Source organism: Pseudomonas sp. B21-031, assembly GCF_024748985.1.
Classification (GTDB): domain Bacteria; phylum Pseudomonadota; class Gammaproteobacteria; order Pseudomonadales; family Pseudomonadaceae; genus Aquipseudomonas; species Aquipseudomonas kermanshahensis.
Map to the genome: position 1 here is coordinate 428,820 of NZ_CP087181.1, position 88,681 is coordinate 517,500.

Consider the following 88,681-nt stretch of genomic DNA (forward strand, 5'->3'; position numbering starts at 1 on the left):
ACGCGATGTTGTCGTCGAAATTCGACGCCATCGGGCGGTACAGGGCGTCACTGGCGTTCTGCTGGTCAACCACCACCGCCATGCGCTTGAGGCTTTCCAGCACCTGCGCCTCGCTGACCACGCCATGGCGCAGCCAGTTGGCCAGCAACTGGGCCGAGATGCGCAGGGTGGCGCGGTCTTCCATCAGGCCGACGTTGTTGATGTCCGGCACTTTCGAGCAACCTACGCCCTGATCGATCCAGCGCACCACGTAACCGAGGATGCCTTGGGCGTTGTTGTCCAGCTCGTTGCGGATCTCTTCGTCCGACCAGTTGGTGTCGGCGGCCAGCGGGATGGCCAGGATGTCGTCGACCGACGCCGGGGTGCGCGTAGCCAGCTCGCGCTGACGTGCCTGCACATCGACCTTGTGGTAGTGCAGGGCATGCAGGGTCGCGGCAGTCGGCGAAGGTACCCAGGCGGTGTTGGCGCCGGCCAGCGGGTGAGCGATCTTCTGCTCGAGCATGGCGGCCATCAGGTCGGGCATGGCCCACATGCCTTTGCCGATCTGCGCACGGCCTTGCAGGCCGGTGGCCAGGCCCACGTCGACGTTGTTGTTCTCGTAAGCGCCGATCCACTTCTCGTTCTTCATGGCGCCTTTGCGCACCACAGCGCCGGCTTCCATGGAAGTGTGGATTTCGTCACCGGTGCGGTCGAGGAAGCCGGTGTTGATGAACGCTACGCGCTCGGCGGCTGCCTTGATGCAGGACTTGAGGTTGACCGTGGTGCGGCGCTCCTCGTCCATGATGCCGACCTTGACGGTGTTGCGCGGCATGCCCAGCAGGTCTTCTACCTGGCTGAAGATTTCAGCGGCAAAGGCCACTTCTTCAGGGCCGTGCATCTTCGGCTTGACGATGTACACGCTACCGGTGCGGGTGTTCTTGCGGCTGGTGTTGCCGTTGAGGTTGTGCAGGGCGATCAGGTTGGTGAACAGCCCGTCCTGGATACCTTCCGGGATTTCGTTGCCTTGGGCATCGAGGATAGCCGGGTTGGTCATCAGGTGACCCACGTTGCGCACGAACAGCAGCGAACGACCGTGCAGGGTGACGCTGCCACCGTTAGGCGCGGCGTACTCGCGGTCTGGGTTCATGGTACGGGTGAAGGTCTTGCCACCCTTGTTCACGCTTTCGGCCAGGTCGCCTTTCATCAGGCCCAGCCAGTTGCGGTAGACGATGACCTTGTCATCGGCGTCTACGGCCGCGACCGAGTCTTCACAGTCCATGATGGTGGTCAGTGCCGATTCCATCAGGATGTCTTTGACGCCGGCGGCATCGGTGCTGCCGACCGGGGTGCTGGCATCGACCTGAATTTCGAAGTGCAGGCCGTTGTGCTTGAGCAGCACGGCGGTTGGCGCGGCGGCGTCACCGACGAAGCCGATCAGTTGTGCGTCGTCACGCAGGCCGCTGTTGCTGCCACCCTTGAGGGCGACCACCAGCTTGCCGCCCTGGATGCTGTAGGCGGTGGAGTCGACATGCGAGCCCGCAGCCAGTGGCGCGGCTTCGTCAAGGAAGGCGCGGGCGAAGGCGATGACCTTGTCGCCCCGCGCTTTGTTGTAACCCTGGCCTTTCTCGGCGCCGCCTTCATCGCTGATGGCATCGGTGCCATACAAGGCGTCGTAGAGCGAGCCCCAGCGGGCGTTGGCGGCGTTCAGGGCGAAACGGGCGTTCATCACCGGCACGACCAGCTGCGGGCCGGCCATGCGGGCGATTTCTTCGTCCACGTTTTGTGTGGTGGCCTGGAAATCGTCGGCTTGTGGCAGCAGATAGCCGATTTCCTGGAGGAAGCTTTTGTAGGCTACGGCGTCATGGGCCTGGCCTTTGCGTGCCTGGTGCCAGGCGTCGATCTTGGCTTGCAGCTCGTCGCGCTTGGCGAGCAGGGCTTTGTTCTTTGGAGCGAGGTCATTGATGATCTTCTCTGCACCTGCCCAGAACTGCTCGGCGACGATGCCGGTCCCTGGGATGGCTTCGTTGTTCACGAAGTCGTACAGGACCTTGGCGACCTGAAGGCCACCGACTTGAACGTATCCAGTCATTGCTTGCCTCACTCTGCTCAGCTATTTCGCTCTTCTGTATTAAGCCTGTAGCGCTTCTCTAAACACGGCACCAGTGCGTGCCCTGGGTGAATGAACCCTAGGGCGGCTGGGTGCGGCCTGCCAGACGGGCTGGCGGGCAGTGTGCGTATTTTCACAGGCGCCTTGGCAGACATCCAAACGACGTTTTGTAGTCCGCGCCACGGGATACTACATGAAGCAGTAGGCGGGGCAAAATCAGACTAAAAGCGTCGTTGTGCGACCCGTTGGTCGCGTATGGTCACGCTGGGAGTGGGTATGTTCGCAAAAAACAGGTGGATTGTTCCAGATAAATCTTGAAACAGTACACGATTCGTTATGTCGATTGCCCTGCGGCAGGTTGCCGCGCCTTGCCTATACTCAATCGATCCCCCGGTTTATCGCCGCCCAGCGCGGTTCGACGCAGAGGAAGGGCTTGTGGATCATCTTGTACTCACTGTGATTGCCCCTGACAAGGCCGGGCAGGTCGAACGCATTGCACAATGCATCGCCGACCACAGCGGCAATTGGCTGGAAAGCCGCATGTCACGCATGGCCGGGCAGTTTGCCGGCATCCTGCGGGTGGCGGTGCCGGCAGAAAATTACACAGAGCTGGTGGCGTCGTTGCAGGGCTTGGCGCGGTACGACATTCGCGTATTGATTGCCGAGAGCGGCATCGAGCCCTCGTGCACCTGGAGGCCGATCGCCATGGAGCTGGTGGGCAATGACCGGCCGGGGATCGTGCGTGATATCACGCGGCTGCTGGCCGATCTAGGGGTGAACTTGGAGCGCTTTACCACCGAAGTGCGCCCTGCACCGATGAGCAGCGAGCCGCTGTTTCATGCCGATGCGCTGTTGGCGCTGCCGTTGACGTTGTCGCTGGATGAGCTGCGGCAGCGGTTGGAGAGTTTGGCGGATGATTTGATGGTGGAGTTGGAGTTGCGGGCGGAGGATTGATTTGGGATTGCCGGGTCCGCTTTGCGGCCCATTCGCAGCACAAGGCTGCTCCTACAGGTACCACGCAACTTCTGTAGGAGCAGCCTTGTGCTGCGAATGGGCCGCGAAGCGGACCCAGGGTTATCCCCCGTTTCACAGGTACGGCCCTGTGGATAACCTGGGGGCGTACCTCTGCAGCCCAGGCGCATCAAGGCTCACCCAGGGTTGATCAAAAAACACCCAAGTATCAGCGGCTTGTGCACAAAGCACGGGGACGAGGGTGTGGATAACCTCTGGAGATGTCTCTGCAGGCCACGGGCTACATGGCCTGCATAGATTTGATCATTTTTTGATCAGGCGCGTTTGCGCAAATTCAGCCAGGCATCGACGCTATAGATCGCCAAACCCGCCCAGATGAACATGAACGCCACCAGCGTGCTCGACGACAAATGCTCGTCAAACAGCAACACTGCCTGCAGCAACACCAGCGTCGGCGCCAAGTATTGCAGGAAGCCCAAGGTGGTATACGGCAGGTGGCGCGCGGCGGCGTTGAAGCACACCAGCGGCACCAGGGTCACTGGCCCTGCCGCCATCAACCACAACGCTTCACTGCTGGTGTAGAACGCGCCCTGTGCGCTCAGGGCAGCGGGGTGCAGCAACATCCAGCCAAGGGCCAGCGGCACCAACATCCAGGTTTCCACCACCAGGCCCGGCAGCGCCGCCACCGGCGCCTGTTTGCGGATCAACCCATAAAAGCCGAAGCTCAGCGCCAGTACCAGCGACACCCAGGGCAGGCTGCCCGCTTGCCACACCTGCTGGGCCACCCCCACGGCCGCCATGGCCACCGCCAGCCATTGCAGGCGGCGCAGGCGCTCGCCGAGGATGAGCATGCCCAGCAACACGTTGATCAGCGGGTTGATGTAGTAGCCCAGGCTGGCTTCGAGCATGCGGCCGTTGTTCACCGACCACACATACGTCAGCCAGTTACCCGCGATCAGCGCGCCGCTCAGGGCGAGGATGGCCAGCCTGCGCGGGTTGTCGCGCAGTTCGCGCCACCAGCCAGGGTGCTTCCATAGCAATAGCAGCAGCGAACCGAACAACGCCGACCAGAGCACCCGGTGGACGATGATCTCCACGGCGGGGACGCTCTGGATGGCCTTGAAGTAAAGGGGGAACAGGCCCCAAATGATGTAGGCGCTGAGGCCCAGGATGTACCCGCGTTGCGGGTTTGCGGCGTGCATGCAGAATCCTTGCTTAGGTAGCTAAATAAAGCGACGCCTATTGTAGACAGAGGTCAGCACACATCTAGAACAATTTCAGTGGTTGTTCATCGAGGGCCGCCATTTGCTCGCGCAGTGCCAGAATCTGGTCGCCCCAGTAGCGCGGTTGGCCAAACCAGGGGAAGCTGCGCGGGAAGGCCGGGTCGTCCCAGCGGCGGGCCAGCCAGGCGCTGTGGTGCAATTGTCGCAGGGCTCGCAAGGGCTCGATCAGGGGCAGCTCGCGCGGGTCGAAGTCGTGGAACTCGTTGTAGCCGTCGATCAGCTCTGCCAGTTGGCCGAGGCGTTCCTCGCGGCTGCCGGCGAGCATCATCCACAGGTCTTGCACCGCTGGGCCCATGCGGCAGTCGTCGAGGTCGACGACGTGATACACCTCGTCGCGATGCATCAGGTTGCCGGGGTGCAGGTCGCCGTGCAGGCGCATCACTTTGTGTGGGGTGCGCGCGTAGATGTCCTCAACCCGTTTCAGCAGGTCGCGGGCGACGGACTCGAAAGCAGGTAGCAATTCCCGTGGTACGAAGTTGCCCTCGAGCAGGGTGTGCAGTGACGCGTGGCCGAAGTTGTCCACAGCCAATGCTTCGCGGTGCTCGAACGGGCGTGTCGCGGCTACGGCGTGCAGGCGGCCGAGCAATTGGCCGAGGCGATACAGCTGGTCGAGGTTGCCGGGCTCCGGGGCATGGCCACCGCGGCGGGGGAACAGGGTGAAGCGAAAACCCTGGTGCTCGAACAGCGTGCGGCCGTCATGTTGCAAAGGCGCGACCACCGGCACTTCGCAATCGGCAAGTTCGGCGGTGAAGCGGTGCTCTTCGAGGATGGCCTCATCGCTCCAGCGGCCTGGGCGGTAGAACTTGGCGATCAGCGGCTGCGAGTCTTCGATGCCCACCTGATAGACGCGGTTCTCGTAGCTGTTCAGGGCCAGGATCCGGGCGTCGCTGAGAAAGCCAATGCTTTCCACGGCGTCCAGGACCAGGTCGGGGGTGAGGGTGTCGAAGGGGTGGGACATGGTGACTCCGGGGATGAGCTGCGTGGGGCCATGGTAGCGCATTCCACCCGGCCCGACCGGCTTGACCCACTCTGTGTAGGCGCAGCCTTGTGCTGCGAAGAGGCCGGTGATAGCAGCAAAGATGCTCTGTGTTTTCACCGGCCTCTTCGCAGCACAAGGCTGCTCCTACACCGGAACCCCAAGCAGCACATAAGAAGGGTGGAACTGCACCCGCACCGTGCTCGCGGTCGCAACGCGATGACGCGCCAGCCAGTCCTGCTCGGCAAACGCACACAATGTCTGCCCATTACCCAACGCCAGCCGCACTTCGCTAGGGCCGTTGGCTTGCGCCAGCAGTTCGTCCACCGTCGCCTTCAGGCAGTTGCTGCCGGCGTCGGCTTCATCACCCTCCCCAAGCAACTGCACCCAGCCTGCCTTGAGCAATGCCACGACCATCGTCCCCAATGTCAGCTCCAGCCGTGCAGTGCTGTCGTGGGTGATCAGCGCCTCGATCTCCAGCCCGCCGCCCAGCGCCAGGCTTACACGGTCATGCCGGCCTTCGCGGCGCAGGCCGCTGACCTTGCCTTGCAACTGGTTACGCGCACTGGTGCGCAGCATCAGGCGCCCGAGCAGGTCGAGGTCGCTGGACTCTTCGGCCGCCTCCAGCACCTGCGCCTGCAGTGCCTGCAAACGCTGATACAGCCGCAGCACGCGTTCGCCCTCGGACGACAGCCGCGCGCCGCCGCCACCACGCCCGCCGGTGCTGCGCTCGACCAAGGGCTGGCTGGCCAGGTTGTTGAGTTCGTCGATGGCGTCCCAGGCAGCCTTGTAGCTGATGCCTGCAGCCTTGGCGGCGCGGGTGATCGAGCCTTGCTCGGCGATGTGCTGCAGCAGCGCGATGCGTTGCGGGCGGCGGACGATGTGCTGGGTGAGGAGGCTAGGGAGGGGCATAGGCAGGGTTTTCAGCAGTTGATCAAGGGACGGTGCCTTCATGGCAGCGCACCGTCAAGCCATACAGGCCTGCACGATTACATCTGCCCAGGCTTGGGCGTGCGCGCCAGGCAATACACATCTACCCTGCGTGCCCCCGCCTTGGCTAACACTTCGGCGATGGCCTGGGCGGTGGCGCCGGTGGTCAGCACGTCGTCGATGACCGCTACATGCCTGCCCTGCAGCGAGGTATGGCCGGCGACACAGAATGCCTGGCGCAGGTTGCGCCGCCTGGCTTTGGCGTTCAGATGTTGCTGCGCCGGTGTCTCACGTGTGCGCAACAACAGCCGCTCGTCGCAGCCGATGCCCAGTTGCGTCGACAACCAGCGCGTCAGCATGCCGGCCTGGTTAAAGCCGCGCTCACGCAGTCGACGCTTGGCCAACGGAACAGGCAACAGCAGGTCAGGTTGCATCAAGCCCTCTGCGTAGCGGTGTTGCAGGCCATGCCCCAGCAGTTCGGCCATCAACCGCCCCATCGGCCACTGGCGGTTGTGCTTGAAACGGCTGATCAGCGTGTCGACCGGGAACCCGTAATGCCACAGCGCGACGACGTGCTCGAACGCCGGTGAACGGCGACAACACTGGGCGCAGGTCAGGTTGGCCATCGGCAGTGGCAGGGCGCAGCGCAGGCAATGGTCCGCCAGCCAAGGCAGTTCCTGCTCGCAGGCCACGCACAACGGGTATGCCTGTTCGGCAGGCGTGTCGCACAGTAAACAGGTTTGGTTGTTATTTGTACAGTTGTAAACCAGTGCTTTCAGGTTGGGTTGACAGTTCATAGGCCTTCCATGACTATGCGAGCTATCCGTGATGCGCTGGCGGGCTTTCCTGTCCCGGCGCCAGTTACAGCCTAAACAAGGAAACGCCGATGAGCGCCAGCACAACTGCAACAACACGTCACGACTGGACCTTGGCCGAGGTCAAGGCGCTGTTCCAGCAACCGTTCAATGACCTGCTGTTCCAGGCGCAGACCGTGCACCGCGCGCACTTCGACCCGAACCGTGTTCAGGTTTCGACCCTGCTGTCGATCAAGACCGGCGCCTGCCCAGAAGATTGCAAATATTGTCCGCAGTCCGGCCACTACAACACCGGGCTGGAAAAACAGAAGTTGATGGAAGTGCAGAAGGTGCTGGAAGAAGCCGCCCGCGCCAAAGCCATCGGCTCGACCCGCTTCTGCATGGGCGCGGCGTGGAAGCACCCGTCGGCCAAGGACATGCCCTACGTGCTGGAGATGGTCAAAGGGGTGAAGGCCATGGGCCTGGAAACCTGCATGACCCTCGGCAAGCTCGACCAGGACCAGACCCAGGCGCTGGCCCAAGCCGGTCTCGACTACTACAACCACAACCTCGACACCTCGCCGGAGTTCTACGCCAGCATCATCACCACCCGCACCTACAGCGAGCGCCTGCAGACCCTGGCCTATGTGCGCGATGCCGGGATGAAGATTTGCTCTGGCGGCATCCTCGGCATGGGCGAGTCGCTGGACGACCGCGCCGGCCTGCTGATCCAATTGGCCAACCTGCCAGAGCACCCGGAGTCGGTGCCGATCAACATGCTGGTCAAGGTCGCCGGCACGCCGCTGGCCGAGGAAGAAGATGTCGACCCGTTCGATTTCATCCGCATGCTGGCGGTGGCCCGCCTGTTGATGCCCAAGTCGCATGTGCGCCTGTCGGCCGGCCGCGAGCAGATGAACGAACAGATGCAGGCCCTGGCCTTCATGGCTGGCGCCAACTCGATCTTCTATGGCGAAAAGCTGCTGACCACCGCCAACCCGCAGGCTGACAAAGACATGCAGCTGTTCGCCCGCCTCGGCATCAAGCCTGAGGCCCGCGAAGAGCATGCCGATGAAGTGCACCAGGCGGCCATCGAGCAGGCGCTGGTCGAACAGCGCAGCAGCGAGATGTTCTACAACGCAGCCTCGGCCTGAGATGGCCTTTGACCTGGCGGCGCGCCTGGCCGAACGGCGTGCCGCAGACCTGTATCGGCAACGGCCCCTGCTGGAGAGCCCGCAAGGGCCTGAAGTGGTGGTCGATGGCCAGCCGCTGTTGGCGTTTTGCAGCAATGATTACCTGGGCCTTGCCAACCACCCCGAGGTGATTGCTGCGTGGCAGGCGGGTGCCGAGCGGTGGGGTGTCGGTGGCGGCGCGTCGCACCTGGTGGTTGGCCACAGCACGCCGCACCACCAGGTCGAGGAGGCCTTGGCAGAACTCACTGGGCGCCCACGCGCGCTGTTGTTCTCCACCGGCTACATGGCCAACCTGGGTGCAATCACCGCGCTGGTGGGGCAGGGCGACACGGTGTTGCAGGATCGCCTTAACCACGCGTCTTTGCTCGACGGCGGGCTGCTGAGCGGCGCCCGTTTCAACCGCTATCTGCACAACGACCCGGCCAGCCTGGCAAGCCGCCTGGACAAGGCCGTCGGCAATACCCTGGTGGTAACCGACGGGGTGTTCAGCATGGATGGCGACCTTGCCGATTTGCCGGCTTTGGCCAAGGTTGCCCGCGCCCGCGGCGCCTGGCTGATGGTCGATGATGCCCATGGCCTGGGCACGTTGGGTGCGCAAGGTGGCGGTATCGTCGAGCACTTCGGCCTGGGCATCGATGATGTGCCTGTGTTGATCGGTACGCTGGGCAAGGCCTGCGGTACGGCGGGTGCTTTTGTCGCCGGCAGCGACGCGTTGATCGAAGCGCTGGTGCAGTTTGCCCGGCCCTACATCTACACCACTAGCCAGCCTCCGGCGCTGGCCTGCGCGACACTCAAGAGCCTGGAGCTGCTGCGCCGCGAAACCTGGCGCCGTGAGCACCTGGCCGCGTTGATCCGCCAGTTCCGCCTGGGTGCCGAACAGATCGGCCTGCAACTGATGGACAGCCCGACGCCGATCCAGCCGATCCTGATTGGCGACAGCGCACAAGCGCTGCGCCTGTCGCAGATGTTGCGCGAACGTGGCCTGCTAGTCACTGCCATCCGCCCGCCCACCGTGCCTGCCGGCAGCGCACGCTTGCGGGTTACCTTGAGCGCCGCGCACAGCGAGGCGCAGGTGCAGCTATTGTTGAATGCATTGGCCGAGTGTTATCCACAGCTGGAGGCCGCCGATGCGTAACCGACTGATCCTTCTTCCCGGATGGGGCCTGGGTACTGCTGCGCTGGAGCCGTTGGCGGCCAGCCTGCGCGCCCAGGATGCCCGCCTGCAGGTCGAACTGATGCCCCTGCCGGAACTGGCCGAAACCGACGTGCAGGCCTGGGTCGATCACCTCGACCGCAAACTGCCGACCGACACCTGGCTGGGCGGCTGGTCGATCGGGGGCATGTTGGCCACTGAGTTGGCAAGCAAGCGCGGCGATCACTGCTGTGGTTTGCTGACCTTGGCTAGCAACCCCAGTTTCGTGGCGCGGTCAGACTGGCCCCACGGCATGGCCGAAGACACCTTCGGCACCTTCCTCGACGGTTGCCGCAGCCACACCCAGGTAACCCTCAAACGCTTCCGCACCCTGTGCAGCGACGGCGCCTTGCAACCGCGCACCTTGCTGCGTCAGCTGGGCGTCGGGGTACCCGACACCGACCCGCTGTACCTGGCCAGTGGCTTGCAGGTGCTGGCGCAACTGGATACCCGCGCTGCGCTGCAACACTACACCGGGCCGCAGTTGCACTTGTTTGCCGGCAGCGACGCACTGGTGCCGGCGGAAGCTGCCAAGGCCCTGAGCGAACTGTTGCCAGACGTGGAAGTCGGCCTGGTCGAAGAGAGTTCCCACGCGTTCCTGCTGGAATACCCACAGGAGTTGGCGGCGGGTATCAAGAGTTTTCTGCATGAGAGTGGCGATGACTGACCTTTCCCGTCCGACCCTGCCCGGCGCGCTGCCGGACAAGCGCCAGGTGGCGGCCTCGTTTTCCCGCGCGGCGGCCAGCTACGACAGCGTCGCCGCGTTGCAGCGCGACGTCGGCCTGAACCTGCTGGGCCAGTTGCCAGAGGGCTTGGCACCGTCGCGCTGGCTGGACCTGGGCAGCGGCACCGGCCACTTCAGCCGGGTGCTGGCCGAGCGCTTCGCGCAGGCCAGTGGTGTGGCGGTGGATATCGCCGAAGGCATGCTGCGCCATGCCCGCAACGAACAGCGCGGCGCGCAGTACCACGTGGCCGGCGATGCCGAGCGCTTGCCGCTGCGCGATGCCAGCGTCGATCTGGTGTTCTCCAGCCTGGCGGTGCAGTGGTGCGGGCAGTTCGCCAGTGTGCTGGACGAGGCGCGCCGGGTGTTGCGCCCGGGTGGGGTGCTGGCCTTCAGCAGCCTGTGCGTCGGCACCCTCGATGAGCTGCGTGCCAGCTGGCAAGCCGTGGATGGCCTGGTGCATGTCAACCGCTTCCGCCGTTTTGACGATTACCAGCGCCTGTGCGCGGGCAGTGGCTTCGAGCAGGTGACCCTGCAGCAGCGCGCGCACGTGTTGCACTACTCCGATGTACGCAGCCTGACCCACGAACTGAAGGCGCTTGGCGCGCACAATATCAACCCGGGCCGCCCTTCGGGCCTCACTGGCCGTGCCCGCATGCAGGGCTTGTTGCAGGCCTATGAGGCATTTCGCCAGTCTCAGGGGCTGCCCGCCACTTACCAAGTGGTCTATGGTGTGTTGCGCAAGCCACAGGCGTAAGGGGAGTCAGATGAGCCAGGCCTATTTCATTGCCGGTACCGATACCGATGTCGGCAAGACCACGATTGCCGCCGGCCTGCTGCATGCAGCGCGGTTGCAGGGCATGAGCACATTGGGCGCCAAGCCGGTGGCGTCGGGTTGCACGGTAACCGCAAAGGGGCTGCGCAACAGCGACGCACAGGCGCTGATCGATGAAAGCACGATCAAATTGCCGTACGAACAGGTCAACCCGTTCGCCTTCGAGCCTGCGATCGCGCCGCATGTGGCCGCACGCGAGGCGGGCGTCACGCTGGGTGTGCCCGAGCTGCTGGCGGCGATGCGCAACGTGCTGCAGCAAAACGCCGACTTCACCTTGATCGAAGGCGCCGGTGGCTGGCGTGTGCCGCTGTCGGGCCAGGCTAACCTGTCTGACCTGGCCATTGCCCTGCAACTGCCAGTGATCCTGGTGGTTGGGGTGCGCCTGGGCTGTATCAGCCATGCCTTGCTCAGCGCCGAAGCGATTGCCCGCGATGGGCTGCAACTGGCGGGCTGGGTGGCGAATATCATCGAACCGCGCACATCGCGCCTGGAAGAGAACCTGGCCAGCCTCGCCGAGCGCTTGCCGGCGCCATGCCTGGGGCGGGTGCCGAAGTTGAAGCTGGCGAGTGCCGATATGGTGGCTGAGCATTTGCAGCTGGATTTGCTGGATTAACGGCCGCTGCCTATCGACTGGCATTGGGCCATTGACGATTTAAACGGGCCTTTTTTGCCATCTGCTGCTTTAATGAGGCCTGTTCGTCATCCAGCGTCAATGGAGTCCTGACATGGAAATCACCGGCAGCTCCGCCTATTACGCGGGCCTCAGCGCAATCCAAAATGGCCAGAACCGCGTCGATCAAGCCGCCAGCCAGATCGCCAACAATACCGCCGAACGCACCGCCACCAGCCAGTCGAGCGACTTCCAGGCTGAGCGTCTGCGCGCTGTCGATCGCAGCCAGCAGATGGACTTGGCCACCAGTACCGTGCAACTGGCACTGGGCAAACATGAAGTCGAGCTTGGCGCAAAAGTCGTCAAGGCATCCGACGAAATGCTCGGCCGGATCATCGACACCTACGCCTGATCCCTCGCGGCACTCAACTTAGCGACTCTTCTTTTGTGGGCGCAGGCTTCCCTTGCGCCTCATTGCGCCCCTGCACGCCCTCTGTAGGAGCAGCCTTGTGCTGCGAAGAGGCCTTGAACACCCTGGGAATGTTCGTTTTTATCGCTGGCCTCTTCGCAGCACAAGGCTGCTCCTACAAGGGGTTATGTTGACTTCAGGCGTGAGCTGGCAGAAAAGCCATTTTTCGTGGCGTAAATGGCACTATCGTCCCTCCTTGACATCCGCTCGCGCTAAACGTAAGTTTCAAACAACTGTTTGATCGACGGCCGCCAAGCCTTGCCGGTAGTACCGATCACCCCCGAACTCATCACAGAGGTTCATCGCAATGCCTGACTACAAAGCCCCCTTGCGTGATATCCGTTTCGTTCGCGACGAACTGCTCGGCTACGAAGCGCATTATCAGAGCCTGCCGGGTTGCCAGGACGCCACGCCCGACATGGTCGACGCGATCCTCGAAGAAGGTGCGAAATTCTGTGAGCAGGTACTGGCCCCGCTGAACCGCGTTGGCGATCAGGAAGGCTGCACCTGGAGCGAGTCGGGGGTGAAGACGCCGACCGGTTTCAAAGCGGCCTACGAGCAATTCGTCGAAGGTGGCTGGCCGAGCCTGGCCCACGACGTGGCCCACGGCGGCCAAGGCCTGCCAGAGTCGCTGGGCCTGGCCCTGAGCGAGATGGTCGGTGAATCGAACTGGTCGTGGGGCATGTACCCAGGCCTGTCCCATGGCGCGATGAACACCATTTCTGAGCACGGCACCGAAGAGCAACAGCACACCTACCTGACCAAGCTGGTCAGCGGCGAGTGGACCGGCACCATGTGCCTGACCGAGCCGCACTGCGGTACCGACCTGGGCATGCTGCGCACCAAGGCCGAGCCGCAGGCCGACGGGTCGTACAAAGTGTCGGGCACCAAGATCTTCATCTCCGCCGGTGAGCACGACATGGCCGATAACATCGTCCATATCGTCCTGGCCCGCCTGCCCGATGCACCGGCCGGCACCAAAGGCATCTCGCTGTTCATCGTGCCTAAGTTCCTGCCCAACGCCGACGGCGCAATCGGTGAGCGCAACGCGGTGACCTGTGGCTCGATCGAGCACAAGATGGGCATCCACGGTAACGCCACCTGCGTGATGAACTTTGACGGCGCTACCGGATACCTGATCGGCCCGGCCAACAAAGGCCTGAACTGCATGTTCACCTTCATGAACACTGCTCGCCTGGGCACCGCGCTGCAAGGCCTGGCCCACGCCGAAGTGGCGTTCCAGGGTGGCCTGAAATACGCCCGTGAGCGCCTGCAGATGCGTTCGCTGACCGGCCCTAAAGCCCCTGAAAAGGCGGCTGACCCGATCATCGTCCACCCGGACGTGCGCCGCATGCTGCTGACCATGAAGGCCTTCGCCGAAGGCAACCGCGCCATGGTCTACTTCACCGCCAAGCAGGTGGATATCGTCAAGTACAGCCAGGACGAGGAAGAGCGCAAAAAAGCCGACGCCCTGCTGGCCTTCATGACCCCGATCGCCAAGGCCTTCATGACCGAAGTCGGTTTCGAGGCCGCCAACCACGGCGTGCAGATCTACGGCGGCCATGGCTTCATCGCCGAGTGGGGCATGGAGCAGAACGTGCGCGACAGCCGTATCTCCATGCTGTACGAAGGCACCACCGGTATCCAGGCGCTGGACCTGCTCGGCCGTAAAGTGCTGATGACCCAAGGCGAAGCGCTGAAGGGCTTTACCAAGATCGTGCACAAGTTTTGCCAGGCGCAGGAAGGCAACGAGGCAGTCAAAGAGTTCGTTGAGCCGTTGGCGGCCATCAACAAGGAATGGGGCGAGCTGACCATGAAAGTGGGTATGGCAGCCATGAAGGATCGCGAAGAAGTGGGTGCCGCTTCGGTCGATTACCTGATGTACTCCGGTTACGCCTGCCTGGCTTACTTCTGGGCCGACATCGCCCGCCTGGCTGCCGAGAAACTGGCTGCCGGTACTGAAGAAGTGGCGTTCTACACCGCCAAGCTGCAGACCGCGCGCTTCTACTTCCAGCGCATCCTGCCGCGCACCCGTACCCATGTGGCGACCATGCTGTCGGGTGCTGGGAACCTGATGGCGATGGACGAAGAGCACTTCGGCCTCTCTTACTGATCCACCGCGTGCACAAAAACCCGCCTGCCCTCACCGGCAGGCGGGTTTTTTTATTCTGCAGCCAGATGCCTAGCCCTGTGTAGGAGCAGCCTTGTGCTGCGAAGAGGCCATAACTGCCACAGAAAATCGTTTGTCATACCGGCCTCTTCGCAGCACAAGGCTGCTCCTACAGAGGGGCGGCATCAGATCTGTATTCAACTGTTCACGCGTGCTGCCGATGAAATAAGGGCACAATGCCACTATTGATCTGCCGGGTTGGAGATTACCCTTGTTTCGTCTTGATGCTGTACGCGTAACTCACTTCCTGCCTTCGCTGTTTCTCTTGCTGGCAGGCCTTGCGGCGGCTTACGTAAGAGACCTCAGTGTCTTTTTCACATCGCTGTTCAATGTCTTGCCCACCTTGGTCCTGCTATTGGGCGGTGCTTACTGTGCTGTTTACCGACGCCAGCGTGAGCTGTTTCTGATGGTGACGGTGTACATCGCTTACTTCCTGCTCGACACCCAGACCGACTTCTACCGCGACAACGGCCACGTGCGTGCGGACGCCGCGGTTATCTTCCATTTGGTGTGCCTGCTGCTGCCGGCCCTGTTCGGGCTGTATGGCGCCTGGCAGGAGCGCACCCACCTGCTGCAGGACCTGGTCGCCCGCTTCGCGGTGTTGTTCGCCGTTGCCAGCGTTGTGGTGGCACTGGAGCAAAGCTACCCCGACGCGCTGCTGGCCTGGCTGGCAGAGATCCGCTGGCCGGCCTTGCATGGCCCGTGGATGAGCCTGATCCAGATGGTCTACCCGCTGTTCCTCGGCGTGTTCATCCTGCTGGTGGTGCAGTACCTGCGTGCGCCCAGGCCGTTGCATGCGGCGCAGGTCATTGGCCTGATCGGCCTGTTCTGGATGCTGCCGCAGACGTTCATCCTGCCGTTCACCCTGAACATCATGTGCAGCCAGGTGATGTTGATGATTGCCGCGGCCGTGGCGCACGAGGCCTATCAGATGGCCTTCCGCGACGAGCTGACTGGCCTGCCGGGGCGCCGTGCTTTGAACGAGCGTATGCAGCGGCTGGGGCGCAACTATGTGATCGCCATGACCGACGTCGACCACTTCAAGAAATTCAACGATACCCACGGCCACGATGTCGGCGACCAGGTGTTGCGCCTGGTTGCCAGCCGGTTGTCCAAGGTTACCGGTGGCGGCCGCGCCTACCGTTATGGTGGCGAGGAATTCGCCCTGGTCTTTGCGGGCAAGACGGCCGAAGAATGCGTGCCGCATGTGGAAGCTGTGCGCGGTGTGATCGCTAACTATGCGATGCAGTTGCGCGACCAGAACAGCCGACCGCAGGACGACTCGGCAGGGCGCCAGCGCCGTGCTGGCAGCGGCGCCGGTACGGTGTCGGTGACCATCAGCATCGGTGTGGCCGAGCGCCAGGCCGATCATCGCAACCCGGAGGCGGTGCTCAAGTCGGCCGACCAGGCGCTGTACAGCGCCAAAGAGGCCGGGCGCAATTGTGTCATGGTGCATGGGCAACAATCGCAGCGTGGGGCGGTTCGCATGGCGTGACCAAACAAGACTATACGGTCAGCTGATGACCCTATGTCTCGTAAAAGTTGTTCGGTTACACTGCCTGCAACCCAGTGTCGCGGTTCCCCGAGACCGCCCCGACCCTACTAGTGAGAGGTTGTCATGGCCGACTATAAAGCGCCCCTGCGCGACATGCGCTTCGTTTTGAATGAAGTCTTCAACGTGACCGAGCAATGGGCGCAGTTGCCCGCGCTGGCCGAAGTGGTGGATGCCGAGACCGCCCTCGCCGTGCTGGAAGAGGCCGGCAAGGTGACGGCCAGGACCATCGCCCCACTCAGCCGCGCCGCCGACGAAGAGGGCTGCCACTGGGACAACGGCGCGGTCAGCACGCCGGCCGGCTTCATCGAGGCCTATAACACCTACGCCGAAGGTGGCTGGGTGGGCGTTGGTGGCGATCCCTTGTTCGGCGGCATGGGCATGCCCAAGGTTATCTCGGCCCAGGTCGAAGAAATGGTCAACGCGTCTAGCCTGGCCTTCGGCCTGTACCCGATGCTGACTGCCGGTGCCTGCCTGTCGATCAATGCCCACGCCAGTGAAGCGCTCAAGCAACAGTACCTGCCCAACATGTATGCCGGCGTCTGGGCTGGCTCCATGTGCCTGACCGAGCCGCATGCCGGCACCGACCTTGGCATCATCCGCACCAAGGCTGAACCCCAGGCCGACGGCAGCTACAAGGTCAGTGGCACCAAGATCTTCATCACCGGTGGGGAGCACGACCTGACCGAGAACATCATCCACCTGGTGCTGGCCAAGCTGCCGGACGCGCCCGCCGGGCCGAAAGGCATTTCGTTGTTCCTGGTGCCCAAGTTCCTGATCAACCCAGACGGCAGCCTGGGGGCGCGCAACCCGGCCACCTGTGGTTCGATCGAACACAAGATGGGCATCCAAGCCTCCGCCACTTGTGTGATGAACTTCGACGAAGCGGTCGGTTACCTGGTCGGCGAGCCCAACAAGGGCTTGGCGGCCATGTTCACCATGATGAACTACGAGCGCCTGGGCGTCGGCATTCAGGGCCTGGCATCGGCTGAACGTTCCTACCAAAATGCCGTGGAATACGCCCGTGACCGCCTGCAGAGCCGTGCCCCGACCGGCCCGCACGCCAAGGACAAGGTTGCCGACCCGATCATCGTGCACCCTGATGTGCGGCGCATGCTGCTGACCATGAAGGCCTTGATCGAAGGCGGGCGCGCCTTCTCGAGCTACGTGGCGCTGCAACTCGACAGTGCCAAGTACAGCGAAGACGCCACCACACGCAAGCGCAGTGAAGAGCTGGTGGCCCTGTTGACGCCGGTGGCCAAGGCCTTCCTCACCGACCTGGGCCTGGAGTGCGCGGTGCACGGCCAGCAGGTGTTCGGTGGGCATGGCTACATTCGTGAGTGGGGCCAGGAGCAACTGGTGCGTGATGTACGAATCACGCAGATCTACGAAGGCACCAACGGCATCCAGGCCCTCGACCTGATGGGGCGCAAGGTGGTTGCCAGTGGCGGCGCGTACTACAAGCTCTTCTCGGACGAGATCCGCCGCTTCATCGCCGGTGCCGACAGCGCGCTGGACGAGTTCGCCAAGCCGCTGGGCGCGTACCTCGACCAGCTGGACGGGCTGACCGAGTGGGTACTGGAGCAAGCCAAGGGCAACCCGAATGAAATTGGCGCGGCCTCGGTCGAGTACCTGCATGCCTTTGGTTACGTGGCCTATGGCTACATGTGGGCGCTGATGGCGCGTGCGGCCAAGGCGGGTGAGGGGGATGAGGCGTTCTACTCGGGCAAGCTGGGTACGGCGCGGTTCTACTTTGCACGGTTGCTGCCGCGGGTGGATTCGTTGGTGGCGTCGGTGAAGGCGGGGAGTGAGTCGCTGTACCTGCTGGACGCTGAACAGTTTTGATAAATGCTGGGGCCGCAAAGCGGCCCCCAGCATTGATATGTTCGGAATGAATCCCCCTTTGTAAGCTTTCTCCTACACGACGTGGTGACTTTTCACCACTGTTCTCAGATTGGATCCACAGGTAATCTTTACCACATGGACGTTGCGCAGGAAGCGCAAAGGACAGATCAAGGAAGACGACGAAGGACCACCTGCCAGGATGGCGGGGCGATACGGATGTCACAGGGAAACAGTCTGGAAAACCCCGCTTCGGCGGGGTTTTCTTTGTGCGCGTGTTTTGTCAGCCCAGCACATCCAGAGGCGAGCCACCCAGTTGGCGTGCGTCTGTCTCTTCTTCCAGTAGCGTACGCAGCAGCTCCACCGAGGCTTGCTGGCGCTGCGCATCGCGGAACACCAGCCCGACCTTGAGCGGCACCCGCGGCTCGCTCAATGGCTTCCACAGCAGCCCCTGGTCATCTTCAGCCGCATCCTTGGCCCGCCCCGGCAAGATGGTAGCCAGCGCCGTATGGGCCAGGCTGTCGAGAATCCCCGCCATGTTGTTCATCTCTGCCTGCACCTGCGGCCGACGGCCTTGGCTGGCCAGTTGCGCCTGCCAGATCTGACGAATCTGAAACTCTTCGCCCAGCATCAGCATGGGCAGTTCAGCGGCCTGGCGGATCGACACCTTCTTGAAGTCCTTCAAGGGATGGGTGTCGGGGATGACCAACTGCAGTTCATCTTCGTACAGCAACAGGCCATGCAGCCCGGGTTGGCGCGGCGGCAGGTAACTGATGCCGATGTCCAGGCTGCCATTGAGCAGGCGCCGTTCGATTTCCAGCCCCGACAGCTCGTAGATTTGCACCACAAGGTGCGGCTGGGCCTTGCGCAAGCGTTCGAGCAACTGTGGCACCAGGCTGGGACGCACGGTCTGCAGCACGCCGATGGCCAGGGTACGCAAAGACTGGCCCTTGAAGTTGCGCATGGCCTCATGGGCCCGTTGCAGGCCATCGAGCAGCGGCAGGGCATGGTTGTACAGCGTGTGGGCGGCCAAGGTCGGCAGCAGGCGCTTGTTGCTGCGCTCGAACAGGCTCAGGTCGAGGCTGTGCTCCAGTTGTCGGATCTGCTGGGAAAGCGCGGGTTGGGACAAAGACAGGCGCTCGGCGGCGCGGCCGACATGGCCTTCTTCATACACCGCGACGAAATAACGCAGTTGGCGGAAATCCATAAGTAACACTTATCGAAAATGCTGGAAAAACGAAATGGTCGAAACCCTTCGTGGCGCCTAGTCTATCGCCGTATTCCAGTGGGTTACAGCGGTCATCCGGCCGGATTGTTACCCCGGATGAAAAACACTTTTGATAGGCAAGGCTGAATATCAAGTGCCGGCATCGAGACCGCACATTGGCCGCCCTTTACCGTGATTGGTTGGAGCCCTGATGAACCTGTTCAACCTGCGTCTCTCGGCTGCCGCCGCCGTCGCCGAGCCCGAGCGTGCGCCGGTGACCGTGGCGGATGCGCCGCAGTTGTCCCGTGAGCGCCTGATGCCGAGTACCGAACGTGCCCCGCAGGTTTTCGTGCGCGGCCAGGGCTCGTGGTTGTGGGACAGCGAAGGGCATGCCTTCCTCGACTTTACCCAGGGCGGCGCGGTGAACAGCCTCGGCCACAGCCCCAGCGTATTGGTCAAGGCGCTGGGCAATCAGGCCCAGGCGCTGATCAACCCGGGTTCGGGGTTTCACAGCCGCGGCCGGCTGGCGCTGGCCAACCGCCTGTGCCAGAGCACCGGCAGCGACCAGGCCTACCTGCTGAACAGCGGCGCCGAAGCGTGCGAAGGGGCGATCAAGCTGGCGCGCAAATGGGGCCAGCTGCACCGCAATGGCGCCTATCACATCATCACCGCCAGCCAGGCTTGCCACGGCCGCAGCCTGGGCGCGCTGTCAGCCTCCGACCCGCTGCCGTGCAATCGCTGCGAGCCTGGGCTGCCGGGCTTCAGCAAGGTGCCTTTCAATGACCTGGCGGCACTGCATGCGGAAGTGAACTCGCGCACCGTGGCGATCATGCTTGAGCCGATCCAGGGCGAGGCGGGCGTTATTCCCGCCACACAGGCGTACCTCAAAGGCGTCGAAACGCTGTGCCGCGAGCTGGGCATCCTGCTGATTCTGGATGAAGTCCAGACCGGCATCGGCCGGTGTGGTGCGCTGCTCGCCGAGCAGGCTTACGGGATACGCGCCGACATCATCACCCTGGGCAAGGGCCTGGGCGGTGGGGTACCGCTGGCCGCCTTGCTGGCACGCGGCACCGCTTGCTGCGCCGAGCCTGGTGAGCTGGAAGGGAGCCATCATGGCAACGCGCTGATGAGCGCGGCAGGCCTGGCAGTGCTGGACACCGTGCTAGAGCCTGGCTTTTTCGAGCATGTGCAGGACAGCGGCCGCCACCTGCGCGAAGGCCTGAGCCGCCTGGCTGGCCGTTATGGCCAGGGCGAAGTGCGTGGCCAAGGGCTGCTGTGGGCCCTGCAACTGCAAGAAGGCGTCGCCCACGACCTGGTAACGGCCGCCCTGCATGAGGGCCTGCTGCTCAATGCTCCGCAGGCGGATGTGGTGCGCTTCTCGCCGGCGCTGACCGTGAGCAAGGGCAACATCGACGAAATGCTCCTGCGCCTGGCCCGCGCCTTTGCCCGCCTGCACGCACAGCAGCAAGCCCGCCGCGAAATGCCGGCGTAACCGAATTCAACGAACCGTCTGGCGTTCCTGCGCATCGCCCCTGGCCTGTTTCATTTGGCCCGGGGCGTTTTTTTTGCCGGGTACCTTGGCCCTGTGGAACCTCTACGACGCGCGGCGAGTCTCTGTTGTAACCCTTCAGGAGAGACATGCATGGACTTCATTCGCATCATCATCGCCATCTTGCTGCCGCCGCTTGGGGTATTTCTGCAGGTGGGCTTTGCCGGGGCGTTCTGGCTGAATATTCTGCTGACGCTGTGTGGGTACATTCCGGGGATCGTGCATGCGGTGTATATCATCGCCAAGCGCTGAGAAACGCGGGGCCGCAGCGCGGCCCCCCTGGCTTTACTGGCCCAACACCCTGCAATAAAACGCCCATTCCTGTTCCAACGCATGCGCCAGGTTCTGTGCATTACGGAACCCGTGCCGCTCTCCCGCATAGAAGTGCCCTTCGGCCACAATGCCATTTGCCTTCAGGGCGTCCAACATCAGGCGCGTCTGCTCTGGCACCACCACCGCATCCAGCTCACCCTGGAAGAAAATCACCGGCACTTTGATCTGCGCTGCATGCAGCAAGGGCGTGCGTGCGCAATAACGTTCGGCGTCCTGCAGTGGGTCGCCGATCAACCAGTCGAGGTAATCCCCTTCGAACTTGTGCGTGGCCCGGCCCAGTGCGACAGGGTCACTGACGCCATACAGGCTGGCGCCGGCCCGGAACACATCATGGAACGCCAGGGCACATAGCGTGGTGTAGCCGCCCGCGCTGCCGCCGCGAATGAAGGCCTTGCTCGGGTCGATCAGCCCCAGCCCCGCCAAGTGCGCAACCGCCGCGCAGGCATCCTCGACATCGCTCTCGCCCCAGCGCAGGTGCAGCGCCTGGCGATAGGCCCGCCCATAGCCCGTGCTGCCGCGGTAATTAAGGTCGGCGACGGCGAAGCCGCGCTGGGTCCAATATTGGATGCGTGGGTCGAGCGCTGGGTAGCACGCCGAGGTCGGCCCGCCATGGATAAACACCACCAAGGGCCCGGGCGCTTTGGCGTTCATGGCCGGGTAGAAGAAGCCATGGGCGATACCGTTGCCGCTGGTGTAGCGCATGGCCTGCGGCTTGCTGATGCATTCGGCGGGCAGCACCTCGGCACCACCGGCCAGTACCCGCACCTCATGATTGCTCAGGTCGATGGCAATGACGGCGGGTGGGCTGACGGGCGACGCGGCGATGGCATAGAGCTGCCCGGCATCCATCGCCAGGCTGCGAAAGCGGGTGTAGGCGCTGGCGAAACGCTCTACTTGCTGGTTCGCGGTTATCAGCCCTAGCTGCGCAAAGCCGTCCTCGAACCAACTGGCTACATAGCGTTGCGGCCCCAGAGCGAGCCAGGTGCTGGTGCCCAGTTGCCAGGGCGCGCCGGCATGGTCGGCGGGTTCGGCGGGCAGGGCCTGCCAGTACCCGGCGATCTCCCCCCAGGGCTGCCAGAAGCCATTGCGGTCCGACAGGCAATACAAGCGGCCTTGTGCATCGAAGCGCGGTTGTTGCAGGGATTCGTCCCGGCCCGCCACGCAACGCGCAGGCCCCCAGGCGCCGCTGCTGTCACGCTCGCGCAACAACAGGCGCGTCTGTGTCCAGGGTTGCGCCGGGCGGTCCCATTCGACCCAGGCCAAGCGCTGCCCGTCGCTGCTCAAGGTGGGGGACGCGTAGAAGTCGGTACCTTCAGCGAGCACCTCGCGGGCGCCTTCGCGCAGGGCAACCAGGCGATGCTCCACGGTTTGCCCATGGTGCTCCTCGACTGCCAGCACCTGGCCGTCATGCCAGTGCACATCGCCGTAGCGGCAGTCGTCTGCCTGGGTCAGCGGGCGTGGCACTTCGCCGTCCAGCCCTTGGGTATACACCTGCTGATCCGTTTCGTTGACGAAGACCAGCCCGTCACCGCCGACGCAGAAACTGCCGCCGCCGTATTCGTACACCCGGCTGCGCACACTGAAGCCATCCGGTGTCAGGCACTGGGCTTGGTACTGGTGCCAGTGCCAGATTCGGCAGGCGCCGTCGGCCGGGCGAAATTCGTTCCAGAACAGCCCGGCCGGGCTGACCTTGAGCTCGGCGAAGTCGGTGCCTGCAGCAACGGCCTGGGCTGCGCTGAATTCAGCCGCGAGCGATGACACGGGAGTTTCGTTCATTGCGGAAGGTCATCTCTTCAATCGCGAGTTGAGCGGTTTCTGCCTCCTCGCGGGCCTTGAGGATGATGCCGTGATCAGCCGATTTTGCGCACACCGGGTCGGCGTTACTGGCATCGCCGGTGAGCATGAAGGCCTGGCAACGGCAACCGCCGAAGTCCTTTTCCTTCTCATCGCAGGAGCGGCAGGGCTCAGGCATCCATTGGTAACCGCGGTAACGGTTGAAGCCGAACGAGTCGTACCAGATATGCCGCAGGTCGTGGTCACGCACGTTGGGGAACTGCACCGGCAGTTGGCGGGCGCCGTGGCAGGGCAGGGCGGTGCCGTCCGGGGTGATGGTCAGGAACAGGCTGCCCCAGCCATTCATGCAGGCCTTGGGGCGCTCTTCGTAATAGTCCGGGGTGACGAAGATCAGCTTACAGGGGTTGCCCTCGGCTTTGAGCTTGTCACGGTATTGGTTGGTGATGCGCTCGGCGCGCTCCAATTGCGCGCGGGTCGGCAGCAGGCCCAGGCGGTTGAGGTGCGCCCAGCCATAGAACTGGCAGGTGGCGAGCTCGACGAAGTCGGCTTCGAGGGCGATGCACAGCTCGATGATGCGGTCGATCTTGTCGATGTTGTGCCGATGTGTGACGAAGTTGAGCACCATCGGGTAGCCGTGGGCCTTCACGGCACGGGCCATCTCCAGCTTCTGCGCGAAGGCTTTTTTTGAGCCGGCCAGCAGGTTGTTCACCTGCTCGTCGCTGGCCTGGAAGCTGATCTGGATATGGTCCAGGCCGGCTTTTTTGAATTCGGCGATGCGGGCTTCGGTGAGGCCGATGCCGGAGGTGATCAGGTTGGTGTAGTAGCCCAGCCGACGGGCCTCACCGATCAGCTCGGCGAGGTCCTGGCGCACCAGCGGTTCGCCGCCGGAGAAGCCAATCTGCGCGGCGCCCATTTCTCGCGCTTCGGCCATCACCTTGAACCACTGCGCGGTGCTCAGTTCCTGACCTTGGGCGGCGAAGTCCAGCGGGTTGGAGCAGTACGGGCATTGCAGTGGGCAACGGTAGGTGAGCTCGGCCAGCAGCCACAGCGGCAAGCCGACCTCGGGCGTGGCCGGCAATTCAGGCGAGGACGATCCAGTGTTCGCCACGGGCCACCTCCATGAATTGCTCGATGTCGTCGGCAACTTCCGGCACATCGGGGAACTGCCGAGCAAGTTCGGCAATGATCGCCGCAACGTCGCGCTGGCCATCGATCAGGCCGCCGATCAGCGCAGCGCTTTCGTTGAGCTTGATCATGCCCTCGGGGTACAGCAACACATGGCCTTTCTGTGCCGGCTCGTACTGGAAGCGGTAGCCGGGGCGCCAGTTGGGCACTTGCTTGCGATCGAAACTCATAGGGCGATCCCCTTGTGCCAGACCCGTTCCTGTGTGACCGAATGATAAGGCGGACGGTTCAGCTCGTAGGCCATGCTCATGGCATCGAGCATGCTCCAGAGAATATCCAGCTTGAACTGCAGGATCTCCAGCATACGCTCCTGGCCCGCACGGGTGGTGTAGTGCTGCAAAGTGATTGCCAGGCCGTGCTCGACATCACGCCGGGCCTGGCCCAGGCGAGTACGGAAGTATTCGTAGCCGGCGGGGTCGATCCAGGGGTAGTGCTGTGGCCAGCTGTCCAGGCGCGACTGGTGGATCTGCGGGGCGAACAGCTCGGTCAGCGAGCTGCTGGCCGCCTCTTGCCAACTGGCGCGGCGGGCGAAGTTGACGTAGGCGTCGACGGCAAAGCGCACGCCGGGCAGTACCAGCTCTTGGGAGCGCAGCTGATCAGGGTCCAGGCCCACGGCCTGGCCAAGTCGCAGCCAGGCCTCAATACCGCCGTCTTCGCCAGGCGCGCCGTCATGGTCGAGCAGGCGCTGGATCCACTCGCGGCGTACTTCGCGGTCCGGGCAGTTGGCCAGGATCGCGGCATCCTTCATCGGGATGTTGACCTGGTAGTAGAAGCGGTTGGCTACCCAGCCCTGGATCTGCTCGCGGCTGGCGCGGCCCTGGTACATCGCCACGTGATACGGGTGATGAATGTGGTAGTAGGCACCTTTGGCGCGCAGGGCCTGCTCGAATTCGGCAGGGGACATCGGCAACGGGTCGCTCATCAGGCCTCCTTAAAGCTCGATGCTCATGCCATCGAAGGCGACTTCAACGCCTCGACGCTGGACCTCGGCTCGCTCTGGCGAGTCTTCATCGAGAATCGGGTTGGTGTTGTTGATGTGGATAAGTACCTTGCGCTGGCGCGGGAAACCCTCGAGTACCTCAAGCATGCCGCCGGGGCCGTTCTGCGCCAGGTGGCCCATCTCGCGACCGGTGCGGGTGCCGACACCACGGCGCTGCATTTCATCGTCTTCCCACAGGGTACCGTCGACCAGCAGGCAGTCGGCGCCGTGCATCATCGCCAGCAGCTTGTCGTCGACCTGGCCCAGGCCTGGGGCGTAGAACAGTTTGCCGCCTGTGCGGGTGTCTTCGACCAACAGGCCCAGGTTGTCGCCCGGGTGCGGGTCGAAGCGGTGCGGCGAATAGGGGGGCGCGGCGCTGCGCAGGGGGAAGGGCGTGAACCTGAGGTTGGGGCAGGCGTCGATGACGAAGCTGCCTTCGAGCTCGATGCGGTTCCATTGCAGGCCGCCGTTCCAGTGGCTGAGCATGTTGAACAGCGGAAAGCCGGTGGTCAGGTCTTGGTGGACCATGTCTGTGCACCACACCTGGTGCGGGCAGCCTTCGCGCAGGCTGAGCAGGCCGGTGGTGTGGTCGATCTGGCTGTCGAGCAGGACGATGGCATTGATGCCGGTATCGCGTAGGGCGCGGGCCGGTTGCATCGGCGCGAAGGCCTGCAGTTGGGCGCGGATGTCGGGCGAGGCATTGCACAAGACCCAGTGCTCGCCATCGTCGGACAGCGCGATGGACGATTGCGTGCGCGCCGTGGCCCGCAGGCTGCCGTCGCGGTAGCCCTTGCAGTTGACGCAGTTGCAGTTCCACTGGGGGAAGCCGCCGCCGGCGGCAGAACCGAGAATCTGGATGTACATGGCCACTCTCTACCGGAAAACCGTATCCAAAAAACACAAACGCCCCGGCGGGCCGAGGCGTCGAACCGTAAGCAGGGCTTAGCGGTTGGCGAAGTACATGGTGACTTCGAAGCCGATACGCAGATCAGTGTATGCAGGTTTGGTCCACATGGGATGACTCCTTCCGAACGGGGTTGGGTTGGTCAGCTACTTATTGGGTACCGCCGTGCGCCGGAGGTTCCCTTGACTGAGATTGCGCTATCTTACAAGAAAATTTTGTACCGAAAGGTTAATTCTTCGAAAAGCGCCCTTGCAGTTAACGTAACAATCCTCGTTTTGCTATTGCCAGGATGGGTCTGGTGCTGCGCTGTGGGCCAGGCAGAGCCAAGGGGCATGAGGGGCCAAAAGGCTGCCAAGCAGCGCATCAAGGTCCGCTTGCCGAGCCATGAGGATAGACCGCTGCAGGTCATTCAGCCTGTCGGGTTGTGTCGCCAGGTGTGTCTGCCACGCCCATTCGGCCACCTCGGCATTGGCCATGGCAGGCTCGCCGAACTGATCGGCCACTGCCTGCTGCGCTGCGCTGTCGAGCACCACGCCTTTGCTTAGGACCGGTTGTAGGTGAGCGAGAATTTCCGCAGGGGTGGCATGGGGCGATTGCACACCAAACAGCAGGCCAGCGCAGCCTTCAATCTGACGGAAGGCGCTGAACACCGCGTAGCCTAGTTGCAGCTCTACCCGGAGGCGTTGATACACCGGCCCCTGCAACAGCTGCGCGAGCAGGCGGCCGATGGCTTGCTGGTCAGCGGGCACTGGGCAGAACAGCAACACCGCGTTTTCGCTGCCGGCCAGTGCAGCGTCTACCCATCGACGAGCCTGCCACTGGGGCGGCGCAGGGGCAGTGGCGCCTTGCCCGGGGCAATGGGTCAGCACGGTGCCGAGAGGGCCCGTGTCCTCAAAGCCTAGTGCCAGGCCATGCCAGCGGGCCTGTTCCCACGCCTGCGCAAGCTGTCGCGGTTCGAGCGAGCCCGCGGTTAGCGGTTCGGCCTTGTGGGCATGCATGGCAGCAGGCAATCGCTTGAGCAGGGCTCTGATCGGGATCAGTGCGGGCGCGGGCGGCGGCGGGGTCTGCCAATCGGCAGGTGAGGGCGCGTTCAGCAGCGCGAGGGCTTCGGTGACGGCGTTCATCACCGCCGACGGTTGGCCGGCGCACTGTAACTGCCAATATTCGCCAGCTTCGCTGAACTGTAAGTGCAGCGCGGCGCGTTCGGCGCGCTCCTGCAAAGGGCGCAGCGCCTGGCAAAGGATCGGGAACACGCCATGGCGCAGGCTTGAGGGCAGGTGCCAGCGTAGATAAATGGCTGCGTATTCGCGTGATGCCGGGAGCATGTCGCTGATGGCCAGTGCGTTGGGTAACGGTGCCGTCGCGGGGGGCGGTGCGGCGGTCAGCAGAGGGTCTGCGGCGGGTATCTGCCATTGGCCATGCTCGCCGCTGGGAAGGCTGGCAAGCAGTGCCTTCAGCGCGCTCAGGCCTTGTTCGTCGAGTGCGGCGAAGGGCTGGCCTGAGCTGTCCCGTCGTGCCAGCTCCAGCGGGCTGGCGGCCCACTCACGGCTGCGCTGCAATTGACTGAACGCGGCGTTCAGCCGCTGCGGATCGGCCCGACGGATAAAACCGAACCAGCTGTGCAGCAATGCGATCGCCTCATCCTTGCAGGCATCAGCCCCGAGCTGCAGGTCGATGTGCCAGAGCAACTGCCCGGCGAACGCATACAGCGTTTCGGCTTTGAAGCCTTGCAGCCAACCGCGCTGGCGAAGCGCATTCAGCCATCCGCCTGGTCGGCTGTCGTCGAGCAGGTCGATCAGCAACCCCAGTGCGCGCTCGGCACCTTCTGGCAGGCTTTCGTGGTCGAACGTCAGGGGCTGCCCGGTGCCCCGCAGTGGCGGCGGCAATGCCTGCACGGCACGGCTACCGGCCTGGAACAGGCTGCCACATTGCCGGCCCAAGCGCTCCAGCGCTTCCAGTGGCTGTGGGCCGCACAGGCTCAGGGTGATCTGCCCACCTTGGTAGAAACGTTGGTGAAACAGGCAAAGGGCGCGTTGAAACGCAGGATCCTGCAGGGCGAGGGTGTATCGATTGCCCGCCTGAAATCTGCTCAGCGGATGCTGGGGCGAAACCGACTGCAGCAGGGCGAATTGCTGCTGAGCCTGCGGGTTACGTGACCAAGCGATGAACTCGGCATGAATGACCTCACGCTCCCGGCGCTGGCGCTCGATGCCAAGGTCGGGCTCGGCCAGCATCTGGCACAGGCGCTCTAGCCCGCCGGCCAAAGCCGCGGGGGGGACCTCAAAGAAAAAGTCGGTGGTGCGCTCACGGGTGCTGGCGTTGACCTGGCCGCCTAGGGCCTGCACATACCGCATCAGGCCGTCTTCCAACGGGAAGCGCGCTGTGCCCAGGAAGAACAGGTGTTCGAGAAAGTGCGCCATCCCCGGCCATTTTGCCGGGGCATCGTGGCTGCCTGCCTGCACCCGCAATGCGGCCGCCGCACGCTTGAGGCGTGGGGCATGGCGCAGGGTCAGCTGCAAGCCGTTGGCGAGGGTGAGGTGCTGCGTGGCGTCAGGCATGAGGGCTCCAGGTAGGCGTTCATGCTAACGCATTTGTGCTGCCTGGCCTGGCCCAATCGCCGGCGAGCCGGCGCCTACTGGGCCTGTTTGCGTTGTCATTGTGGGAGCAACTGTCTTGTGATGCTTGTGCCGGCCTCATCGCTGGCAAGCCAGCTCCCACAGGTGCGGCGCTAGCCTTTGAGGCTATACAGTTCGGGTGGGAGCCGGCTTGCCGGCGATTGGGCCGCAACGCAGCCCCTGTCAGCCCTCGCGCACATGCAGTTCCTGGCGCAAGTCGGTCAGGTAAGGAAACGCCTTGCGCCCTTCTACCACCTGCTCACGCGCAAGCTCGGCCAGCAATTGGCACTCGTCCCGCCCGGCCATGGCCAGCAGGCTGCCATCCGGGCCGATGATGCTGCTCTGGCCGCAATACTGGATGTCGCCCTCGGCCCCACAATAGTTGGCATACACCAGGTAACACTGGTTCTCCTGTGCCCGCGCTCGCACCGTCACCTGGCAGATGAAATCGTAAGGCGCCATGTTCGCCGTCGGTACCAGGATCAGTTCGGCGCCGTCCAGCGCCAGGCGCCGGGCGTTCTCCGGGAACTCGATGTCGTAGCAGATCAGCATGCCGACCTTCCAGCCTTCCAGTTCCACAACCGGGAAATGGTCGGGGCCTGCGCTGAACATCGACCGGTCCAGCTCACCGAACAGGTGCGTCTTGCGGTAGTTGCACAGGCTGCGGCCGTGGGCATCGATCAACTGCACGCTGTTGTAGAACGCGCCATCATCGCCGCGCTCGGGGTAGCCATAGGCGATGGCGATGCGATGCGCCTGGGCGATCTCCACCACGTCCATGGCCGCGGGGCCATCACTGGCCTCGGCCAGGCGTTCGACCTGGGCCAGGCCGATGTTGTAGCCGGTGAGGAACATCTCCGGGCACACCAGCAGTTGGGCGCCGCGTTCAGCCGCCTGTTGCGCCTGGTGCTGCAGCCGTTGCAGATTGCCGGGCACGTCCAGTGGGTTGGGCGCGCCCTGGAACAGAGCGATGCGCATGGCGCCTCCTTGTCTCAGTCGGCCAGGGCGATCGGGCCGATTTCATCGAACACATCGCCTGGGCCTGGGTTGTCCGGGTGGGTCTGGCCACCGAAGTGATTCATGATACCCCACACGGCATTGAGCGACGTCTGCACCGCGCCTTCCACCCAGGCCGGCGTCCACGACACGTCGTCACCGGCGATGAACATGCCGCGCTGTTCGGCGGGCATGTCCTGCTGCATGAAGTGCGCGTACATGCGCTGGTTGTAGCGGTAGTGGCCCGGCAGCGCGCCCTTGAAAGCACCGAGGAAGTGCGGGTCGGCCTCCCACGATATGGTGATGGGGTCGCCGATGATGTGCCCGGCGATATCGGTCTTCGGGTAGATTTTCTTCAGGGCGTCGAGGGCCAGTTGCACGCGTTTTTCCACCGGGTGCGGGAGCATCTTCAGGGCATCGCTCATCCACGCGTAGGACAGGCAGATCACCCCCGGCTTGTCGTCGCCGTTGTCGAACAGGTAGGTACCGCGGGTGAGGCGGTCGGTGAGCGTCATGCTCATCAGGTCGCGGCCGGTTTGCGGGTCTTTGTCTTTCCAGAATGGGCGGTCGACCATGACGAAGGTTTTCGACGATTGCATGTAGCGGGTTCGGTCCAGGGCCATCCACATCTTCTGCGAGAACAGCGACTCTTCGCAGTCGATCTGCGTGGTCAGCAGCCAGGTCTGGCACGTTGCAAGCACGGCGGCGTAATGGCGGGTGTCGCCCCAGTTGTCGGTCACCGCCAACTGGCCATCGGCGGCGCGGGCAATACGTTTGACCCCGGTGCGCGGCGCACCGCCGTGCAGCGAGCTGAGGCTGGTGCCTTGCGGCCAATGGGCGCAGCGCTCCGGCACATGGCGCCAGATGCCTTGCGGCACCTGCTCGACGCCGCCCACGACCAGGTGTTGGTGGTCATCGCAGTTGGTCATCACCACGCGGAAGATTTCCAGCATCGAGTTGGGGAAGTCCGAGTCCCAACCTCCGGTGCCGAAGCCGACCTGGCCGAACACCTCCCGGTGCTGGAAGCTCAGCTTGGCGAATGAGCGCGAGGTGGCGACGAAGTCGTAGAACGTGCGGTCGTCCCACAGGGGCACCAGCGTGTTCCACAGCGCTTTCAGGCGCGGTACATCACGGTCTCGGATGGCCTGCTGGATATCGGCAAACTGCGCGCCGCTTTCCAGGGCGTCGGCCCAGGCGTCGGCCACCTCGTGGAACAGGTCGGGCAGGTCCGCGGCCTTTTCGGCGTAGTAGGTCTGGCCTTCCAGGTCGATCACTGTGCTGCCAGAAGCGGGGGTCAGCGGGTTGGGGAAAGGCTTGGTCTCCAGCCCCAGCTTGTCCACATAGTGGTAGAAGGCCGTCGAAGAGACCGGAAAGCGCATGCCACCCAACTCGGCGATGATCCCGTCGGTGCCGTTGAAGGCTTGCGAGCGCAGCCGGCCACCCAGTTTCGACGCTTCATAGACGACAGGCTTGAGGCCCAGCTTCATCAACTCGTAAGCCGCTACCAGGCCAGCGATCCCGGCCCCGACAATCGCCACCTCCTCGCCCTGGCGCTCGGCAGGGATGCTGCCCAGGCCGGCCGGGTGTTCCAGCCAGTCATCGAAGGCGAAGGGGAAGTCCGGGCCGAAGATGGTGATGGGCTTTTTGCCGTCGGCGGGGTGGCGGTTCTTGTTGTTCATGAAGTGACCTTGCCAGAGGGGCTGCGCAGAGAGCGGAGCCTGAGTATAGGAGATGCCTGGGGGCCATTTTAGGGCGTGGGGGGGTCGTAATTAAGATGCAGAGTGTTGTCTTAATGTATGTTTTTTCGTCGAAATGAGCATTAATTGGTTATTTTTGACGAGATCGATAGTGGCGGTTAAGGGTTTGTCTGGAGATTTGCAGCGCCTATGAGATCGAGCGCCGCCCGCGCGGCGCCTACATCTGTTTCCGGCCAGTAAAGCCTATGAGAGAGGCGCGCGACCGCCTTGTTGGTCCAACTCGATATTGAGGTGGGCGCAAAGGTGCCGCGCGCCCATGTCACAGGAATAATTGGCCCGAAACAGATGTAGGAGCAGCCTTGTGCTGCGAAGCGCCGCGCGGGCGGCGCTCGATCTCATGCGCGCCGCCAATCGCAAGCCAGGCACCTCGTGCCCCTCACGTCACAGCAATTGCCCCCGGTCCACCTTGCTGCTCAAAATGATCGACGTGGTGGTTTTCTCCACCCCCTCGACACTGCCGATCTGGTCAAGCAACTGGTCCAGCTGCTCCGGCGAATCGGTCCGCAGCCAAGCCACATAATCGAACTCGCCACTCACCGCGCACAGTTGCTGCACCTGCCCCATGGCACTCAGACGCCGCACCACCTCCTTGCCGGAACGGGGCTGCACCTTGATCCCGACATACGCCTGCAAGCCACCGCCCATCACGTGTTGGCCCAAGCGCACACCATAGCCTGAGATCACCTTGTTCTTCTCCAGCCGCTCCAGGCGCGAGTTGACAGTGGTGCGCGCGATACCCAGCAGCCGGGCGAGGGTGGCAACGCTCTCGCGGGCATTGATTTGCAGCAGGGCGATCAGCTGGCGGTCGATTTCATCCAGCGTAATGGGGCGGGCATCCGACATGGTAAGTCTCTACAGTGGGCCCGCTAGCCTAGCCAGCCAATGGCAACCAGGGCAAGGCTGCGTCACTGGCTTTCTTTCGGCATCATGGCAGGCCGACCGTACTGGACCCACGCCGTGAACTTCGCAAACCTGCTCGAATGCTGGCGACTGGAAGTCTCCAACAAGAAAAAGCCCGGCCGCCGCATCAGCCTGCTGTTCAACGTGCTGCGCCGCGCCCGCAAGGACAACAAGCTGCGCTTTCTCTTTGCCTTCCGCCTGGCCCAGTACCTCGACGCACGAGGCGGCCTGGCCCAGCGTCACGCCATGCGCATGCAGCAACGGCTCAATCTTAAATACGCCGTGGACATCGACATCGGCGCCCAGATCGCCCCCGGGCTGCGCATCGCCCACCTGCCTGGCGTGGTGATTACCCGCCATGTGAGCATCGGGCGTAACTTTTTCATCCGGCAGAATTGCTCTATCGGCATCAAGACCCTAGGGCTAGAGGCGTATGCGTTGCGCATTGGCGATAACGTCAGCGTGGGCGCCAATAGCTGCATCGTGGCGGACAGGATAAGCATCGGCGACGACGTGGTGATTGGTGCCATGTCGCTGGTGATGCAGGACATTCCGGCGAGGACCACGTTTTACAATACGCGGCAGGTTGAGATGAAGCCTCGGACGAGCTACTGAATACTTGTTTGCGCTGGACAACAGGCACAAAAAAGCCGCGCGATTGCGCGGCTTTGTCGTATTTGGTGGGCCCACACGGACTCGAACCGTGGACCAAAGGATTATGAGTCCTCTGCTCTAACCAACTGAGCTATAGGCCCTCAGTAAGTGGCCGGATTATAACGAGGGTTTTGAAAGGGTGCCATCCGAAAGATCGGATAGTGCTATACGAAGAAACGTCGCGGCGAACTCCTCCGGGGGGAGGGGCAGGCTGACGATGTAGCCTTGGATCTGTTCACAGCCCTCGGCTGCCAGGAAGCGCTGCTGGGCCTGGTTCTCCACCCCTTCGGCGATGATCGTGAACTGCATGCTGCGGCCCAGGGCGATGATCGCCCTGGCGATGGCGGCGTCGTGGGGGTCGTCAGGTAGGCCGCGGATGAACGACTTGTCGATCTTGAGGATGTCCAACGGCAGGCGTTTAAGGTAGCTGAGGGATGAATAACCCGTGCCGAAGTCGTCGATGGCCAGCTGCACGCCCAGTTTTTTCAACTGGTGCAGCACGGCCAGGGCTTCTTCCGCCTGGCTCATGATGAAGTTCTCGGTAATCTCCAACTGCAGGTCGCCGGCCTTGAGCTGGTAGGTCTTTAGCAACTGTTCGATGCGCCGTGCCAGGTGGGGGTGGCGCAGTTGGGCGCCGGCCAGGTTGATCGACAGTGGGCCAAAGTCTTCGTAGTGCATCTTCCAGATGTGCATCTGCTGGCACGCCTTTTCAAGCACCCAGTCACCGAGCTGCAGAATGGTGCCGTTCTCTTCCGCCAGGTGAATGAAGTGCTCTGGCGGCACTTCGCCAAAGGTCGGGTGGCTCCAGCGGATCAGCGCTTCGGCGCCGACCAGGCTCTGCGTCTTGAGGCTGAGCTTGGGCTGGAAGCACAGGCTCATTTCGTTGCGTTCGACGGCGCGGCGCAGCTCATGTTCAAGGGCGATGCGCTCGCTGGCCTGGGCGGTGAGGTCGCGGGTGTAGGCTTCTACGCGGTTGCGACCTTTGGCTTTGGAGCGGTACATGGCGGCGTCGGCATTGCGGATCAGTGTGGAGACGTCGCTGCCGTCCTGTGGATAAAGGCTGATGCCGATGCTGGCGCTGGTGAAAAACTCGTGCTCGCCAGCCTGGAAGGGCGCGCTGAAGCAGGCCAGCAGTTTACCGGCGATGCTGTTGGCGTCACTGGGCCTGTGCAAGCCGGGCAACAGGATGATGAACTCGTCTCCGCCCAGGCGCGCCACGGTGTCGACGTCGCGCACCTGTTCTTTCAGGCGCTGGGCGATGCCTTTGAGCAACAGGTCGCCGACCGGGTGGCCCAGGCTGTCATTGATGTGCTTGAAGCGGTCGAGGTCGAGGAACAACACCGCGCCCTGGCGGTTCGAGACTTGGGCACAGGTGAGCACGGCCTGCAGGCGGTTCTCGAACAGGGCGCGGTTGGGCAGGCCGGTGAGCGGGTCGTGGTGAGCCTGGTAATCCAGTTTGGCTTGGGCGTGCTTGAGGCTGGAAATGTCGGCGAACACGGCGACGAAATGGGTGATCTCGTACTCGCTGTTGCGTACCGCGCTGATGGTCAGCCAACTGGGGTACAGCTCGCCATTCTTGCGTTTGTTGTAGATCTCGCCCTGCCAGTGGCCCTCGTCGGTCAGCTGATGCCACATGGCGGCATAGAAGGCGCTGTCGTGCTGGCCGGAGGCGAGCAAGCGCGGGGTTTGGCCGAGCGCCTCGATCTCGCCGTAGCCGGTGATTTCGCTGAAGGCGCGGTTGACCGCGCTGATGCGCTGGTCGATGTCGGTGATCAGAACGCCCTCGGCGGTGTTTTCGAACACGGTGGCGGCCAGCTGCAGTTTTTCCTGCATCAGGTGGCGCTCGGTGATGTCGCGGGCAATGGTCAACATGCAGTCGACACCGCCAATCGGCAGGGGCCGGGCGGACAGTTCGCACAGGCGGATCTGGCCATCGCTGCGGCGGATGTGGCAGCTGAAATCACGTACGAAGCCATCACGCTTGAGCTGGTCGACCAGACGCTTGCGTTCGTTGAGGTCCACCCAGATGCCCAGGTCAAGGGAGGTCTGGTCGATGGTCGGGTTCAAGTCATAGCCGGTGAGGCGGCAGAAGCCTTCGTTGACTTCAATCAGCAGCCCGTCGCTCTGACGCGACAGCAGCAGGCCGTCGGGCGATGCGTGGAATGCCTTGGCGAACTTCTCTTCCGAGGTTTGCAGTTGCTCCTGGGTTTCTTTGAGCTGGCTGATGTCACGCACGGCCACGACCAGCGCCGGCGTGCCATCGAGCTCGAATGTTTCTGCCGAGGTCAGGCCTGTGAACAACTGGCCATTGCTGCGGCGGAAGCTCATTTCCAGGTTGCGGATGCCGCCTTGGTGCAGGCGTTCGAGCAGCCGCGGCCCGGTGCCGGCGACGGCCCACAGGTTCAGCTCGGTGGCGGTGCGGCCGATCACTTGGCCTGGGGTGAGGCCGATCTGTTCTTCGAAGGCTTCGTTGACCTCCAGCAGGCAGCCATCGCTGTGGCGGGCGATCAGCAGGATGTCCGGGCACTGCTGGAACACCGAGGCGAACTTTTGCTCCGACAGGCGCAGGGCGTCTTCGGTGCGTTTGGTCTCGCTGATGTCGATCATCAGCCCGCGCATCACCGGCCGGTGGCCATGCTCGATCATGCTGACGATGTTGCGAATCCACAGGGGCTGGCCATCGGCGCGGATGACCCGGTAGTCGAGGCTGTGATCGCGGCCGGCTGCGGTTTCACTGTCGCAATAAGCCTGGGCCCAGAGCGCGTCCTCCGGGTGCAGGATGCTGCGCCAGAAGCCGGGCTTGAGCCAGTCATGCAACGGGTAGCCGAGCAGGTCCTCGGCATGGGGCGAGACATAGTTGTAGGTGAAATCGTTGGCGTCGGCTTCCCAGGCGACGGCCGACAGGCTCTCTACCAGGCCGCGGTAGTGATACTCGCTGCTGCGCAGCTCTTGTTCGAGGGCGATGCGCCGGGAAATTTCCGAGCTGAGTCGGCGGTTGATGCGGATTACCACGGCAAGAACCGCCACCAGCAACAGCACCGCAGGCAGGCCATACACCAGCATGTCAGACCAGAACAGGCGCTGGTCCACCACGTTACCGACCCAGCGCTGTTGAATTCGGTTGATCTCGGCGCTGCTCATGTCGGCCATGACTTTGTCGAGAATGCCCACCAAGACTTTGTTGTCCCGTGGTGCGGCCATGGCCAGTTGGTAGCGGTAGGGCGTTTCGCCGCTGACATAGAGGCCGTCGAGCTTGAGCTGGCGAAGGCTCCAGATACTCGAAGCGAGGTCGCCGACCACGGCGTCGACTTCGTCTGTGGCCAGCGCCTGCAGGGTCGAACTGACGTTGGGCATGGCCACCAGGTTGAGGTCGGGGTGGTGGGTGCGCAGCAGTTCGTGCGGGGCGTAGTTCTCGACCACGGCGATCTTCAGGCCGTAGAGGTCCTTCAATGAGCGGGGTTGTGCGCCGCCTTTGTGAGCCAAGATGACAATCGGGAAGTCGAGGTAGGGGCGGGTAAAGGCCAGGTAACCCTGGCGCTCGGGAGTCGACATGATGCCGGGTAACAGGTCGAGCTGATTATTGCGCGCCTGCGCCAATACCTCGGTCCAGCTTTTGGGCTCGACCGGTTTTAGCGTCACGCCCAGGCGTTCCTGGATCGTGTCGATGTAGTCGGCGGCCAATCCCTGGTACCGGCCCTCCTGGTCGCGAAACTCGAACGGTGGCCAAGAGGCGTCTACGCCCAGGCTTAACTGCGGATGGGCAGCCAGCCAGGCTTTTTCCTCGTCTGTCAGGGTCAGGGCGCCGGCCGTTGTGGTCCACAGAATAAGGAGCAGCAACAGAATGGCCGGCATCAGGGGCATAGCGGCCTCGCTATCAGAGTGTCTGACGTCGAGTGTAGACGGGCATTCAGGGGGATGTGGGGCAGAAATCAGGCATTGTGTCGCCGCTTTGGCCACAAAAGAAAAACCCCGGCCTGGGCCGGGGTTTGTCATCACTCGTCGAGGAAGGAACGCAGATGCTCGCTGCGCGTCGGGTGGCGCAATTTGCGCAACGCCTTCGCTTCAATCTGACGGATCCGTTCACGGGTCACGTCAAACTGCTTACCTACTTCTTCGAGGGTGTGGTCGGTGTTCATGTCGATGCCGAAGCGCATACGCAGCACTTTGGCTTCGCGGGCGGTCAGGCCCGAGAGCACGTCACGGGTGGCTTCCTTGAGGCTTTCGACCGTGGCTACGTCGATCGGGGACTGCATGGTCGAGTCCTCGATGAAGTCGCCCAGGTGCGAATCTTCGTCGTCACCAATCGGGGTTTCCATGGAGATCGGCTCTTTGGCGATCTTCAGTACCTTGCGGATCTTGTCCTCAGGCATTTCCATGCGCTCGCCCAGCTCTTCCGGGGTCGGTTCACGGCCCATTTCCTGCAGCATCTGGCGGGAAATACGGTTGAGCTTGTTGATCGTCTCGATCATGTGCACCGGAATACGGATGGTGCGGGCCTGGTCGGCGATCGAACGGGTGATCGCCTGGCGAATCCACCAGGTGGCATAGGTCGAGAACTTGTAGCCGCGACGGTATTCGAACTTGTCCACCGCTTTCATCAAGCCGATATTGCCTTCCTGGATCAGGTCGAGGAATTGCAGGCCACGGTTGGTGTACTTCTTGGCGATGGAGATCACCAGACGCAGGTTCGCCTCGACCATTTCTTTCTTGGCGCGGCGGGCCTTGGCTTCACCGATCGACATGCGACGGTTGATTTCCTTGATCTCGGCGACGGTCAGGCCAGTCTCGGTCTCAAGGTCGATCAGCTTCTGTTGGCAGGCGACGATGGCAGCGTCTTTTTCACCCAGGGCAGCAGCCCACTTGGTGTTACGCTTGGCCAGGTCACCGCTCCAGGTCTGGTCGGTTTCGTTGCTTGGGAACATGCGCAGGAAGTCGGCACGCGGCATGCGAGCGTCACGGACGCACAGTTGCATGATGGCGCGTTCTTGCTGACGCAGGCGGCTCAGTGCATCACGCACGCGCTCGACCAGTACCTCGAACTGCTTGGGTACCAGCTTGATTGGCATGAACAGATCGGCCAGCGCCTGCATGGCGCCGATGCTCTCGGCATGGCTACGGCCATGCTTTTTCAGCACCTTGAGGGTGATGGCAAGCTGATCGGAAACCGCACCGAAACGCTGAGCGGCAACGACTGGGTCCGGGCCGCTTTCGGCCTCTTCCTCATCGTCGCTCTCTTCGCTTTCTTCTTCGTCGTCCGTTTCTTCCTTGGCAGCCGCAACCTTGGCACCTGGAACAGGCACTTCTTCGGTCGGAGCAGCGATGTTGTCATCAGGGTCGATGTAACCGCTGAGCACATCGGACAAACGGCCACCTTCGGTGGTGACGCGGTCGTATTCGCTGAGAATGTAGTCGACAGTACCCGGGAAGTGAGCGATGGCGCCCATGACTTCACGGATGCCTTCCTCGATACGCTTGGCGATTTCGATCTCGCCTTCGCGGGTCAGCAGCTCGACAGTACCCATTTCACGCATGTACATGCGCACTGGGTCGGTCGTGCGGCCGATATCGGTTTCAACTGCCGCCAACGCAGCAGCGGCTTCTTCGGCCGCGGCTTCGTCGGTGTCGGCTTCCGCCAACAGAAGGGCATCCGCATCCGGAGCACTCTCGAATACGTTGATCCCCATGTCGTTGATCATGCGGATGATGTCTTCCACCTGTTCAGGATCTGAAATATCCTCAGGCAGGTGGTCGTTGACCTCCGCGTAAGTCAGGTAGCCCTGCTCACGACCGCGGGTGATCAACTCTTTGATACGAGACTGCTGTTGCGCTTTTCCGGACATAACACCCTATCCACTGAAGGTCTTGGCGGGCAAAAAACAAGCCGAGGATTATACCCGAGCATGGGCCTCACGCGCCAGATGAGGTCGGCGTTTGTGCGGGAACATTCCTGCTAAGCAGGGCGAGAAGCTGCGATTTTTCCTCACTGCTCAACTCGCTTTGACGTGCTTTCCTGAGCAGATGTTCCAGGCTGCGCTCGCGTTGGCGGGCGGACAAGCTAGTTATAGTGTCGAAAAACTGTTGTTCAAGGTTGTCGGCTACGATCAGCCATTCCTTCTCGGCCAGCGCCCGCAGCAAACGGCCCTGTTCGGTGCCGTGCCAACGTGCGATCAACTGCATTGAGCTTAGCCCAGGATTCTTCTGAGCGGCTTCGATCAATGCCACCAGCAACTGGCTGTACAGGTGCTCTTCGTCGGCGAAGTGGCTGGCATCTTCCACCTTGCCGGCCAGTAACGGGTGGTGCAGCAATGTGCGCAAGGCCGCCAGGGTCGGGGGCTCCACGGGGGCCGGGGTGCGCGGTGGGGCCTCGTCACGTTGCTGCCAAGGCTTGCCACCTTTGCGGTTCTTGTCCCAGGGCTTGTCGCTCCACGGCTTCTTACCACCCGCCTTGTTGGGCTTCCATTGTTGCTCTTGCTGCGCCGGCGCGTAGTCGTGCTGCGGCATGTCGCCGTAGTCAGGCGTGTAGTTGGCCATGGCATCATAGTCATAGCCCGGATCGTAGTCCGGGACGCTGCTGCTGGGTGCCGGTTGCTGGGCCAGTTGCTCGACTTGCTGAGGATCGAGGCCGGTGATTTCCTTCAGGCGGTTACGCATCAACTGACGCAAGTTGGCGCCAGGTATTTTTTCGATCAACGGTGCAGCCAGGGTCGCCAAATGCGCCTTGCCTTCCAGCGAGCGCGGGTCAGCTTCGACACTCAGTTGCTCGAAAAAGTAATCCGCCAGGGGTTGGGCGTGCTGGTTGATGCGTGCCATGAAGGCATCGGTGCCTTCGGCGCGCACCAGGCTGTCCGGGTCCTCGCCTTCGGGCAGGAACAGAAAGCGTGCGCGGCGGCCATCTTGCAGGGCCGACAGGGTCGACTCCAGCGCGCGCCAGGCCGCCTTGCGCCCGGCCTGGTCGCCGTCGAAACAGAACAGCACGCTGGGCACCACGCGGAACAGGCGCTTGAGGTGCTCTTCGCTGGTGGCGGTGCCGAGGGTGGCGACGGCGTTGCGCAGGCCCTGCTGGGCCAGTGCGATGACGTCCATGTAGCCTTCGACGACGATGATTTCGTCGAGGTTGCGGTTGTGCTTGCGTGCCTCGTAAAGCCCGTAGAGTTCCTGGCCTTTATGAAAAACCGGGGTTTCCGGGGAGTTGAGGTACTTGGGCTTGTCGTCGCCCAGTACGCGGCCGCCGAAGGCGATCACACGGCCACGGCTGTCGCGGATCGGGAACATCACGCGATCGCGGAAGCGGTCATAGCGCTTGCCGGTTTCGGCGTTCTCGATCAGCAGGCCGGCATCGATCATGACCTTTTGCTGCAGGGTGTCGGCACCCAGGTGCTTGAGCAGGTTGTCCCAGCCGGGTGGCGCGAAGCCCAGGCCGAAGTCCCGGGCAATCTCCCCAGACAGGCCGCGGCCTTTGAGGTAGTCCACCGCCGCTTTGCGGGTGGGGTGGTTGCGCAGGGCCTGGCGGTAGAATTCGGTGGCGGCATCCAGTAGCGGATACAGCGGCGAATCGGTTGGCTGACGCGGCTTTTGTGCGCGTCGGCCTTCTTCGCGGGGCACTTCCATGCCAGCGGCGCGGGCCAGTTCCTCGACGGCCTGGGGAAAGTCCAGGTTGTCGTGGTCCATGACGAAGCCGAGGGCGTTGCCACCGGCGCCGCAACCGAAGCAGTAATAGAACTGCTTGTCGGGGCTGACCGTGAAGGACGGGGTCTTTTCCTTGTGAAAGGGGCAGCAGGCTGAGTAGTTTTTGCCGGTTTTTTTCAGCTGGACGCGCGAACTCACCACGTCGACAATGTCGAGGCGGTTGATAAGGTCGTCAATGAAACTCTGGGGAATCAGCCCGGCCATGGCAGTCTCGTCATCTGGCAACTGGCAAGTCTAATCGCTCACGCGCCGGTTGGGGCGAATGCTGCAAGGGGAAGTGCGAGGGAAGTATGTGCTCGTCGCCAGCCAATGAAGGCTCGTCAGACAGGACGTGCACGATCTGGTCAATGACCAGCTCTGACGTTTCAGGCAGGTTGCCCCCATGCAGTTCGCATGAAGCGAGTGCGTAAAAGGCCTTGAGCTAGCTGCCCAAGTTTGAAGCAGTTGTGAAGCAACCGCTGCCATCGGCCCGGCGGTGAGCCGGGCAGGGCAGAAGCTTTGCGTAGAACGTCTGTATTAGTACAGACGAACGGCGCGGCGCTGTTCGCGCTGAACTTTCTTGGCGTGGCGCTTAACAGCAGCAGCTGCTTTACGCTTACGCTCGGCGGTCGGCTTCTCGTAAAACTCGCGGCTACGAACTTCAGCCAGTACACCGGCTTTTTCGCAGGAGCGCTTGAAACGACGCAGAGCTACGTCGAAGGGTTCGTTCTCTTTAACTTTGACGGCTGGCATCCAGGGCTACCTTAATTCATTACCGGGGTAGACGTGCTCCTGGCAAAACAAAGGTGTGCTGGAGAACGTCGGTTTTCAAGGGTTGCGGATGTTAACCCTTAGCTGGCCGGAATGCAAAGCCTCTGATCGAAAACCGCTGGTCGGCACCCGACACGGCGACTATCATGCGCGGCTTCGAATTCAGCCCCCACAAGGGACGAGCCCATGCTAGTACTGGGATTGGAAACATCCTGCGACGAAACTGGCGTCGCATTATATGACAGCGAACGCGGTTTGTTGGCCGACGCGCTGTTCAGCCAGATCGACCTGCACCGCGTGTTTGGCGGTGTGGTACCGGAGCTTGCCTCACGCGATCACGTCAAGCGCATGCTGCCGTTGATTCGCCAGGTATTGGACGAGGCTGGCTGCGTCGCCACCGAGATCGATGCCATCGCCTACACCGCGGGTCCTGGGCTGGTCGGCGCACTGCTGGTCGGCGCGTCCTGCGCCCAGGCCCTGGCGTTTGCCTGGGACATCCCGGCCATTGGCGTGCACCACATGGAAGGCCATCTTCTGGCGCCCATGCTGGAAGAAAACCCGCCCGAGTTTCCGTTCGTCGCTTTGTTGGTGTCGGGTGGCCATACCCAGTTGGTCAGGGTCGATGGCATCGGCCAGTACGAGCTGTTGGGCGAAAGCCTGGACGACGCTGCCGGTGAGGCGTTCGACAAGACCGCCAAGCTGATCGGCCTGAACTACCCCGGCGGCCCGGAAATCGCCCGGCTGGCCGAGCAGGGCGTGCCAGGGCGGTTTGTTTTCCCACGGCCGATGACCGATCGCCCGGGGCTGGAATTCAGCTTCAGCGGCCTCAAGACCTTCGCCCTGAATACCTGGCAGCAGTGCCGTGATGCTGGCGACGACGGTGAGCAAACCCGTTGCGACGTGTCGCTGGCATTCCAGCAGGCGGTGGTGGAGACTTTGACCATCAAGTGCAAGCGGGCCCTGAAGCAGACGGGCCTGAAGCGGCTGGTGATTGCTGGTGGTGTCAGCGCCAACAAGGCGTTGCGTGCCTCGCTCGAGGAAATGCTGGGTGGCATGAAGGGCAACGTGTATTACGCCCGCCCGCAGTTCTGCACCGACAACGGCGCGATGATCGCCTATGCCGGCTGCCAGCGCCTGTTGGCCGGGCAGCAGCAGGACCTGGCGATCAGCGTGCAGGCCCGCTGGCCGATGGAGCAGTTGCCGCCGGTCTGAAAGTTTTCAGAAGTGGCGTTCACGCCCGGCGACCAGGTCGCGTAGGTTGTTGCGGTGGCCCCAGACGATCATCAGCGTGAGCACGCTGATCGGCAGCAATGCCTCGGGTTCGCGCCAGGCGAGCAGGGGCAAGGTCAGCGGCGTGGCGATAAGCGCCGCCAGCGAGCTGGTACGTGTGAGGTAGAAGGTCAGCAGCCAGGCCGCGATGGCCAGCAATGCCGCCGGGAAATACAGGCCCATGAGCATGCCGGCCGCCGTTGCCACACCCTTGCCGCCCTGGAAGCGAAAGTACAGCGGGAACAGGTGGCCGAGCACCGCGCACACGCCAACCCAGGCCTGCTCCTGCAGGTCGAGGCCGGCAACGCGGGCAAGCAATACGGGCAACAAGCCCTTGCACAGGTCGCCAAGCAGGGTCAGGATCGCCAGCTTGCGGCCTGCCAGGCGAAGCATGTTGGTGGCCCCGGCATTGCCCGAGCCGCTGGCACGGGGGTCCGGGCTGCCGAAGAGGCGGCTTAGGACAATGGCGAAGGACAGCGAGCCGAGCAGGTAGGCGAGCAGCGCCAATAACCAAAACATGCTAACTATTCCGGGCGAGGACGCCCTGATTCTAACGGCGCCAGTCGCCCTTGTCGTGCTGTGGAGAGAAGTGCTTGGACAGAGTGTTCATCGAAGGCCTGGAAGTCGATACCGTCATCGGTGCCTATGACTGGGAGCGGGATATTCGCCAGTGCTTGCGCCTGGACCTGAGTTTTGCCTGGGACAATCGCCCGGCAGCGGCCGGCGACGATCTCAGCCTGGCGCTGGATTACGCCAGTGTTTCGGCGCGAATCCAGGCATTTTCCGAACAGGCACGCTTCGAGTTGGTAGAAACCTTCGCCGAGCGCCTGGTCGCGGTGCTGATGGAAGAATTCCAGATTCCGTGGGTGCGGTTGAAGCTGACCAAGCCAGGCGCGGTTCCGGCTGCCCGTGGCGGTGTTGGCGTGGAGATCGAGCGCGGATGTCTCTGAACACGGTTTACCTGGGCTTGGGCAGTAACATCGACCGGCATGCGCACTTGTGTGCCGGGCTCGATGCCTTGGCGGGCATTCTCACCGACATGCGCTGTTCGCCAGCGTTCGAAAGCCAGGCGGTCGGGATCAAGAGTGGGCCGTTCATCAACTTCGTGGTGACCGGCAAGACCGATTTGCCGTTGATGGAGCTGGACCGCCGCCTCAAGTTCATCGAAGCCGACAACGGCCGTTACGCGCCAGAGCGCAAAGGGCTGCCGTTGGATATCGACGTGCTGCTGTATGACGATCTGCACGGCACCTTCGATGGGTTGGTGCTGCCGCGGGCCGAGATTCTGAAAAACGCGTTTGTGCTGTGGCCATTGTCGCTGCTGGCGCCAGAGCTGGTGCACCCGGGGGTGGGCAAGCCGATGGCGCAGGTGTGGCAGGAAGCGCGGATTGATCAGGTGTTGGCGCCGGTTGCCTTTGAGTGGCGCGGGTTGCAACTGACGCCTGCCTGATCCGAGCTCTTTTGTTGCCTGAGCGGGCCTCTTCGCGGGCAAACCCGCTCCCACAAGTACGCAGCTGCCCTCAAGTTTTGTGGGGTCTCTGTGGGAGCGGGTTCACCCGCGAAAGGGCCCGCTCAGGCAATCGATAAATCAGCCTTCTGCACCACTTATGTAAGCAACAAGCGCCTTCAGCCGCTCACCTTTCAGAGCCTCTCCAAGCGCCTGCCCGGTCAGCCCAGCCTGCACCAGCGGCTTCACATCCACAGCCCTCGCCGCCGCCGCTGCGCCCCTTAGGTAATCAGCCTGTGGATAAGCCAGCTCGCCCTGACGCGCGCACGCATCCATCTCGCAGGCGCTGAGGAAGTCGTCAAAACGCTGTGGCCGGCGGTACACATCGAACTTCTGCAGCAGCCCCAGCAATGCCTCAGGATCCAGCTCAAAGGCCTGATTGCAGTGTGTCAGGCACTCACCCACCAGCATGGCCAGCTCCTGGCACTCGCGCGGTGCTTTGAAGCGTTGGCTGACCGCCTTGATCACGACCGGCTTCAGCTCGCGCAGCAGGCAGGCCCAGCGCACGTGCAGCGGTTGACCGTGCAGCGCAGCCTGCTCCAGGCCTGCCAGGGCGTGGGGGCTGTCGATGAGCTCAGGCAGCAACTCCTGCAAGGCGTCGCACGCGTGCAAGACCTCGAAGAACACCTGGGGTTGTGGCTCCATCAGCGCGCGCTCGATCTCTTTCCAACTGCGCTCAGCGGTAAGCGCTTGCAACTCGCCGGAGGCGCTGATCTGGCGCATCAGCGCCAGCGTCTCGTCAGCGACCTTGAAGCCGAGGGGGGCGTAGCGTGCGGCAAAGCGGGCAACCCGCAGTACCCGCAACGGGTCTTCGGCGAATGCCGGGGAAACGTGGCGTAACAGGCGCCTGTCGAGATCTTCTTTACCGTTGTAAGGGTCGTACAGCGTGCCCGCATCATCCTCCGCCATCGCATTGATGGTCAGGTCGCGGCGGATCAGGTCCTCTTCGAGGGTGACGTCGGGGCTTGCATGGAAGGTAAACCCGCCATATCCCCGCCCGCTCTTGCGCTCGGTGCGCGCCAGCGCATATTCCTCACCGCTTTTAGGGTGGATGAAAACCGGAAAATCAGCGCCCACCGGGCGATAGCCCAGGGCTTGCATCTGTTCGACGGTTGCGCCAACCACCAGCCAATCGATATCGCTGACGGGGCGCCCGAGCAAGCGGTCGCGCACGGCGCCGCCGACTTTGTAGATGTGCATGTACAGCCTCCATAACTGCCCACAGGATAACCTGTTGGCAGTCATGCAGGGGCAGCGGTGCTAGAGGTGGTGGATGACGGCCAAGTCCATGCGGCCATAGTCGGCGCTTTCGCTGTGCTCGCCGCGGGGTGGCATGTGGTGAGTCTTCATGACCTGATCGCCCTGAACGGTCTCCAGGTGGATGTCGAAGCCCCACAGGCGATGCAGATGCTTGAGCACTTCCTCGGTCGAGTCGCCCAGAGGTTTGCGGTTGTGCTGTTGGTGGCGCAGGGTCAGTGAGCGGTCCCCGCGCCGGTCGATGCTCCAGATCTGAACGTTCGGTTCGCGGTTGCCCAGGTTGTATTGAGCCGCCAGTTGCTCGCGGATGACCCGATAACCGGTCTCATCATGGATGGCGGGCACCAGCAGGTCATCGCGTTGGTCGTCGTCCAGAATGCTGAACAGCTTGAGGTCGCGGATCACCTTGGGCGACAGGTACTGCAATATGAAGCTCTCGTCCTTGAAGCTGCTCATCGCGAACTTGATGGTCGATAACCAGTCACTGCCGGCAATGTCGGGGAACCAGTGGCGATCCTCCTCGGTAGGGTTTTCGCAGATCCGGCGGATGTCGGTGTACATCGCGAAGCCAAGCGCATAGGGGTTGATGCCGTTGTAGTACGGGCTGTCAAAGCCTGGCTGGAACACCACGCTGGTGTGCGATTGCAGGAACTCCATGATGAAGCCGTCGGTGACCAGGCCTTCGTCGTACAGGTCGTTCATCAGGGTGTAATGCCAGAAGGTGGCCCACCCTTCGTTCATGACCTGTGTCTGGCGCTGCGGGTAGAAATACTGGGCGATCTTGCGCACGATGCGCACCACTTCACGCTGCCAGGGCTCGAGCAGCGGGGCGTGTTTTTCGATGAAATAGAGGATGTTTTCCTGCGGTTCGGCGGGGAAGCGCGCATCATCGCGGTCGCCGCCTTTTTCTGCACCCTTGGGAATGGTGCGCCACAGGTCGTTGATCTGCCGCTGCAGGTGCTCTTCACGCTCTTTTTGCCGGCGCCGTTCCTCTTCGGCGGAAATGGGGTAGGGACGCTTGTAACGGTCGACGCCGTAGTTCATCAGGGCGTGGCAGGAGTCGATGAGGTCTTCGACCGCATCGATGCCGTGGCGCTCTTCACATTGGGCGATGTACTGCTTGGCGAATACCAGGTAGTCGATGATCGAACTGGCATCGGTCCAGGTGCGGAACAGGTAATTGCCTTTGAAGAAGCTGTTATGGCCGTAGCAGGCGTGAGCAATCACCAGCGCCTGCATGCACATGGTGTTTTCTTCCATCAGGTAGGCGATGCACGGATCGGAGTTGATCACGATCTCGTAGGCCAAGCCCATCTGGCCCCGACTGTAGGATTTTTCCGTGCTGAGGAACTGCTTGCCATAGGACCAGTGGTGGTAACCCAGCGGCATGCCGACTGAGGCGTAGGCATCCATCATCTGCTCGGCGGTGATCACTTCGATCTGATTAGGGTAGGTATCCAGCGCGTAACGCTCGGCCAGACGGCTGATTTCCCGGTCGTAAGTCTGGATCAGGTCGAACGTCCACTCGGACCCGGTGGAAATGGGTTGGCGTTTCTGAGCTCTTGCGGTCATGTGGCTAACCTGCGCTGGAAGAGTTCACGGAAGACCGGGTAGATGTCGCCGGCCGATACCAACTGCTGCTGGGCGAACGTGTCGGGGAAGCCCTCGCCGATTCGCTCGTACTCGTACCACAGCGCCTGATGTTCACGGGGGGTGATCTCAACGTAAGTGTAGTACTGCACGTGCGGCATGATTTGCTTGGAGAGGATCTCGCGGCAGATCGGCGAGTCGTCGTTCCAGTTGTCACCGTCAGAGGCTTGCGCGGCGTAAATGTTCCAATCGCTGGCCGGGTAGCGCTCGGCCATGATTTCCTGCATCAGCTTGAGTGCGCTGGAGACGATGGTGCCGCCGGTTTCCCGCGAGTAGAAGAACTCCTCTTCGTCCACTTCCCGCGCACTGGTGTGGTGGCGGATGAAGACCACTTCGATACGGTCGTAATTGCGCTTGAGGAACAGGTACAACAGGATGAAAAAGCGCTTGGCGATGTCTTTGGTGGCCTGGGTCATGGAGCCGGACACGTCCATCAGGCAGAACATCACCGCTTTCGAACTGGGGTTAGGCTGCTTGACCAGCAGGTTGTACTTGAGGTCGAAGGTATCGAGGAAGGGCAGGCGGTTGATGCGCGCCTTGAGGCGTTCGATCTCTTGCTCGACTTCTTGGATGTCCGTGAAATTGTCGGGTTCCTCAACCTTCAGGCGGTCGAGTTCTTTCTGCGCTTCACGCAACAGGGCGCGGCTGCTGCCGGTCAGGGCGATACGCCGGGCATGGGCCGAACGCAGGGTGCGCACGATGTTGATGCGCGAGGGGTTGCCTTCGTTGGCAATACCGGCGCGTACGGTCTTGAAGGTGTCGGCACCGGTCAGGTGACGTTTGACCAGGTTGGGCAGTTCGAGGTCTTCGAACATGAACTCGAGAAACTCTTCCTGGGTAATCTGGAAGACGAATTCGTCCATGCCCTCGCCGGAGTTGCCGGCTTTGCCGCGGCCACCGCCGCCACCGCCCCCCTGAGGCCTGGGGATGTGTTCGCCGGCAGTGAATTCTTTGTTGCCAGGGTGCACGATGGTCTGCTTGCCGCCACGACCGTGGTGCAACACCGGTTCATCGATGTCCCGTCCCGGAATGCTGATTTGCTCGCCATGCTCCATGTCCATGATGGAGCGGCGGCTCACGGCCTCTTCGACGGCCTTCTTGATGTGGTCACGGTAGCGCCGCAGAAAACGCTGGCGGTTGACCGTGCTCTTGTTCTTGCCGTTCAGGCGTCGGTCGATTACGTAGCTCATGGTCCCTCCGGTAGCTGGGAACAGCTGCACGCTTCAAGCTACGAGCTGCACGTAAAAGCAGCTGCCGCCGCCCGAGGCTGGCACTGCAGCCTTGGGCGTGCGGTGTGTAGCTTGCCGCTTTATTGCGATTTCCTGACCCGCAGGTACCATTCCGACAGCAGACGAACCTGCTTGTCGGTGTAGCCACGCTCCACCATCCGGGTGACGAAGTCGTTGTGTTTCTTCTGGTCTTCCTTGCTGGCCTTGGCATTGAAGCTGATGACCGGCAGCAAGTCTTCGGTGTTGGAGAACATTTTCTTCTCGATCACCACCCGCAGCTTTTCATAGCTGAGCCAGCTCGGGTTCTTGCCGTTGTTGTTGGCGCGTGCGCGCAGTACGAAGTTGACGATCTCGTTGCGGAAGTCTTTCGGGTTGCTGATACCGGCCGGCTTCTCGATCTTTTCCAGTTCTTCGTTGAGGGCAATGCGGTTGAGGATCTCGCCGGTTTCCGGGTCGCGGTATTCCTGGTCCTGGATCCAGAAGTCGGCGTACAGCACATAGCGGTCGAAGATGTTCTGGCCGTATTCGCTGTAGGACTCCAGGTAAGCGGTCTGGATTTCCTTGCCGATGAACTCGATGTAGCGCGGCGCCAGGTATTCCTTCAGGTAGCGCAGGTAGCGTTCGCGCACTTCGGCCGGGAACTGTTCCTGTTCGATTTGCTGTTCGAGCACGTACAACAGGTGAACCGGGTTGGCTGCGATCTCGTGTGGGTCGAAGTTGAAGACTTTGGAGAGGATCTTGAACGCGAAGCGGGTCGACAGGCCGTTCATCCCTTCGTCGACACCTGCCGAGTCGCGGTATTCCTGGATCGACTTGGCCTTCGGATCGGTGTCCTTGAGGTTTTCGCCATCGTAGACGCGCATCTTCGAATAGATGTTGGAGTTCTCTGGCTCTTTGAGCCGTGAGAGCACGGTGAACTGGGCCAGCATCTTGAGGGTATCGGGCGCGCAGTGGGCCTTGGCCAGCGAGCTGTTGACCAGCAGTTTGTCGTAGATCTTGATCTCGTCACTGACGCGCAGGCAGTAGGGCACCTTGACGATGTAAATCCGGTCGATGAACGCTTCGTTGTTCTTGTTGTTACGGAACGTGTGCCACTCCGATTCGTTGGAGTGGGCCAGCAGGATGCCGGTATAGGGAATCGCCCCCAGCCCTTCGGTGCTGTTGTAGTTACCTTCCTGGGTCGCGGTAAGCAGTGGGTGCAAGACCTTGATTGGCGCCTTGAACATCTCGACGAATTCCATCAGGCCCTGGTTGGCCCGGCACAGCGCACCCGAATAGCTGTAGGCGTCGGCGTCGTTCTGTGGGTATTCCTCGAGCTTGCGGATGTCCACCTTGCCGACGAGGGCAGAGATGTCCTGGTTGTTCTCATCGCCAGGTTCGGTCTTGGCAATGGCGATCTGGTTGAGGATCGACGGATAGAGCTTGACCACTTTGAACTTGGAGATGTCGCCGCCGAACTCCTGCAGGCGCTTAGTGGCCCAGGGCGACATGATGGTGTTCAGGTAGCGCCGTGGGATCCCAAACTCTTCCTCGAGAATGGCCCCATCTTCGGTGGCGTTGAACAAGCCCAGTGGCGATTCGAATACAGGTGAGCCCTTGATGGCGTAGAAGGGCACCTTTTCCATCAGTTGTTTGAGCTTTTCGGCCAGCGACGACTTACCGCCACCTACCGGGCCCAGCAGGTAAAGAATCTGTTTCTTCTCTTCCAGGCCCTGCGCCGCATGGCGGAAGTACGACACGATCTGGTCGATGCATTCTTCCATGCCATGGAAGTCTTCAAAGGCCGGATAGCGCCTGATCACCTTGTTGGAGAAGATCCGCGATAGCCTGGAATTGTTAGAGGTGTCGACAAGCTCCGGTTCGCCGATGGCCAGCAACAGCCGTTCTGCCGCCGATGCGTAGGCGCTGCGATCCTGCTTGCACAGCTCGAGGTACTCCTGCAGCGAAAGTTCTTCCTGGCGGGTGGACTCGAAACGTTGTTGGAAGTGGCTAAAAAATGCTCATGACGTCACCTCGCTCGATACGTGGAGACGACGCCGGATCAGTCAGCTGATGCTGGCATGCAACCGGGTTTACCGATTGCTGTATACCCCCCAGAACACCCTTGAAACGCTACCGATGACCCGCACGCCGGTGTACCGGCTCTCCCCTTTTTTGGATGGCCTGGGCTTAAGGATAGTTGGTAATACGCAAGGTCAAGGGCGTGAGGCCGAGAAGTTGCTCGCGACCGTTCGTCAGGTGAGCCGCGAGCCCGCATGGGGCGCGGGCTGCAGTAAAAATGAAAAAATTATTCGGCAGCGCCTTGGGCGGTCTCGTCCGGGTAGGTGGCGCGCCACAGCTCAAAGCCGCCATCGACGCTGTACACCTCTGAAAAGCCCTGGCCCGCCAGGTAGGCGGCAGCGCTCTGGCTGGAATTGCCGTGGTAGCAGACCACCAGGGTCGGTGCATCGAGGTCGGCGTTGCGGATGAAATCGGCGACCGAATGGTTGTCCAGGTGGGTGGCGCCGCTGATGTGGCCGGCGGCAAAGGCTTGAGGGTCGCGAATGTCGACCACTACCGCACCTTGCGCGCGCAGGGCCAGAGCCTGCTCGGGAGGGATGCGTTTGAATTCGCTCATGGCTACGGTTTCCTTCAGGGCTGATCGTTGATTCTAGTGGGTTGTGCCGGCGGGCGTACGGTGCCGTCGTCGGAACAGTCGCAGCGATGGTATTCACCGCTGTCGACGTTGTAGAGGGTCATGGCGCCGCCCCACACGCAACCGGTGTCCAGGGCGATGATGCCGGGCTCGTCGACGCGCCCTTCAAGGGCGGCCCAATGGCCGAAGATGATCTTCACGTGGCGTGAACGGCGGTCCTTGTGCGCATACCAGGGCTTGTAGCCTTTGGGGGCGGTGCCCAGGCCTTCCTTGCTCTTGAGGTCGAGCTTGCCCTCGGGGGTGCAGAAGCGCATGCGCGTGAGGTAGTTGGTGATCACCCGCAGGCGCTCGATGCCGGTGAGGTTCTTGCTCCACTTGTTAGGCTCGTTGCCGTACATGCCGTCGAGGTAAAGCTTGAGCCTGCCGTCGTCGCGCAGTGCTTCCTCGACTTCGGCGGCGAGCTCCAGGGCTCTGCCCAGTGTCCATTGAGGCGGTATGCCGGCATGCACCATGGCAATGCCGCGGGGCTCGTCGTAGTGCAGCAGTTTTTTGCCGGCGCAGCCAGTCGAACAGCAGGTCGGCATCCGGCGCTTCGATGATTTCGCGCAGGGTGTCGCTTTTTTTTCAGGCGTTCGACGTTATGCCAGGCGGCCAGCAGGTGCAGGTCATGGTTGCCCAGTACGCAGACCAGCGACTGGCGGATCGAGTAGAGGAAACGCAGGGTCTCCAGCGATTCGGGGCCACGATTGACAAGGTCGCCGACCAGCCACAGGCGGTCGACGGCGGGGTTGAAGCGAACACGTTCGAGCAGGCACTTGAGCGGTTGCAGGCAGCCTTGCAGGTCACCGACGGCGTACGTTGCCATCAGTGCAGGGCTCCGGGTACCGCCAGGCGGAAGGGCGCGATCTCGGCGTCGAAGCGTTTTACCGTCTTCGGCGAACATCTGGTAGCTGCCCTGCATGGTGCCCACGCGGGTGCTGATGACCGCGCCGCTGCTGTAGGTGTGGCTCTTGCCCGGGTCGATGTTAGGTTGCTGGCCGACCACGCCGGCGCCGCGCACTTCTTCGACTTCACCGTCACCGTTGGTGATCAGCCAGTGCCGGGACAGCAACTTGGCTGTGACCGAACCGTTGTTTTGCACGGTGATGGTGTAGGCGAAAGCGAAACGACTGTTTTCGGGGTCGGATTGTTCTTTGAGGTAACGGGTCACGACGCTGACGTCGATCTTGTAACGGGGATCGGACATGCAAAGGCCTTGGGCGAACTGACGCAATAATGCAGTCTAGGCCATTGGCGGGGGGGAGGGCCAGCGGTGTGGTCGCGGGCAGGTATGTGCAGGCGGGGTGGGGGGGGGCAGTGCCGGCCTCTTCGCAGGCTTGCCCGCGAAGAGGCCGTAACAGGTGCTAATCAGGCTTGCTGATCGGCCAACTGGTCAGCCAGGCGCACGAAGGCGGCCAGGTCCAGCTGTTCAGGCCGCAGGCTGCCATCTACGCCAGCGGCTTCGATCGCCTGGCTGTCGAGCAGGCCTTTGAGGGTGTTGCGCAGTGTCTTGCGGCGCTGGTTGAAGGCTTCGCGAACGACACGCTCCAGCAGCAGGTGGTCCTTGGCCGGGAACGGCAGCACTTCATGTGGCACCAGGCGCACGATGGCCGAATCCACTTTCGGCGGCGGGTTGAACGCGCCAGGGCCAACATTGAACAGGTGTTCGACTCGGCAGTGGTACTGCACCATGATCGACAGGCGGCCCCAATCACCGCCACCCGGGCCTGCGGCCATGCGCTCGACCACTTCTTTCTGCAGCATGAAGTGCATGTCGCGGATCAGCCCAGCATGGCTGAGCAGGTGGAAGATCAGCGGGGTGGAGATGTTGTAGGGCAGGTTGCCGACTACCTTGAGGCTGCGTGGTGGCACGCCCAGCTGGTTGAAGTCGAACTTCAGGGCGTCGCCCTGATGCAGGCGGAAGTTGTCGCGCCCGGCGAACTTGTGCTGCAGGATCGGCACCAGGTCCTTGTCCAGCTCCACTACGTCCAATTGCGCGCCGCTGCCCAGCAGGCCCTCGGTGAGGGCGCCCTGGCCTGGGCCGATTTCCAGCAGGTGTTCACCTGCCTTGGCGTTGATGGCGCGCAGGATGCGGTCGATGATGCCGGCGTCGTGCAGGAAGTTCTGGCCGAAGCGCTTGCGCGCCCGGTGTTGGTATTGCTCGTTCATGGTCGGTTCTCGGCCATCTGGTAGGCGGTTTCCAGCGCGACTCGCAGGCTGCCGGTGTCGACCTTGCCGGTGCCGGCCAGGTCCAGGGCGGTGCCGTGGTCGACCGACGTACGGATGATCGGCAGGCCCAGGGTCACATTGACCGCGGCGCCGAAGCCTTTGTACTTGAGTACGGGCAGGCCCTGGTCGTGGTACATCGCCAGCACTGCGTCGCAGTGCTCCAGATATTTGGGGGTAAACAGGGTATCGGCCGGCAGCGGTCCGCGCAGGTCCATGCCTTCGGCACGCAGGCGGGCCAGTGTCGGTTCGATGATGTCGATTTCTTCGCGGCCCAGATGGCCGCCTTCTCCGGCGTGCGGGTTGAGGCCGCACACCAGGATGCGAGGGTTGGCAATGCCGAACTTGTCGCGGATGTCGGCATGCAGGATGCGGGTGACGCGTTCGACGCGTTCGGCCGTGATGGCGTCGGCAATGTCGCGCAGCGGCAAGTGCGTGGTCACCAGGGCCACGCGCAGGCCGCGGGTCGCCAGCATCATTACCACCTGTGCGGTGTGGGTCAGCTCGGCCAGAAACTCGGTATGCCCGGAGAAGGCAATGCCGCTTTCGTTGATCACACCCTTGTGCACCGGCGCGGTGATCATCCCGGCGAAATGCCCGTCGAGGCAGCCGTTGCCGGCACGGGTCAGGGTTTCCAGCACGAAGCCAGCATTGGCCTTGTCCAGTTGCCCTGCCGTCACGGCGGTGGCCAAGGGCGTATCCCACACATACAGGCTGCCCGCAGGCGCCGGCTGGTCGGGCCAGTGCCCCGGCGCTACCGGCAGCAGGTTGACGGCCAGCCCCAGCTGCGCGGCCCGCTCGGCGAGCAGGTCACGGCTGGTGATGGCGATCAGGGGGTGGGGCTGGGCGTCTGCGGCGAGCAGCAAGCACAGGTCGGGACCTATGCCAGCTGGCTCGCCGGGGGTGACGGCAAAGCGCAGGGGCTTCACTGGGCGGCCTGGTCGGCGCCAGGCAGCTTGATTTCAACGTAGGCTTCGTCGCGGATCTGGCGCAGCCAGGTCTGCAGCTCTTCGTCGTACTTGCGGTTGCGCAGCACATTCATGGCCTGCTGCTCGCGTGCCTGCTCGGTGCTGTCGGTGGCGCGGCGGCCCAGCACTTCCAGGACGTGCCAGCCGTACTGGGTCTTGAACGGTTTGGTCACCACACCTTGCTGGGCGGTGGCCATCTGCTCGCGGAACTCCGGTACCAGGCTGTTCGGGTCGACCCAGTTGAGGTCGCCGCCGTTAAGCGCCGAACCCGGGTCTTCCGAGAAGCTCTTCGCCAGCTCGCCGAAGTCTTCGCCGTTCTGGATACGGTCGTACAGGCGCTCGGCCAGCTGCTTGGTGGCCGCTTCGCTGCGGATTTCGCTCGGCTTGATCAGGATGTGGCGGACATGCACTTCGTCACGCAGCACGTTCTCGCCGCCACCACGCTTCTCCTCGAGCTTGAGCAGGATGAAGCCGTTGGGGATGCGGATTGGCTGGGTGATGTCGCCGACCGACATGTTGCTGAGCATCTTGGCGAAGTCAGGTGGCAGCTGGCCGGCTTTACGCCAGCCCATTTCACCACCCTCAAGGGCGTTTTCGCTGGCCGAGTTGGCAATCGCCACCTGGCCGAAGTCCGCGCCCTGACGCAGTTGCTGGTAGAGCTCACCGACCTTGCGCGCAGCTTTCTGGATGTCGTCCGAATTGGCGGCTTCCGGGGTCGGGATGAGGATGTTGGCCAGGCGGTACTCTTCCGAGAGCTGCATCTTGCCCAGGTCCGAGTTCAGGTAGTTTTTCACTTCCTGCTCGGAAACCTGAATGCGCTCGGCCACACGGCGCTGACGCACGCGGCTGATGATCATTTCGCGCTTGACCTGCTCGCGCGCGTCGTCGAACGACAGACCATCATGGGCGAGGGCTGCGCGGAACTGGTCCAGCGACATGCCGTTGCGCTGGGCAATGGTGCCGATGGCCTGGTTCAGCTCCTCATCGGTGATGCGGATACCGGAGCGCTCGCCGATCTGCAACTGCAGGTTCTCGACGATCAGGCGCTCGAGCACCTGCTGTTCCAGAGCGCTGGTCGGTGGCACGCCGGCGCCACGCTTGGCGATGGTTTGCTGAACTTCGTGGACGCGCTGGTCCAGTTGGCTCTGCATGACCACGTCGTTGTCGACGATGGCCACCACTTTGTCCAGGGGTTGTACCGCGGCATGCACCGCGCCACTCAGCAATGCAGCGCCCAGCAACACTGGGCGCAGACGATCAATAAGCTTGGTCTTCACGTGTACGGTAACCTTGAATGCCTTCGTCGAGGAAAGATTCGACCTTGTTGCCTACTACACCACCGAGGCCTTTCAGCACGATCTGCAGGAAGATACCGTGGTCGCCTTTTTCGTTCTGCGGGAGTGCCTGGCTGAAGTCGTCGTAGTCGATCCAGTAACGGTTGACCAGGCGCAGCTTCCAGCAGCAGTTGTCGTATTCGAAACCGCCCATGGCTTCCAGGGTGCGGTTGCGGTTGTAGTCATGCTGCCAGCGAGCGATCACGCTCCACTGTGGAACGATCGGCCAGATGACCGAGAAGTCATGCTGTTGGATCTTGTAGTAATCCTTGATGTAGTTCGGATCACCAGGCGTGCCGTAGTCGCCGCCACCCACTTTCCAGGTACCCGTGGTCGAGTCGTAGGCAATGGTGTCGTTGCGGTAGCGGTAGCCGAGGTTGACGATCTTGTTCGGATTGTCTTCAGGCTGGTAGTGGAACATCGCGCTGCCCGAGCGGGTGCTGCGGCTGTCCGGGTCCCAGTTGAAGTCCGAATTGAAGCGCCAGTCGCGGTTGAAGTTGTAGCTGTACAGCAGTGCGTACGGCGACACGTCAGACTGCGAATCGTTGCGGGTGCGGTAGTCGATGCCTGGCAGTTGGACCTTGCGGTCCTTGAAGTACAGCGCCTGACCGATACTGAAGCTCTGGCGCTCGAAGCCGTTGTCTTCGATCCAGCGCGTGGTCACGCCCAGCGACAGCTTGTTCTCGTCGCCGATGCGGTCGGTACCGCTGAAGCGGTTGTCGCGGAACAGCGAGTCGTAGCTGAACAGGGTTTCGCCCGTGTCGAACAGCGGGATGTCCTTCTGGTCCTTGTACGGGACGTAGAGGTAGAACATGCGCGGTTCGAGGGTCTGACGGTAGTTGGTACCGAACATCGACGTGTTGCGATCGAAGTACAGGCCACTGTCGACGCTGAAAATCGGGATGTCGCGGTTCAGCGAGCTGTTGTAGCTGCCATAAGCCGGGTTTGCCGATTGCGCGATCGCTTGGGTTTTACCTTGGCTATCAAGGTCAAGGTCGTAGTGGGTATAGGCGTATTTCAGCTTCGGCGTGACGAAGCCGTAGCTGGCTTGCATCGGCAGGCTGATCGACGGGGCGGCGTTCAAACGCGTGCCGTTGGCCCGCGCAATACCACTGATATTCTCATCCAGGCGGCGCCCTGCTGCCCCTGCGGAAAAGTCCGGATTGCCATCCTTGTCGAGAACGAAGTCGTCCTTCAGGTCACGATCAAAGCGAACCGCTTCAGTCTCATACCCAAAATTCAAACCACCCGGCTGGAACGGCAGCGTGCCATTGAGGGTGATCTGCGGCAGGCTGTCATACGGCGTGATCTGCGAGATGGTCGCCATCTCGTAGGCATGCACGTTCAACCGTGCGGTATAGCTGTCGCCACGGTAGGTCAGTGCACCCTGCTGGTTGAGCAGGTCACGGCTTTCGACGCCGATCTGGTCGGACTCCAGGTCCTGGAAGTAGAACGGATCGCTGATGTCGGTGTAGTCCACCTCGGTCATCAGGCGCTCGTCCAGCCCGCCCTTGTGCTGCCAGTTGACCATCCAGCGCTGATCTTTGTAGTCAGTCTGGTCTTTACGGTCGTCGTCCTTGTCGTTCAGGTACGCGCCGCCGAACTGGCCTTCGCTGGATGGGGTCAGGTAACGGAACTCACCTTCCATCAGCAGGCCGCGCTTGGTCATGTAGCGCGGGTACAACGTGGCGTCATAGTTGGGCGCCAGGTTGAAGTAGTACGGCGTGACCAGCATGAAGCCGGTGTCGCTGCTGCTGCTGAACGACGGCGGCAGGAAGCCGGACTGGCGACGGTCGTCGATCGGGAAGTAGATGTACGGTGTGTAGAACACCGGGAAATCCTTGACCCGCAGGGTGACGTTGGTCGCGGTACCGAAGCCGGTCGCCGGGTTCAAGGTGATGTTGTTGCCCTTCAGCTGCCAGGCGTTGCTGCCCGGTTCGCAGGTGGTGTACGTACCGTCTTTTAGACGGATGATGGCGTTTTCGCCACGCTTGGCGTACAGGGCGTTGCCGCGAATGTGCGACTTGTGCATCACGTATTCGGCGTTGTCGACCTGGGCTTCACCCGTGTCGAGTTGGATCTGCGCCTCGTCACCCACTACCAGCGAGCCGTTGTCACGGATCTTGACGTTGCCCTTGAGCTCGCCACGGTTTTCGGTCTGGTAGAGGTTGGCCTCGTCGGCCTCGGCCTGCATGCTGCCTTGGCGCATGACCACGTTACCGGCGAGGGTAGCGATCTGCTGCTCCTGCTGGTACTTGGAGACCTTGGCATTGATGTAGGTCGGCGATTCGTCCTTGGGCGTGGTGTCGGCCATGCCTGGGCGGGTCGGCTCGATGTACGCGCCACCGCAGTACGGGCCGGTTTCGGCCAGTTGGGCTGCGGTGAGCTTGTCACGGGGGACCCAGTCCAGGTGGCTGTAGTCTTCGCTACGCGACTTCAGGCCACGGCCCTTGGCCTCGGTGACCAGCATCGGTTTGTCCGCGGTTTCGGCCTCGGCCGCCTGGGCCTCGGTGCCGGAACTGAGGGCAGCACCCTCGTGCACCGGACGCGGCGGCAGGTTGTTGACTGGAGTCTTGGGCTTGCAGTCCCAACCGCCGGAGGCGGACACTTGGCAGTCGAACTGTTCGGCTGCCACGACGTACGACGTGGCCAGAGGTTGCAGGGCCAGCAAACCGCCGGTGACCAGCAACGGAAACTTTCTACGAAACGCGGGGGATTTCAATGCCATCTTATTAGTCCGGGCTTCCTGCGTGCCATCTGCCCGCGTGTGGGGCCGCACGCCTCTCGATGGTCTGAAAAAGATGCTGGATAATAAAGCATGACCCGCTTGACGGCTAGGGCCGTCGGAGACCCTTGTAATGCCTGATCACGATGTACGCTTGCAACAACTGACTGTCTGGCTCGATGAGCAGCTCAACAATCTTTTTCTGAAAAACGCCTGGGGCGAAGTGCCAGCAGGTAGCCTGACGGCCGCCAGCAGCGATGCGAGCTTCCGCCGCTACTTCCGCTGGCAGGGCGCTGGGCACAGTTTCGTGATCATGGACGCACCCCCGCCGCAGGAGAACTGCCGACCGTTCGTCGCCATCGATCACCTGCTGGCCAGTGCCGGTGTGCACGTGCCGGTGATCCATGCCGAGGACCTGGAGCGTGGTTTCCTGCTGCTGGGCGACCTGGGCCATCAGACATACCTGGACATCATTGATGCCGACAATGCCGATGCCCTGTTCAGTGACGCCATCGATGCGCTGCTGGCGTTCCAGCGCCTGCCGATGGACGCGCCGCTGCCGAGCTACGACGATGCCCTGCTGCGCCGCGAAGTCGAACTGTTCCCGGAGTGGTACGTCGGACGGGCGCTTGGCCTGACCCTCACCGACGCCCAGCAAGCCACCTGGCAGCGTGTGAGCCAGGCGCTGATCGACAGTGCCCTGGCCCAGCCCAAGGTGCTGGTGCACCGCGACTACATGCCGCGCAACCTGATGCAGAGCACGCCAAACCCAGGCGTGCTGGACTTCCAGGACGCCGTTTACGGCCCGGTCACCTACGACATCACCTGCCTGTTCAAGGATGCTTTCCTCAGCTGGCCACAGGCCCGTGTCGAAGCCTGGCTGCGGGATTACTGGCAAAAGGCGCAGGCGGCCGGCATTCCGGTACAGGCCGACTTCGAGGCGTTCCACCGTGCCAGCGACCTGATGGGCGTACAGCGCCACCTCAAGGTCATCGGTATTTTCGCCCGCATCTGCCACCGCGACGGCAAGCCACGCTACCTGACAGACGTCCCGCGCTTCTTCGCCTATATAGATGAAGTGATCAAGCGCCGCCCCGAGTTGGCGGAGCTGGGTGAACTGATCGCGGACCTCCAGGCCGGAGCGCGTGCATGAAGGCGATGATTCTGGCGGCAGGCAAGGGCGAGCGCATGCGCCCTTTGACCTTGCATACCCCCAAACCTCTGGTGCCCGTCGCCGGTCAGCCGCTGATCGAATATCACCTGCGCGCCTTGGCGGCTGCGGGTATTACCGAGGTGGTGATCAACCATGCCTGGCTCGGCCAGCAGATCGAAGACCACCTGGGCGATGGCAGCCGCTTCGGCCTGAGCATCCGCTATTCACCTGAGGGTGAGCCGCTGGAAACCGGTGGCGGGATCTTCAAGGCCCTGCCGTTGCTGGGCGATGCACCGTTTCTGCTGATCAATGGTGACGTCTGGACCGACTACGATTTCGCTCGCCTGAAAGCGCCGCTTGCGGGCCTGGCGCATCTGGTGCTGGTCGACAACCCTGGCCATCACGGCCGTGGCGACTTCCGCCTGGTAGCCGAGCAGGTCGTGGATGGCGACGACGCACCGGGTACCCTGACCTTCAGTGGCCTGTCGGTGCTGGACCCAGCGTTGTTCGCCGGTTGCCAGCCGGGTGCTTTCAAGTTGGCGCCCCTGCTGCGTCAGGCCATGGCGCAGGGCAAGGTCAGTGGTGAGCACTACCGTGGCCATTGGGTCGACGTCGGTACGCTCGAGCGCCTGGCGCAGGCTGAACGCCTGATCGGCGAGCGCGCCTGACATGTGGTGGCCAAGCACGGTGATTGGTGCCGGTGCCGGTTTTGCCGTCGCCAGTATCCCGGGCGCCCTGCTCGGTGCCTTGGTAGGGCAGGCCATGGACCGGCGCCTGCAGGTGCGCGGCTGGGAGGACCTGCGCGAGCGCTTGGGCGGGCGCCCGGCCTTGCGTGATGAAGAATTGCTGTTCGTGCTGCTGGGCAGGCTGGCCAAGTGCGATGGCCGGGTTGCCGAGCAGCATATCCAGCAGGCACGCCAAGAGATGGTGCGCCTGGACCTGGCCGACGCGGCCCGGCTGCGGGCCATTGCCGCGTTCAACCGCGGCAAGGCCGGCAAGGACCGACTGGCTGGCCATCTGCGTCGTATCCGCGAGCAGCCGCATGCCGCCGAAGGGACCTTACGCGCCTGTTGGCGCATGGTCTGGGCCGACGGCAAGGTCGGCGCCAAAGAGCGCGACTTGCTGTTGGACTGGGGGCAGACGCTGGGCTTGAGCCGGCGGCAGGTGCAAGCCTTGTCGCTGGAGTACGAGCCGCGCAAGTCCGGGCTGGACGGCGGCACCATGACCTACGCGGCAGCCATGCGCCTGCTGGCGGTGGAGGCAGATACCGAGGGCGACAAGGTCAAGCAGGCTTATCGCCGGCTGGTTAGCCGTCATCACCCGGACAAGCTGGCGGGCAGCGATGCCACGGATGCCCAGGTACGTGCAGCGACCGAGCGGACACGGGAGTTGCATCAGGCGTATGCGCTGATCCGCAAGCGGCGGGGTTTGTAGAAAAGCGGGGGCGCTTTGCGCCCCTTTTCGCGGCGCAAGGCCGCTCCTACAGGGACCGCGCAACCGTCGCAAGCGCGGCCCCGGCAACCTCGAGTCAGTCTTGCGGGTTCATCCACCCGCGCACCCGGCGGAACAACTGTTCCTGTTCAGCGGCCTTGTTACCAGGCATGGCAATCAGCGACAACTGGCGGTACTGGCTGTCCTTCTGCCGTTTGCTGGCCTGCAAGCGCAGTTCTGCGGCACGTCGATCGCCGGTGCGGGTGGCGTAGTACAGGTCGGCGGTTGGCACCTTGAGGGTCGGCGCGAGGCTTTCCAGGTCATGTTCCACCCGGGCCGGCGTCTGCGCGGCGATCATCACCAGCTTTTGCACCTGCGCGGGTTGTTTCTCGCTCAGGTAGCGGGCTGCCCAGTACGCGCCACTGCCATGGCCGATCAGCACGATGCTGCGTGAGTCATGCTGTTGCGCGTAAGCCACCGCCGCGTCGAGGCGGGCGAAGATACGTTCGGCGTCGGCCGGGTCATTCTGCTCGCTGGCCTGTGCGGCATCGGTGCTTTCTGCTGTGTCGGGGTCGGCGGCAGTCGCCTGGGCGACGTTGGCGTTAGCATCGGTCGGGGTGTCTTTGGCAGGCGCTGTTTCGCCCTCGCTCTTGGTAGGGGCCGCTGCGGGCTTGGTTTCGACACGCGCCTGCGGGCTGTCGGTAAGCAGGTCGGGCAGGCTGACGCTGAGGCTGTGCCAGCCCACATCGGGGAACTTGCGCCGCAACGGGCCGACGGCGTTCGGCCAGTCGGCTGTCTCACCGGCACCGGGCACGAGGATCACCGCACCTTTGGGGTCGTTGCTGTTGGCCGGCTTCCACAGTGCCAGGAAGCTTTCGGCACCGGCCTGCAGGGTTTGCTGCTCGGCCTTGGGCACCAGGCGCTCCAGGGCCAGGGCGTCTTCCTGGCTGCGTTCCAGCAGGGGCGGGCGGGTGGCTTCGGCCGGTGGGGCTTCGGCAGTGGTCGGTGGTTTTTCAGCGTCGGCGGCCATGGCGCCGAGCGGAAGGATCGAGGCTAGGCAGCACATTGCCAGCGTCGTGCGATAAAGTGTGGACATGCGTCAACCCAAGGCCAGAATGATACCGGCAGCCTAATAGTATTTGCCCGTGACGGCCATGTTAGGGCCGCCCTTGCCAAGACGAGCGTGTAGATGAAGCGAATGCGTCGCCTGTTGGTTATCGGCTGCTTGTGGCTACCCTTGATCGCTTTGGCCAGCCCAGAAGCCGTGCCGAGCGTTGCCCTTGAACCCGCGCAACAGCAGTGGTTGGACACCCACCGCAGCCTGCGCGTCGGCCTGGTGCTGCAAGCGCCTTATGCGCAGTTCGACCGGCGCTTACAGCAACTGTACGGGGCCAACGTCGAGTTGGTGAACGCGTTGGCGCAGGCACTGAGGCTTGACCTCACCTGGCGCAACTTTGCCGACCAGGCCAGCCTCGAGCACGCGTTGCAGGCCGGTGAAATCGATTTTGCCCCCGGCCTTACACAAACCCCGGCAAGCCTGCGGCTGTGGCTGTTCAGCGACCCGTACATGCGCGTGCCGCAGCTGGTGGTCGGCCCACGCACAGGCGCCATGGCAGTTGAGCTTGAAAAACTCGAACCCGATCAGCGTGTCGCGGTGCGCATGCCCAGCCCGTTGGCGGACTACCTGCGCAGCAACTATGGCACGCTCAACCTGCAGGGCGTGCCCAACGAACGCGAGGCCTTGCAGTTGATCGTCGGTGGCCAGGCCAGCTACGCGGTGCTCGATGAAGCCCAGCTCAGCCGCCTGTCGCGTGAAAGCGAGTTCGGCGAGCTGGCGGTGGTTGGCGATATTGGCCTGCCGCAGCTGCTGCGGGTGGGTTCGCGGCGCGACTGGCCGTTGCTGGCCGACGTGCTCGAACGGGGCCTGCAGGCCATGCCGGCCAAGGCCTTGGAGCAACTTCACCAGCGCTGGTTGCAACCCAAGTACCCACGCTTGAGCGAGTCGGCCGGCTTCTGGCAAAACCTCGCCATGCTGTTTGGCATGTTGTTGCTGTGTGCGCTGGCCACGTTGGTCTGGCAGCGCCGCCAGCAGCGCCAACTGGAACGTAGCCTGCTGGCCACCCGCGAGAACCTGGCTGAGCGCCAAGTGCGTGAAGAGGCGCTGCGGCTGAGCCAGTTTGCCATCGACCAGAGCACCGTGGGCATTTTATGGGTCAATTGGGACAGCCATGTCCGTTATGCCAACCATGCCGCAGAGCGCATGCTGGGCTACGGTGAGGGCGCGTTGCTGGAGCGCCCGCTGAGCGACTTCGAGCCAAACCTGAACATGGACCGTTGGCTGGAGCTTAGGGGGTGTGGGGCAATTCGAGACCCACTGCCAGCGCGCCGACCTCAGCGTGTTGCCGGTGGAGCTTTCGTTAAGCTTCCTGCGTTTTCGTGATGCCGAGTACCTGGTGGTGTATATCGCCGATGTCACCGAGCGCCACCGCGCACTGGCAGCGCTGCGCGAAAGTGAAGCGCGCCTCAAAGGCATCGCCGGCAACGTGCCGGGGCTGGTGTTCCGGCTGGAACGTGACCCGGCCGAAGGCGACCTGGAATTCCCCTACATTAGCGAAGGCAGCGAGGCCTTGGTCGGCTACGCACCTGCCGAAATTCAGCACCCGCAGATGGGCCTGCGCAACCTGGTGCACCCCGAAGACCGCAGCGACTACCACCGAGTGCAGGACCTGGCCTTGGCCAGCAACCAGGACTGGTCCTGGCAAGGGCGCATCCTCACGCGCCAGGGTGAACAGCGTTGGGCCGACATCAAGGCCAGTACCCGACGCCTGGCCGATGGCCGGGTGGTGTGGGACGGTATCGTCTGGGACATCACCCAGGGCAAGCGGGCAGAACTGGCGTTGGCGCGTTCCCAAGAGCAACTGCGCGAACTGTCGGCGCACCTGGAGAGCGTGCGCGAAGAAGAAAAGGCCCGCATCGCCCGCGAAGTGCACGATGAGCTGGGGCAGATGCTGACCGTGCTCAAGCTCGAAGTCTCGATGTGTGAGCTGGCCTTTGCCGAGCTGGACCCGGGGCTTAACGAGCGTTTGTCGAGCATGAAGCGCCTGATCGCGCAGCTGTTCCAACTGGTACGCGACGTGGCCACGGCCTTGCGCCCGCCCATTCTCGACGCCGGTATCGCCTCGGCCATCGAGTGGCAAGCACGGCGTTTCGAGGCGCGTACACAGATTCCCTGCCTGGTGCAGGTACCGGATAATCTGCCAGCATTGAGTGATGCCAAGGCGACCGGGCTGTTTCGTATCCTTCAGGAGGCGCTGACCAATGTCATGCGCCATGCCCAGGCGCACAGCGTAGAGATCGAGCTGGTGCGTGAAGCGGGGCAGTTACGCATGACCGTCAGCGACGACGGCACGGGTTTTTGCCGCGATCAGACCCGGCCCACCTCGTTCGGCCTGGTGGGCGTGCGCGAGCGCGTGCTGATGCTGGGTGGCAGCATGACGCTGGACAGTGAACCGGGCGAGGGCACCAGCCTGAGCGTGGCCATTCCGTTGGAGTAGGAGACCGATCGTGATTCGAGTGCTGGTGGCGGAAGACCACACGATTGTCCGTGAAGGCATCAAGCAATTGATTGGCCTGGCCAAGGACATGCAAGTGGTGGGCGAGGCCGGCAATGGCGAGCAGTTGCTCGAAGCCTTGCGCCATATGCCGTGTGAAGTGGTGTTGCTGGATATCTCGATGCCCGGCGTCAGCGGCCTTGAGGCCATCCCCAGAATCCGCGCCCTGAACGACCCTCCGGCGATCCTGATGCTGTCGATGCATGACGAGGCGCAGATGGCAGCGCGGGCGCTCAAGGCCGGTGCCGCAGGTTATGCCACCAAGGACAGTGACCCTGCCTTGCTGCTGACCGCTATTCGCCGGGTTGCCGCGGGCGGGCGCTATATTGACCCCGCGTTGGCCGACCGCATGGTCTTCGAGGTGGGCCTGACCGAGTCCCGGCCGTTGCACACGCTGCTCTCGGAGCGGGAGTTTTCGGTGTTCGAGCGCCTGGCCCAGGGCGCCAACGTCAACGACATTGCCCAGCAACTGGCGCTGTCGAGCAAGACCATCAGTACCCACAAGGCGCGGTTGATGCAGAAGCTCAAGGTGAACTCGCTGGCGGAACTGGTGAAGTACGCCATGGAGCACAAGCTGGTCTGAGTGTTCTGGTTGCGACATGGCCTGACGGTCGGCAATGAGCGAGTACTGTGGGAGCGGGCTTGCCCCGCGAAAGGGCCGGCAAGCTCAACCTCATTGTCTGGGGTGGCGGATTCGCGGGGCAAGCCCGCTCCCACAAGGTGAAGTGGTGTGCCTGGGGTCTATTCCAATCCCGCCATTCTTGTAGGGCGATCCCTACACAGAATCTTCCATCTGGATGATGGCATTCTCTCAGTACCCCCGATTTTCGGGCGCTTGCGTCTTGTCTAGTCTTTGCCTACGCAGTCATCCAACAAGAAGGTGCAGGCATGAGCGAGGCGAATTCGAACGCTGCAACCAGCGAAACGCTGGTCAGCTTCCGTGGTGTGCAGAAGAGCTACGACGGCGAGTCGCTGATCGTCAAAGACCTCAACCTGGACATCCGCAAGGGCGAGTTCCTCACCTTGCTCGGCCCGTCCGGCTCGGGCAAGACCACCAGCCTGATGATGCTGGCCGGTTTCGAAACCCCCACCGCCGGCGAGATCCAGCTGGCCGGGCGCTCGATCAACAACGTGCCGCCGCACAAGCGCGACATCGGCATGGTGTTCCAGAACTACGCGCTGTTCCCGCACATGACCGTGGCCGAGAACCTGGCCTTCCCGCTGACTGTGCGCAACCTGAGCAAGACCGACATCAGCGAGCGGGTCAAGCGGGTGCTCAACATGGTGCAGCTCAATGCCTTTGCCAAGCGCTACCCCGGCCAATTGTCCGGTGGCCAGCAGCAGCGGGTGGCCCTGGCGCGGGCCCTGGTGTTCGAGCCACAGCTGGTGCTGATGGACGAACCGTTGGGCGCGCTCGACAAGCAGCTGCGTGAACACATGCAGATGGAGATCAAGCATATCCACCAGCGCCTGGGTGTGACCGTGGTCTACGTGACCCACGACCAGGGTGAGGCGCTGACCATGTCCGACAGGGTGGCGGTGTTCCACCAGGGCGAAATCCAGCAAATCGCCGACCCACGCACCCTCTATGAAAAGCCGTGCAACACCTTCGTCGCCAACTTCATCGGTGAAAACAACCGCATCAACGGCACCCTGCTGGCCAGTGATGGCCATCGCTGCCAGGTGCAGCTGGCGCGGGGCGAGCGGGTCGAGGCACTGGCGGTGAACGTCGGCCAGGCCGGCGAGCCGGTGACCTTGTCGATCCGCCCGGAACGGGTGCGCCTCAATGGCCACAGCGAACGTTGCGTCAACCGCTTCTCTGGCCGTGTGGCCGAGTTCATTTACCTGGGCGACCACGTACGGGTGCGCCTGGAAGTCTGTGGCAAGGCCGACTTCTTCGTGAAGCAGCCGATCGCCGAGCTCGACCCGGCGCTGGCCGTGGGCGATGTGGTACCGCTGGGCTGGGAGGTGGAGCACGCCCGCGCGCTCGATCCGATTGCCGAAGCCCATTGATGGATTGCTTCACCAACCCTGTACTGTGGAGAGAATAATAATGCACAAGCAGTTGAAACTGACCGCCCTGGCCCTGGGGCTGTTCGCCGCTGGCCAGGCCATGGCGGCCGATCTGACCGTGATCTCTTTCGGTGGTGCCAACAAGGCCGCCCAGGTCAAGGCGTTCTACGAGCCGTGGGAAAAGGCGGGTAACGGTAAGATCGTCGCCGGTGAGTACAACGGTGAAATGGCCAAGGTCAAGGCCATGGTCGACACCAAGAGCGTGTCCTGGAACCTGGTGGAAGTCGAGTCGCCAGAGCTGTCTCGCGGTTGCGACGAGGGCATGTTCGAGGAGCTCGACCCCGCTCTGTTCGGCGATGCAGCCGACTATGTGCCGGGTGCCATCCAGCAATGCGGCGTGGGCTTCTTCGTCTGGTCGACGGTACTGGCCTACAACGCTGACAAGCTCAAGACGGCGCCTACCAGCTGGGCCGATTTCTGGGACACCAAGCAGTTCCCGGGCAAACGTGGCCTGCGCAAAGGCGCCAAGTACACGATGGAATTCGCCTTGATGGCCGACGGCGTTGCGCCCAAGGATGTGTACAAGGTGCTGGCGACCAAGGAAGGCCAGGACCGCGCCTTCAAGAAACTCGACGAACTCAAACCCAGCATTCAGTGGTGGGAAGCGGGCGCCCAACCGCCGCAGTTCCTGGCCTCGGGCGACGTGGTCATGAGCTCGGCCTATAACGGCCGGATCGCCGCCGTGCAGAAAGAGAGCAACCTCAAGGTGGTGTGGAACGGCGGCATCTACGACTTCGATGCCTGGGCGATTCCAAAAGGCGCCAAGAACGTCGAAGAGGCGAAGAAGTTCATCGCCTACAGCGTCCAGCCCCAGCAGCAGAAAACCTACTCCGAGAACATCGCCTACGGCCCGGCCAATACCAAGGCCGTCAGCCTGCTGTCGGACGAGGTGAAGAAAGACATGCCGACCACGCCTGAGAACATCGCCAATCAGGTGCAGATCGACGTGGCCTTCTGGGCTGACAACAGCGAGCAGCTGGAGCAACGCTTCAACGCCTGGGCGGCGAAGAAGTAAACGACAAGGAGCCGCTACGCGGCTCATCGCCGGCAAGCCGGCTCCCACAGGCCAGGCGTAGCGCCTGAGCCCAGCGCTGTATCTGTGGGAGCCGGCTTGCCGGCGATGGCTGCGCGGCAGCCCTGATTTCAGCCGGTTTTTACGGAGTTCGCCATGGCCATTGCAGTGCCCCTCAACGAAGGCGCAGGTCCAAGTCTCAAGCAGCGCCTAAAGCACGCCGAGCGGGTCAACCGCTGGAAGGCGCAGGCGTTGATCGCGCCGCTGGCGCTGTTCCTTCTGCTGGTGTTTCTGGTGCCGATCGCGGCGCTGTTGTACAAGAGCGTCGGCAACCCGGAAGTGGTCGCCGGCCTGCCGCGTACCGTTGAAGCGGTGTCGCAGTGGGATGGCAAGAGCTTACCCGGTGAGGAGGTATACAAGGCACTGAGCCAGGACCTGGCCGAGTCGCGCAAGAACCAGACCCTGGGCGACCTCTCCAAGCGCCTGAACATGGAACTGGCGGGCTACCGCAGCCTGTTGACCAAGACCGCCCGGGCGTTGCCGTTCAAGGCTGAACCTGCCTCCTATAAAGAAGCACTGCAAACCCTTGATGAGCGTTGGGGCGACCCCGCCTACTGGCAGGCGATCCGCCGCAATACCAGCTCGGTCACCTCGTTCTACCTGTTGGCGTCGCTCGACCACCGTATCGATGACCTTGGCGAGCTGGCCAAGGCCACGCCTGACCAGGCCATTTACCTGGATATCTTTGCCCGCACCCTGTGGATGGGTGTGGTGATCACCGCCATCTGCCTGGTGTTGGCCTACCCACTGGCGTACTTGCTGGCCAATCTGCCGGCCCGGCAGAGCAACCTGCTGATGATTCTGGTGCTACTGCCGTTCTGGACCTCGATCCTGGTGCGGGTGGCGGCGTGGATCGTGCTGCTGCAGTCGGGCGGGTTGATCAACAGTGCGCTGATGGCCATGGGCATCATCGATGAACCGCTGGAGCTGGTGTTCAACCGCACCGGTGTGTACATCTCGATGGTCCATATCCTGCTGCCGTTCATGATCCTGCCGCTGTACAGCGTGATGAAGGGCATTTCGCCCAGCTACATGCGTGCAGCTATTTCGCTGGGTTGCCACCCGTTCGCCAGCTTCTGGCGGGTGTACTTCCCGCAGACCTACGCCGGTGTTGGCGCGGGCTGCCTGCTGGTGTTCATCCTGGCGATTGGCTACTACATCACCCCGGCATTGCTGGGCAGCCCGAACGACCAGATGGTCAGCTACTTCGTGGCCTTCTATACCAACACCAGCATCAACTGGGGCATGGCGACCGCGCTGGGCGGTCTGCTGCTGCTGGCGACCGTACTGTTGTACCTGATCTATAGCTGGCTGGTCGGCGCCAGCCGCCTGCGCCTGAGCTGAGGAGCCTTGTCATGCTGAGCCCTTACATGTCACCCGTGGAGCGGGTCTGGTTCTACAGCCTGCGCATTCTTTGCGGCCTGATCCTGCTGTTTCTGATCTTGCCGGTGCTGGTGATCGTGCCACTGTCGTTCAACAGTGGCAGCTTTCTGGTGTACCCGTTGCAAGGCTTTTCGCTGCAGTGGTACCAGGACTTCTTCGGCTCTGCCGAGTGGATGCGGGCACTGAAGAACAGCATCATCGTCGCCCCGGCGGCCACGGTGCTGGCGATGGTGTTCGGTACGTTGGCGGCGATTGGCCTGACCCGCGGCGACTTCCCGGGCAAGTCGCTGGTGATGGCGCTGGTGATTTCGCCGATGGTGGTGCCGGTGGTGATCATCGGTGTGGCCAGTTACCTGTTCTTCGCACCCTTGGGGATGGGCAACAGCTTTACCTCGCTGATCCTGGTGCATGCGGTGTTGGGTGTGCCGTTCGTCATCATCACCGTGTCGGCGACGTTGCAGGGCTTCAACTACAACCTGGTGCGCGCTGCGGCCAGCCTGGGTGCTTCGCCGCTGGTGGCGTTCCGCCGGGTGACGCTGCCGTTGATCGCCCCGGGGGTGATCTCGGGTGCGTTGTTTGCCTTTGCGACGTCGTTCGACGAGGTGGTGGTGACGTTGTTCCTCGCCGGGCCTGAGCAGGCGACCTTGCCACGGCAGATGTTCAGCGGTATCCGCGAGAACCTGAGCCCGACGATTGCGGCGGCGGCCACGTTGCTGATCGCGTTTTCGGTGGTGCTGCTGCTGACCTTGGAGTGGTTGCGTGGGCGTAGCGAGAAGCTGAGAACTCAGCAGCCTGCTTGACTGATGTTGCCAGTGCCGGCCTTTACGCGGGCACTGGCAATAGATGGGCACCGGTCGACACGGATTGATACCAATCAGCCTCTACCCGTTCGCCTGAGTTACAATGCGCGCCACCGTGATTCTGACCTACAGGTGCGCCATGCAGCCCTACGCTATTGCCCCCTCCATTCTCTCCGCCGATTTCGCCCGCCTGGGCGAGGACGTCGACAAGGTGCTGGCCGCGGGTGCCGACATCGTTCACTTCGATGTGATGGACAACCACTACGTCCCCAACCTGACCATCGGCCCGATGGTCTGTACTGCCTTGCGCAAGTACGGTGTTACTGCCCCGATCGATGTGCACCTGATGGTCAGCCCGGTCGACCGCATCATCGGCGACTTCATCGAAGCCGGCGCCACTTACATCACCTTCCACCCGGAAGCCAGCCAGCACATCGACCGCTCGCTGCAGCTGATCCGCGACGGTGGTTGCAAGGCCGGCCTGGTGTTCAACCCGGCGACCAGCCTCGATGTCCTCAAGTATGTGATGGACAAAGTCGACATGGTCCTGCTGATGAGCGTCAACCCAGGCTTTGGCGGGCAGAAGTTCATCCCGGGCACCCTCGACAAGCTGCGTGAGGCGCGCGCGCTGATCGACGCCAGTGGCCGTGATATCCGTCTGGAAATCGACGGTGGCGTCAACGTCAACAATATCCGCGAAATCGCCGCTGCTGGCGCTGACACCTTCGTCGCCGGTTCGGCCATCTTCAATGCCCCGGACTATCAGGAAGTCATCGCCAAAATGCGCGCCGAACTGGCCCAGGCCCGCCCATGAGCGGCTTCGAGCAGCTGTTCCCAGGGACGCTGCCAAGGCTGGTGATGTTCGATCTGGACGGTACCCTGATCGACTCCGTGCCAGACCTGGCCGCCGCCGTGGACCGCATGCTGCTCGAACTTGGGCGCCCGCCAGCGGGCCTGGACGCCGTACGCCACTGGGTTGGCAACGGTGCCCAGGTGCTGGTGCGCCGGGCCCTGGCCGGGGGCATCGAGCATGCCTCGGTCGACGATGCGCTGGCCGAACAGGCGCTGGCGCTGTTCATGGAGGCCTATGCCGAAAGCCATGAACTGACCGTGGTCTACCCCGGCGTGCGCGACACCCTGCGCTGGCTGCGCAAGCAAGGCGTGGAGATGGCGCTGATCACCAATAAGCCCGAGCGCTTCGTCGCCCCGCTGCTGGACCAGATGAAGATCGGTCGCTACTTCCGCTGGATCATCGGCGGAGACACCCTGCCACAAAAGAAACCCGACCCCGCAGCACTGCTGTTCGTCATGCAGATGGCCGGTGTCACGCCGCAACAGTCGCTGTTCGTCGGGGATTCGCGCAGCGATGTGCTGGCCGCCAAGGCCGCGGGTGTGCAGTGCGTGGGCCTGACTTACGGCTACAACCACGGCCGGCCGATCAACGACGAATCGCCGAGCCTGGTGATCGACGACCTGCGTGCACTGCTGCCCGGTTGCGCAGACCCGGCCACTGGGATAACGTTGGCGGACCTTCAAGCCTCACAAGACAGAGAGTCCACCGTGGCGGTTACTGGCAAATTCTGGATGAAAGTCATCAAGGCCCTGGCCCGTTGGCGTTGGCGCGCCTGACTTCTGCTTGCCGGCCCCTGCCGGCCCGTCCGTTTGCCTGACCTTACTGCTGCTTGCCACGAGGCTACTCATGACCCGCGAAGAATTCCTGCGCCTGGCCGCTGCCGGCTACAACCGCATCCCCCTGGCCTGTGAAACCCTGGCCGACTTCGACACGCCGCTGTCGATCTACCTGAAACTGGCCGACCAGCCCAACTCCTATTTACTCGAGTCCGTACAGGGCGGCGAGAAGTGGGGGCGTTATTCGATGATCGGCCTGCCATCGCGCACGGTGATGCGTGTGCATGGCTACCACGTCAGTATCTTGCAGGATGGCGTCGAGGTAGAGCGCCACGACGTCGAAGACCCGCTGGCCTTCGTCGAGTCGTTCAAGGACCGCTACAAGGTCGCGGATATTCCCGGGCTGCCGCGTTTCAACGGTGGTCTGGTCGGCTACTTCGGCTATGACTGCGTGCGCTATGTGGAGAAGCGTCTGGGCGCGAGCCCGAACCCGGACCCGCTGGGCGTGCCGGATATCCTGCTGATGGTGTCTGACGCCGTGGTGGTGTTCGACAACCTGGCGGGCAAGATGCATGCAATCGTGCTGGTCGATCCGGCCGAAGAGCAGGCCTTCGAACAAGGCAAGGCTCGCCTGGCTGGGTTGCTGGAGACCCTGCGCCAGCCGATTACCCCGCGCCGTGGCCTGGACCTGAGCGGCCCGCTCGCCGCCGAGCCGGAATTCCGCTCCAGCTATACCCGCGAGGATTACGAGAACGCGGTTGGCCGCATCAAAGAGTACATCCTGGCCGGTGACTGCATGCAGGTGGTGCCGTCCCAGCGCATGTCGATCGACTTCAAGTCTGCGCCCATCGACCTGTACCGTGCGTTGCGCTGCTTCAACCCGACGCCGTACATGTACTTCTTCAATTTCGGCGACTTCCATGTGGTCGGCAGTTCGCCTGAAGTGCTGGTGCGTGTCGAGGACAACCTGGTCACCGTGCGCCCGATCGCCGGTACGCGTCCACGGGGTGCGACGGAAGAAGCCGACCGTGCGCTGGAAGACGACTTGCTGTCGGACGAGAAAGAGATTGCCGAGCACCTGATGCTGATCGACCTGGGCCGCAACGACGTGGGCCGTGTGTCCTCGACCGGCAGCGTGCGCCTGACCGAGAAGATGGTGATCGAGCGTTACTCCAATGTGATGCACATCGTGTCCAACGTCACCGGTCAGCTGCGTGAAGGCCTTACCGCCATGGATGCATTGCGGGCGATTCTGCCAGCCGGCACCTTGTCGGGTGCACCGAAAATTCGCGCCATGGAGATCATTGACGAGCTGGAGCCGGTCAAGCGTGGCGTCTACGGCGGTGCAGTGGGCTACTTTGCCTGGAACGGCAACATGGACACCGCGATTGCCATCCGCACCGCGGTGATCAAGGACGGCGAGCTGCATGTGCAGGCGGGTGGCGGCATCGTGGCCGACTCCGTGCCGGCGCTGGAGTGGGAAGAAACCATCAACAAGCGCCGCGCGATGTTCCGCGCGGTGGCCTTGGCTGAGCAGACGTCGGCCAAGTAATGCTGGGAATTTGGGGGCTGCTGTGCAGCCCCTCGCCGGCATGAGGGAGCGGGTGAACCCGCTTCCTCAGGGCCCAAATCACTCAGAAGTCCAAGCTTACCGCCAGGCTCACCCCCTGTTGCGTCAACTCATCACTCTTGCGCCAGTTGTAATTCCCTCGCACATGCACCCCCGCCATCAGCTCATGGCTCAAGCCCAAGCTGGCCCGGGTGAGGTCACTGTGCGGCGTATACCCGGTCAGGGTGAAGTCGTGCGCGGCCAACGTCGTCAGGTGCATCGTCACGTCCTGTTGGTCATCCTCGAACTCGTGCTCTTGGGCAACCTCGGCAAACAGCCGCGTCCCCGTTGCCACCTGCACACTGCCTAACAGCCCGATGCCCAGCCGCCGCGAGGTCCGTTCCTGGTCATCGAAGCCCAGCGCTGTCGAGCGCCCGCTCTTCTCGTCATAACCATCGACCTTGACCCGGGCATAGTCGGCGCTGATGAACGGCGCCAGTTGCCACGGGCTGCTCTCGGCGGCCAGGTTGTAACCCAGCCGGCCCGTCACCGCCCACGCTTCGCCATCGGTATCGCCTTTTTCGCTGCGGTCATTTACGCCCAGGGCGAAGGTGCGTTTGAGGTCGCTGTAGTCCAGGTGCCCGGCCGTCAGTGCAGCATCGGCCCACCAGCGGTCCTGGCGGTATTGGGCAAATGCCGTTGCCAGGTAGCTGTCGAGCTTGTAGTCGGAGTCCTGTTCACCCGCCTCCAGTTTCTGCCGGTATACGCCACCCGCCAGGCCCAGGCGCCAGGCATCGTTCAAACGGTAGCTGCCACCCAGGGTCAGGTTGTAGCCACGGCCGTCGCCGCTGGCCGCACTGCGTTGGCCGTCAAAGTCCAGGTCCTGCGCGCCGGTGGCGACGAAGGCCTGCCATTGCCCCACGGCTTGCCAGGGCGTTTGCCACTGGTTGCGCAGTTCGTCCTGGTGGGCGCGCAGGGTAGCGTGGGCCATTTCCGGCAACAGGGTCAGTTCCCAGGGGGCGGAGATGATCGAGTAGGCGTAGTCGGCTATCAACTGCTGGCCGGCAATGGTCGGGTGTACCGAGTCGTTGAACAGCAGTTTGGTTGGGTCCGGAGTGGCGCCGTTGATGCCGTAAACCGGGTTTTCGACGCAGCCTTGACCGCTGTAGCAGGTGCCAACCAGGTTCTGGCCGCTGGCCAAGCCGAATTGGGTCGGGCTGGCCAAGGCCTCACCCAGTAATACCGGAATGTTCAGTGGGATGATCTCGGCGTCGATCTGCCCGAGTTGATTGAGCAGTGACTGGTTGAACACGCCCGACAGCAGCGACAGCGGGTTCTGTTGCGGGGTGCCGCTGAAGTTCGGCGTTTGGCCCAGGTCGGGCAGCAACCAGACCATGATGTAGCGGGCGCCGCCTTGTTGCAGGGCCTGGGCGCTGGCAGCCAGCCGGCCTCCAGCCGCGGCGGCGTCGGCGGGGCTGTTCACTAGGCCCTGGAGGAAGTCGTTACCGCCACCGGTGAGGTAATAGAGCGCATTGGGGTCGGCGCGCAGGCCATTGGCCAGGTAGCCGGGGCGTTCACGGAAGACAAAGCCTGGCGCAGGTCCATTGGGGGGTACGATCACTTTCGATGACTCGGTGATCGAATCGAGAATCTGCTGCGTCGTGTAACCGCCCACTGCCCAGTTGTTGCCATCAGGCCGGATGCCGACCGACGTGGACGGGTTGAGTTCGTCTTGCTCGATGCCCAGCCGACCGCCAAGAATCATTGGCGAAACCGGCGCGAAGTTACCGTCGGCGTCGCGGTTGGTGAAGCGCTGGCCTGCTGTACCGCCGGTCAGGTCAGGAAATTGGCCGGCATCACTCAGGCTGTCGCCAAATACGATCAAGGTCGAATAAGGGGAAGGGGCAGCGAATGCCTGGCTGCAGGCCAGGGCCAAAGAGGCGAGGGTAAAGCGCAACAAGGGAGCTTTTCGCATCAGAGAACATCCTTTTCTTTGTTTTTATGAGGACTACCCGATCGACCATAGCAAATCGCGGGGCTTGTCTCCCAAGTCCATTCGTTTCCCCGTGTTTACAGGCATATTGCGCCCATCGCCCCGGTAGGCTACTGTGCCGGGACGTATGAGCGAGACCTATCCTGTGTTGATCGTCAGCAAACTCTTGATGCGCGTTATCAAGGCCCACGCCCGTTGGCGTTGGCGCGCCTGACTTTATCTCCTGCCGGCCAGCCCGGCCCGTTTCTGTTTGCCTTCTTATCCGTTTCCGAATGCCCTTAGTGGCAATGCCATGCTGCGGGCGGTGTAGGAAGGTTCGTATTCTGAAGTCAGTAGATTCAAGAGGTTTAGCCCGATGTTACTGATGATCGACAACTACGACTCATTCACTTACAACGTCGTCCAATACCTCGGCGAGTTAGGTGCCGAGGTCAAGGTCATTCGCAATGACGAAATGACCATCGCTGAAATCGAAGCCCTCAACCCGGAGCGCATCGTTGTCTCGCCTGGCCCCTGCACGCCGAGCGAGGCGGGGGTGTCGATCGAGGCGATCCTGCACTTTGCTGGCAAACTGCCGATTCTGGGCGTCTGCCTGGGCCACCAGTCAATCGGCCAGGCATTTGGCGGCGATGTCGTGCGTGCCCGCCAGGTGATGCACGGCAAGACTAGCCCAGTGCTGCACCGCGACCTGGGCGTGTTCGCCGGCCTCAACAACCCGCTGACCGTGACCCGCTACCACTCCCTGGTGGTCAAGCGTGAAACGCTGCCCGATTGCCTGGAGGTCACTGCCTGGACTGCCCATGCTGACGGTTCGGTCGACGAGATCATGGGCCTGCGCCACAAGACCCTGAATATTGAAGGGGTGCAATTCCACCCCGAGTCCATCCTCACCGAGCAGGGCCACGAGCTGTTCGCCAACTTCCTCAAGCAGACCGGCGGCCGCCGCTAAGGATCGAACATGGATATCAAGAGCGCGCTGAGCCGCATCGTCGGTCATCTGGACTTGTCTACCGAAGAAATGAGCGACGTCATGCGTCAGATCATGACCGGTCAATGCAGCGAGGCGCAGATCGGCGCCTTCCTGATGGGCATGCGCATGAAAAGCGAGAGCATCGACGAGATCGTCGGCGCGGTGTCGGTGATGCGTGAGCTGGCCGACAAGGTCGAGCTGAAGAGCCTCGATGGGGTGGTCGATATCGTCGGCACCGGTGGCGATGGCGCCAACATCTTTAACGTCTCCACCGCCTCCTCGTTTGTGCTCGCTGCGGCCGGTTGCCCGGTGGCCAAGCACGGTAACCGTGCGGTCTCGGGCAAGAGCGGTAGCGCTGATCTGCTGGAAGCCGCTGGCATCTACCTGAACCTGACCCCGGTGCAGGTCGCCCGCTGCATCGACAGCCTGGGCATCGGTTTCATGTTTGCCCAGAGCCATCACAAGGCAATGAAGTACGCCGCAGGCCCGCGCCGTGAGTTGGGCCTGCGCACCCTGTTCAACATGCTGGGCCCGCTTACGAATCCGGCCGGTGTGAAGCACCAGGTGGTCGGCGTGTTCACCCAGGCCCTGTGCCGCCCGCTGGCCGAAGTGCTGCAGCGGTTGGGCAGCAAGCACGTGCTGGTGGTGCATTCCAAGGACGGCCTGGATGAGTTCAGCCTGGCGGCGCCGACGTTTGTCGCGGAGCTGAAAAATGGCCAGATCACCGAGTATTGGGTAGAGCCGGAAGACCTTGGCATGAAGAGCCAGAGCCTGCACGGCCTGGCAGTTGAAGGCCCGCAGGCCTCCTTCGAGCTGATTCGTGATGCCCTGGGCCGACGCAAGACCGAGAACGGCCAGAAAGCCGCGGAAATGATCGTGCTCAATGCGGGCGCCGCGCTATACGCCGCGGACCATGCCATGACCCTGGCACAGGGCGTGGAACTTGCCCATGACGTGCTGCACACCGGCCTTGCCTGGGAAAAACTGCAGGAGCTGGGTGCCTTCACCGCCGTATTCAAGCTGGAGAACGAAGCATGAGCGTACCGACCGTGCTGGAAAAGATCATCGCTCGCAAAGTTGAGGAAGTGGCCGAGCGCAGTGCCCGGGTCAGCCTGGCTGAGCTGGAGCGCCTGGCCAAGGCCGCCGACGCGCCACGAGGCTTTGCCAATGCGCTGATCGAGCAGGCCAAGCGCAAGCAGCCGGCGGTCATTGCCGAGATCAAGAAGGCGTCGCCGAGCAAGGGCGTGATCCGCGAGCACTTCGTGCCAGCGGAAATCGCCGTCAGCTACGAGAAGGGCGGGGCGACCTGCCTGTCGGTGCTGACCGATGTGGATTACTTCCAAGGCGCGGATGTGTACCTGCAGCAGGCGCGCGCGGCAGTGTCGTTGCCGGTGATCCGCAAGGATTTCATGATCGACCCCTACCAGATCGTCGAGGCCCGTGCACTGGGCGCTGACTGTGTGCTGCTGATCGTCTCGGCGCTGGATGATGTGAAGATGGCCGAACTGGCCGCCACGGCCAAGGATGTCGGCCTTGATGTGTTGGTCGAAGTGCATGACGGCGATGAGCTGGAGCGCGCGTTGAAAACCCTCGATACGCCGCTGGTGGGGGTGAACAACCGCAACCTGCACACCTTCGAGGTCAGCCTGGAAACCACCCTTGACCTGCTGCCGCGTATTCCGCGTGATCGCCTGGCGATTACTGAGAGCGGTATCCTCAACCGGGCCGATGTAGAGCTGATGGCAATCAACGAGGTTTACGCGTTCCTGGTGGGTGAGGCGTTCATGCGCGCTGATCAGCCTGGGCTGGAATTGCAGCGGTTGTTCTTCCCGGAGCAGGTGAAGAAGACTGTTCAGCAACTGGACTGATCGAAACGAAGCCGGCGTGACTGCCGGCTTTTTTGTATGCCTGTAATGGCCCTTTCGCGGGTAAACCTGCACCCACAGGTTCTTCGGCACCCTTGGGGCTGTGGTGAACCTGCGGGGATCGATAACAACATCAAAGGTGGATCAATGACCGATCAACCCCTGGCCCTGACCGTTGAACAAGGCCTGCATGCCGAACAGGACCTGCTGGCCGCCGTCTGCCGCGGCGAACGCGACAGCGGTGTGCTGTTCTGGCGCCCGACCGACCATGCCCTGGTCATGCCGCGGCGCATGAGCCGCCTGGACAACTTCGAAGCTGCCTGTGCCGAGCTGGCGATCGCTGGCTGGCCGGTGCTGTTGCGTGAGACCGGTGGGGAGCCGGTACCGCAGTCGCATGCCACGGTCAATGTGGCGCTGGTCTATGTGGCGCCGCGCAGTGAGGGTGACCATGGGCGCATCGAAAATGCCTACGAGCGCCTTTGCCTGCCGTTATGCGAAGTACTACGCGAGTGGGGCGGGGTGGCTTCGGTGGGCGAGATCGACGGGGCGTTCTGCGACGGCCGCTATAACGTCAACCTCAATGGCCGCAAACTGGTCGGCACGGCCCAACGCTGGCGCCAGGGGCTAGGTGGCAAACGCCCGGTGGTGTTGGTGCATGGCGCGTTGCTGCTGGATAACGAGCGTGAATCGATGGTCGCGGCAGTCAACCGCTTCAACGAATGCTGCGAGCTGGAGCAGCGCTGCCGCGCCGATGCGCATATTGCCTTGCACGAAGTGGCGCCCCAAGCGCCCTGGTTCGAGCGCTTGTCACAGGCTTATGCCAAGGTGCTGGCCGATTTGCCCAAGGACTAACGGGTACCGTAGACCACCATGGTCTTGCCCTTGACTTGCACCAGGCTGCGTTCCTCGAGGTCTTTGAGGACGCGGCCGACCATCTCCCGCGAACAACCGACGATACGCCCAATCTCCTGCCGAGTGATCTTGATCTGCATACCGTCCGGGTGGGTCATCGCATCGGGTTGCTTGCACAGTTCGAGCAGGCAGCGGGCAACACGCCCGGTGACATCGAAGAAGGCCAGGTCGCCAACCTTGCGCGTGGTGTTACGCAGGCGCTGGGCCATCTGGCCGCCCAGGGCGTAGAGGATGTCGGGGTCCTGGCGGGAAAGTTCGCGAAACTTGTCGTAACTGATCTCTGCTACTTCGCATTCAGTCTTGGCGCGGACCCAGGCGCTGCGCTGCTGCTCGCCTTCTACGGGCTCGAAAAGGCCCAACTCGCCAAAGAAGTCTCCATTGTTGAGGTAGGCAATGATCATTTCGTGACCATCGTCGTCCTCGATCAGGATGGTCACCGAACCCTTGATGATGAACGACAGTGTTTCGGCCTTGTCGCCGGCGCAGATGATGTTGCTCTTGGCGGAGTAGCGGCGGCGTTGGCAGTGCACCAGCAGTTTGTCGATGTTCTTGATCTTGGCGGGTAGGGCGGAGGCAACCATCACGAAATCCTGTTCGATACGACGCATAGGTTTCTTATAGAGAGTGTCTGGCAGAACGCGCCAGTCATTTGGCGCCAGCTTATCAGACACTACAGGATGTTTCGGTACTAAACCGACACGTCTTGAGCTTTTCCGACAGCCATACAAGGTCTAAGCTGACACCCTTTTCCGAAAATTAGGAGTCCGGGTAGATGAAGGCACGTATCCAGTGGGCCGGTGACGCGATGTTCCTCGGCGAGTCGGGGAGCGGGCATGTCGTCGTGATGGACGGCCCACCCGAGGCCGGTGGCCGAAACCTGGGCGTGCGCCCGATGGAAATGCTGTTGCTGGGCCTGGGTGGCTGCAGCAGTTTTGATGTGGTGAGCATCCTGAAGAAGTCTCGCCAGGCCGTGGAAAGCTGCGAGGCGTTCCTGGAGGCTGAGCGCGCCAGTGAAGACCCGAAGGTGTTCACCAAGATCCACATGAACTTCGTGGTCAAGGGCCGTGGTTTGAAAGAAGCCCAGGTCAAACGCGCCGTGGAGCTGTCGGCGGAGAAGTACTGCTCGGCTTCGATCATGCTGGAGCGTGCAGGTGTCGAGATTACCCACGGTTACGAGATTGTAGAGCTGGGTTAAGTGCTGGATTGTTGGGGCTGCTTCGCAGCCCATCGCAGGCAAGCCAGCTCCTACAGGCCCGCGCCGTTTTGGAGGCTTGCGTTGAACCTGTAGGCGCTGGCTTGCCTGCGATGGGCCGCGAAGCGGCCCCTGCTATCTTCAGTCACGTAATGCCGGAAGGGCCATTCGCAACCATTGCGGTAAACCGTTTCTGAATACCTGGCTCAACCGCTCCCGCCGCTTCTGGTAAACCAGACCCAGCCAGATAACTCCCAGCCCAATCACCGTCACCACCACAGGGAACAGCAGCGATTCGGCGAATACCTCGTAAGACAGGTACCCCAGGTAAGCCGCCACGCCCAATGCCCCGAACACCATGAAGACCGGCCTGCGTAACAGCACGGCGATGCCCATCAGGCCGATATTGATCAGGCAGTAGAGGGCCTTGCCCAGTTCGCTACCGCTGTCCACCAGGGTCAACCCGCCCCAGAATGCCGCAAGCCCAGCCAGATACCCCCAGTGGGCATAGTCCTCACGCGTGCGGCCGTCCACCACCAGAAACACCAGCAGCATGCCCAAGCCGAACCACAGCGACACTTCGCGTCGTTGTTCCCAGCTGAACGGCGAGCCATAGAACCATTCGCTTAGGTCCATCGACATGACCCACAGCGCCACGGCAATCGGCATCATGATGAACGGGAAGGGGATCAGCCTTAGCATGAGCAACCCGGCAATCACAGTTGCCGCTTCCATCATCAGCCAGCCACCCTGCACATAGGTGTAGTACTGGTGATAGGCGGTTTGCCTGTCATCCATCGGCCACCATCCCACCAGGCGCTCGATGGCGAATACCGCCAGCGGCACGATGCTGACCGCGACCGCCGCCAGTACTCCGGCAGCAATCGGCTGAGCGCGCCGTTGCAAATTAAGGGCAAAGAGGGTTAGCAGGACGATGTACAAGGTGGCAATGGCCAGCAGTGCCCAGTCGCCGATCGACATCCAGGCTTCAGTCAGCAGCCAGCCCATGGCGGCCATGATGAGCAAGGCGCCGAAATAGAAGGCGACGTGCGCCAGCTGAAAGCTGCCACGTGTTGACGGTTGCTGGCGCAGAAACTGCAGCAGGGCCTGGTCTTGGCCCGGCTGGAGGATGCCGGCTTGCACGGCACGCGCCAGGTCCTTGGCGCTTAAACGTTCCGTCATGGGGGTGCCTTCAGATGCGGTACGTGCTTTTGGTCATGACCTTGGCCAGCAGGCTCATGCCGAAACGCACAGGGGCAGGGAAGCGATAGCCACCCGCCTCGAGGGCGGATTCGGCGTGCTGTTCTTCATCAATGCGCATCTGCTCGAGAATCGCGCGGGACTTTTCGTCCTCAGGCGGGATTTGCTCCAGGTGTTCGTCCAGGTGTTTGCACACCTGATGCTCGGTGGCCGCGACGAAGCCCAGGCTGACCTTGTCGCTGACCAGGCCGGCGAGGGCGCCAATGCCGAACGACATGCCGTAGAACAACGGGTTGAGCACGCTCGGGTGGCTGTTCAACTGGCGAATGCGCTGTTCACACCAGGCCAGGTGGTCGATTTCTTCCTCGGCGGCGTGCTCCATGGCTTTGCGTACCTGGGGCAGCTTGGCGGTCAGGGCCTGGCCTTGGTAGAGCGCCTGGGCGCAGACTTCGCCGGTATGGTTGATGCGCATGAGGCCGGCAATGTGGCGGCTCTGGGCGTCGTCCAGGTCGGCATCCGGCTGGACGATGGCCGGGGATGGGCGGGACGGTTGGCCGCTGAAGGGCAGCAAGGTGCGCATGGCGGTATCGGCCTGCAGCAACAAGCGGTCGAGCGGCGAGTAGTGACGTTCGGTAGCCATCGGGCACCTCCGCAAGAGTGTGCCCGACAGTTTACCGCAATAGCGCAAGGGTCGCTTGCCCTGGATCAGCCCGGTGGCCAGTGCATCTGGCGTTGGCCAAGCACGTGCATATGGATGTGGTAGACGGTCTGCCCACCTTGTTCGTTGCAGTTCATGACCACGCGGAAGCCGTCATCGCAACCCAGTTCCTTGGCCAGGCGCTGAGCAGTGAACAGGATGTGGCCGGCCAGGCCTTTATCCTCTTCGGTCAAATCGTTGAGGGTGCGGATGTGCTTTTTCGGGATGACCAGAAAATGCACGGGCGCCTGAGGGGCGATATCGTGGAACGCCAGAACCTGGTCGTCCTCGTAAATGATCTTCGCCGGGATTTCCCGGTTGATGATCCTGGTGAATAAATCGTCCACAGCACTTGCTCCATGGTGAGGGTCCGGGCCGAGTGTACTCAGCCGGGCGCCGCTCGCCCAGTGGCTATTCCATTCCGACCGGGCAGTAACGGCGATGGATTACCCCGGCGAGCTTGCGCACCAGCCAGCGCGGTAGCAGGCGCGGCGCGAACGCCAGCCAGCGATTGCGCCGGCCGGGGGTGATCAGCGTGCGGTTTTTGTCCAGGGCGCGCACGGTGTACAGCGCCACTTCCTCGGGGCTGAGGCAGCGCGTGCTGCCCTCGAGCCGCGGAATGCGCCGGCGCGAAGAGCGTACCGGGCCAGGGCAGAGTACCGAGACCTTGATGCCGGTGCGCTTGAGTTCCTCGCGCAATGCTTGGGAGAAGCTCAACACATAAGCTTTGCTGGCCGCGTAGGCCGCCATCCAAGGGCCCGGTGCGACGCCGGCCAGGCCCGCGACATTGAGGATCTGCCCGCCACCCTGTACGGCCATCAGGTTGCCGATGGCATGGCAGAGGCGGCTCATGGCCAGGATATTGACCTCCAGCAGGTCCTGCTCGTCGGCCCACTCGTGGGCCAGGAACGGCCCGTAGGTACGCAGCCCCGCACAGTTGACCAGCAGGTCGATACGCCGCTCACCTTCTTCCAGTTCAAGCACGAAGCCCGACAGGCGAAGCGGCTGGCTGAGGTCGCAGGCGCGGAACAACACCTCGACACCGAAGCGTTGGGTCAGCTCGATGGCCACCGGCTCTACCGTTTCGCGCTGACGTGCCACCAGGATCAGATTGCGCCCGCGCCGTGCCAGCGCTTCCGCCAGGGCTAGGCCCAGGCCGCTGGAAGCACCAGTGATCATGGCGTAACGGGTCATGCAAAGGCTCCTGGGGCTGAAGAGGGCGCCTAGTGTACAGCTTGGCTGGGCAAGGTGTTGCCTTTTGCTACAAGGCCTGAGCGCTAATACCCTGGCAGCGATCCAGGGCTTCCCGGTACTCGCTTTGCAGGCGTTCGATCAGCACGCGGGCGTCCGGCAGGTCATGGATATCGCCCACCCCCTGGCCTGCCGACCATACGGTTTTCCAGGCCTTGGCTTCGTCGTCGATCGGCTTGAGCTTGCCCAGTTCGTGGCCGCTCTTGAGTGCGTTCGTGTCATAGCCTGCCTGCTCCAGGCTTGGGCGCAGGAAGCTCGCTGGCACACCGGACACCGCCGGGGTGTGGACAATATCGACGGCATGGGCATCGAGCAGCATCTGCTTGTAGGCATCCTGGGCCTGGCTTTGCGCGGTGGCAATGAAGCGGGTGCCCATGTATGCCAGGTCCGCACCGAGCAGTTGCGCCGCAAGAATTTCATGGCCATGGTTGATGCAGCCCGCCAACAGCAGCGTTTTGTCGAAGAACTGCCGGATTTCGGCCACCAGGGCGAATGGGCTCCAGGTACCGGCATGGCCGCCGGCACCCGCCGCGACGGCGATCAAGCCATCGACACCGGCCTCGGCGGCTTTCTCGGCATGGCGGCGGGTGGTGACATCGTGGAACACCAGGCCGCCGTAGCTGTGCACGGCATCGACCACTTCCTTCACCGCACCCAGGCTGGTGATGACGATCGGCACCTTGTGTGTCACGCAAAGGGCCAGGTCGGCCTGCAAGCGCGGGTTGGTCGGGTGCACGATCAGGTTCACCGCATAGGGGGCCGGTGCTTGCAGTTGCGCCAGGCCTGCCTCGATCTCTTCTAGCCAAGCCTTGAACCCGGTACTGTCGCGCTGGTTCAGCGCCGGGAAGCTGCCGACCACGCCACTGGCGCAGCAGGCCAGAACCAGGCTCGGGTTGGAAATCAGGAACATCGGTGCTGCCACCACGGGCAGGCGCAGGCGTTGTTCGAGCGAGGCGGGCAATGACATGGCAAGGCTCCTGTAGGGGGTTACCGTCAGAACGGTTTGACCACCACGAGAATTACGATACCCAGCAGGAACAGCACCGGGACTTCGTTGAACCAGCGGTAGTAGACGTGGCTGCGAGTATTGGCGCCGCTGGCGAAGCGTTTGCGCTGCGCGCCGCACATGTGATGGTAGCCGGTCAGCAGGATGACCAGGGTGAGCTTGGCGTGCAGCCAGCCTTGGCTCAGCCAGCCCGGGGTCAGGTAGAGCATCCAGGCGCCGAACACATAGGTGGCGATCATGGCCGGGTTCATGATGCCGCGGTACAGCTTGCGCTCCATGGTCACGAAGCGGTCCTGGCTGATGCTGTCCTGGCTCTGGGCGTGGTAGACGAACAGCCGGGGCAGGTAGAACAGGCCGGCGAACCAGCAGACCACGCTGACGATATGCAGCGCTTTGATCCATAGGTAGAGCATTGAGGGAGTTCCTTCAGGTTTTCACGGTCGTCAGATAGTAGTGGTCAAGCGCCCGAAGGGTCACCCGAAGAGTTGTTACAGGCGGCTTGCGCCCCTATTATCGTGCGCTTTCCAGTGGGCTCGTTGATAAGGGGCAAGCGTTATGATCAAGGTCGGTATCGTCGGCGGCACGGGTTACACCGGCGTCGAACTGTTGCGTCTGCTGGCGCAGCATCCACAGGCCGAAGTGGCGGTCATCACTTCGCGCTCCGAGGCAGGCGTGGCGGTAGCTGACATGTACCCGAACCTGCGCGGCCACTATGATGGCCTGGCGTTCAGCGTGCCGGACAGCAAGGCCCTGGCGGCGTGCGATGTGGTGTTTTTCGCAACGCCCCATGGTGTCGCCCACGCCCTGGCAGGTGAACTGCTGGCGGCCGGCACCAAAGTGATCGACTTGTCTGCCGACTTCCGTCTGCAGGATGCCACCGAGTGGGGCAAGTGGTACGGCCAGCCTCATGGCGCGCCAGAACTGCTCAAGGATGCCGTCTATGGCCTGCCTGAAGTCAACCGCGAAAAAATCCGCGAGGCACGCCTGATTGCGGTCCCGGGCTGCTACCCGACAGCCACCCAGCTGGGCTTCTTGCCACTGCTGGAGGCGGGCCTGGCCGACCCGTCGCGCCTGATTGCCGACTGCAAGTCGGGTGTCAGTGGTGCCGGGCGTGGCGCTGCAGTGGGCTCGCTGTTCTGTGAGGCTGGCGAGAGCATGAAGGCCTATGCGGTCAAGGGCCATCGCCACCTACCAGAAATCAGCCAGGGCTTGCGCCTGGCGGCGGGCAAGGATATTGGCCTGACCTTCGTGCCGCACCTCACGCCCATGATCCGGGGTATTCACGCCACCCTGTACGCCACTGTGGCAGATACGTCAGTCGATCTGCAGGCGCTGTTCGAGAAGCGTTATGCCGATGAACCGTTCGTCGATGTGATGCCCGCTGGCAGCCACCCGGAAACCCGCAGTGTGCGCGGTGCGAACGTCTGCCGTATCGCTGTGCATCGTCCACAGGGCGGTGATCTGGTGGTGGTGCTGTCAGTGATCGACAACCTGGTCAAGGGCGCGTCGGGCCAGGCGGTGCAGAACCTCAATATCCTGTTCGGCCTGGATGAGCGTATGGGCCTGTCCCACGCGGGCCTGCTCCCCTAACAGGGTAAGCTGGCACAGAGGCCCGCCGTGTGCGGGCCTTTTTGTGGGCGCGACTAAAGCCGCACAATTCTTGACCAATTTTCTCGGAGAAGCGGATAATGCGCGTCATCGAGTTTTATGGCGGCAACTGCGCCGGGAGAATCAGCATGAGCGTCGAAACCTTCACCCCTACCGGTCTGGAATTCACCCAAGGGGCAGCCCAAAAGGTGAAGACCCTGGTCAACGAGGAAGGCAATGAGCGTCTGAAGTTGCGTGTGTTCGTGACCGGCGGTGGCTGCTCGGGCTTCCAGTATGGTTTCACCTTCGATGAAGATGTGGCCGAAGATGACACCATCGTCGAGCGTGAAGGCGTGTCGCTAGTGGTCGACCCCATGAGCTTCCAGTACCTGGCAGGTGCCGAAGTGGACTATCAGGAAGGCCTGGAAGGCTCGCGCTTCGTCATCAAGAACCCGAACGCCGCCACCACCTGCGGCTGTGGTTCTTCGTTCTCGATCTGATCACGGGCTGTACGAAAACGCCGCGCATTTGCGCGGCGTTTTGCATTCTGGCGGGGCGTTACGCGGGGTAGATGGCGCCGAGTACGCGCAGCCCGCGGGCTGCTGTCACGCTGGGGCGGTTGGCTGGAATGCCTTCCAGGCAGCAATGGGCAAGCCAGGCAAAGGCCATGGCCTCTACCCAGTCCGGGTCGATGCCATGCGCTGCGGTGCTGTCCACCTGGGCACCTGGCAACAGTTGGGCAAGCCGGCGCATCAGTGTGCCGTTGCGGGCCCCGCCACCGCACACCAGCAGTGCCTCAGTGCCTTGCTGCGCAGCGCACAGTGATTCGATGATGCTGCGCGCGGTCAGCTCAAGCAGGGTCGCCTGCACATCTTCGGCACGGTAGGGCGGCAGCTGGCTCAAGTGGCTGTGCAGCCAAGCCAGGTTGAACACTTCGCGGCCTGTGCTCTTGGGGCCGGCGCCTGCAAAGAACGGGTCGCGCAACAGCGCCTCAAGCAGGTCCTCGATCACCACGCCACCTGCCGCCCAGGCGCCGTCAGCATCGTAATGCTGGCCGCGCGAGTGCTCGATCCAGGCGTCCAGCAGCACGTTGCCCGGCCCACAGTCGAAACCATGCACCGGCGTGTCGTTGGCAATCAGGCTGAGGTTGCTGAAGCCGCCGACATTAAGCACGGCGAGCCGTTTGCCCAGGTGGCCGAACAGCGTTTCGTGAAAGGCCGGGACCAGTGGAGCCCCTTGCCCGCCAGCGGCTACATCGCGGCGTCGGAAGTCGCCGATCACGCTGATCTGGGTAAGCTCGGCAAGCAGTGCCGGGTTGCCGATTTGCACCGTGAAGCCGCGGGCGGGTTCATGGCGGATTGTCTGGCCATGGCTGCCGATGGCGCGGACAGCATTGGCTTGCAAGCCCAGGCTCGCGAGCAGGTGGCCGATGCCTTCGGCTGCCAGGCTGGCCCAGCGGTTCTCGGCCAATGCAGCGCGGGCGATCTCGTCAGGGCCGCTGGCACAAAGGCTCAGCAAGTCCTGGCGAAGGTCGGTAGGCATGGGGATATAGTGAGTGGCGAGCAGTTGAGGCTGCTCGCGCTGTTCGATCAGGGCGATGTCCAGGCCATCTAAGCTGGTACCGGACATGACCCCCAGATAAAGCGCCATGGCTTAGCGCTTGTTCGCTGCGAGCATGGTGGCCTTTTCCTGATCCATGCGGGCGATCAGTGGCTGGCTCTGCTGCAGGAAGCGTTGGCGTTCGGCCTTGGCGATCGGGTCGGACATCGGCACTTTCTGGCTCAGCGGGTCGACGTGAACGCCGTTGACCTGGAACTCGTAATGCAGATGCGGGCCTGTGGAGAGGCCGGTGGTGCCGATGTAGCCGATGATCTGGCCCTGCTTGACCGAGCCGCCGGTCTTGATGCCTTTGGCGAAGCCTTGCATGTGGCCGTACAGGGTCTTGTAGCGGTTGCCGTGCTGGATGATCACGGTGTTGCCGTAGCCACCACGGCGCCCCGCCAGTTCGATACGGCCGTCACCCGCTGCCTTGATCGGTGTGCCGCGGGGGGCGGCATAGTCGACGCCTTTGTGGGCGCGGATCTTGTTCAGAATCGGGTGTTTGCGGCCAGCGGAGAAGCGTGAGCTGATGCGGGCGAAGTCTACCGGGGTACGGATGAACGCTTTGCGCAGGCTGTTGCCATCGGCGGTGTAGTAGCTGGTGTTGCCTTGTTTGTTGGTGTAACGAACGGCGGTGTAGGTTTTGCCGCGGTTGGTAAAGCGCGCAGAGAGGATGTTGCCGGTGCCAACCACCTTGCCATCCATGACTTTCTGCTCGTACACCACGTCGAATTCGTCACCCGGGCGGATGTCCTGGGCGAAGTCGATGTCGTAGCCAAGGACGCGAGCCATGTCCATGGTCATGCTGTGGGAAAGGCCGGCGCGTTGGGCGGAGGCCGACAACGAGCTCTTGATCACGCCATGGGCATAGGCCGTGCGGACCACGGGCTTGCTGATTTCGCGGTTGAAGGTGTAGCCCTTGGCGTTTTTGGTCAGGCGAATGGTTTCAAGGTTGCTGACCTTGCTGTGCAGGTTGGTCAGTTGGCCGTCCTTGTCGAGCTCGAACTGCAGCACCTGGCCGTGCTTGAGTTGGCTGAACTGCTTGGCCTGCTTGTTGCTGGCCAGCACCTCATGAACCGCGCTGGCTGGCAAGCCGACCTTGGCGAACAGGGTGGAGAGGGTGTCGCCACGCGATACGGTGACTTCGCGGTGGCCGGGTTGCTTGGCGGCCTCAGCTACCGGTGCTGCTGCAGGCTTCTCCTGTTCGGCTTTCTCGGTGGCCGAATCGGCCTCTTCGATCTGGGCGAACGGCGAGCTTTGCTCAGCGTCAGCCTGCACCAGCGGCGCGGCCTTGGCTTCTTCTTTCAGCTGCTCGACCGGGCTTTCCAGTTCGAGGTTGAGGGTGGTTTTCTTGGCTTCGACTTCGCTGGAGGGAAATACCAGCAGTGCCAGGCTGAGCAGGGCGGCGATGCCGCTGGCGGCCAACAGATGGCTTTTCGGATAAAGCGGGGGCGCTTTAGGCGGTTCGTTGGTCATAGGTAAGGTGACTTTTTGAAGAAAAGTGAATATGGAAAAGATGAATGACATGATGAAGATGAAATAACTGTATAAAATATAACCAAATCCATTTTCACGCAAGGGCGCGTAGACGCCGCAAGCCTGCGGTCAGGTCACATTCCGTTGCGAAACTTGTATTTGATGGCCGATCTTGTATGGTTGGCTCCCCTTGAATCTGAGCCTTGCGGGTCTGTCTATGAAGTCGGTTGAAGAGCAGCTAGCGCTTATCAAGCGCGGTGCGGAAGAAGTATTGGTCGAGTCGGAACTGGTGGAGAAGCTCAAGCGCGGCCAACCTCTGCGCATCAAGGCAGGCTTCGACCCTACTGCGCCTGACCTGCACCTTGGGCACACGGTGCTGATCAACAAGCTGCGCCAGTTCCAGGAGCTGGGGCATCAGGTCATCTTCCTGATTGGTGATTTCACCGGGATGATCGGTGATCC

At 62.6% G+C, this 88,681-nt stretch carries 75 protein-coding genes, 1 tRNA gene and 4 pseudogenes (2 of these 80 only partly in view); 36 read left to right on the forward strand and 44 right to left on the reverse strand.

All coding sequences use genetic code 11. The features are described 5' to 3' along the window. Positions 1 to 2,068, reverse strand: partial view of a malate synthase G gene (locus LOY53_RS01865; RefSeq protein ID WP_252826494.1) — the 5' portion only. It extends 110 nt beyond the left edge of the window; 2,068 of the gene's 2,178 nt are visible here — the first part of the coding sequence; it begins with the start codon at positions 2,066 to 2,068; its stop codon lies beyond the left edge, outside the window. Positions 2,069 to 2,521: 453 nt separating this feature from the next. Between LOY53_RS01865 and LOY53_RS01870 the strand changes: the two genes are divergently transcribed. Then, on the forward strand, positions 2,522 to 3,040 hold the full coding sequence (locus tag LOY53_RS01870) for a glycine cleavage system protein R (protein WP_252826495.1): 519 nt from the start codon (positions 2,522 to 2,524) through the stop codon (positions 3,038 to 3,040). Positions 3,041 to 3,372: 332 nt separating this feature from the next. On the opposite strand, the gene rarD is transcribed toward LOY53_RS01870, so the two are convergent. From rarD to LOY53_RS01890, 4 genes are all read right to left on the reverse strand, one after another. Next, complete coding sequence (rarD, locus tag LOY53_RS01875) at positions 3,373 to 4,260, reverse strand: EamA family transporter RarD (protein WP_258703541.1); 888 nt, start codon at positions 4,258 to 4,260, stop codon at positions 3,373 to 3,375. A gap of 64 nt (positions 4,261 to 4,324) precedes the next feature. Further along, entirely contained in the window at positions 4,325 to 5,299 is a 975-nt protein-coding gene (locus LOY53_RS01880; RefSeq protein WP_258703542.1) for a serine/threonine protein kinase, read from the reverse strand. Between the two features lie 165 nt (positions 5,300 to 5,464). Further along, on the reverse strand, positions 5,465 to 6,229 hold the full coding sequence (locus LOY53_RS01885; protein ID WP_252827371.1) for a TOBE domain-containing protein: 765 nt from the start codon (positions 6,227 to 6,229) through the stop codon (positions 5,465 to 5,467). A gap of 77 nt (positions 6,230 to 6,306) precedes the next feature. After that, positions 6,307 to 7,044, reverse strand: a complete 738-nt coding sequence (locus tag LOY53_RS01890) for a ComF family protein (protein ID WP_252826497.1) — start codon at positions 7,042 to 7,044, stop codon at positions 6,307 to 6,309. Positions 7,045 to 7,133: 89 nt separating this feature from the next. On the opposite strand from LOY53_RS01890, the gene bioB reads away from it, so the two are divergent. The 9 genes from bioB to LOY53_RS01935 all read left to right on the forward strand — a co-directional run bounded on the left by bioB (position 7,134) and on the right by LOY53_RS01935 (position 17,625). After that, positions 7,134 to 8,192, forward strand: coding sequence for a biotin synthase BioB (bioB, locus tag LOY53_RS01895; RefSeq protein ID WP_252826498.1), 1,059 nt, complete (start codon positions 7,134 to 7,136; stop codon positions 8,190 to 8,192). Position 8,193: 1 nt separating this feature from the next. Beyond that, positions 8,194 to 9,366: an 8-amino-7-oxononanoate synthase gene (gene bioF, locus LOY53_RS01900; RefSeq protein WP_252826499.1), complete on the forward strand. Its 1,173-nt coding sequence runs from the start codon at positions 8,194 to 8,196 to the stop codon at positions 9,364 to 9,366. Continuing rightward, complete coding sequence (locus tag LOY53_RS01905) at positions 9,359 to 10,090, forward strand: alpha/beta fold hydrolase (protein ID WP_252826500.1); 732 nt, start codon at positions 9,359 to 9,361, stop codon at positions 10,088 to 10,090. The genes bioF and LOY53_RS01905 overlap by 8 nt, the downstream gene beginning before the upstream one ends. After that, positions 10,083 to 10,901: a malonyl-ACP O-methyltransferase BioC gene (gene bioC / locus LOY53_RS01910; protein WP_252826501.1), complete on the forward strand. Its 819-nt coding sequence runs from the start codon at positions 10,083 to 10,085 to the stop codon at positions 10,899 to 10,901. Before LOY53_RS01905 ends, bioC begins: the two co-directional genes overlap by 8 nt. A gap of 10 nt (positions 10,902 to 10,911) precedes the next feature. Next, positions 10,912 to 11,592, forward strand: coding sequence for a dethiobiotin synthase (gene bioD / locus LOY53_RS01915; protein WP_027594352.1), 681 nt, complete (start codon positions 10,912 to 10,914; stop codon positions 11,590 to 11,592). A 112-nt stretch (positions 11,593 to 11,704) separates the two neighbouring features. Next, positions 11,705 to 12,001: a pyrroloquinoline quinone biosynthesis protein PqqE gene (locus tag LOY53_RS01920; RefSeq protein WP_099452703.1), complete on the forward strand. Its 297-nt coding sequence runs from the start codon at positions 11,705 to 11,707 to the stop codon at positions 11,999 to 12,001. Between the two features lie 364 nt (positions 12,002 to 12,365). After that, positions 12,366 to 14,171 (forward strand): phenylacyl-CoA dehydrogenase, encoded by a 1,806-nt coding sequence (locus LOY53_RS01925; RefSeq protein ID WP_258703543.1) that lies wholly within the window; start codon positions 12,366 to 12,368, stop codon positions 14,169 to 14,171. Between the two features lie 268 nt (positions 14,172 to 14,439). Next, positions 14,440 to 15,723, forward strand: coding sequence for a diguanylate cyclase (locus LOY53_RS01930; RefSeq protein WP_258703544.1), 1,284 nt, complete (start codon positions 14,440 to 14,442; stop codon positions 15,721 to 15,723). A 123-nt stretch (positions 15,724 to 15,846) separates the two neighbouring features. Further along, positions 15,847 to 17,625 carry an acyl-CoA dehydrogenase C-terminal domain-containing protein gene (locus LOY53_RS01935; protein ID WP_252826507.1) on the forward strand — a complete coding sequence of 593 codons (1,779 nt, stop codon included), beginning with the start codon at positions 15,847 to 15,849 and terminating at the stop codon, positions 17,623 to 17,625. A gap of 280 nt (positions 17,626 to 17,905) precedes the next feature. Here the strand turns inward: LOY53_RS01935 and LOY53_RS01940 are convergent, their stop codons facing one another. Beyond that, positions 17,906 to 18,829: a LysR family transcriptional regulator gene (locus LOY53_RS01940; RefSeq protein ID WP_027594357.1), complete on the reverse strand. Its 924-nt coding sequence runs from the start codon at positions 18,827 to 18,829 to the stop codon at positions 17,906 to 17,908. A 211-nt stretch (positions 18,830 to 19,040) separates the two neighbouring features. Here LOY53_RS01940 and LOY53_RS01945 point away from each other — a divergent pair, with 211 nt between their 5' ends. After that, positions 19,041 to 20,321: an aspartate aminotransferase family protein gene (locus tag LOY53_RS01945; protein ID WP_258703545.1), complete on the forward strand. Its 1,281-nt coding sequence runs from the start codon at positions 19,041 to 19,043 to the stop codon at positions 20,319 to 20,321. Positions 20,322 to 20,471: 150 nt separating this feature from the next. Continuing rightward, the gene (locus LOY53_RS01950) at positions 20,472 to 20,630 is read left to right on the forward strand and encodes a YqaE/Pmp3 family membrane protein (protein ID WP_007904205.1); all 159 of its coding nucleotides are present in this window, start codon (positions 20,472 to 20,474) and stop codon (positions 20,628 to 20,630) included. Between the two features lie 33 nt (positions 20,631 to 20,663). Here the strand turns inward: LOY53_RS01950 and LOY53_RS01955 are convergent, their stop codons facing one another. The 10 genes from LOY53_RS01955 to LOY53_RS02000 form a co-directional block, all read right to left on the reverse strand. Beyond that, complete coding sequence (locus LOY53_RS01955) at positions 20,664 to 22,487, reverse strand: S9 family peptidase (RefSeq protein WP_252826509.1); 1,824 nt, start codon at positions 22,485 to 22,487, stop codon at positions 20,664 to 20,666. Then, positions 22,453 to 23,613, reverse strand: coding sequence for a pyrroloquinoline quinone biosynthesis protein PqqE (pqqE, locus tag LOY53_RS01960; protein WP_099452708.1), 1,161 nt, complete (start codon positions 23,611 to 23,613; stop codon positions 22,453 to 22,455). The genes LOY53_RS01955 and pqqE overlap by 35 nt, the downstream gene beginning before the upstream one ends. Continuing rightward, entirely contained in the window at positions 23,585 to 23,860 is a 276-nt protein-coding gene (pqqD, locus tag LOY53_RS01965) for a pyrroloquinoline quinone biosynthesis peptide chaperone PqqD (protein WP_027594361.1), read from the reverse strand. The genes pqqE and pqqD overlap by 29 nt, the downstream gene beginning before the upstream one ends. After that, positions 23,857 to 24,612, reverse strand: a complete 756-nt coding sequence (gene pqqC, locus LOY53_RS01970) for a pyrroloquinoline-quinone synthase PqqC (RefSeq protein ID WP_027594362.1) — start codon at positions 24,610 to 24,612, stop codon at positions 23,857 to 23,859. The genes pqqD and pqqC overlap by 4 nt, the downstream gene beginning before the upstream one ends. Before the next feature lie 9 nt (positions 24,613 to 24,621). Beyond that, a complete protein-coding gene (gene pqqB / locus LOY53_RS01975; RefSeq protein ID WP_252826511.1) occupies positions 24,622 to 25,533 on the reverse strand; it encodes a pyrroloquinoline quinone biosynthesis protein PqqB in 912 nt (303 codons plus the stop codon). 78 nt (positions 25,534 to 25,611) lie between these two features. Further along, positions 25,612 to 25,683 (reverse strand): pyrroloquinoline quinone precursor peptide PqqA, encoded by a 72-nt coding sequence (gene pqqA, locus LOY53_RS01980; protein WP_003243383.1) that lies wholly within the window; start codon positions 25,681 to 25,683, stop codon positions 25,612 to 25,614. A gap of 168 nt (positions 25,684 to 25,851) precedes the next feature. Beyond that, positions 25,852 to 28,131 (reverse strand): pyrroloquinoline quinone biosynthesis protein PqqF, encoded by a 2,280-nt coding sequence (pqqF, locus tag LOY53_RS01985; protein ID WP_258703546.1) that lies wholly within the window; start codon positions 28,129 to 28,131, stop codon positions 25,852 to 25,854. Between the two features lie 240 nt (positions 28,132 to 28,371). Further along, entirely contained in the window at positions 28,372 to 29,166 is a 795-nt protein-coding gene (locus LOY53_RS01990; RefSeq protein ID WP_099452711.1) for a carbon-nitrogen hydrolase family protein, read from the reverse strand. A 14-nt stretch (positions 29,167 to 29,180) separates the two neighbouring features. Then, a complete protein-coding gene (locus tag LOY53_RS01995) occupies positions 29,181 to 30,863 on the reverse strand; it encodes an NAD(P)/FAD-dependent oxidoreductase (RefSeq protein ID WP_027594366.1) in 1,683 nt (560 codons plus the stop codon). Between the two features lie 459 nt (positions 30,864 to 31,322). Continuing rightward, on the reverse strand, positions 31,323 to 31,784 hold the full coding sequence (locus LOY53_RS02000) for an Lrp/AsnC family transcriptional regulator (protein WP_252826513.1): 462 nt from the start codon (positions 31,782 to 31,784) through the stop codon (positions 31,323 to 31,325). A 114-nt stretch (positions 31,785 to 31,898) separates the two neighbouring features. On the opposite strand from LOY53_RS02000, the gene LOY53_RS02005 reads away from it, so the two are divergent. Further along, a complete protein-coding gene (locus LOY53_RS02005) occupies positions 31,899 to 32,456 on the forward strand; it encodes a serine acetyltransferase (RefSeq protein ID WP_258703547.1) in 558 nt (185 codons plus the stop codon). 63 nt (positions 32,457 to 32,519) lie between these two features. Here the strand turns inward: LOY53_RS02005 and LOY53_RS02010 are convergent. The 5 genes from LOY53_RS02010 to rpsU all read right to left on the reverse strand — a co-directional run bounded on the left by LOY53_RS02010 (position 32,520) and on the right by rpsU (position 40,913). After that, positions 32,520 to 32,596, reverse strand: a tRNA-Ile gene (locus tag LOY53_RS02010). 16 nt (positions 32,597 to 32,612) lie between these two features. Next, positions 32,613 to 36,356: a bifunctional diguanylate cyclase/phosphodiesterase gene (locus LOY53_RS02015; protein WP_252826515.1), complete on the reverse strand. Its 3,744-nt coding sequence runs from the start codon at positions 36,354 to 36,356 to the stop codon at positions 32,613 to 32,615. A gap of 131 nt (positions 36,357 to 36,487) precedes the next feature. Further along, positions 36,488 to 38,335 carry an RNA polymerase sigma factor RpoD gene (rpoD, locus tag LOY53_RS02020; RefSeq protein ID WP_238212362.1) on the reverse strand — a complete coding sequence of 616 codons (1,848 nt, stop codon included), beginning with the start codon at positions 38,333 to 38,335 and terminating at the stop codon, positions 36,488 to 36,490. Between the two features lie 67 nt (positions 38,336 to 38,402). After that, positions 38,403 to 40,385 carry a DNA primase gene (gene dnaG / locus LOY53_RS02025; protein WP_258703548.1) on the reverse strand — a complete coding sequence of 661 codons (1,983 nt, stop codon included), beginning with the start codon at positions 40,383 to 40,385 and terminating at the stop codon, positions 38,403 to 38,405. Positions 40,386 to 40,697: 312 nt separating this feature from the next. Further along, a complete protein-coding gene (gene rpsU / locus LOY53_RS02030; protein ID WP_003255575.1) occupies positions 40,698 to 40,913 on the reverse strand; it encodes a 30S ribosomal protein S21 in 216 nt (71 codons plus the stop codon). Positions 40,914 to 41,117: 204 nt separating this feature from the next. Between rpsU and tsaD the strand changes: the two genes are divergently transcribed. Beyond that, a complete protein-coding gene (gene tsaD, locus LOY53_RS02035; protein ID WP_027594375.1) occupies positions 41,118 to 42,143 on the forward strand; it encodes a tRNA (adenosine(37)-N6)-threonylcarbamoyltransferase complex transferase subunit TsaD in 1,026 nt (341 codons plus the stop codon). A 6-nt stretch (positions 42,144 to 42,149) separates the two neighbouring features. Here the strand turns inward: tsaD and plsY are convergent, their stop codons facing one another. Continuing rightward, positions 42,150 to 42,719: a glycerol-3-phosphate 1-O-acyltransferase PlsY gene (plsY, locus tag LOY53_RS02040; RefSeq protein WP_252826517.1), complete on the reverse strand. Its 570-nt coding sequence runs from the start codon at positions 42,717 to 42,719 to the stop codon at positions 42,150 to 42,152. A gap of 74 nt (positions 42,720 to 42,793) precedes the next feature. Here plsY and folB point away from each other — a divergent pair, with 74 nt between their 5' ends. Both folB and folK read left to right on the forward strand, forming a co-directional pair. Continuing rightward, complete coding sequence (folB, locus tag LOY53_RS02045; protein WP_033703061.1) at positions 42,794 to 43,150, forward strand: dihydroneopterin aldolase; 357 nt, start codon at positions 42,794 to 42,796, stop codon at positions 43,148 to 43,150. Further along, positions 43,141 to 43,650 (forward strand): 2-amino-4-hydroxy-6-hydroxymethyldihydropteridine diphosphokinase, encoded by a 510-nt coding sequence (folK, locus tag LOY53_RS02050; RefSeq protein ID WP_027594378.1) that lies wholly within the window; start codon positions 43,141 to 43,143, stop codon positions 43,648 to 43,650. Before folB ends, folK begins: the two co-directional genes overlap by 10 nt. A gap of 138 nt (positions 43,651 to 43,788) precedes the next feature. Here folK and LOY53_RS02055 read toward each other — a convergent pair whose 3' ends face one another. The 11 genes and pseudogenes from LOY53_RS02055 to LOY53_RS02105 all read right to left on the reverse strand — a co-directional run bounded on the left by LOY53_RS02055 (position 43,789) and on the right by LOY53_RS02105 (position 57,773). Then, positions 43,789 to 44,907, reverse strand: coding sequence for a multifunctional CCA addition/repair protein (locus tag LOY53_RS02055; protein ID WP_258703549.1), 1,119 nt, complete (start codon positions 44,905 to 44,907; stop codon positions 43,789 to 43,791). Between the two features lie 60 nt (positions 44,908 to 44,967). Then, a complete protein-coding gene (locus LOY53_RS02060) occupies positions 44,968 to 46,536 on the reverse strand; it encodes a SpoVR family protein (protein WP_027594380.1) in 1,569 nt (522 codons plus the stop codon). Further along, the gene (locus LOY53_RS02065) at positions 46,533 to 47,804 is read right to left on the reverse strand and encodes a YeaH/YhbH family protein (protein WP_027594381.1); all 1,272 of its coding nucleotides are present in this window, start codon (positions 47,802 to 47,804) and stop codon (positions 46,533 to 46,535) included. The genes LOY53_RS02060 and LOY53_RS02065 overlap by 4 nt, the downstream gene beginning before the upstream one ends. A gap of 119 nt (positions 47,805 to 47,923) precedes the next feature. Continuing rightward, positions 47,924 to 49,843 (reverse strand): annotated as a pseudogene (locus LOY53_RS02070) (PrkA family serine protein kinase); the annotation flags it as partial. A 287-nt stretch (positions 49,844 to 50,130) separates the two neighbouring features. After that, positions 50,131 to 50,460 (reverse strand): thiosulfate sulfurtransferase GlpE, encoded by a 330-nt coding sequence (glpE, locus tag LOY53_RS02075; protein ID WP_252826520.1) that lies wholly within the window; start codon positions 50,458 to 50,460, stop codon positions 50,131 to 50,133. A gap of 14 nt (positions 50,461 to 50,474) precedes the next feature. Further along, a pseudogene (locus tag LOY53_RS02080) lies at positions 50,475 to 51,343 on the reverse strand (symmetrical bis(5'-nucleosyl)-tetraphosphatase). Then, positions 51,343 to 51,724 (reverse strand): annotated as a pseudogene (gene apaG, locus LOY53_RS02085) (Co2+/Mg2+ efflux protein ApaG). The pseudogenes LOY53_RS02080 and apaG overlap by 1 nt, the downstream one beginning before the upstream one ends. A 161-nt stretch (positions 51,725 to 51,885) precedes the next feature. After that, entirely contained in the window at positions 51,886 to 52,686 is an 801-nt protein-coding gene (gene rsmA / locus LOY53_RS02090; protein ID WP_027594386.1) for a 16S rRNA (adenine(1518)-N(6)/adenine(1519)-N(6))-dimethyltransferase RsmA, read from the reverse strand. After that, positions 52,683 to 53,672 carry a 4-hydroxythreonine-4-phosphate dehydrogenase PdxA gene (gene pdxA / locus LOY53_RS02095; RefSeq protein ID WP_258703550.1) on the reverse strand — a complete coding sequence of 330 codons (990 nt, stop codon included), beginning with the start codon at positions 53,670 to 53,672 and terminating at the stop codon, positions 52,683 to 52,685. Before pdxA ends, rsmA begins: the two co-directional genes overlap by 4 nt. Further along, positions 53,669 to 54,988 carry a peptidylprolyl isomerase SurA gene (surA, locus tag LOY53_RS02100; protein WP_027594388.1) on the reverse strand — a complete coding sequence of 440 codons (1,320 nt, stop codon included), beginning with the start codon at positions 54,986 to 54,988 and terminating at the stop codon, positions 53,669 to 53,671. The genes pdxA and surA overlap by 4 nt, the downstream gene beginning before the upstream one ends. Then, a complete protein-coding gene (locus LOY53_RS02105; protein ID WP_099452719.1) occupies positions 54,969 to 57,773 on the reverse strand; it encodes an LPS-assembly protein LptD in 2,805 nt (934 codons plus the stop codon). Before LOY53_RS02105 ends, surA begins: the two co-directional genes overlap by 20 nt. A 130-nt stretch (positions 57,774 to 57,903) precedes the next feature. On the opposite strand from LOY53_RS02105, the gene LOY53_RS02110 reads away from it, so the two are divergent. Genes LOY53_RS02110 through LOY53_RS02120 form a run of 3 tightly spaced genes read left to right on the forward strand, consistent with a single transcriptional unit; the run spans position 57,904 to position 60,357 of the window. Beyond that, a complete protein-coding gene (locus tag LOY53_RS02110) occupies positions 57,904 to 58,923 on the forward strand; it encodes an aminoglycoside phosphotransferase family protein (RefSeq protein WP_252826523.1) in 1,020 nt (339 codons plus the stop codon). Continuing rightward, a complete protein-coding gene (gene murU, locus LOY53_RS02115) occupies positions 58,920 to 59,591 on the forward strand; it encodes an N-acetylmuramate alpha-1-phosphate uridylyltransferase MurU (RefSeq protein ID WP_258703551.1) in 672 nt (223 codons plus the stop codon). Before LOY53_RS02110 ends, murU begins: the two co-directional genes overlap by 4 nt. A gap of 1 nt (position 59,592) precedes the next feature. Next, positions 59,593 to 60,357 (forward strand): TerB family tellurite resistance protein, encoded by a 765-nt coding sequence (locus tag LOY53_RS02120; protein WP_252826525.1) that lies wholly within the window; start codon positions 59,593 to 59,595, stop codon positions 60,355 to 60,357. 94 nt (positions 60,358 to 60,451) lie between these two features. On the opposite strand, the gene LOY53_RS02125 is transcribed toward LOY53_RS02120, so the two are convergent. Beyond that, on the reverse strand, positions 60,452 to 61,450 hold the full coding sequence (locus LOY53_RS02125) for an alpha/beta hydrolase family protein (RefSeq protein ID WP_252826526.1): 999 nt from the start codon (positions 61,448 to 61,450) through the stop codon (positions 60,452 to 60,454). Positions 61,451 to 61,543: 93 nt separating this feature from the next. On the opposite strand from LOY53_RS02125, the pseudogene LOY53_RS02130 reads away from it, so the two are divergent. The 9 genes and pseudogenes from LOY53_RS02130 (at position 61,544) to trpE (ending at position 72,474) form a co-directional block, all read left to right on the forward strand. Continuing rightward, positions 61,544 to 63,908: pseudogene (locus LOY53_RS02130) on the forward strand (PAS domain S-box protein). Between the two features lie 7 nt (positions 63,909 to 63,915). Next, on the forward strand, positions 63,916 to 64,548 hold the full coding sequence (locus LOY53_RS02135; RefSeq protein ID WP_252827372.1) for a response regulator transcription factor: 633 nt from the start codon (positions 63,916 to 63,918) through the stop codon (positions 64,546 to 64,548). Positions 64,549 to 64,853: 305 nt separating this feature from the next. Beyond that, positions 64,854 to 65,978 (forward strand): ABC transporter ATP-binding protein, encoded by a 1,125-nt coding sequence (locus tag LOY53_RS02140; RefSeq protein ID WP_252826528.1) that lies wholly within the window; start codon positions 64,854 to 64,856, stop codon positions 65,976 to 65,978. Between the two features lie 40 nt (positions 65,979 to 66,018). Continuing rightward, positions 66,019 to 67,053: an ABC transporter substrate-binding protein gene (locus LOY53_RS02145; protein ID WP_252826529.1), complete on the forward strand. Its 1,035-nt coding sequence runs from the start codon at positions 66,019 to 66,021 to the stop codon at positions 67,051 to 67,053. A gap of 153 nt (positions 67,054 to 67,206) precedes the next feature. Beyond that, positions 67,207 to 68,454, forward strand: a complete 1,248-nt coding sequence (locus tag LOY53_RS02150) for an ABC transporter permease (protein WP_252826530.1) — start codon at positions 67,207 to 67,209, stop codon at positions 68,452 to 68,454. Between the two features lie 11 nt (positions 68,455 to 68,465). After that, complete coding sequence (locus LOY53_RS02155) at positions 68,466 to 69,293, forward strand: ABC transporter permease (RefSeq protein ID WP_099452727.1); 828 nt, start codon at positions 68,466 to 68,468, stop codon at positions 69,291 to 69,293. A gap of 139 nt (positions 69,294 to 69,432) precedes the next feature. Then, positions 69,433 to 70,107 (forward strand): ribulose-phosphate 3-epimerase, encoded by a 675-nt coding sequence (gene rpe / locus LOY53_RS02160; protein WP_027594400.1) that lies wholly within the window; start codon positions 69,433 to 69,435, stop codon positions 70,105 to 70,107. After that, on the forward strand, positions 70,104 to 70,922 hold the full coding sequence (locus LOY53_RS02165) for a phosphoglycolate phosphatase (RefSeq protein ID WP_027594401.1): 819 nt from the start codon (positions 70,104 to 70,106) through the stop codon (positions 70,920 to 70,922). Before rpe ends, LOY53_RS02165 begins: the two co-directional genes overlap by 4 nt. 70 nt (positions 70,923 to 70,992) lie before the next feature. Beyond that, positions 70,993 to 72,474, forward strand: a complete 1,482-nt coding sequence (gene trpE, locus LOY53_RS02170) for an anthranilate synthase component I (protein ID WP_099452728.1) — start codon at positions 70,993 to 70,995, stop codon at positions 72,472 to 72,474. Positions 72,475 to 72,556: 82 nt separating this feature from the next. Here the strand turns inward: trpE and estP are convergent, their stop codons facing one another. Then, positions 72,557 to 74,446 (reverse strand): esterase EstP, encoded by a 1,890-nt coding sequence (gene estP, locus LOY53_RS02175; RefSeq protein WP_186681370.1) that lies wholly within the window; start codon positions 74,444 to 74,446, stop codon positions 72,557 to 72,559. 373 nt (positions 74,447 to 74,819) lie between these two features. Here estP and LOY53_RS02180 point away from each other — a divergent pair, with 373 nt between their 5' ends. From LOY53_RS02180 to LOY53_RS02195, 4 genes are all read left to right on the forward strand, one after another. Continuing rightward, a complete protein-coding gene (locus LOY53_RS02180) occupies positions 74,820 to 75,413 on the forward strand; it encodes an aminodeoxychorismate/anthranilate synthase component II (RefSeq protein WP_099452730.1) in 594 nt (197 codons plus the stop codon). Positions 75,414 to 75,422: 9 nt separating this feature from the next. Further along, positions 75,423 to 76,472, forward strand: a complete 1,050-nt coding sequence (gene trpD / locus LOY53_RS02185; protein WP_027594405.1) for an anthranilate phosphoribosyltransferase — start codon at positions 75,423 to 75,425, stop codon at positions 76,470 to 76,472. After that, the gene (gene trpC, locus LOY53_RS02190) at positions 76,469 to 77,302 is read left to right on the forward strand and encodes an indole-3-glycerol phosphate synthase TrpC (protein WP_252826532.1); all 834 of its coding nucleotides are present in this window, start codon (positions 76,469 to 76,471) and stop codon (positions 77,300 to 77,302) included. The genes trpD and trpC overlap by 4 nt, the downstream gene beginning before the upstream one ends. Before the next feature lie 144 nt (positions 77,303 to 77,446). Further along, a complete protein-coding gene (locus LOY53_RS02195; RefSeq protein ID WP_186681377.1) occupies positions 77,447 to 78,151 on the forward strand; it encodes a lipoate--protein ligase family protein in 705 nt (234 codons plus the stop codon). Here LOY53_RS02195 and crp read toward each other — a convergent pair. Continuing rightward, positions 78,148 to 78,792 (reverse strand): cAMP-activated global transcriptional regulator CRP, encoded by a 645-nt coding sequence (gene crp, locus LOY53_RS02200; RefSeq protein WP_099455777.1) that lies wholly within the window; start codon positions 78,790 to 78,792, stop codon positions 78,148 to 78,150. The two genes, LOY53_RS02195 and crp, sit on opposite strands and share 4 nt — an antisense overlap. A gap of 191 nt (positions 78,793 to 78,983) precedes the next feature. Here crp and LOY53_RS02205 point away from each other — a divergent pair, with 191 nt between their 5' ends. Beyond that, complete coding sequence (locus LOY53_RS02205; RefSeq protein ID WP_027594409.1) at positions 78,984 to 79,406, forward strand: OsmC family protein; 423 nt, start codon at positions 78,984 to 78,986, stop codon at positions 79,404 to 79,406. A gap of 138 nt (positions 79,407 to 79,544) precedes the next feature. On the opposite strand, the gene LOY53_RS02210 is transcribed toward LOY53_RS02205, so the two are convergent. The 6 genes from LOY53_RS02210 to hemJ form a co-directional block, all read right to left on the reverse strand. After that, entirely contained in the window at positions 79,545 to 80,585 is a 1,041-nt protein-coding gene (locus tag LOY53_RS02210; RefSeq protein WP_258703552.1) for a DUF2157 domain-containing protein, read from the reverse strand. Positions 80,586 to 80,595: 10 nt separating this feature from the next. Continuing rightward, entirely contained in the window at positions 80,596 to 81,243 is a 648-nt protein-coding gene (coq7, locus tag LOY53_RS02215) for a 2-polyprenyl-3-methyl-6-methoxy-1,4-benzoquinone monooxygenase (protein WP_099452734.1), read from the reverse strand. Between the two features lie 65 nt (positions 81,244 to 81,308). Beyond that, complete coding sequence (locus LOY53_RS02220) at positions 81,309 to 81,647, reverse strand: histidine triad nucleotide-binding protein (protein ID WP_027594412.1); 339 nt, start codon at positions 81,645 to 81,647, stop codon at positions 81,309 to 81,311. 64 nt (positions 81,648 to 81,711) lie between these two features. Next, complete coding sequence (locus LOY53_RS02225; protein WP_027594413.1) at positions 81,712 to 82,494, reverse strand: SDR family oxidoreductase; 783 nt, start codon at positions 82,492 to 82,494, stop codon at positions 81,712 to 81,714. Between the two features lie 67 nt (positions 82,495 to 82,561). After that, entirely contained in the window at positions 82,562 to 83,518 is a 957-nt protein-coding gene (locus LOY53_RS02230; RefSeq protein ID WP_258703553.1) for a nitronate monooxygenase family protein, read from the reverse strand. 26 nt (positions 83,519 to 83,544) lie between these two features. Beyond that, positions 83,545 to 83,970 (reverse strand): protoporphyrinogen oxidase HemJ, encoded by a 426-nt coding sequence (hemJ, locus tag LOY53_RS02235; protein WP_027594415.1) that lies wholly within the window; start codon positions 83,968 to 83,970, stop codon positions 83,545 to 83,547. A 142-nt stretch (positions 83,971 to 84,112) separates the two neighbouring features. On the opposite strand from hemJ, the gene argC reads away from it, so the two are divergent. Further along, positions 84,113 to 85,147 carry an N-acetyl-gamma-glutamyl-phosphate reductase gene (gene argC, locus LOY53_RS02240; protein WP_252826535.1) on the forward strand — a complete coding sequence of 345 codons (1,035 nt, stop codon included), beginning with the start codon at positions 84,113 to 84,115 and terminating at the stop codon, positions 85,145 to 85,147. Positions 85,148 to 85,293: 146 nt separating this feature from the next. Beyond that, positions 85,294 to 85,644: an iron-sulfur cluster insertion protein ErpA gene (erpA, locus tag LOY53_RS02245; RefSeq protein ID WP_099455778.1), complete on the forward strand. Its 351-nt coding sequence runs from the start codon at positions 85,294 to 85,296 to the stop codon at positions 85,642 to 85,644. A 58-nt stretch (positions 85,645 to 85,702) separates the two neighbouring features. Here erpA and LOY53_RS02250 read toward each other — a convergent pair whose 3' ends face one another. Beyond that, complete coding sequence (locus tag LOY53_RS02250) at positions 85,703 to 86,794, reverse strand: anhydro-N-acetylmuramic acid kinase (RefSeq protein WP_258703554.1); 1,092 nt, start codon at positions 86,792 to 86,794, stop codon at positions 85,703 to 85,705. A gap of 3 nt (positions 86,795 to 86,797) precedes the next feature. Next, positions 86,798 to 88,219: a peptidoglycan DD-metalloendopeptidase family protein gene (locus LOY53_RS02255; protein ID WP_099452738.1), complete on the reverse strand. Its 1,422-nt coding sequence runs from the start codon at positions 88,217 to 88,219 to the stop codon at positions 86,798 to 86,800. 217 nt (positions 88,220 to 88,436) lie between these two features. On the opposite strand from LOY53_RS02255, the gene tyrS reads away from it, so the two are divergent. After that, positions 88,437 to 88,681 carry the start of a tyrosine--tRNA ligase gene (gene tyrS, locus LOY53_RS02260; protein ID WP_027594419.1) on the forward strand. 955 nt of this gene lie beyond the right edge of the window, so the window shows 245 of its 1,200 coding nt (coding positions 1-245); its start codon is at positions 88,437 to 88,439; the stop codon falls past the right edge of the window.

What these genes read in the sequence shown, in the direction of transcription:
- rarD (WP_258703541.1), bottom strand. Translation starts at nt 4,260, where the DNA reads ATGCACGCCGCAAACCCGCAACGCGGGTACATCCTGGGCCTCAGCGCC.
- LOY53_RS01880 (WP_258703542.1), bottom strand. Translation starts at nt 5,299, where the DNA reads ATGTCCCACCCCTTCGACACCCTCACCCCCGACCTGGTCCTGGACGCC.
- LOY53_RS01885 (WP_252827371.1), bottom strand. Translation starts at nt 6,229, where the DNA reads ATGCCCCTCCCTAGCCTCCTCACCCAGCACATCGTCCGCCGCCCGCAA.
- LOY53_RS01890 (WP_252826497.1), bottom strand. Translation starts at nt 7,044, where the DNA reads ATGAACTGTCAACCCAACCTGAAAGCACTGGTTTACAACTGTACAAAT.
- bioB (WP_252826498.1), top strand. Translation starts at nt 7,134, where the DNA reads ATGAGCGCCAGCACAACTGCAACAACACGTCACGACTGGACCTTGGCC.
- bioF (WP_252826499.1), top strand. Translation starts at nt 8,194, where the DNA reads ATGGCCTTTGACCTGGCGGCGCGCCTGGCCGAACGGCGTGCCGCAGAC.
- LOY53_RS01905 (WP_252826500.1), top strand. Translation starts at nt 9,359, where the DNA reads ATGCGTAACCGACTGATCCTTCTTCCCGGATGGGGCCTGGGTACTGCT.
- bioC (WP_252826501.1), top strand. Translation starts at nt 10,083, where the DNA reads ATGACTGACCTTTCCCGTCCGACCCTGCCCGGCGCGCTGCCGGACAAG.
- bioD (WP_027594352.1), top strand. Translation starts at nt 10,912, where the DNA reads ATGAGCCAGGCCTATTTCATTGCCGGTACCGATACCGATGTCGGCAAG.
- LOY53_RS01920 (WP_099452703.1), top strand. Translation starts at nt 11,705, where the DNA reads ATGGAAATCACCGGCAGCTCCGCCTATTACGCGGGCCTCAGCGCAATC.
- LOY53_RS01925 (WP_258703543.1), top strand. Translation starts at nt 12,366, where the DNA reads ATGCCTGACTACAAAGCCCCCTTGCGTGATATCCGTTTCGTTCGCGAC.
- LOY53_RS01935 (WP_252826507.1), top strand. Translation starts at nt 15,847, where the DNA reads ATGGCCGACTATAAAGCGCCCCTGCGCGACATGCGCTTCGTTTTGAAT.
- LOY53_RS01940 (WP_027594357.1), bottom strand. Translation starts at nt 18,829, where the DNA reads ATGGATTTCCGCCAACTGCGTTATTTCGTCGCGGTGTATGAAGAAGGC.
- LOY53_RS01945 (WP_258703545.1), top strand. Translation starts at nt 19,041, where the DNA reads ATGAACCTGTTCAACCTGCGTCTCTCGGCTGCCGCCGCCGTCGCCGAG.
- LOY53_RS01950 (WP_007904205.1), top strand. Translation starts at nt 20,472, where the DNA reads ATGGACTTCATTCGCATCATCATCGCCATCTTGCTGCCGCCGCTTGGG.
- LOY53_RS01955 (WP_252826509.1), bottom strand. Translation starts at nt 22,487, where the DNA reads ATGAACGAAACTCCCGTGTCATCGCTCGCGGCTGAATTCAGCGCAGCC.
- pqqD (WP_027594361.1), bottom strand. Translation starts at nt 23,860, where the DNA reads ATGAGTTTCGATCGCAAGCAAGTGCCCAACTGGCGCCCCGGCTACCGC.
- pqqC (WP_027594362.1), bottom strand. Translation starts at nt 24,612, where the DNA reads ATGAGCGACCCGTTGCCGATGTCCCCTGCCGAATTCGAGCAGGCCCTG.
- pqqB (WP_252826511.1), bottom strand. Translation starts at nt 25,533, where the DNA reads ATGTACATCCAGATTCTCGGTTCTGCCGCCGGCGGCGGCTTCCCCCAG.
- pqqF (WP_258703546.1), bottom strand. Translation starts at nt 28,131, where the DNA reads ATGCCTGACGCCACGCAGCACCTCACCCTCGCCAACGGCTTGCAGCTG.
- LOY53_RS01990 (WP_099452711.1), bottom strand. Translation starts at nt 29,166, where the DNA reads ATGCGCATCGCTCTGTTCCAGGGCGCGCCCAACCCACTGGACGTGCCC.
- LOY53_RS01995 (WP_027594366.1), bottom strand. Translation starts at nt 30,863, where the DNA reads ATGAACAACAAGAACCGCCACCCCGCCGACGGCAAAAAGCCCATCACC.
- LOY53_RS02000 (WP_252826513.1), bottom strand. Translation starts at nt 31,784, where the DNA reads ATGTCGGATGCCCGCCCCATTACGCTGGATGAAATCGACCGCCAGCTG.
- LOY53_RS02015 (WP_252826515.1), bottom strand. Translation starts at nt 36,356, where the DNA reads ATGCCCCTGATGCCGGCCATTCTGTTGCTGCTCCTTATTCTGTGGACC.
- rpoD (WP_238212362.1), bottom strand. Translation starts at nt 38,335, where the DNA reads ATGTCCGGAAAAGCGCAACAGCAGTCTCGTATCAAAGAGTTGATCACC.
- dnaG (WP_258703548.1), bottom strand. Translation starts at nt 40,385, where the DNA reads ATGGCCGGGCTGATTCCCCAGAGTTTCATTGACGACCTTATCAACCGC.
- rpsU (WP_003255575.1), bottom strand. Translation starts at nt 40,913, where the DNA reads ATGCCAGCCGTCAAAGTTAAAGAGAACGAACCCTTCGACGTAGCTCTG.
- tsaD (WP_027594375.1), top strand. Translation starts at nt 41,118, where the DNA reads ATGCTAGTACTGGGATTGGAAACATCCTGCGACGAAACTGGCGTCGCA.
- plsY (WP_252826517.1), bottom strand. Translation starts at nt 42,719, where the DNA reads ATGTTTTGGTTATTGGCGCTGCTCGCCTACCTGCTCGGCTCGCTGTCC.
- folK (WP_027594378.1), top strand. Translation starts at nt 43,141, where the DNA reads ATGTCTCTGAACACGGTTTACCTGGGCTTGGGCAGTAACATCGACCGG.
- LOY53_RS02055 (WP_258703549.1), bottom strand. Translation starts at nt 44,907, where the DNA reads ATGCACATCTACAAAGTCGGCGGCGCCGTGCGCGACCGCTTGCTCGGG.
- LOY53_RS02060 (WP_027594380.1), bottom strand. Translation starts at nt 46,536, where the DNA reads ATGACCGCAAGAGCTCAGAAACGCCAACCCATTTCCACCGGGTCCGAG.
- LOY53_RS02065 (WP_027594381.1), bottom strand. Translation starts at nt 47,804, where the DNA reads ATGAGCTACGTAATCGACCGACGCCTGAACGGCAAGAACAAGAGCACG.
- glpE (WP_252826520.1), bottom strand. Translation starts at nt 50,460, where the DNA reads ATGAGCGAATTCAAACGCATCCCTCCCGAGCAGGCTCTGGCCCTGCGC.
- rsmA (WP_027594386.1), bottom strand. Translation starts at nt 52,686, where the DNA reads ATGAACGAGCAATACCAACACCGGGCGCGCAAGCGCTTCGGCCAGAAC.
- LOY53_RS02105 (WP_099452719.1), bottom strand. Translation starts at nt 57,773, where the DNA reads ATGGCATTGAAATCCCCCGCGTTTCGTAGAAAGTTTCCGTTGCTGGTC.
- LOY53_RS02110 (WP_252826523.1), top strand. Translation starts at nt 57,904, where the DNA reads ATGCCTGATCACGATGTACGCTTGCAACAACTGACTGTCTGGCTCGAT.
- murU (WP_258703551.1), top strand. Translation starts at nt 58,920, where the DNA reads ATGAAGGCGATGATTCTGGCGGCAGGCAAGGGCGAGCGCATGCGCCCT.
- LOY53_RS02120 (WP_252826525.1), top strand. Translation starts at nt 59,593, where the DNA reads ATGTGGTGGCCAAGCACGGTGATTGGTGCCGGTGCCGGTTTTGCCGTC.
- LOY53_RS02125 (WP_252826526.1), bottom strand. Translation starts at nt 61,450, where the DNA reads ATGTCCACACTTTATCGCACGACGCTGGCAATGTGCTGCCTAGCCTCG.
- LOY53_RS02140 (WP_252826528.1), top strand. Translation starts at nt 64,854, where the DNA reads ATGAGCGAGGCGAATTCGAACGCTGCAACCAGCGAAACGCTGGTCAGC.
- LOY53_RS02145 (WP_252826529.1), top strand. Translation starts at nt 66,019, where the DNA reads ATGCACAAGCAGTTGAAACTGACCGCCCTGGCCCTGGGGCTGTTCGCC.
- LOY53_RS02150 (WP_252826530.1), top strand. Translation starts at nt 67,207, where the DNA reads ATGGCCATTGCAGTGCCCCTCAACGAAGGCGCAGGTCCAAGTCTCAAG.
- LOY53_RS02155 (WP_099452727.1), top strand. Translation starts at nt 68,466, where the DNA reads ATGCTGAGCCCTTACATGTCACCCGTGGAGCGGGTCTGGTTCTACAGC.
- rpe (WP_027594400.1), top strand. Translation starts at nt 69,433, where the DNA reads ATGCAGCCCTACGCTATTGCCCCCTCCATTCTCTCCGCCGATTTCGCC.
- LOY53_RS02165 (WP_027594401.1), top strand. Translation starts at nt 70,104, where the DNA reads ATGAGCGGCTTCGAGCAGCTGTTCCCAGGGACGCTGCCAAGGCTGGTG.
- trpE (WP_099452728.1), top strand. Translation starts at nt 70,993, where the DNA reads ATGACCCGCGAAGAATTCCTGCGCCTGGCCGCTGCCGGCTACAACCGC.
- estP (WP_186681370.1), bottom strand. Translation starts at nt 74,446, where the DNA reads ATGCGAAAAGCTCCCTTGTTGCGCTTTACCCTCGCCTCTTTGGCCCTG.
- LOY53_RS02180 (WP_099452730.1), top strand. Translation starts at nt 74,820, where the DNA reads ATGTTACTGATGATCGACAACTACGACTCATTCACTTACAACGTCGTC.
- trpD (WP_027594405.1), top strand. Translation starts at nt 75,423, where the DNA reads ATGGATATCAAGAGCGCGCTGAGCCGCATCGTCGGTCATCTGGACTTG.
- trpC (WP_252826532.1), top strand. Translation starts at nt 76,469, where the DNA reads ATGAGCGTACCGACCGTGCTGGAAAAGATCATCGCTCGCAAAGTTGAG.
- LOY53_RS02195 (WP_186681377.1), top strand. Translation starts at nt 77,447, where the DNA reads ATGACCGATCAACCCCTGGCCCTGACCGTTGAACAAGGCCTGCATGCC.
- crp (WP_099455777.1), bottom strand. Translation starts at nt 78,792, where the DNA reads ATGGTTGCCTCCGCCCTACCCGCCAAGATCAAGAACATCGACAAACTG.
- LOY53_RS02205 (WP_027594409.1), top strand. Translation starts at nt 78,984, where the DNA reads ATGAAGGCACGTATCCAGTGGGCCGGTGACGCGATGTTCCTCGGCGAG.
- LOY53_RS02210 (WP_258703552.1), bottom strand. Translation starts at nt 80,585, where the DNA reads ATGACGGAACGTTTAAGCGCCAAGGACCTGGCGCGTGCCGTGCAAGCC.
- coq7 (WP_099452734.1), bottom strand. Translation starts at nt 81,243, where the DNA reads ATGGCTACCGAACGTCACTACTCGCCGCTCGACCGCTTGTTGCTGCAG.
- LOY53_RS02225 (WP_027594413.1), bottom strand. Translation starts at nt 82,494, where the DNA reads ATGACCCGTTACGCCATGATCACTGGTGCTTCCAGCGGCCTGGGCCTA.
- LOY53_RS02230 (WP_258703553.1), bottom strand. Translation starts at nt 83,518, where the DNA reads ATGTCATTGCCCGCCTCGCTCGAACAACGCCTGCGCCTGCCCGTGGTG.
- hemJ (WP_027594415.1), bottom strand. Translation starts at nt 83,970, where the DNA reads ATGCTCTACCTATGGATCAAAGCGCTGCATATCGTCAGCGTGGTCTGC.
- argC (WP_252826535.1), top strand. Translation starts at nt 84,113, where the DNA reads ATGATCAAGGTCGGTATCGTCGGCGGCACGGGTTACACCGGCGTCGAA.
- erpA (WP_099455778.1), top strand. Translation starts at nt 85,294, where the DNA reads ATGAGCGTCGAAACCTTCACCCCTACCGGTCTGGAATTCACCCAAGGG.
- LOY53_RS02250 (WP_258703554.1), bottom strand. Translation starts at nt 86,794, where the DNA reads ATGGCGCTTTATCTGGGGGTCATGTCCGGTACCAGCTTAGATGGCCTG.
- LOY53_RS02255 (WP_099452738.1), bottom strand. Translation starts at nt 88,219, where the DNA reads ATGACCAACGAACCGCCTAAAGCGCCCCCGCTTTATCCGAAAAGCCAT.